The organism is Mesorhizobium sp. M0664, assembly GCF_040320565.1.
Classification (GTDB): Bacteria; Pseudomonadota; Alphaproteobacteria; order Rhizobiales; family Rhizobiaceae; genus Mesorhizobium.
Genome location: NZ_JAMYPW010000003.1, coordinates 169,217 through 279,682, shown reverse-complemented (window position 1 = coordinate 279,682; position 110,466 = coordinate 169,217). Strand labels below are relative to the sequence as shown.

The following is a 110,466-nucleotide window of genomic DNA, read 5'->3' as shown; positions in this document are numbered from 1 at the left end:
GCAGCGGCGAGGTCATCGGCATCAACACGGCAATCATCTCGCCATCGGGCGGCTCGATCGGCATCGGCTTCTCGATCCCGTCGCAGCTTGCCTCGGGCGTCGTCGACCAGCTTCGCCAGTTCGGCGAGACGCGGCGCGGCTGGCTCGGCGTGCGCATCCAGCCGGTGACCGACGACATTGCCGAAAGCCTGGGCATGGCGACCGCCAAGGGCGCGTTGGTCGCCGGCGTTATCAAGGGCGGGCCGGTCGACAACGGCACCATCCAGGCCGGCGACGTCATCATCAAGTTCGACGGCAAGGACATCCATGAAATGCGCGACCTGCCACGCGTCGTGGCGGAGAGCCCGGTCGGCAAGGCGGTCGACGTGATCATCGTGCGCAAAGGGGTCGAGCAGACCGTCAAGGTGACGCTCGGCCGGCTCGAGGACGGCGAAAAGCTTGCCAGCGGCGGTGAAAACGGCAACGCCGACCAGGACGATGCCGACAAGGCGCCTGCGGTTTCGACGGCTGCCGTGCTCGGCATGACGATCGGCGAGCTCAATGAGGAGACGCGCACGAAATTCGGCATCGCCGCCGACGTCTCCGGAGTCGTCGTGACCGACGTCTCCAAGGATTCGGCGGCTGCCGAACGCGGCATCCAGCCGGGCGAGGTGATCACCGAGATCGCGCAGGAATCGGTCGCCACGCCCAAGGATGTCATGGACCGGATCGGCGCGCTGAAGGAGCAGGGGCGCAAGAACGCGCTTTTGATGCTGGCGTCGAAGACCGGCGAGCTGCGGTTCGTTACGATCCGGATGGATTGAGTCCGGAAGAGCCTGCAACGCTCTGATGTTAAAAGGAAAAGGGCGGCTAGCGGGCCGCTTTTTTTCTTGCCTGCCAGTCTGTGCGTGACAGCCTGTAGAAGACATGTCGCCTGAGTGCGGTGTGGCTGTCCGGAACACCGGGATGGTCGAAATCGGAGGCGGGGTCGGCGATCATGCCCAGGCGCTCCATGACGCCAGTGGACCGGCTGTTATCCTTGACTGCGAAGGACACGATTTCGTCGAGGCCAAGTCTTTCAAAGCCATAGGTGAGCCAGGCTTCGGCTGCTTCGGTGACATAGCCGCGGCCCCAGAATTCGGGTGCCAGCCGCCAGCCGATCTCGATCGTGCCGCGCGGCAGGAATGGCAAATGATCGGTTCCGGTTATGCCGACGAAGCCGATGCATTCACCTGTGGCTGCGATCTCAGCGGCCGCGAAGCCGAAGCCGTCGCGATCGATAGCCGCGCGCAACTCCTCCATCTTGGCGTCAGCCTGGGCGCGGTCGCGGCGAAACGGAAAGAATTCCATGACCAACTCGTCGGAATTGATGCGATGGAAGAGCTCGCGGTCACGATCTCCCCAGTTGCGCAGGATCAGGCGCTCGGTGCGGATCGGCGTCATTCGACAAATTCCTTCCGGCGATAACCCTGCAGATAAAGCAAGGCGGTGAGGTCGCCGTGGTCGATACGGATCTTTGCCTCGGCTGCCACGGCCGGCTTGGCATGCAAGGCGACGCCGATCCCGGCAAGACGGATCATGTCGAGATCGTTGGCGCCGTCACCGACGGCAATGGCATCGGCAGGCGTCAGGCCGAGGCCGGCGGAAATCTCGATAAGGGCTTCGGCCTTGGCGGCGCGGCCGAGGATCGGTTCGGCGACCAGGCCGGTGAAGCGGCGATCCTGCTCGATCAGGCGGTTGGCGCGATTTTCGTGAAAGCCGAGCAATGCTGCGATGCGGGTGGTGAAGATGTCGAAACCACCGGAGATCAGGGCCGTCCAGGCGCCATTGGCCGCCATTGTCTGGACGAGCGTGCGGCCGCCGGAGGCTAGCGTCAGGCGATTGTCGATGATGCGGTCGATGATTGCGGCATCGAGACCCTTGAGCAGCGCCACGCGCTCGCGCAAGGCCGGCTCGAATGCGATCTCGCCGTTCATCGATCGCGCCGTGATGGCGGCGACGCGATCCTTGACGCCGATCTCGTCGGCAAGCTCGTCGATGCATTCCTGGTCGATCATCGTCGAATCCATGTCGGCGATCAGGATCTTCTTGCGCCTGTTCTCGGCCGGCTGGACGGCCACGTCGATCGGTTCGGAAGCCAGCGCGGCACGCAGGCGCGCCGTTATTTCGGAAGCGTCGGCGGTCTCCGGCAAGTCGAGCTCGCAGGCGATGCCTTCGGCCAGCCAGCGAACAGCGCTTGCGCCGACCGACCGCGAGGCCATATTCGCTAGCGTCGGCGTCAATGCGCGGCCGGCGGGATGGGATAGAAGCGTGGCGATCAGCGGCATCGAAAATTCCAGCGGACGGGCGGGCGGCGGCCGCCTGAAGAACGCGATCCTGATAGCCGGGCCGACCGCCAGCGGCAAGTCGGCGCTCGCACTCGACCTCGCCGAGCGCAATGGCGGTGTCATCGTCAACACCGATTCCATGCAAGGCTATTCGGTGCTCGACGTGCTGACGGCGCGGCCTGGTCCTGCCGAACTCGCCCGCGTCCCCCACTTTCTTTATGGACACGTCGATCCGTCCACCGCCTATTCAACCGGCGCCTGGTTGCGTGATGTCATAAAGCTGATCGACGACGGCACGCTTTCGGAGCGGCCAGTGATTTTCGTCGGCGGAACCGGGCTTTATTTCCGGGCGCTCACGGAAGGTATCTCGGAGATGCCCGACATTCCGAAGTCGATCCGCGACCGCTGGCGCTACGAGCTCCAGGAACAGGGCGCAGTGAGATTGCACCGCATCCTGTTGCGCGAGGATTCTGCGGCCGGCATGATGCTGAAGCCGACGGATGGCCAGCGCATCGTGCGGGCGCTGGAGGTGCTCGACGCGTCGGGCCGTTCCATCCTGGACTGGCAGGCCGCGCGTGGCTGGCCGTTGATCGACGGGAGCAGCGCGCGTTTTTTCGTCATCGAGCCGGAGCGAGCGGCTCTGGTGGAGCGGATCGATGCCCGCTTCGACCGCATGCTGGATGAGGGGGCACTGGACGAGGTGAAACAGCTTTCAGCGCTCGGCCTCGATCCCGACCTGCCGGCGATGAAAGCAATCGGTGTTCGCGAGCTTCAGGCCGCGCTGGCCGGCGCCTTCAGTTTTCCCGAGGCCATCGAGCGCGCGAAAATCGCGACGCGGCAATATGCCAAACGGCAGGCGACCTGGTTCAGGCACCAATTGGGCCCGGAATGGCAGAGATTGCGTCCTGATGGGGGGATCGACTCGATGCTCTCACTCCCTCCTTCGAGCGCAACCTGAAAAGTCGACACCGAGGGGACATTTCGCGTTGAAGTTGTCCAGGTTAACTGTCCGTAAGTTCCCGCATGCCATAAGATCGCTACGAACTTTCCAACGGGGAGCAGATGCGTTTCCACAAGGCGGAATCAGCCTTTTTCGTCTTTATTTTTGTGATCCTGGCCGCCGGCCTGGTGACGCTTTACGCCTATGGGCTCCTGCAAACCCTGGCCGCCGACATTAGCAATACGCCTTCAAAACTCGATGAAATCGTCTATCTCAACAAGCTGCTGTTTGCGACGGGCGTGCTGTTGGCGACTGCGCTGTTCTTCGGCATTTTCTTCATCTACCCGCTGATCCGAAAGCAGGCGACGGAAGAAGGCAAGCTGCGCGCCATGACCGTTTCGCTCAGCGCGCGTTCGGAGACGCTGGAGCATGCGGCGCTCACCGACAGCCTCACCGGCATGCAGAACCGGCGTTATTTCGACGATGCGCTGAAGGAATATCTCGAAGAGTTCCGCCGCATCGAGAAACCAGTAGGGCTGATGATCCTCGACCTCGACCATTTCAAGCAGGTCAACGACAGCCACGGCCACGATGTCGGCGACGAGGTGTTGCGGGCGGTCGCCAACTGTCTCAAGGACATGACACGCTATCACGACGTGGTGGCGCGCCTGGGCGGCGAGGAGTTCGCGGTGGTCACGCCCAATATGGACGCCGAGCTGCTATCCAAATTCGCCGAGCGCATCCGCAAGGCGATCGCCAACATGTCGGTGCTGACGGGCAATGTCCGACTGAAAATCACCACCAGCGTCGGGCTTGCCGTCTGGGATCGCAAGGAAACCGCCGAGGAGTTCTATCGCCGCGCCGATCGCCAGCTCTATGAGGCGAAGAGGCAAGGGCGCAACCGCGTCTGTGCCTGAATTCCGTCATTGAATTCGTGATTCCGGCCGTCTGGTATCGTTTTCTTCGTTTCCGGTGCACGCAGACCGACATCACCCCGTCAAGCTGAGATGCTGCCTTTGCGGGGCTTGCCGGAAATAGAGGTGTTGCCGTGACTAAATCCGATCTCTCCGGTCTTTACCGAGGCTATATTGCATGCCTGAACAAGCAGGATTGGCCAAATCTGGGGAGGTTTGTTCATGATGAAGTGACCCACAACGGTCGCAAGCTCGGATTGTCCGGCTATCTCGAAATGTTGGTGAGAGACTTCGACGAAATTCCGGACCTTTATTTCAACATTCAGCTATTGGTTGCCGATCCGCCTTATGTAGCGAGCCGGCTAAGCTTCGACTGCGCGCCAAGGGGAACGTTCCTTGGGCTCGATGTAAGCGGGAAGAGAATTTCGTTTGCCGAGAACGTATTTTATGAGCTTCAGAGAGGGAAAATTCGCCAGGTGTGGTCAGTTATAGACAAGACAGCCATCGAAACTCAGCTTTGATATCTGCGAGCGCTGCCTAAAAGTCGCTCGGCTCAATCATTCTGGGGGACGCAGGCCGAAGGTCGCCGGCTTGAGGCCGTAGCGCAAGTCGAAATCGTCGTTTCGCTGGGTGCGTGCGGCCGACGGCTTGCGATAGTCCGAATCGCCGGCCTGCCGGCCCGGATCGACGACTTCCGCGAAAGGCATTGCCTGTTGTGATTTCGGCACGTTGCGCAGCCGTTCGACGATTGCCACGAGGTCGACCTCGTCGCCGGTTTCGGACGGCAAGGCATTCTCGCGTCTGGCGGTGCCGGGGATCAAATCCTCGGAGAGCTTTTCGAACTTCATCCGCATCGTCGTCGCCACGCCTTCCCCGAAGGCGATAGCCTCGCGCTGGCCCATGGAAGACAGGAACGCGAGCGTCGAAGCCGAGGAATCGGCGATCGCCGAGCGGATGATCGCCTGGTCCTGCTCGTTGGCGAGCCGCATGGCAAAGAACGTCGAGCACTGCGACAGGATGGTCGGGTCGAGTTCGCCCGGGCGCTGGGTGACGACGCCGAGATAACAGCCATATTTGCGGCCTTCCTTGGCGATGCGCGACAGCGCGTGCCGCGTCGGCGCGAAACCGAGGCGCGGATCGGCCGGCATATAGCGATGCGCTTCCTCGCACAGGAAGAGCAGCCGCAGGCGGCCTTCGCTCCACAACGCCAGGTCGAAGGCCAGCCGCGCCAGGACCGAGCAAACGGAATTGACCACCTCGGACGGCATGCCGACCATTTCGAAGCAGGTCACCGGGCGGCCGTGATGCGGCACGCGGAAGATGTTGCCGATCGTCTCGTGGATGGTGTCCTCGATCAGGCGCGAGTTGAACATGAAACGGTAGCGCGGATCGGATGCCGCCGATTCGATACGTGTCTTCAGTGACCTGAGGGTCGGGCGATCGTTCTTGCTTTCCAGCAGCCCCATGCGCTCGTCGACCAGCTTGATGAGGTCGGCAATGCGATAGGGCACCGGCGCGTCTGCGGTCAGCGCATCGGTGCTGCGCCGTAGATAGTTGCCGGAGTTCGGATTGCGGTAGAGGTTCTTGGCCGCGGGGATGAGATCGCGCAAGGCGTCGACCTCTTCCGGGACCGTCTCGCGGCCGCGAAACAGCACCTCGGCAAATTCCTCTAGCTTGAACATCCAGAAGGGCAGGTCGAGCGTCGTCGAATCGACCCTGACGCAATATTCGGGCAACGACGCGGCGAACTCGTTGTGTGGATCGAGGATGAGCACGCGCAGGTCGGGCCGGGCGGCGATCGACTTGCGCAAGAGCAGCGACACGGCGGTCGATTTGCCGACCCCGGTGGTGCCGACAATGGCGAAATGCCGCGCCAGCGTATCGTCGATGGCGATATTGGCGTCGATCGCCTCGTCCTGCGACAGCGTGCCGATGGTGATCGAATGACGACCTGCGAGATCGTAGACGGCCTGCAGGTCGCGGCTGCGGATACGATGGGCAATGGCGCCGATATGCGGGTAGGTTGTGATGCCACGGTCGAAGATCGGCTTCGCGCCGGGTTCGGCCCCGTCGCGCACCTCGCCGATCAATTCGATGCTGACCTCGATCGGATTCTGGCCCTCGCTGCTCCACGCACGATCCGACTTGCCGATTTCATAGACCAGGCCGACGGTTCGTGATGTACCGAGATTGATCGAGATCATCTTGCCGACGCTCCACAGGCCGGTGACCGTGCCTTCGATATCGTCGGCATAGGCGCTGATGGTGGCGCGCGCGCCGTCGCATTGTACGACATTGCCCAGAATGCGCTTGTCGTTCTGCTCCGCCCTGCGGCGCTCCAGCAAAGTCGGTTCCCCAATGGAGGCTTCGCGTTCAACGAGCATGGATACGCCGGTCCCCTTTTCCCAAGCGATGAGCCTAGGCGAACGGGGTTAAGGTGGGATGAGGCCGGATGGTTTAGCGGACATTAAGGAGTTTGCGAAAACTGGATGAAACGGCCGTTGCTCTGTAGAAGAATTTCGATATATTGGATTAATGGATGATATAGCGAACGACATCTCCTCGACCATCGGCAGAAGAATACATACCGAAAGAGTGGCTCGAGGCTGGTCCTTGGCAGAACTGGCGGAGCGGTCCGATGTTTCGAAAGCCATGCTGAGCACGGTAGAACGCGGCATGACCAGCCCGACGGCGGCACTCCTTGTGCGTATTGCGGCCGCCTTCGGCATGACGCTGTCCACATTGATCGCAAGGGCGGAATTGCAGGGCGGTGGCCTGCTTCGCGAATGTGACCAGCCGCTCTGGCGCGATCCGGCTACGGGATATGTGCGGCGGCATCTTTCGCCGGTTTCGGACATGCCCCTCGAACTGATCCGGATCCAGTTGCCGGCCGGCGCCAAGGTAAGTTTCCCGGCGGCGTCTTATGCCTTCATCAGGCAACAGATATGGCTGATCTCCGGGCGGCTGGAATTCACAGAGGGAGACATCGTTCACCGGCTCGAACCGGGCGACTGCCTGGCGCTCGGCGCGCCATCCGATTGCGTCTTTCACGCTCCGGGGCCGGACGCCGCCGACTATCTGGTTGCGTTGGCCAGGAGCTGAGGTGAAGGCGCGCCGTCCAAAACGCTGCGACAATGGCGGTCCGCCGCTCGACGACTATGACGGTCCGCCCTGGGGCAAGGGCGACCCCTATGTGTTTCTTGCCTGGCAGACCGCCCATGCCCAGGCATGGAAAGTGCCGAGCCGCGAGATCATGCTGATGCGGCTGCACAAGGCCGAGCGGCTGGGCCTGACCTATGAGGAATACACGCTCGAACTGCTGGAACGCGGGCGACATCTGCAAGAGGAAGACGCCGATCGCATCGCGGAAATCCGGCGGGCCAGGAAGCGGAAGCGGACCAGTCGTTTCGACTGACGGACGGCGACAGGGGAACGACATGAGTTCGATCGAAATCAGGCCACTCAGCAATGCTGACGGAACGCAAAAAATGCTGACGGAACTGCTGATCGGGACAGTCGCTGCCGGCGGCTCGGTCAGCTTCATGCATCCGTTGGTGCCGGAGATGGCCGCGGCCTTCTGGAACAAGTCGCTTCAGGCGGCCGCCAGAGGCGAAAGGGCGGTGCTTGGGGCCTGGAACGGCGAGGCTCTGGTCGGCACCATCACCTTGCTGCTCGACTGCCCTCCCAACCAGCCGCACCGGGCCGAGATCGCCAAGCTGATGATCCGCCTCGATTACCGCGGCAAGGGCATCGCAACCCGCCTGATGGAGGCGGCGGAAGCCGTTGCTGTGGAGAAAGGCCGCACGCTGTTGGTCCTCGACACGGCAAAAGAGGAGGGGGCTTCCGGGCTCTATGAAAAGCTCGGCTTCACGCTGGCCGGCGAAATACCGGATTATGCGCTGAAGCCGCATGGCGGGCTCACAGGCACCCTCATCTACTGGAAACGCGTCGGCCGGACACGCTGATGGCGACAACGATGCACCTTTGCAACACCCGTCAGACCATCGCGGGCGTGGAAAGAATAGCTCTTGCGTCAAATTGGCGGCGAGCTTAGAGAAGCCGCCCATTCTGATCCGTCGTCCTGAAAGGAGACCTGTCAATGACCCGGCGATCCAGATCGACACATTCCGTGCCGACGCTGGAATTGCGTGCGGCTGACAGGGTTCCAATCAGGAAGAACGGCCATGGCAAAGTCCATGATCCAGCGCAGGCAGGATGCCGAGCGCGAACGCATTGAAGCATATGCCGTAACGCTGCGGCGGGTTTTTCCTGTCCCGCGTCCCGCTCCGGATTTCGAGCGGGCGCTCGACGAGGCACGTCGGGGCTTTGCCGGCATGGCGATCCGCGACGGCGCGCTGTGGCGTCCAAAGCTGAAGACGCGCGACCCCGCGCGGCTGCGGCTGGCCGCGGCGCGCCATCTCTATGCGCGCTACCCGGTTACAGCCGCGCTCGAGGGGATCTGGCTGGACAGCTCGGGGTTGAATGCCGGCGAGATTGCGCTTCGCAAGGCTTGGTATACCGCAGTGGCGCGTGGTGACTCGCTTTACAAGGCGGGCGCCTGTGCGTGGCTGTCTCGCAAGGAGGTGCATTGCTTCTTGAACTTGCCCGGCGATTTCACGTTCGACGAGGCATTTTGGGTGGTGATCGCCCGGTCCTACACGGATGATTCCGGGTTGGCGGCCCGACTTGCCAAGTCGAAAATCGCGCGCACGCCACGTAACGATCTGGCCTTCTGGCGCGAGGTGACACGGTTCTTCTGCGGGCAACCCGCGTCGAAGGAGGAGATCGACGATCTTTGCGACTATATCGGCGCCGTGCACCAGCGCGATGCGGCGTACAGCCTGAAGGGTCGCACGCTTGCCTCGCTGCGTCGGCAGATGCTGGAATGGCATCGAGACATTGCCGCGATCGAACGCATCGAGGCAATGCGCCGCCGCGCTGCCGGGCGGACCACGCGTACTGCCGGGACGCAGTCGCAGGGTCGCGCCTGGGACGGCTCGTGCCTGGACGACTGGGACTGGCAGCCGTCGACCAAGGAGGCAAAGGCGCATGGCGAGCGTTTCTTCGTCCGTCAGTTGAAGACAGCCGAGGATCTGGTCGCCGAGAGCCGGGCGATGCATCATTGCGTCTCGATATACGCGGCCAAATGCATCGCCGGCAATGCCTCGATCTGGGTGCTGCGGCGCTCGGCGCTGGGCAAGATCGAGCGGTTGCTGACGATCGAACTCGACCCGCAAAACCGTGCGGTGCAGGTGCGCGGTTTCGGCAATCGTCTCGCCTCGCTCGAGGAGCGCAAGATCATCGAGCGCTGGGCCAAGGCGAGGGGTGTGGTGCTCTGCGCCTGAAACGGAACACCCGCGCGGCGGAAAGGCGGCGCGGGTGCATAATGGGCGGATGTGCCGACGTCGGGCCAAGTGCACATTCGCCGTTGACAGCGGCGTCAAACCAATTCTATTGTCCGCCACCATGAAAAAGGCACTCATTCTCGTAGGAAAGCGCGTGGGCAAGGCGGTGTAACCGCCGGGCGGTGACCTCCCATGCGCAAGACACAGGCTCCCTCGGGGGCCTTTTTTATTGCCCGAAACACGACTAAACGACGAGCAATCGCCAGATGGCGAACAGTACGGGACCAGAACGATGAGCAGTGGACAGAATGAGCGGCGCGAAATGCCAAGAACTGAAATGCCAAGGAGCGAAATGACGGGTGCCGAAATGGTGGTGCAGGCGCTGAAGGACAATGGCGTCAAGCATGTTTTCGGCTATCCGGGCGGCGCGGTTCTGCCAATCTACGATGAAATCTTCCAGCAGGACGAGGTCGAGCACATCCTCGTCCGCCACGAGCAGGGCGCGGGCCACGCGGCGGAAGGCTATGCGCGCTCGACTGGCAAGGCCGGCGTCATGCTGGTGACCTCAGGGCCGGGCGCCACCAATGCGGTGACGCCATTGCAGGACGCGCTGATGGACTCGATCCCGCTGGTCTGCCTGACCGGCCAGGTGCCGACTTCGCTGATCGGCTCGGATGCGTTCCAGGAGTGCGACACGGTCGGCATCACGCGGCCCTGCACCAAGCACAACTGGCTGGTCAAGGACGTCAACGAGCTCGCGGCAACGATCCACGAGGCCTTCCATGTGGCAACGACAGGGCGCCCCGGTCCGGTCGTCGTCGACATCCCGAAGGACGTGCAGTTCGCCAGGGGTATCTATGTCCCGCCGCAGACGGCGCCGCGCACCAGCTACCAACCGAAGGTCCAGGGCGATCTGGAAAAGATCAAGGCGGCGGTCGAGCTGATGGGGGCTGCCCGAAAGCCGATCATCTATTCGGGCGGCGGCGTCATCAATTCCGGCCCGGAGGCGAGCCATCTGCTGCGCGAGCTGGTCGACCTCACCGGCTTTCCCATCACCTCGACGCTGATGGGCCTCGGCGCCTATCCGGCGTCGGGCAAGAACTGGATGGGCATGCTCGGCATGCACGGCACGTATGAAGCGAACATGGCGATGCACGATTGCGACGTCATGCTCTGCATCGGTGCGCGCTTCGACGACCGCATCACCGGGCGGCTGACGGCGTTTTCGCCGAATTCGAAGAAGATCCACATCGACATCGACCCGTCGTCGATCAACAAGAACGTCCATACCGACGTGCCGATCATCGGCGATGTCGGGCGTGTGCTGGAGGATCTGGTGCGGCTGTGGCGGGCAACCGCCAAGGCCGACAAGAAAGCGCTTCACCCGTGGTGGGAGCAGATTGCCAAATGGCGCGCGCGCGATTCGCTCGCCTACAAGATGAACCACGAGGTGATCATGCCGCAATACGCCGTCCAGCGGCTCTATGCGCTGACCAAGGACCTCGACACCTACATCACCACCGAGGTCGGCCAGCATCAGATGTGGGCGGCGCAGCACTATCATTTCGAGAAGCCGAACCGCTGGATGACCTCTGGCGGATTGGGCACGATGGGCTACGGCCTGCCGGCGGCACTCGGCGTGCAGATCGCGCACCCGGATGCGCTGGTCATCGATATCGCCGGCGATGCCTCGGTGCAGATGACGATGCAGGAAATGAGCGCGGCGGTGCAGCACGAGGCGCCGATCAAGATCTTCATCCTCAACAACCAGTATATGGGCATGGTGCGGCAGTGGCAGCAGCTGCTACACGGCAACCGGCTGTCGCACTCCTACACCGAGGCGATGCCGGATTTCGTCAAGCTCGCCGAAGCCTATGGCGGCCACGGCATTCGCTGCGACAAGCCGGACGAACTCGATGATGCCATCAAGGAGATGATCGCGGTCAAGAAGCCCGTCCTGTTCGACTGCCGCGTGGCGACGCTCGCCAACTGCTTCCCGATGATCCCGTCCGGCAAGGCGCATAACGAGATGCTGTTGCCGGACGAGGCGACGGACGAAGCTGTCGCCAACGCGATCGACGCCAAGGGTAGGGAACTGGTGTAGTCTGGTTCAAGGAAGCTGTGCGAAAACAGCAGATTAGCGCAAAAGTTTGAAATCGAGATTCATGTCATGAACGCACAGTTGCAACCGACCGGCTCCGCCTATTTCATCGCCAAGGAGACGGAAAAACCAGAGAACCACACGCTTTCGGTCCTGGTCGACAACGAGCCGGGCGTGCTTGCGCGGGTCATCGGCCTGTTTTCCGGACGTGGCTACAACATCGAGAGCCTGACGGTCTCGGAAACCGAGCACGAAAAGCACCTGTCGCGCATCACCATCGTGACGCGCGGCACGCCGCACGTGCTGGAGCAGATCAAGCACCAGCTCGAGCGCATCGTGCCGGTGCACCGCGTCGTCGATCTCACCGTGCGGTCGCAGGAATTCGGACAGGAGCGGCCATTGGAGCGGGAACTCGCGCTGGTCAAGGTCGCCGGCACCGGCGAAGCCCGCGTCGAGGCGCTCCGGCTCGCCGATGCATTCCGCGCCAGCGTCATCGATGCCAACACCGAGCATTTCATCTTCGAGATCACCGGCAAGGGCTCCAAGCTCGATCAGTTCATCGCCATCATGAAACCGCTCGGGCTGGTCGAGATCTGCCGTACCGGGGTGGCGGCGATGAACCGCGGCCCGCAAGGGATGTGATCATGATGCTCGCGGCGGCAATTCTAGCAGGCGCCGGCGCAATCGTTCTTGCGGTCACGACGGCGGCGGCCAGCTAGGAGCCGGTATTCGACAAGTCAGTGCTGCCGAAATTGTTTGAAGAAATCGACCCGCAGGGGCACACCGAGCTATTATTTCCAACAATGCCCGGCCGATATTTGGCGCAGGGCGTCGGGCGTCGATGACGCGCTCTTTTCCACGCCGGGAATAGATTACCAAGGTTGTGAGAAAGACGTCTTGGCCTGTGCCAGGCGGTGTTTCGACGGACGCAGGGGCGAAGCCTGTTTCGAGACGGCCAGGGTCATCCAGGAGCACTCGCCAGAAGACAAGCAATGGACCGAGGAGATGTTCGCCCAGGCCTGCGCAACTGGCAGTATCGGCGGCTGCACAAATCGCGGCGCGGGAATTCTCTTGGGTCGGCTTGGGCTAAACAAACTGCTTGCCGCCGGTAGTGCCAATGAATCTTGCCCTTATCGCGCACATTCAAGCTGAGCTGCAATGAGGGCGATGCCTGGGGTTGCACCATGTATGGCAGCGCCCTTCAGCATGGTGAAGGCGTCTCTGCGGACGAAGCCGAGGCGATGGCCGCTTACAAAAAGTCTTGCGAGATCGCTGTGGAATTTGACGCCTGCCGATACGCCAAGGCGCTCATGAAAACGATGCAAAGCCGCTAGGGCTTTTCAGATTTGCGCAACTGCGATCTTTGCGCTGCCTCGCCTCGACCAAGTTCTTTGCTTTCTCTCTTGATAGGGCGCGATACCGGGCAGACATCCTGAACAAATCCATTCAGCGTGTTCACAAGATTGTTCTGGACCAGAGAATAGTGGATGAACTGTCCGTGCCGCTCCTTGGCGATGAGCCCGGCCGTCTCCAGAATGCTCAAATGCTGCGAGATCGACGGCTTCGACATCTCGAAGCGCGCCGCGATCTCGCCCGCCGTTAGGGAAGAGTGCGCAAGATAGGCGAGGATCTTGCGCCGGGGCGCTGAAGATAGCGCTTCAAACACGCGCTGTATCGCGCCATTTGCGTGAGCAGCCGTTTCGGCATCCGCTGCGTGCTCTGCATCTTCGATCACTGTCTGCCACCTTGTGATGCCGAGGCGTTGGCTGCGCCTCGGTCCGCCTTTCTTATTTTCATTTAGACTATTGCCTAAATACCTAATTCACAGTAGTAGACGATTAGCTTACTGCCTAAGTAACGGACGACGCGCCAGAAGGCAAGGCTGTGGTCCGGAAATGTTCATGCAGGAGGAGGGGTACCGATGAAAACCATATCCACGGGCAGAATGATTTCCCAACAGGACAGTGACGCCGAAGACGGCAAAGTCGTGTGGGTGCCGGCAAAGTCGATCTGGGTCGGGGCGATGACGATCGCCGCCATTGTGTTGGGACCGATGACATTTAGCTGGAGTGCCTTCGCCTTATTCGTTGCGACAACGGCGGCGACAATCTGCGCCGGACACTCGGTGGGGATGCACCGTCTGCTCATCCACCGGTCGTTCAAGGTTCATATCTGGGTCGAGCATGCGCTGGTCTACCTTGGCGTGCTCGTCGGCATGGCCGGTCCTTTTGGGATGATCTATGCTCACGATATTCGTGACTGGGCTCAGCGCCAGACCGCATGTCACGATCTCCATGCCCATCGTCGGCCATTTTTCACCGATGCCTTCTGGCAGATGCATTGCGCGGTCGCTTTGCGCAATCCACCCACCTTCGTCATCGAACACTCGATCACGAATGACCGGTTCTACAAGTTCGTCGAGCGCACCTGGATGCTGCAACAACTGCCCTGGGCGATCCTCTTTTTCGCGCTTGGCGGCTGGGATTGGGTGGTATGGGGAATCGCGGTGCGCGTTTCAGTGTCGCTTACCGGGCATTGGTTGGTTGGGCATTTTGCGCACCGAGATGGGGAGCAAGGATGGCGCGTCGACGACGTTGCCGTGCAAGGATACAATTTGCCGCGTTTCGGGCTGGTAACGTTCGGCGAGAGTTTCCACGGCAACCATCACGCGTTTCCCGAGTCTGCACGGCTTGGTCTGGAACACGGACAGATCGATCTCGGCTGGCTATTCATTCAGGTTCTGGCGATCCTGGGTCTGGCGCACAGCGTCAAGATTCCGGAGAATACGCCGAGACGAAAAGGGCTGCGACGCGTGCGCCGTCAGCGCGAAACTGCCCCGAATTCAGATCTATGGTCGGTGCAGCCCTACCGCAGATAGATGTTCTCAGCGGATATTGGCCTAAGATATGAAGGAACGCTTGGGGCGCGTGGACCAACGAATTGCAATTGCACTCAGCACCTCATCGATTTAAGTCAGTATTTCAGTATTATTGATCTTTGCGATCCTCCATGACCTTCGATGCATTCCTTGCTCTGCTGGTTTATGCCTTCGTGACCTCGATCACGCCGGGTCCGAACAATTTCATGCTTTTGGCCTCGGGCGTGAATTTCGGCTTGGTCAAAACCGTGCCACACATGCTCGGCATCGGCATCGGCTTCCTCGTGCTGTTGCTTGCCGTAGGCTTCGGGCTTGGCGCCGTGTTGACGGCCTTTCCGGTCCTGCATACCGGGTTGAAGATCGCCGGCGGCCTCTACTTGCTTTATCTCGCCTCGAAGATCGCCATGTCGCGCTCGCTCGGCGGCGAAGACAAGACGAAGGGCCAGCCGATGCGCTTCATCGAGGCTGCGGCATTCCAGTGGGTCAATCCCAAGGCCTGGGTGATGGCGATTACAGCCATGGCCGTCTATACCAGTCCGGAACGCCCGTTTGTGTCGGTGGTGCTGATCGCAGCCGCTTTCGCCGTCGTCATGCTGCCGAGCATTTCGACCTGGGCCGGTTTCGGCATGGCGCTGCGCGGCTTTCTGGCGGATGCGGTGCGGCTCAAATGGTTCAACATCGTCATGGGTGTGATGCTTGCGGCGACGCTGTGGCCGATGCTGCGTTAGCTGCCGTTCTATTGTGCACTGCACATTAAATCTTCGTAATGACGGGTTTTGGCCCTTTTTCGCCTTCGGCATCCTCTATTATCTGGCAAAAGCGCGGCAAGAGGCTGCGAGTTGAGCTAGACTACGGCCACCGGATAGCGGCGTGTCGGATCGAGAGGTCTTTTGTCGATGCGCGGAAAGATCGTATTAGCGGTGATCGCTGCAGCCTGCGTTGCCGCGGCGTGGCTCTATCTTTCGCCCAGCGCAATGAGCGGTCTTCAGCAGATGCTGTCGGCGAAGCAGACGGCGACGGCGGACAAGCCCGCTGCAGCGGCAAATGCCGCGCGTACGACTTCGGTGGTTGCCGCCACCGCTACGACGGCCGATTTCCCGGTCCGGCGCTATGCCATCGGCTTTGTGTCCTCTCCTGCCGTGGTCAGCATCAACGCGCGGGTCTCGAGCCAGATCGTCGCAATCGCGGTCAAGGACGGACAGATGGTGAAGGCCGGCGACCTTCTTTTCTCGCTGGACGATCGCTCGTTGAAGGCGCAACTGGCACGCGATCAGGCGACGCTCGCAAAAGACCAGGCGCTGCTTGCCAGCGCCACGGCCGATCTTCAGCGCGCCAAAAATCTCGTCGCCAGGCAGGCCGGAACACAGCAGACCTACGATCAGGCCGTCGCGGCACAGAAATCCGCCGCGGCCACCGTCGACGCCGACAAGGCAACGATCGATGCGGACCAAATCCAGCTTGGCTTCGCCACGATCAGGGCGCCGATCTCCGGCAGGCTTGGCGCAGTCAGCGTCGCCGTCGGCGATCTCGTCACCACCAGCAACGGCAGCAGCACGTCGACTCCACTGGTGACGATCACGCAGGTCGACCCGCTGCAGGTGAACTTCAATCTCCCCGAAAGCGATCTTGCCTTGCTGCACAAGGCGCTGGCAGCGCCGCGGCAAGGTGCGGTGACGCTGACCAAGGACGGCGACCCGAAGCCGGTCGGCAAGGGAACGCTGGATTTCGTCGATTCCAGCGTAGACACGGCGTCCGGCACGATCGCAACGCGGGCCAGTGTGCCCAACGCCGATCTTTCGCTATGGCCGGGCCAATACGTCAACGTCGTGCTCGATGCCGGCATCATGCCACAAATGACGTCCGTTCCGACGGTCGCCGTCCAGCCCAGCCAGAAGGGCCCGTTCGTCTATGTAATCAAGCCGGACAACACCGTTGAAATGCGGCCCGTGCAGGTCGCGCTGACAGAAGGCACCAACACCGCAATCAGCCAAGGATTGAAAAGCGGCGAGCGTGTCGTCGTCGAGGGTCAGACCAAACTGAAGAACGGCGCGGCGGTGCGCGAAGGCAAGGCTTCGACCGGCACAGGCGATCGGGCGGCTCCGAAGGTTGCCGAGGCTGACCGGACGGGCGGAACACAGCCATGATTTCCGAATTCTGCATCCGCAGGCCCGTCGCCACGCTGCTCATGTCGTTCGCCCTGGTTCTGGGCGGACTATTTGCTTACAAATTCCTGCCGGTCGCGGCGCTGCCAAGCGCCGAATTTCCGGTTGTCAACGTCTCGGCCTCGCTGCCCGGGGCTTCGCCGGAAACCATGGCGACCTCGGTGGCAACGCCTCTGATCAAGCAGTTTGCCACTATCGCTGGCATCGATTCGATCTCGACGACCAACTCGCTCGGCTCGACCTCGATCGCCATTCAGTTCGTACTCAACCGCGACATCGATGCAGCCGCCGCCGACGTGCAGGCAGCGATCGCACGTACGCAACGACAATTGCCGCCGGAGATGACCAGCCCGCCGAGCTACCGCAAGGTCAATCCAGCCGACGCGCCGATCCTGTTGATGTCGCTGGTCAGCGACACAATTCCGCTGACTGATCTCGACGCGTTTGCCGAGAATGTGATTTCGCCGTCGCTGTCGACGATTGACGGCGTTGCGCAGGTGTCGATCTACGGGCAGCAGAAATATGCCGTGCGCGTCCAGATCGATCCGACGGCGCTCGCCGCACGCGGCATCTCGATCGACCAGCTGCAGACGGCCATTGCCTCGGCCAACAGCAACACGCCGCTCGGCGTGCTCAAGAACAACAAACAGCAGCTGACGATCACCGCGAACACGCAGCTGAACGATGCGGCGGGATTCTCCAACATCATCATCGCCACCAAGAACGGCCATCCGGTGCGGCTCGGCGAGGTGACCCGCGTCATCGATTCGGTCGAGACCACGACGACGGCAAGCTGGTATGACGGCACCCGCGCCATCATTATGGCGGTGCAGCGCCAGCCGGATGCCAATACCGTCGACGTCGTCGACCGCGTCAAGGCGATGCTGCCTTCCTTCGACGATCAGATGCCGGCAGCGGCGAGCATCCAGTTGCTAAACGACCGCTCGACATCGGTCCGCGAGGCGGTCGATGACGTGCAGTTCACGCTCCTGCTCACCATCGCGCTGGTGGTGATGGTGATCTTCCTGTTCCTGCGCCGAGTGACGGCGACGGTCATTCCGGCGGTGGCGGTACCGATTTCGCTCATCGCCACGCTGGGTGTAATGTACCTGTTCGGCTTTTCCATCGACAACGTCTCATTGATGGGGCTGACGCTGGCGGTCGGCCTTGTCGTCGACGATGCAATCGTCATGCTCGAAAACATTTTCCGCCATATGGAGGAGGACGGGCTCTCGGCCCTCGAGGCGTCACTCAAGGGCGCGCGCGAGATCGGCTTCACCATCATCTCGATCTCGATCTCGCTGGTCGCCGTGTTCATTCCGGTGCTTTTGATGGGCGGCGTGATCGGGCGCATCTTCAACGAATTCGCGGTGGTGGTGACGGTCGCCATCCTGGCGTCGATGTTCGTCTCGCTGACGCTGACGCCGATGCTGTGCTCGCGGCTGTTGTCATTATCGAAAGCCGAGCAGAAAGCAGCGCACGGTGAAGGCCATAGACAAAACGTCTTCATGCGGGGCTATGACAGGCTGCTGACATTCTGCCTGCGCCACAATTTCCTTGTCTTCCTTGTCTTCCTCGTGACCGCCGGGCTGTCGGTGTGGCTGATCCAGATTTCGCCGAAGGGCTTCTTCCCGCAGGAGGATATCGGCCAGGTCTCGGTGACGACCATCGCGCGCCAGGACATTTCGTTTGACGCGATGGTGAAGCTGCAGGGGCAAGTGGCGGATGTCTTCACCCATTCGCCCTACGTCGCGCATGTCGGCTGGTCGGCGGGCAGTGGAAATAATGCGCTCAACCAGGGCCAGCTGTTTGTGCAGCTGAAAGACAAGGACCACCGACCGAACATCGACAAGGTGCTTACGGACCTGCGGCGCCAGCTGGCCAATGTGCCCGGCATCGAAACCTACATGCAGCCGGTGCAGAACCTGCGGCTCGGCGCGCGTTCTTCGGCGAGTGCCTACCAGCTTGCCGTTCAGGGCCTCGATACCGGCCTGACGAACGTCTGGGCGCAGAAGCTGACGGACGCGATGGCTGCCGATCATGCCGCCTTCACCGACGTCACCAATGACCTGCAGAACAACGCGCTACAGGCGACGCTGGTGATCGACCGCGACAAGGCGGCGAACCTCGGCGTCGATACCGACACGCTGCGCTCCAGTCTCTACGGCGGTTTCGGCACCCAGCAGGTGTCGACCATCTTCGGTTCGGCCGACAGCTACGACGTGATCATGGAGCTCGATCCGAAGATCGAGTGGTCGCCCGAGCGGATGCTGGCCATCAAGGTGAGAACGGCGAGCGGCAGCCTAGTGCCGCTCGGTGCGTTCGCCCGCGTCGATCGGACCGCCGGTGCTTTGACCGTCAACCAGCTCGGCCAACTTCCGGCAGTGACCATCTCCTACAATCTGCCGCAAGGCGTGGCCCTCGGCGACAGCGTGAGCCACATCAACGCGCTGAAGGACAAGATCGGCATGCCGCCGACGATCTCGACCGCCTTCTCGGGGACGGCCAAGACGTTCCAGGATTCGCTTTCCAACCAGGGGCTGCTGATCGGCGGCGCGATTCTGACCATCTATATCGTTCTCGGCATGCTCTATGAGAGCTTCATCCACCCGCTCACCATCCTGACCGGGCTTCCATCGGCGGTGCTCGGCGCGCTGGTGGCACTGCGGCTGGCGGGGATGGATCTGTCGGTGATCGCGGTGATCGGCATCCTGATGCTGATCGGCATCGTCAAGAAGAACGGCATCATGATGATCGACGTGGCGCTGGAACTCAGGCGCGAGGGGATGTCGCCCGTCGAATCCATCCACAAGGCCTGCCTGATGCGCTTTCGGCCGATCATGATGACCACGCTTGCCGCGCTGATGGGTACCATCCCGATCGCGCTCGGCACCGGCGCCAGCGCGGAATTGCGCCAGCCTCTCGGCGTGGCGGTGGTCGGCGGTCTTGTCGCCTCGCAGGCACTGACGCTGTTCGTCACACCCGTCATTTACGTCTACATGGAGCATTTTTCCGGCTGGCTGGTCAGGCTGTGGGCGCGGCGCCGGGGCGAGCCGAGCCCGGTCGAAGCGGTCGACCAGCCGTCACTGTTCGACGAGGAGGAAGAACCGGTGCCGCAAAAGGCGGCAGCCGAATAGCGCTGGCCCAAGCCGTGGTGCTTGCGGCCGGGGGTCCGCGATCGTAATTTGACGCCATGCCGCACAATCACGACCACGACAACGAGCTTGATCCCTTTGCGGCGCGGGTGCGCGCGCTGGAGACGATTCTCACCCGCAAAGGCCTGATCGATCCGGCGGCGATCGATGTTATCGTCGACACCTATGAGACTAAGATCGGGCCGCGCAACGGCGCAAAGGTGGTGGCGAAGGCCTGGGTTGATCCCGGGTTTGCCGCATGGCTGAAGCGTGATGCGACGGCGGCAATCGAATCGCTCGGCTACACCGGCCGGCAAGGCGAGCACATGCAGGCGGTGTTCAACACGGCCGACACGCACAACCTCGTCGTCTGCACGCTATGCTCCTGCTATCCGTGGTCGGTGCTCGGCCTGCCGCCGGTCTGGTACAAGGCGCCGCCCTACCGTTCGCGCGCAGTGATCGATCCGCGCGGCGTGCTCGAGGAATTCGGTCTGACCTTGCCGGCGAGGACGACAATCCGGGTGTGGGATTCGACCGCCGAGCTGCGCTATCTGGTGGTGCCGATGCGCCCCCGGGGTACGGAGGGCTGGGATGAGGCAAGGCTCGCCGATCTGGTGACGCGCGATGCCATGATCGGCACGGCGTTGGTGCGGGAACCGGCATGAACGGGCCGCAGGATCTCGGCGGCCAGATGGGTTTCGGGCCGGTCGCGCCCGAACCTGACGAACCCTATTTCCATGCCGATTGGGAAAGGCGGGCGCTGGGCGTGACGTTGTGCGCCGGCGCCATGGGCGCCTGGACCATCGACGAGAGCCGGCACGCGCGGGAATCGCTGCATCCAGCGGATTATTATGCCTCCAGCTACTACCAGATATGGATCAAGGCGCTGGAGGTGCTGCTCAAACGCCATGGTTTCGTCAGCGACCGGGACCTGACTACGGGCGACGCAGTCGACCCGGCAGCGACACCCAAACGGGTGCTGAAGGCTAAGGACGTTCCGGCGGTGCTGGCCAAGGGCGGGCACTGCGACCGGCCTGTCGCCGCGCCTGCGCGGTTCAAGGCGGGCGACCCCGTGCGAACCAAGAACTTTCATCCGACCGGCCACACCAGACTGCCGCGCTATGCACGCGGCAAGCGAGGCGTCGTCGAGGCTGTGCGCGACGGCTTTGTCTTTCCCGACACCAATGCGCACGGCCAGGGCGAAAACCCGCAATGGGTCTATACGGTGGCCTTCACCGGCGGCGAAATCTGGGGCGAGGGCGCCGATCCGACACTTGTCGTGTCGATCGACGCCTGGGAGAGCTACCTTGAGCCGGCGTGAGACGGGCTCAGTTGCCGCCATGCTGCCCGCCGGTGTCGAGGCGCCTGTGTTTGCCGAGCCGTGGCAAGCAGAGGCCTTTGCCATGACGGTAGCACTGCACGACAACGGGCTGTTTTCGTGGAGCGAATGGGCGGATGCTTTGTCGGCAGAGGTGAAGCGGCCGGGCGCCGCGCGCGACGGTCACGATTACTACGAGCACTGGCTGGCAGCGCTGGAAAAGCTGCTTTTGGCCAAGGGCGTTGCCGGAAAGCGCGACGTCGATGCGCTCGCCGCTGCCTGGGAACGCGCCGCGCACGCAACGCCGCATGGCAAGCCGATCCAGCTGGAGAACGATCCACAGCGGGCCGGGTAAGCTGCGGCCGCCCGGCCTTGTTCTCTTTACGTTCCTGTTCGTCACTGATAGCCTGACCCTGTCGCAGCGGCGTGATTGCCGGCGATGAAAATTTGCCGGTGACGGCAGTCACCTTGTCTTTCCCTCGCGAATCCGGTCTGTCGCGCTGATGGAATTCTCTCCTCAACAAGACGAGGCGCTGAAGGCGGTGGCCGGCTGGCTGAAAGCAGGCAAGCCGCAGCTGTTCCGGCTGTTCGGCTATGCCGGCACCGGTAAGACGACGCTGGCGCGCTATTTCGCCGAGCATGTCGACGGCCAGGTGCAGTTCGCCGCGTTTACCGGTAAGGCGGCGCAGGTGCTGCGTTCCAAGGGGGCGGTCAATGCCCGCACCATCCATTCGCTGATCTACCGGCCGAAGGGCGAGGAATCGGTAGCGGACGAGGTGACCGGCAAGACATCGATGTCGCCGACATTTTCGCTCAACCGGCAGAGCCCGATCTCGCGAGCCAAGCTCGTCGTCATCGACGAATGCTCGATGGTCGACGAGCAGCTCGGCCGTGACCTGATGAGCTTCGGCACGCCGATCCTGGTGCTCGGCGATCCCGGCCAGTTGCCGCCAATCTCCGGCGGCGGCTTCTTCACCGACCATGAGCCGGACATTCTGCTCACCGAAATCCATCGCCAAGCGCGAGACAACCCGATCATCCGGCTGGCGCTTGACGTGCGCGAGGGCCGCGAGTTCATGCGCGGCGACTATGGCGCGGCGCAAGTGATCGGCAAGGAAGACGTCACCCAGGAATTGGTGCTGAAGGCGGACCAGGTGCTGGTCGGTACCAACCGTACGCGCCGCCGTTATAACCAGCGGCTGCGCGAGCTGAAGGGGTTCAACGCCGATTATCCGCAAGCCGGCGACAAGCTGGTCTGCCTGCGCAACGATCCGGCCAAGGGACTGCTCAACGGCTCGTTGTGGAAGGTGATGACCTCGTCGCGCGAGACGGTCAAGCCTGGCATCAATCTGCTGGTTTCGCCGGAGGAAGACGACCCGGATCGCGGCGTCGCCAAGATCAAGCTGCTCAAGGCGGCATTCGAAGATCCGGACGCCGACATTCCCTGGCAGCAGAAGAAACGTTTCGACGATTTCGACTATGGCTATGCACTGACCGTGCACAAGGCGCAAGGGTCGCAATGGAACGAGATCGTGCTTTTCGACGAAAGCTGGGCATTCAAGGAAACTCGCCAGCGTTGGCTCTATACCGCTATCACGCGCGCGGCCGAACGGTTGACGATCGTCCGATAGGGCTGTCAGGTCCGTCGTATCAGCGCTGGGCGATCGGTCTGGCGTCAAGCCATTCCCAGGCGGCGGCTTCGTCCTTGGCCTCGAAATGCCGGAGTTCGATAGGCAAAGAGGCAGGCAAAAAGGCTCTTGCCTCCGGTATCCAGTTCGGCTCACCGATCGCCGCGCAGCGGCCGATATGCTCCACGGCATGAGCTATGCCCTGTTCGATCGTCTCGTCCGATACGTCGGCCCAGTCGACACCCTCATGGTCGATCAGGCGCACCAGCACGTCGATCTTCGGATGCAGCGCATAGGCCGCCTCCAGCAATCCGAACAGGTTTTCGGCGTCAGCCGCTGCGACATGGCCGACGACATCGATGGCGAAGAGGTCTTCGCGATCGGTGTCGATGCGGCGAACCGCCGGCACGGCCTCGAGAAAATTCAACAGGGAACTCCTTGCGCTCGATTTCCTTCGCACACCTTGGAACACCTGAAACCCTCTGTCTGTTCCCATTAAAGGCGGTATAGATGCGCGCCAAGATCAGCCTGGAGCCGTGCAAATGCCTGCAAAGCTTTCCGTCAATCTCAATGCGATCGCCATGCTGCGCAACCGGCGCGACCTGCCGTGGCCAAGCGTGACGGGGCTCGGACGCATCGCCCTTGCCGCCGGCGCGCATGGGCTCACGGTGCACCCGCGACCCGACGAGCGGCACACCAGGCATTCCGATCTGCCTGAGATCAGGGCGCTGATCGACGACGAGTTCCCGAATGCGGAATTCAACATCGAGGGCTATCCGACCGAGGAGTTCCTGGCGCTTGTGGAAAAGCATCAGCCCGAGCAGGTGACGCTGGTGCCCGACGACCCGGCGCAGGCGACTTCCGACCATGGCTGGAACTTCGCCGCCGAGGCTGCGTTCCTGACACCGGTCGTCAAGCGCCTGAAGAAGGGAGGCTTTCGCGTGTCGCTGTTTTCGGATCCGGATCCCGCTGGCGTGAACGCCGCTCGCGACACCGGCGCCGATCGGATCGAACTCTATACGGGTCCATACGGCAGCTATCATTCCGATTCGGCAAAAGCGGCGAAGGAATTGGAGAAATTGGGAAAGACGGCGGATGCCGCATTGGCGGCAGGGCTCCAGGTCAACGCCGGGCACGACCTTGTGGTGAGCAATTTGCCGGCGCTGGCCAGGCGCATCCCAGCATTGGCCGAAGTGTCGATCGGACATGGGTTGACAGCCGATGCGTTGGAGTATGGCATGGCCGCAACGGTCAGGCGGTTTCTGAAGGCTTGTGGCTGGTAGAGAAAGGCGAGCCGATAGGCCATGCGTTCCGGGCACGGCAGCGCGTCCTTTCCATCCCGCAGCGTCGAGCGCCGCACGTCTATGGGAGTGTCGTCCATGGCTCTTGCCCACGCCGGTAGCGAGGCAGAACCCATCGAACAATCCAGCCACTCCAAGGCCGAACAGCACAGCACCAGAGTTTTGATGCTGGGCGCGTTGGGCGTGGTTTACGGCGATATCGGCACGAGCCCAATCTACGCGTTTCGGGAAGCGCTGCACGCATCGTCGGGACCGGTAGCGCGCAACGACGTCCTTGGCGTGCTGTCGCTTATCGTCTGGGCGCTGACGATCATCGTCACGATAAAGTACGTCGCTTTCGTGCTCAGAGCCGACAACAAGGGTGAGGGCGGCACGCTGTCGCTGATGGCGCTTGCGCGCAACGCTTATCCAAAGGGAGCCCGGTTCATTCTGGGGATCGGACTTTGCGGCGCGGCGCTGTTTTTCGGCGACGCCATCATAACGCCGGCCATCTCCGTGCTTTCGGCGGTCGAGGGCCTGGAAGTGGTGACCCCGACGCTGGAAACTTATGTTGTTCCGATCACGCTGATCATCCTGGCAATGCTTTTTGCCGTGCAACGCTTTGGCACCGGCAGGGTGGCGGCCGTGTTCGGACCGGTGACGGCAGCGTGGTTCCTGGCGATCGGTGCCGCCGGGGTCTACCATCTGCTGGACGACCCGTCGGTCCTGCTGGCGATCAATCCCTATTACGCGGTCGCTTATCTGGCCAATACGCCCACCGGTGCGTTCGTCACGGTCGGGGCTGTGTTCCTGGCGGTCACCGGGGCCGAAGCCCTTTATGTCGATCTCGGCCATTTCGGCCGCAGGCCAATAGTGCTGGCGTGGTTCTCCGTCGTGTTCCCTTGTCTGCTCCTCAACTATTTCGGACAAGGGGCGTTCGTCCTGGCCAATGGCGGCAAACCCACCAATCCGTTCTTCCAAATGCTGCCTGATTGGGCCCTGATGCCCATGGTTGGCCTGGCGACGGCAGCGACGGTGATCGCCAGCCAGGCGGTGATCTCCGGCGCGTTCTCGCTGACTCGCCAGGCGGTACAGCTCAATCTGCTGCCGCGCATCGAGGTGCAGCATACTTCCGAGATGCAATCCGGCCAGATCTACATGCCGCGGGTCAATCTGGTGGTCGCGCTGGGCGTGATGTTGCTGGTTGTCGGCTTTGGCAGTTCGAGTGCGCTGGCTTCCGCCTATGGCATTTCGGTGACTGGCGAAATGCTTATGACGACCATCCTGCTGTTCGTGGTGATGCGGTTCCGGTGGAAATGGCAGCTTGCACTGGCGGCCGCGCTCACACTGCTGTTCGGCACGATCGATACCGGATTTTTCCTCGCAAACGTCGTCAAGATCCTCGAAGGCGGGTGGGTGTCGATCACGGTCGCCTGCGGCATGGGGCTGATCATGTCCACATGGATACGCGGCACCCGCTATTTGTTCGACAAGACGCGCCGGAACGAGATCCCGCTGGATTTCCTCGCCGGCAATCTGCTGAAGAAGAAGCCGCATCTGGTGTCGGGCACCGCGGTGTTCCTGACCAGCGATCCGCTGAGCGCGCCGACCGCGCTGATGCACAGCCTGAAGCACTACAAGGTGCTGCACGAGCAGAACGTCATCCTTTCGGTGGTGACGGCACCGCAGCCGGTTGTGCCCGACAGCGAGCGCGTCAAGATGGAAATGGTCAACGAGCTGTTCATGCGGGTGACGCTGACCTTCGGCTACATGGAGCAGCCCAACATCCCGCGTGCGCTGGCGATCTGCCGCAAACAGGGCTGGAAGTTCGACATCATGACGACGTCCTTCTTCCTGTCGCGGCGCTCTCTCAAGGCCTCGCCCAATTCCGGCATGCCGGTCTGGCAGGACAAGCTGTTCATCGGGCTGGCGCGCTCGGCGGCCGATGCAACGGAATATTTCCAGATCCCGACCGGACGCGTCGTCGAGATCGGGACGCAGGTGGCTATTTAAAAACGTGTCCGTTGCGACATTCCAGGTGGTCTGCCGATCGGACTGAGTCTGCCAAGTCGTGGAGGGCTCGCAATATCGGGACGGAGCCATTACGTGACGGCACTTGATATTGCAGCGCAGCAAGCGTAGAGCACCGCCCGCTTACCGGAGTGTCGTCCATGGCCCTTACCAATGCTGGTAACGAGGCAGAACCTGTCGAACAATCCAGCCATTCTGAGGTCGAGCAGCACAGCACCAAGGTGCTGATGCTGGGCGCGCTCGGCGTGGTTTACGGCGATATCGGTACCAGCCCGATCTATGCATTTCGCGAGGCGTTGCACGCATCGGCCGGTGGCAACGTCGCCAACCGTGGCGACATCCTCGGTGTGTTGTCGCTGATCATCTGGTCGCTGACGATCACCGTCACCATCAAATACATCATGTTCGTGCTCCGCGCCGACAATCGAGGCGAGGGCGGGGTGCTGTCGCTGATGGCGCTGGCGCGCAACAGCTTCCCGACGCGCTCGGCGGTGATCCTCGGCATCGGCATCGTCGGCGCGGCGCTTTTTTTCGGCGACGCAGTCATCACGCCGGCGATCTCGGTGCTATCGGCGGTCGAAGGTATGAACGTCGTCACGCCGACATTCCAGCCCTATGTGGTGCCACTGACACTGGCCATCCTGGCGATCCTGTTTGCGGTACAGCGATTCGGCACCGGCGGCGTAGGTTTGGTGTTCGGGCCAGTCACCGCGCTGTGGTTCCTGGCCATCGGCCTTTCCGGCATTAACCACATCATCGCCGATCCGGAAATCCTGCTGGCGATCAGCCCGCATTACATCGTGTCGTTCCTGGTCAACTCGCCCGATGTCGCCTTCGTCACGGTTGGTGCGGTCTTCCTCGCCGTCACCGGCGCCGAGGCGCTCTATGCCGACCTCGGCCATTTCGGCCGCAAGCCGATCGTACTCGCCTGGCTGGCAATCGTGTTTCCTTGTCTGTTGCTCAACTATGTCGGGCAAGGCGCCTTCGTGCTGGCAAATGGCGGCGTTGTCGGTCATCCATTCTTCGAGATGAACCAGGGCTGGACGCTTATTCCGATGGTCGTGCTGGCGACGGCGGCGACCGTCATCGCCAGCCAGGCGGTGATCTCCGGCGCTTTTTCGCTGACCAGACAGGCGGTGCAGCTCAATATGCTGCCGCGTTTCGTTATCCAGCATACGTCGGAAAAACAGTCGGGCCAGATCTATCTGCCGCGCATCAACCTGATGCTGGCGCTGGTAGTGATGTTGCTGGTGGTCGGCTTCGGCGAATCCAGCCGCCTGGCCTCGGCCTACGGCATTTCGGTGACCGGCAACATGCTGGTGACGAATGTGCTGCTTTTTGTTGTGATGACGCGCATCTGGAAATGGCCGCTCGGCGTCGCGATCGCCTTGATGGCCGTGTTCGCCTTCGTCGATACCGGCTTCTTTGCCGCCAACATAGTCAAGGTGTTTGAAGGTGGCTGGGCATCGCTTGCCATCGCCGCAGTTATCGTGATGACTATGTGGACCTGGATCCGCGGCAGCCGCTATTTGTTCGACAAGACGCGCCGGAACGAGATCCCGCTGGATTTCCTCGCCGGCAATCTGCTGAAGAAGAAGCCGCATCTGGTGTCGGGCACCGCGGTGTTCCTGACCAGCGACCCGCTGAGCGCGCCGACGGCGCTGATGCACAGCCTCAAGCACTACAAGGTGCTGCACGAGCAGAACGTCATCCTTTCGGTGGTGACTGCGCCGCAGCCTGTCGTGCCCGACAGCGAGCGCGTCAAGATGGAAATGGTCAACGAGCTGTTCATGCGGGTGACGCTGACCTTCGGCTATATGGAGCAGCCCAACATCCCGCGTGCGCTGGCGATCTGCCGCAAACAGGGCTGGAAGTTCGACATCATGACGACGTCCTTCTTCCTGTCGCGGCGCTCTCTCAAGGCCTCGCCCAATTCCGGCATGCCGGTCTGGCAGGACAAGCTGTTCATCGGGCTGGCGCGCACGGCGGCCGATGCGACGGAATATTTCCAGATCCCGACCGGACGCGTCGTCGAGATCGGAACGCAGGTGGCTATCTGAGCAAACGGCCGTGCCCTTCGAAGGGCACCGCCATTTGTCAGGCTCAGCTCACCAGAGCCGCCTTGTTTGCTTCAAGAAATTGCTTCAGCGGCCGCGGCTTCCTGCCGGACAGCGTCTCGATCGCGTCCGTCACCATGCTGATGCGGCCGGAGCGTGTGTTGGTGTCGAAGGAAACGATGACAGGCGCGAAACCTTCGGGGACGCCGGCTGCCTTCAATCCCCCGGTCAGCGCTTCGTCCGAAAGCTGGACGACCTCGATCGGCTTGCCGGTAACTTCGGTGACGAGGGCTGCAATCTCGGCCATCGTGTGGGCCTTGGGGCCGGTCAGCGTGTATGTCGTGCTTTCGGTTCCGCTCGAAGCAAGGCTGGCGGCGATCGCCGCGGCCATGTCGTCGCGCGCGCCATGGGCAATGCGGCCGTCTCCGGCGGATGTGTACCACTGCCCCGACGCGATGGCGTGCGGCAGCGCCATGAACAGGTTCTCCTGATACCAGCCGTTGCGGAAGATGGTGTAGGGGATACCGCTCGCCTTGATCGCCTGCTCGGTGCCGTGGTGATCAGGCGCAAACAGTACCGGCGATCCTGGCTCCGGACTGGGCATCGACGTGTAGAGCAGATGCGAAACGCCGGCGCTTTTTGCTGCGGCGACCGCAGCCTCATGTTGCTTCAGGCGCTTGCCCGGAACGGCGAGCTCGTTTGTCGAAATGATCAGAACCCTGTCCGCACCGGTAAATGCACTGGCCAACGACGTGGCGTCGTCGAAGTCGACTGCCCGGATGGTGACGCCTCGGGCTGCCAGATCGGCCAGATTTTCCGGGTTGCGGGTGGCGGCGATGATGCGCTGAGGGGAGACCTTGAGCGTGTCAAGCAGATGATTAATGACGCCGCGGCCAAGCTGGCCGGAGGCGCCGGTGACGAGAAGGGTGTCGGTCATGAGATGTCCTGACGTTGCGCCGGAGCGGCGGGTGCATATGTTAGTCTCAAAAAGAGACCAGCACTAAAATAGGAATTGACCCATCCTCGTAAAGAAGGCAGTTTTGCGGGAGGTAGGCACACCCAGGGAACCAGCCATGGACGGCAAGATCGTCAATCTGAGATCGAAGCTCGAGATATACAAAGCAGGCAGCGGTGGCGGAAACCTTGCGGATTGCCCGGTTCGCGACGTGATCCAGGGCATAAGCAATAAATGGAGTTCACTGTTGATGGAGGCCTTGGCCGAGAAGCCGTACCGCTTCGGCGAATTGCGGCGGCTGGTGCCCGATATTTCACAGCGCATGCTCACCCAGACGCTGCACGATCTGCAGCGCGACGGCTATGTGCATCGCCAGGTGTTCCCGACCAAACCGCCGAGCGTCGAATACAGCCTCACCGATCTCGGGCGCTCGATGTTTGGACCCTTGCATCAGCTGATCCAATGGGCCGAGCTCAATCACGGCGCTGTACGCGAGGCACGGAAGGTTTTCGATGCTGCCGAAGGCTGAGCCTCCAGGCCGAGACGGCGGCTTGATTTAGCGGCGGTGCTGAAGGATTGTCCGGCCTGGGTTGGGGCGGGCAGATGGGCAATTCTCTGGACATCGCGATTGCCGGCGCCGGGCCGGCTGGACTTGCCGCCGCGCTCTATCTCACGCGCGCCGGACATAGGGTCACCATCTTCGAGCGCTTCGACCAGCCACAACCGGTCGGGTCCGGGCTGATCCTGCAGCCGACCGGGCTGACGGTGCTTGCCGATCTCGGCCTGCTCGATGACATTCTGGCGCTGGGCAGCCGCATAGACCGCCTGCATGGTGCAGATGCCAAGACCGGCCGCACAGTGCTCGACGTCCGCTACGATGCCCGGAGTGGCGGCCGCTTCGGGCTGGCGGTGCACCGCGCGGCTCTGTTCGGCGTGCTTTTCCGCGCCGCCCGGCGCCAGGCGCTCACCATTGAGACAGGTATCGAGCTCGAGACGCTGGAAACCGGCGAGCGGGCAACATTGATCTGCGGCAACGGACAACGGATAGGGTCGTTCGACCTGGTAGTGGATGCCAGCGGTTCGCGCTCCAAACTGCGGCGGTGCGTGAACAATCCGGGCGAACCGCGATCGCTCGCCTATGGCGCGTTCTGGGCATCGCTTGGCTGGCGCGGCGAGGGTTTCGACGAGCACGCGCTGCTGCAGCGCTACGACAGCGCGAGCGTGATGATCGGCGTGCTGCCAATCGGCCGGCCCGAGCCGGATGCCCAGAAGATGGCGGCATTCTTCTGGAGCCTCAAGCCGGCGGATGCCGAGCGCGTCTGGGCGGCAGGTCTCGAGGCATGGAAGGCGAGATTGGTCGGGCTGTGGCCTGAATGCGCGGCCTTCATCGACCAGATCGACAGTTTCGAGCAGCTCTCGCTGGCGCGCTATGGCCATCACACGATGAAGACGCCAGCCGGACGGCGATTGGCCGTTATCGGCGACGCGGCCCATTCGACAAGCCCGCAGCTCGGGCAGGGCGCGAACATGGCGCTGCTCGATGCAGCCGCGCTCAACTACGCGCTCATAGGAACGGACCGTATCGATACTGCGCTGGAAGCTTACGTTCGGGCGCGGCGATGGCATGTGCGGGTCTTCCAGACGCTGTCGCTGGTGCTGACGCCGTTTTATCAATCGGATTCGATTGTGATGCCGTTCGTCCGCGACAGGCTGGTGGCGACGCTGGCAAAAGTCCCGCCGGCGCCGCAGTTTCTTGCTTCCATGGTTACAGGAACGGTGCCCAATCCATTCAAGCCGATAGGGCTTGCGGAAGCGCTGTGGCCGGATCGCCTTGGCGGATGATTTCCGAAAGGTGCGAACCCTTAGCCTGCAAGAATGCATGGAGGCGTTGCGGATGATCGGGAGCGACCGCGCCCTTCACGGATGGGCGTTTGCGCAACGCCTCGCGCCACACCTGGACATGCGGCTTTCCGTCCAGGATGCCGAAATCGCCGATCCGGTCGAAGACGTCGAAATAGCGAAAAATCGGGCCGTAGACCGCGTCGACCAGTGAAAAGCGCTCGCCGTCGAAGCATGGCCCAGCCGCGCCGTTCGCCAGTTCCACTCCCAGGCGATCGAACATTGCTGCCAGAGCCCCGCGTTCGGCGATGAAGGCGGCTTCGGTGAGAGCTGAATAGAAGCGGCCGATGGCATTGAGGATTGCCGAGCCGAACTCGATCCAGGCGCGATGCCGGGCACGGGCGTAGGGGTCGGTGGGATGCAGCGGATTGGGCTGGGTTTCCTCGAGGAATTCGAGGATGACGAGCGATTCGAAGATCACCGTTTCCTGGCCGTCATGCTCAACGCGGAGCAGCGGCACCTTGCCGAGCGGCGATATCGCCTTGAACCAGGCAGGCTTGTTGGCGAGATCGACCGTGATGCGCTCGAATGGCACGCCCTTTTCGCGAAGCGAAATCGCCGTGCGCTGCACATAGGGGCAAAGATGATGGCTGACGAGAGTGAGCTTGTCGGTCATCTCACTCCCCCCAGACATAGTTCAAAGCACCGTCCTCGACGCGGGTGGAGAGGAACATCAGGCGGGAGCCCTTCGGCGCCGGGCCTTCGAGGCGATCACCGTTCGCCATGTCGAACGAGGCGCCGTGCCACTGGCAGACGAGCTTCCCGTCCTTGCAGTCGAGCGGGCCACCGAAATGCAGGCAGACGTTGGCGGCGGCGCGGATACGCTCGCCGCTGCGGTAGACATGGACCTCGCGGCCGAAAAACGGAGCGATGAGGCTGCCTGTTTCCGGAATGTCGGCGATCTTGCAGATTTCATGCTTCATCGGAATTGCCTCTCGTGATTGATGCGATTGCATCTATATAGATGCATTTGCATCGATCGTCAAGCTTGATGCAATTGCATCTATCGCCTACGATGCAATCATGACCGGGATTCCTTCACCTCCAGCCATCAAGGCCTGGGCCCGCCTGATGCGGGTTTCGCGCCAGTTGTTGGAAAGAGCCGAGGACGCGCTGAAGGACAGTGGCCTGCCGCCGCTTGCCTGGTACGACATCCTGCACGAGCTTGCCGAGGCGGGCGAGGGCGGATTGCGGCCGTTCCAACTCACCGAGCGCACCCTGTTTGCGCAGTACAACATCTCCCGGCTGCTGGCGCGGCTCGAAGCCGACGGGCAGGTCGAGAAGCTTCCAGTTGCCGATGACGGCCGCGGGCAAACAGTCCGCGTCACAGACAAGGGACGCGAGACGCGCCGCCGCATGTGGGCTGTCTACGGCCGGTCGATCGCGGAGTTGGTCGGCTCCCGGCTTTCCAATGTTGAACTGGACGCGCTGTCAGCTCTGCTTGGGCGCCTGCGAGATCCGCCCGCCCTGGAGTGACACGCCTTCATGACGAAGATGGCGACCGATTGGCGAGGTCAGGCACTGCCCAAGAGGAATGCCAACGTCGCCAGAACGCCAAGCCCGACGCGGACCAGATGCAGATTGCCCCATTTGGCGATCAATGTCCGAGCTTCAGGATTGACGGAGTTCGCGTCCATCGCCTCCAGCAACCTATTTGCCGGCATCATCACCAGCAGCGTCCATGGCCAAGGCAGGATGATCAGCACAGCGCCGGCCAGAAAAGCGAGATTGCCGGTCAGCCACCACGCGACGAGGCCTAGAATACAGGCGATGACGGCGATCGAGGCCTGCATGGCGGCGCCGCGCTTGTAGGAAGGCTGCCATTCCTGCAGCAATGCTTTGTCCTCGAGGCGAAGCCTCGCCGGCTGTTCGGCGACGCTGACGTAGATAGCCGCACCCGCGAACACTGCGGTAACGGTCAACGCAAGCAATCCGGCGAGCATGATCAGTGTCTCCCGTGATGCCCCGCATGGAGCAAGCTACAGAAATAAAGGCTTGCGTCGGGTCGGGCAATACGCCATAAAGCCGAACCGTAACGTACGGTACGCCATCGAGCTCGTATCTGAACTGCGGGTGAGTTCGCGTCCTGAGGAAAAACTGTGTTGCACGCTGTGACCGACATCGAAACCAGCGAGGCGCTGACGGAGCGGCAGAAGGACGTGCTCGACGCCGCCCTTCGCCTGCTGGTCGAAGAGGGCGATCAGTTGACCATGACCGCCGTGGCGCGGCGGGCGAGCTGCTCGAAGGAGACGCTCTACAAATGGTTCGGCGATCGCGACGGGCTGTTGACGGCAACGGTACAATGGCAGGCGTCTAAGGTGCGGGTAGTGCCGGTCGACCGCAAGGGGCTCGACCTCCCTTCGCTGACGGCGAGCCTCGAACGCTTCGCTTCGGACTGGCTCAAGGTAATTTCGAGCGACACCTCGATCGCGCTGAACAGGGTGGCGGTCGGCCATGCTAGTTCGGGGAAGGACGATCTCGGCGCCATCGTGCTGGAGAACGGCCGCTTCGCACTGGCCCGGCGCCTTAAACCGGTGCTGGAGGCAGGCAAGGAAGCTGGTTTCCTCGAGTTTTCCGACGCGGAGACGGCGTTCCGCACCTTTTTCGGGCTGGTCGCCCGCGACGTGCAGATCCGCCTGCTGCTTGGCGACCGGCTGGAATTGACTGATGCGGCGATCGGCGGCGATGCCGTCCGGGCGACGCAGCAGTTTCTCGCTCTTTACGGGGCAAAAACCGGGCCGCAAGGCCTCTGAATTCAAAACGGGAAGGAACAAAAATGCGTGTCTATTACGATCGCGATGCCGATCTCAACCTGATCAAGGGCAAGAAGGTCGCCATCATCGGCTATGGCAGCCAAGGCAGGGCGCATGCGCTCAACCTCAAGGATTCCGGCGTCAAGGACATCGCCGTCGGCCTCAAAGCCGGCTCGGCGACCGCCAAGAAGGTCGAGGCCGACGGGCTCAAGGTGATGAGCGTAGCCGATGCCGCCAAGTGGGCCGACCTGATGATGATGGCCACGCCGGACGAGCTGCAGGCCGACATCTACAAATCCGAGATCGCGCCGAACATCCGCGATGGCGCAGCGATCGCCTTTGCCCACGGCCTCAACGTGCATTTTGGCCTGATCGAGCCCAAAGCTTCGGTTGACGTCGTGATGATCGCGCCGAAGGGGCCTGGCCATACGGTGCGCGGCGAATACCAGAAGGGCGGTGGTGTGCCGTGCCTGGTCGCGGTCAACCAGGACGCTTCGGGCAATGCGCTCGACCTGGCGCTCTCCTATGCCTGCGGCGTTGGCGGCGGCCGCTCGGGTATTATCGAGACCAATTTCCGCGAGGAGTGCGAGACCGACCTGTTCGGCGAGCAGGTGGTGCTGTGCGGCGGCCTGGTCGAATTGATCCGCGCCGGCTTCGAGACACTGGTGGAAGCCGGCTACGCGCCGGAAATGGCCTATTTCGAGTGCCTGCACGAGGTCAAATTGATCGTCGACCTGATCTATGAAGGCGGCATTGCCAACATGAACTACTCGATCTCGAACACCGCCGAATGGGGCGAATATGTCTCGGGCCCGCGCATCATCACCGCCGAGACCAAGGCCGAGATGAAGCGCGTGCTGAAGGATATCCAGACCGGCAAGTTCACCTCGGAATGGATGCAGGAATACCGCGCCGGCATGTCGCGCTTCAAGGGCATCCGCCGCAACAACGACAGCCACCAGATCGAGGAAGTCGGCGCCAAGCTGCGCGCGATGATGCCGTGGATTTCGAAGAACAAGCTGGTTGACAAGGCCAAGAACTGAAGGACGTCCACGTTCGTTTCGTTACCCGTCCTCGGGCTTCGCCCTGCGGGCGCGTGGGAATTTCCATGAACAAGCTGGTCGACAAGGCCAAGAACTGATCGCAATTTCATTGCCGATCAAGAAAGGCCGGCGGAGCGATCCGCCGGCCTTTTCGCATCAAGATCGTGTGGTTTCCAGGCTTCTGGACAGGCGCACTATCCTCATCACCGTGATATGCCTGTGCGGGGCATGGCACAAAAGTGCCAAGGGGGTGAGAGTTGGAACTCAAATTTCTGTTGATCGGGTTTGCCTGCGCGGTTGCCGGCATGCTCTCCCTCGTCACCTTGCTGAAATGGTGGGAGGTGAGGGCGGTCAGCCGCTGGTCTCCGACGCCGGGAAAAATCATCTCGTCGCGGGTCGAGGCCCGCGAGGTGACCAGTTCGGGATCCGGTTCGGACAGCAGAGGGTCGACCGAAATCCGCAACTTCCCGGCAATCACCTTCGAATACAAGGTGAACGGCAAGACATTTCGCAGTTCGCACTACAGCGTGCAGGAGAACCTTGGAAACTTTGCAGTGGCGGAAACCCTTGCGAAATTTCCAAACGGGGCCGGCGTAACCGTCTTCTACAATCCGGCCGATCCAGCCAAGGCGGTGATCGAACGCACCATGCCCGACGGCTCCTTCAAGTTCATGGTCCAGCTTTCGGCCGGGCTGGTGGTCGGCGCGCTTGTATTGGTCTTCTCCGTCGGCGGCGTCCTCGAAGCGATCCGGCCGTTTTTGCCCAGGCCGCAGAACCTCGGCGCCGCTGCCCTGCTGCTTTTCATGGGATTGTTTGTCCTGCGCATGGGCTTTGCCCAGAAGTCACTTGCGGAACAGGCGGCCAAATGGCCGATCACGGCAGGACGCATCGATGCTTCGGGCCTGCAGAAATTCGAGACCCGCGACAGGTCCGGAGGCGGCTATCGGCCCTGGCGGACAGTCTTCAAATCCCGCGTCGTCTACAGCTATAGCGTCGCCGGCCAGCGCTACGCCGCCGATCGCATCGCGTTCGGCGCAAACGTGACGGCTTCGCTGCCGAGCCTCGTCAGCGGTCGATCGCAGCGCTACCTCCAGGGCGACAAGGTCGAGGTCCACTACGATCCCGACAACCCGGTTGCAGCGGTTCTCGAATGCAGGGTGAGCGGGCTCTGGCTCCTGTGGGTCTGCGCAGTTGGCCTCCTCGGTGGAGCCGCGCTGCTGGTAGGCGTCATCTGAAGCTGCTGTCCTAGGCTGCATATCCAGCGGAAAAAGACGCCTGTCTTCAGCATCTGACAAGAACTCCGCTGTCGAAGCCAGGCCATGTCAATCTCACCGTCGCCCCGTCGACCACAATATGGATGACACGGGAGAACGGCTCTTCGGCCGACGGGTCGGATCCGTAGCATTGGCTGGCCCGAGCCACCCAGCCCGTAGGCGTCTTGAGAAACGATGCGTGTTCGCAGCCGAGAGCAGGGACCGACAGCGCGTCGCGGTACAATGTGTAGACAGTCTGGCGTTGAACATCCGCAACGGCGGTACAGTTCGATCTGTCCCCGGACCATGTGCCCACATAGGGTTCCGTGGCAAAGGCGCTGCCGCACGTAAATGTTAAGATCGAAATGAGCATCAAGAGATTTCGCATCATCGATTCTTTCTTTTCGACGCGGCCTTGGGCCATGCTAAAGCATCGATGCTCAAACTTCACAATGATGCTGCTCCAAGGGACTTAAATGATCATCCGCAAAGCAGCAGCTATTTTTCTGAGCATGCTGAGCCTGTTGCAAGCAGCGAACGCAACAGAATGTTCGCTCAGCCATGCGACCTATCGCGAGCCGCGTTCGGGAGCGACGATACAGTTCCGGCCAACCAACAACGAGCCGGCCGCGCTGACGACCGAGGTCTTTTCGTTGATCGTGCCCAATACCGACATTCGTCTGCCGTCGGACATTACCTGGACCAATGGCAAGTACTCCTTTCCTGTGGGCACGATCCGGCACACCTGCACCGACGACGATCGTGAGGCTGGTCTCGAGGACGGCACCGGGCTGTGCAGAGTGTGGGATGGGCAAGTCTATGCGTTCAATGCAGGCGGTGCCGAGCAGTTGAATTCCCGCGAAGCCTCGCCGGCACCGGCAGGGTTGCTGTTGCCTGACTTCGGCGCGATTTTTACCGAATGGCCCGATTTCGCCAATGCCAATCCCGACGGTTCAGCCTGGGATGCCTTTACCTTGTCGGGTTGCAGCGATGAATAGCAAGAGACTGCCGGCCTGCATCTGCGCCCTGCCGGTCCTTGTTGCCATGGCAACCGGCGCTCGTGCCGACCAAAGCAAGCCGTCGCGTCCGCCTGTCGACAAATGCGCTTGGGAACGGCTGGCGGACAGGGATGTCGGGCTGGCTGCCTGGGTGCAGCGTTGCGATTTCGGTCTTCGCCGGATTCATTTCGAGCTTGGCGGCAATGCTCTTGCCATCAAATACAGCGACGGCGGGCCGGCCGATCCTGTCGTCGAAGTCTTCGATATGCTGCCTGGCGAGGCCGCCGATGCTGCGTTGCAGCGCATTTTTACGGAGAAGACCGAGAAAGCCATCAGCACACGTTGCGTGCTCATGCCTTACACCGAAGGGGCGACGCCCGCGCGCATCCTCCGGTATGTTTTCAGTCCCAATGCCGCCTATCGTGAGGAATTGAAGACCGTCGCCAACCCTGACGAGGTCGGCGTACCGCCTTGCGGCGAATGGGGCGAAGCCCCGGACGGCATTCAGTATTTCGAGGTGCAATCACCCGAACTGCGAAAGCTTCTATTCGTTCGCGTCGGCCAGGATGAGCCGCTGTTTGACGAGCAGACACTGCGAGTCCTGCCACCCGGATAGCGCCGGGATCTCAGCCGTAGTGCCAACTGGGCTTTGGTTCGGTACCGGTGAACATCACGCCGATACGATCCTCGCGGCGCCAGCGGACCACGGCCTTGTAGGCAATGCCGTCGGTCGGAACATAGAGCAGGAACTCATCGGGCACGCGCGCGTCGATCGAGACCTTCAATTCGGCGCCGCCGGCGTGCATGTTGCGCAGCGTGCATGTGACCTCGGAATTGCTCACGCCGGTCAGGATCGTCGCGCCCTTCAAGACGCGCTGCCGGTGTTTGTCCCTCTGTTCGTCCTCGGCCATCGCACGCAATCCAGCCATTTTTCGCGTCTCGGGCGTTCTGATCGGGAGGATTATTAGACCTGCCTGATAAAAATAGCGTTATCAGCAGTCGGGACTGGGCGATGTTCGCGGTTCCTGGCTGGAAGAAAAAGGCGCCGCGAAGCACGGCGCCGAATGATGCTTGTTGTCGGCCTGCTTACCTATAGGGCGAGTAGCATTGCTGGCGCGGCCCGTAATAGGGCTGGAAGGTGTTGTCCCAGGCGCGGTACGACCGGTAGCGATTGTAACACCATTGGACATGAGCACTGGAAAGCCGCCCTGCGCGATAATAGCGGCGCGGTGGCGGCGCGTCGTAGTAGTTGTAGCTGTTGTACAGGCTGCCAAGGCCGAGGCCCAGGCCCAAGCCAAGAATCGCGGCACCCGCACCATCATCATAGTAGCCGCCGCGGTAATGGCGGCGATGGTGGCGCCAGCGCCAGCTGTCGTCCCAGCCGCCATTGTCCCAGTGTCTCGAAAAATGACGGCCGCGGAAATTGTGGGACCGCCATCTCCAATCGTCGCCGCCGTGCCATTGCCGAAAGCCGCGATTGCGCCAACGCCAGATCTGCCTGTCATTGCCGCCTGCCCAATCTTCACGAATTTGCACGATGTCGGCAGCGTTGCCCGCCACCGGCAGCAGGGGTTTGGGCATCGGCCCGGCAAGCGACGGGGCCGAGAGGCTGGCGATCAGACCGAGGGCCATCAGCCCGGATCTGACGGAAGATAAAAAGAGCGGTTTCATCGCACTCTCCGAAATTCAGGCCCCACGCCCAGAAACCTCGGGGAAGGGCCTATTGATGGAACTTTCCATCTGAACGGAAGATGAACAAAAAGGTTCCGTCAACCATGGCGAGCGCGCGATCAATCAGAGCCGCCTGGTTTCTGCGCCCTTGTTTTCGGGCGCGCTTGCGGGCAAAGCTCAAAGCCATGTCGCTGCGCCTTGCCACCTTCAACGTCGAAAACCTAATGAACAGGTTTGATTATTCCGGATACCGCAATCAGCTCAACGAAGATCGCACACTGGCGCTTTTCGACATCCAGAGCGAGGCCGAATACAAGATGCTCGAGCAGGCGCGGGCGATCGCGCAATCCGACGACACGCGCCAGTTGACGGCGCTGGCGATCGCGGCCACCCGCGCCGACATCATCTGCATGCAGGAAGTCGACAATATCGAGGCGCTGAGGGCCTTCGAATATGGCTATCTGTTCAAGATGGTGGGGCAAGGCTACCGGCAGAAATACACCACCGCCGGCAATGATTCGCGCGGCATCGACGTCGCCGTGATGATGCGCAACGAGACCGCGCAGGGCCAGCCAATCGAATTCGTGCGCATGACTAGCTACGCCTATGTCACGTTCGAGCAATTCGGCCTGCACACGGCGGAATTGGCAGCGCTTGGTCACCAGGCCAATGAACGCATCTTCCGACGCGACTGCCTGGAAATCGATCTGACGGTCGCTGGCGCGCCGTTGACGCTGTATCTCGTGCATTTCAAGTCGATGGGCTCGCCCCGTAACGGCCTCGACGGCCGCGAGGCGACAATGCCGCTGCGCATCGCCGAGGCGCAAGCGGTGCGCCGGATCATCGAGGAGCGCTTCGGTAAGGATAATGCCGCCGACAAGCGCTGGGCAATCTGCGGCGACATGAACGACTACCGGCAGCGCGTGAAGATCACTGGCGATGTTTTCGACGGCCATCGCTTCGAGGTGATCGACGAGACCCGGTCCTGCATCGACGTGCTCACTGCCGGCGGTTTTTGCGAAAACACGGTCGAGCGGCGGCCGGAAATGGACCGCTGGACTTTCTATCACACGCGCGGACCGGAAGAGCGGCATCTCTGCCAGCTCGACTACATCCTTTTGTCGAGGGCGCTAGCCAGGCAGAACGCCACCGCCGTTCCCGATATCATCCGTAGCGGGCAGCCTTGGCGCACCATATTTCCGGCGGGCCAGGAGGTCGAGCGCTTCCCACGCGCCGGGTGGGACCGGCCGAAGGCATCCGACCATTGCCCAGTAGCAATTGCCCTCGACATGGTGTGAGACAGGCGTGAGTTTCGATTTGCCGCGCAACGTCATCCTGCCGGTCGATGCCATCGACGTCAGGCTCGATTCCGGCCCGCATCCGTTCGAGCGCGATCATGCCGACGCGATCGCGGCGAACTGGCGGCGTGAGACCGCGGCCAAGCCGGCGCTTTTCGACGGCACCGTGGTGCTGCTTTCCGCTCTCAGCTATCGCGACAATCGCCTAGTCGGCCGTTGCCATGCGGTGCGTTATTCGACCTTCATGCTTTGGCGCAGCAATCGACAGGTGCCTGGCGCCGAACATGCCTACGCGCACGCCATGCTGGTCGCCGGCGACAACGCGTTGGTGGCGATCCGTATGGCACCGCATACGGTCAATGCCGGGCGCGTCTACTTCGCCGCCGGTTCGTTCGAGCCAACCGATTTCCGCGACGGCATTGTTGACGTCGACTTCAACATGATCCGCGAGGTACTGGAGGAAACCGGGCTCGATCTATCAGGTGCGACACGCGGCAGGCGCTATTACGCCCTGTCGACGGCAACCGGCACGGTGATCTTTCGCCGCTACCGCGAGACGGCCTCCGCCGACGACCTGGCACAGCGGATCAGTGCATTCGTCGCCGCCGAATCAGAGCCTGAAATCGAAGGCCCCGTCATCATCCGCAATGCAGCCGACCTGCCGGACGGGCTGATGCCGCATATGAGACCGCTGATCGAATGGCACTTTGCGAGCGAGCAAGGTTTCCAACTCTAACGTCGTAGCCTACCTTCAATAGCCTTGCGGTCGTTGCGGGCGGCAACAAAATACAACAGCACGCCGAGACCCAGGAGCGCGCCCATCGCCGTTCCCATCGTCTGCCCAATTACCTGCTGGAAGTCAGCGGTGACGCGATCGGGGTTGTCCATCCCATAAAGGATCAAATTCCACCAAAGCCCTGCCAAGGCGGCTTCGACGATCACAATCGCCAGAGCCAGTCGCGCTTTCTTGCTCATCCATTGTTCCCCCCTTAGTCCCCAACAGCATTGTTATCATTGCAGAATGTGCTGCGACAAGGGCAGGTTGCATAAAAAATTGGCAGCGTCTGGAGGCGACACTTGCTGCAATGCCTATTCATGCCTCAGCGCGTCGATCGGGTTAAGCCGCGCGCCGCGCAGCGCCGGGAAGAAGCCGAACACCATGCCGATCAGCGCGGAAAAGCCGACCGCAAGCAGGATGACCGCCGGGCTTGGCGCAAACGGGATCGTCAGCGTTAGCGAGGCGAGGCCGGCCAGCGCCAGGCCGATCAGGATGCCGATGATGCCGCCAAGCAGCGACAGCACGGTTGCCTCGACCAGAAACTGGATGAGGATGTGCTTTTCGTGGGCGCCGATGGCGAGCCTGATGCCGATCTCGCGCGTGCGCTCGGTTACCGACACCAGCATGATGTTCATAATGCCGATGCCGCCGACGAGCAGGCTGACGCCGGCGACGGCGCCGAGCATGCCAGTCATGGTGGTGGTCGCGCTGGCCATGGCATCGGCGATCTGGGTCATGTCGCGGATCGAGAAATCATCGTCGCGGTCGGGCGTGATGCGGCGTGTGTCGCGCAAGATGTCCTCGACGCGCTGCTGCAGCACCGTGGTTGGCGTACGGTCGTCGGCGGCGACATAGATCGAATCGATGTCGCGATTGCCGGCAATGCGACGCTGATAGGCGGCGAGCGGCATCAGCACGACATTGTCCTGGTCCTGGCCGAAACCGGTATAGCCCTTCGGTTCGAGCAAGCCGATGATCTTGCAGGAAGTGCGGTTGACGCGGATGATCTCGCCTTCAGGGTCGCCGGCGCCGAAGAACTGCTGGCGCACCGTCTCGCCGATGAGGCAGACGCCGGTCCCCGAGCGGGTTTCCGAATCGCTGAACGGACGGCCCGAAACCAGCTTCCAGTCGCGGGCATCGAGATAGACGCTGTCGGTTCCGGTGACGCCCGAGGTCAGGCTTTCGGTGCCGAAAATGACGCGCACCTGCTTTTGCGACGCCGGCGAGATGGCACGCGCGCCGTCCAGATGCGCGACAAGCGCTGCGAGATCTTTGTCGCCCAGCGGTCGGACGACCTGATCGAGCCCTCCAGGTCCGCCAGGCCCGGCCGGACGGCCGGAACGGATGACGAGCAGATTGCTGCCGAGCTTGGAAATGTCGGATTTGACCTTCTCGGTGGTGCCCGAGCCGATGGTCAGCATGGCGATGACGGCGGCGACGCCGATGACGATGCCGAGCAGCGTCAGGAACGAGCGCAGCACGTTGCGGCGGATGGAGCGGAGCGAGAGGCGAACGGTTTCCCAGATCATGGCTAGGCCATCTCGAGATTGGCTGTGTCCAAGGCGACATGGCCATCGAGGAAACGGATCGTGCGCTGCGCATAGCCGGCAACATCGGCTTCGTGCGTGACCATGGCGATAGTCAGCCCGAGCTCGCTGTTCAGCTGCGTCAGGAGTTCCATGATCTCGTGCGTGCGTGCGGTGTCGAGATTGCCGGTCGGCTCGTCGGCAACGAGCAGCGTCGGCCTGGTGACGATGGCGCGGGCGATCGCCACGCGCTGCTGCTGGCCGCCGGACAGCTCGGCTGGCGTATGATGCTCGCGGCCGACAAGGCCGACCTCGGCAAGCGCCTGCATGGCAAGGCCGCGACGCTCGCGGGCACCAACGCCGCGGTAGATCAGCGGCAGTTCGACATTCTCCGCCGCCGTGGTGCGCGGCAAGAGGTTGTAGCCTTGGAAGACGAAGCCGACATAGAGGTTGCGCAGTACGGCGCGGCGATTGCGATCGAGACGGCCGGCGTCGATGCCTTCGAAGCTGCAGGTCCCAGCGGTCGGCGTGTCGAGGCAGCCAATGATGTTCATGGCCGTCGATTTGCCCGAACCGGACGGGCCCATAATGGCGATGAATTCGCCGCGCCTGATGGCGAGGTCGACGCCGGCCAGCGCATGCACCCGGGCTTCGCCCTGGCCATAGCTTTTCCAGACCTTGTCGAAGCCTATGAGGGTGGTCGCGCCCGATGCCACGATCAGCTCCGCTGCTGCGAGGCGGTAATGACTTGCGCGCCTTCCTCCAGGCCGGAGACGATCTCGGTCAGTTCTCCGTCTGTCGAGCCGACCCTGACGTTGACCGGATGCGGCCGCCCATTCTCCAGCACGTAGAGCGTGCGCGAGCCGTCGGTGGGCTTCGCCGCCGCCTGGTGCTGGCGGTTGCCGCCGGGGCGTCCCATGCGGCCGGTGAACAGGTCGGTGAGGCTCCAGCCGCGCTCCGCCGTCTGCGCCGGCCGGTAGCGGAAGGCGATCGATGGCACGGTGAGCACGTTCTTGGCCTGCTTGGTGACGACCGAGACGGTGGCTGTCATGCCGGGCCGCAAAAGAAGCTCGCTATTGTCGACGTCGAGCCTTGCATCATAGGTAACGACACCGTCGGTGGTGACCGAGGCATAGGAAATGTCGCGGATTTCGGCGTCGAATGGCCGTTCGGGGAACGCGTCGACGGTGAAGCGCGCATGCTGGCCGGGTTTGACGGCGCCGATATCGGCCTCGTCGACCGCAGCCTTCAATTCCATGTTCTTCAAATCCGCGGCGATGACGAACAGCACCGGCGCCTGCAGCGAGGAGGCGACCGTCTGGCCGGGGTCGACCGAGCGCGTCAGTATGATGCCGTCGATCGGAGCGTAGATGGTACTCTTGGCAAGATCCGTCTGTTGCGCCTTGAGATCGGCATTGGCCATGGCGAGGTTGGCTTTGGCGATATCAAGCGCCGCCTTCGAGCGGTCGCGGGTGGCGGTTGCCGCTTCGAGCGACTGGTCCGTCGCCATGCCGCGCTTGGTCAGTTGCGCCGCGCGCACCAGCGCCTTTTCGTTTTCGGCCAGGGTCACGGTGGCGTCCTCGACGCTCGCCGCCGCTGCCTTGGCGGAGGCCTGGGCGCGCTCGATCTGCACCTCCAGCTTTGCGGTGTCGAGCGCGGCCAGCACATCGCCCTTCTTCACCAGCTGGTTCTCGTTGACCGAAACCGAGCGGACGACGCCGGAGAGTTCGCTGGAAATATCGACCTGGGTGAGAGGCTGCAGCGCGCCGGTAGCCGAAACGGCGACGGTAAGGTCGGCCATGGCGGCCAGTGTCGTGGTATACTCGATCTTGGCGGGCGAGCCCGCATACCACTGGTAGCCGACGACACTCGCGGCGACGGCAAGCAGTGCGAACACTGCGTAACCCCAACCGCGACGGCGTTTTGTCTTCAGGCCCTGGTGGTCGAGCCCGAGCGCCGTCTCGATGGCGGAAGCGGATTCCGTCTTTGGCAGATTGACAATCTGGTCCACGCCGGACCCCTATGTTCAGTGATATCCCATCGGTGCACAAATCAGGCCTTATGGTTCAAAATTCAAATTAAATTTCGCTCATGTTTGGAATGAGGCAGAGGACTTACTGAGATGCAGCCGCGGAATTACTTGCTTTACGACGTATTCACCACCAACTGGCTGGCCGGCAATCCGCTGGCCGTGGTGCTCGACTGTGATGGGCTGGACGTTGCGACGATGCAGGCGGTGGCGCGCGAGTTCAACCTGTCCGAAACCGTCTTCGTGCTGCCGCCGGACAACCCGAAGCACCGGGCCCGCATCCGTATCTTCACGCCCGATTATGAAATGCCGTTCGCCGGCCACCCAACCGTCGGCTCGGCGATAGCGCTCGCCGAAATTGCGGGAGAGGCCGCCGGCATCTTCGTGCTCGAGGAGAATATTGGCCCGGTGCGCTGCGCTGTCAGCAAGCACGACGGTTCGACCTTTGCCGAGTTCGACCTGGCGAAACTGCCGGCGCAGCTGGCATTGTCGGCCGATCCCGAGGCGATCGGCGCGGCCCTTGGCCTTGGGCCGCACGAGATCGGCTTCGAGAACCACCGCGTTTCGTTCTGGTCGGCGGGCGTGCCCTACGTGACCATCCCCGTCGCCAATCTGGAGGCGGCCGCCCGGATCAGGCTGGACAACCAGGCCTGGTCGGAGCTCGCACCACGCAAGAGCGAATGGGCCTTCGCCAGCCCCTATGTCTATTGCCGCGAGACGGTGCATCACGACAGCGCCTTCCATGTCCGCATGATGGTGCCCGGCAATCCGTCCTACGAAGACCCGGCGACCGGCTCAGCGGCGGCCGCCTTCGCCGGCGCGATCATGCATTTCGACGGCCCGACGGACGGCGTTTCACAACTGTGGATCGAGCAGGGGCTGGAGATGGGCCGGCCTTCGCGCATTCGCCTCGAACTGAATGTCGAAGGCGGCAAACTGGCGGCCGCCCGCATCGGCGGCCATGCGGTGAAGGTGGCTGAAGGCAGGCTTTTTGTTTGACGGGCGCGGCACTTCGGCGATTTGTCGGGAAATGAATCCCACGGGGCTGGACATGGCGGATATCGGCGGCTATATGCCCGCCAACGCCGGTTTTGCCGGCCGAGTGGGTGCGTAGCTCAGTTGGTAGAGCAGCTGACTCTTAATCAGCGGGTCCACAGTTCAATCCTGTGCGCACCCACCAAAAATCTCCAGGATTTGGTGGAAGGACCTTAACGAGCTGGGAACGCGAGACGGCGTTTTGCAGGTTTGCACGTATCAGCCAGCTGCGGTCGGCTCGCCCGACTATTGGATGGTGGGCCTCAGATAGGTCAGGATTGCTCGCGTTATGGCTATCACGCCGTCGACGGCATCGAAGTTTGTTTTGCTCTTGCCTGCGATCCATTCGAGTTCAGGATGCCTGGGCAGTCGAAGTGCATTGAATAGCGCCTCGCCCGAGAGACCGCCCAGTCCAAAGGATGTAGGTTCATCGTCTGCGTAGTAAGGAAAGTGAAAATCCAGCCGGATAGGCCCACCATATCCAAGCTTAAAGGTCATTGTGACTGTAACATCGTGACCAAATCTGTTCTCAAAAATTCCGCAGAACCTAAGGTCCTTGGCATCATAGCTATGCCACTGCGTCGATAATCCCAAAGAATCCCCAAGCCCTGAGGGTATGCGCTTTCAGTTCTTTGCGATTGGGGAATTTTGCCTCTTCAGGATCGTAGGGAAGCGGTGGATCGATGTAGTCTGTCTCGGTTCGCCAATCTTCCGCGGCGCTGCGAAGATCTTCAAAAATCTGAACGATTCTCGGGTCTGTCTGCTCGCCAGAAAAGATTGAGATTCGCCATTGAGAAATCATCTCGCATAGCTCTTCGACCGTATGGCCCGATCGCTCTGCCCAATCCTCGGTGGCGAGTATCCACGGCGAATTGTATTTCAGCCCGGCAAAGGCGCCGCTCTTGCTATCGAAATCTCTGATGATCCGAGCAAGAATATCGCGAAGCCCCTGTTTGGGGTCTCCGAAGATCTGTGAGCGTTTGTTCATCAACGCGATCCGCGCTTGGCTCCGCCTTACTTCTCCGACACGCCGGCCTCGGCGAAGCTTGCCATGCGGGCATGGCATTCGAGCGCCGAGCGGACGATGTTGACCGCCAGGCAAGCGCCGGAGCCTTCGCCGAGACGCATGCCGAGATCAAGCAGCGGCGGCAGACCGAGCGCTTCGAGCAGGCGGCGGTGGCCGGACTCGGCCGAGACATGAGCGGCCATGGTGTGGGCAAGGCCGGCAGGATGCAGCCCGGCCAAGGGTGCCGCGGCGGCGGTGCAGACGAAGCCGTCGAGCAGCACCGGCACGCCGAGATGGCGCGCCGCCAGTGTAGCGCCCAAGATCGCCGCAAGCTCGCGGCCGCCGAGGGCTGCCGCTACCTTCAGGGGATCGCCCAGCGCCGGGGCGTGGCGCTTCAGGCCGGCCTCAATGGCGACGATCTTGCGCACGAGGCCGGCGTCGTCGACGCCGGTGCCACGCCCTGTCCATCGCTCCGCGCCGCCGCCGAACAGCGCGGTCGAGATGGCCGCCGCCGGCGTGGTGTTGCCGATGCCCATTTCGCCGAAGCAGACGAGGTCGAGTTCCTTGCTGATCGCGTCGTAGCCCGCGGAGACGGCGGCGAGGAAGGCCTCGTCGTCCATCGCCGGCTCTTGCGTGAAGTCGCCGGTCGGGCGGTCGAGGTCGAGCGGGATGACGTCGAGTTCGGCGCCGGCAATGCGGGCAAGCTGGTTGATGGCAGCACCCCCACCGGCGAAATTCGCCACCATCTGCACGGTGACCTCCGACGGGAAGGCCGACACGCCTTGCGCGGTGACGCCGTGGTTGCCGGCAAAGACGAAAACCTTGACGCGGTCGAGCTTTGGCATGTCGCGGCCCTGCCAGCGCGCCAGCCAGGCGGCTACTGTCTCCAGCCGGCCGAGGCTGCCTTGCGGCTTGGTCAGCGTGTCCTGGCGCCGGGCGACGGCATTTGCGGCGGCATCGCTGCCAGTGGGCAGGTCGAGGCAGGCGGCGCGCAGTTCATCGAGCGATTTGAAAGGCATGGGGGCAAAATCTCCGAAACAGAGTCAGGAAAGGGAAACGGAAGCGACGAGCAGGATTGCGATCTCGCCCAGCTGCTGAAGGGCGCCGACGGTGTCGCCGGTCTGGCCGCCGACCTGGTTCAGGCAAAGCGCGCGGAAGGCGGCGAATAACAGACCGAGCAGGATGATCGCGAAAACGGCAGCGCCGAACCCAAGCGCCAGCAGCGCGATCGCACCGAGTACGGTACCGATACCGGCGGTTTCGGCCGTGACTGCGCCTGCATCAATCGAGAGGCCGTCGCTGCGGGCCGGTGGCAGCAGGTGCATGAAGGCGGGGGGCAGGCCGCGCGACGCGGCATGCGCGGCAATGAGGGCCCAGAAGACATGAGCCGGGCCGGCGAATCCAGAGAGCACGCTCCAGCGGATCAGCAGCGAGACAGCAAGTGCACAAGCGCCGTAGGCACCGATGCGGCTGTCGCGCATGATCTCCAGCTTTTTGTCGCGTGTCTTGCCGCCGCCAAATCCGTCGGCGACATCCGAAAGCCCGTCCTCATGCAGGCAGCCGGTAGCGAGCAAGATCGCGGCAAGGGCCAACGCTGCAGCAGGGCCAGCGGCGAGGCCGAGCCTCGTGCCGCCGGCGTAGACCAGCGCACCGACCAGAGCGACGGCGAGACCGGCAACGGGTGCAGCCCAGATCGCAGCGGCAAGGCTGCGGCCACGGAAGTCGGCTCTCGGCAGCGGCAGCCGGGTAAAGAAGACGAGGCAAAGCGCGATATCATCGAGAATTTGCTGTTGCGAGGCCTTCATCCGCCCCTCGCAATGGCATGGAAGAACGTGCCGCTGACATTGCCGCGCCGGTAGCCGGAGGCGCCGAGCGGATTTCCTTGACCGTCGGCGAGGTCGGCCAGCGGCTCGTCATTGCCGGTCGCAATCATCTGCGCGTAGTGGAATTCATGGCCGCGGATCAGCGTGCCTTGGCTGCCGAGCGGACAGCCGGACCGCAGCCGCGCCTCGCGGTAGCCGAGATTCATCTTGCGCTTGGCGAAGCTGGTCGAATGGCCGAGGAGGCCAAGCATCCGATGCGTCTCGCCCGACGCGTCCTCGAGCGCTTCGCCCAACACCATGAAGCCGCCGCACTCGCCATGCACCGGCCGCGTGGCGGCGAACCGCGCCATGCCGGCCCTGAAATTCGCCGCGGCCGCGAGGCGGCCGGCATGAAGCTCGGGATAGCCGCCGGGCAGCCAGCAGACATCGCAATCGTCGCCTGGCGCCTCATCGGTGAGCGGCGAGAACGGCACGATTTCGGCGCCGGCCTTGCGCCAATGCATGGCGACATGCGGATAGAGGAAGGTGAAGGCGGCGTCCTCGGCGAGTGCAATGCGCTGGCCGGGGGGAGGCAGCGCATCGCCGAAATTGCCCGGCGCGGGCGTGAATGGCGCCGCCAGCGCCATGATGGCCTCGAGGTCGAGCGAGCGCTCGACCATGTCGGCCAGCCGGTCGAGATGCGCCACCAGATTCTCATATTCGCCGGCCTGGACGAGGCCGAGATGGCGCTCGGGCAGGTTGAGCGAGGGATCGCGCAGGATGGCGCCGACGACAGGCAGGCCAAGTGCCTCGATGGCATCGCCGCATAGCCGGCGGTGGCGCTCGCTGCCCAGCCGGTTGAGCACGACCCCGGCCATGCGCACATCGGGGTCATAAATAGCAAAGCCCTTGGCGACGGCCGCCGCCGTGGTCGACTGGCCGGAAACGTCGAGCACCAGCAGCACCGGCAGGCCGTAGAGTCGGGCAAGGTCGGCGGCCGAGCCGGAACGGCCTGGAGCAGCCGGAATCCCGTCGAACAGGCCCATGGCGCTTTCGAGGAAGATGAAGTCGGCATCTTCGGTCGCTTCGCCGGCCAGCGCGTTGAGCAGGGCGGGCGGCATTGCCCAGCTGTCGAGATTGATGCCGGACAAGCCGGTGGCGGCGGTGTGGAAGCCAGGATCGATATAGTCCGGGCCGGATTTGGCGCCGCGCACTTTCAGGCCGCGCCGGGCAAGTGCGCGCAAAATGCCGATGGTGACGCTGGTCTTGCCCGAGCCCGAGCGCGGCGCGCCGATGATGATGGCGCGGGTCATGGCTCACCCGCCAGTGCCGCGCGCATCGCGACAATACCGCCGACGACGATCAGCGCCGGCGAGGTCAGACCGGCGGCCGCTGCCTCTTCCGCAATCGTGGCGAGCGTGGCGACGACGATACGCTCCTGCGGCGTCGTCGCGGCAACGATGACCGCGGCGGGCGTCGAAGGTGGCAGGCCGCCCTCGAGCAGCGAAGCGGCGATCAGCGGCAGGTTGGCCATGCCCATATAGATGACCACCGGCTGGCCGGTGCGGGCGATTGCCGCCCAGTCGAGATCATCATCGGTGCCGGCGGCATGGCCGGTCGCCAGGATCAGCGCCTTGTTGATGCCGCGCATGGTGCCGGGAATGCCGGTCGCGGCCAGCGCGCTGAGGCCGGACGTCAGGCCAGGCAGGATGCGGAACGGGATAGTTTCCCCGGCCAGCGCCAGCGCCTCTTCGCCGCCACGCCCGAAAATATAGGGGTCGCCGCCCTTCAGCCTGACGACGCGCCGGCCCTCGCGCGCCAGCCGGACCAGCAGAGCGGTGATGTCGTCCTGCTTCATCGACGGCTTGCCGCCGCGTTTGCCGGCATAGAACAGTTCCGCGCCCTCGGCGACAGCGACGACTTCTGGCGAGACCAGCGCGTCATAAACCAGCGCGTCGCACTGTCCGAGGGCGGCTAGCACTTCCAGCGTCAGGCAGCCGGGATCGCCAGCGCCGGCGCCGGCCAGCCAGACATGCCCGGGCTCAAGCTGGCGCGGCTTGAAGTTTAGCCGGGTGAGCGCCTGCTCGACCGTAGTGTTTCTGTTGCTGCCGCTCACAATCCGTCCCGTCCGCGAAAGCGTCGCTGGTAGTGCGCGTCATACAGTGAACTTTCGCCAAAGCCCTCCGCCGCCAGCGAGCGGCCGACGAAGATCATTGCCGTGCGTTCCATCGGATCGGCGGCCAGTTGCGCCTCGATGGTGGCCAGCGTGCCGGTCAGCACGCGCTCGTCCGGCCAGGAAGCACGGAAGACGACCGCCACCGGGCAATCGGCGCCATAGAACGGCGTCAGTTCGGCGACGATCCGGTCGATGGCGTGGATGGCAAGGTGGATGGCCAGCGTGGCGCCGGTGCGGCCGAAGCCGGCCAGCGTTTCGCCGGGCGGCATTTTCGAGGCGCGGCCGGAGATTCGGGTCAACACTAGGCTTTGCGCGACTTCTGGAATGGTCAGCTCGCGGCGCAGCGCTGCCGCCGCAGCGGCGAAGGACGGCACGCCCGGCGTCAGCGTGTAGGGAATGCCGTGCTTTTCCAACCGGCGGATCTGCTCGGCAACGGCGCTCCACACCGAAAGATCGCCGGAATGCAGGCGGGCGACATCATTGCCGGCCGCGTGGGCGGCCAGATATTCGGCCTCGATCTCGTCGAGCGACATCGGCGCGGTGTCGATCAACCTCGTTCCGGGCGCGCAGTGCTGCAACAGCTCGGGCGCGACGATCGATCCGGCATAGAGGCAGACGGGACAACTGCCGAGCAGGCGGCTGCCGCGCAAGGTGATGAGGTCGGCAGCACCCGGGCCGGCACCGATGAAGTGAACGGTCATGCCGCCTCTCCGCTGATGGCGATGGCGCAAGTGACAGCACCGAGCACGGTGCGCGGCCCGAGCAGTTTTGCGCCTTTGCCGGCGGCGGCAAGCGCCGAGGCTTCGGAAACTGACGGCGTGCCGGCATGCTCCTGCGATAGGTCGGAACGGCTGGTCGTAGATGCGGCTTTGAGTTCGTCCTGCCCGACAACGATTACCGGAAGGCGGAGTTCGCGTCCGGCGTCGAAGATTGCCGCCTCATCCTGCTTGAGAGACGCGGTCGCGAGGGCCGAAAGCGCGGGCAGGGCAAGCCCGTGCGCCTCCAGCGCGGTTTCTACCGCGGCAAGCACGTCCGTTGCGCTGACGCCTTTGCGGCTGCCGATGCCCGCGACCATCATGGCTTGACCCAACTCCATTGAGTGACCGGCATAGCCGGCCGCCAGGCCTGCATCGAACCAACCGGCGAAGCACGGGATACAGCGATGCGGGCGAGCTGGCCGCCGTGCGCGGCGTGACGGGAAAGCAGCAGCGCCTCCATCTCCAGGGTCACCGCATTGGCGACGAGGCGGCCGCCGGCAGGCAAGGCATCGGTGGCTCCTTCCAGCACGCCGGCATCGCTGCCGCCGCCGCCGATAAAGATCGCCGCGGGCGTCTCCAGCCCGGCAAGAGCTTGCGGTGCCGAACCTTCGACGACGGTGAGACTGGGAACGCCGCAAGCCGCGGCGTTGCGTCGGATGCGCGCGGCGCGGGTCGGATCGGCCTCAACGGCAATGGCGCGCATGGAGGGATGCGCCAGCATCCATTCGATGCCAATGGAGCCCGATCCGGCGCCGATGTCCCACAGCAGTTCGCCGCGTCTTGGCGCGAGAGCGGACAGGGTGACGGCGCGCACTTCGCGTTTGGTGATCTGGCCGTTATGCTCGAACAAATGATCGGCAAGTCCCGGTGTCAGCGGCAGGATGCGTGCTTGCGAAGTCGATTCAACTTCGATCGCGAGCACGTTGAGCGGGTTGATCTTTTCGAGGTCGAAAGTGCCGGCGCTCGCCGAGCGCAGGCTTTCGTTCGGCCCACCCAGCGCCTCCAGCACCATCAACCGCGAAGCGCCGAAGCCAAGTTCGGTCATGAGACGGGCAATCGCTCCCGGTGCATCGCTGTCCGAGGTCAGCGCGAGAATGCGGGTGCAAGAATGCAGCAACGGCCGGATCAGGTCGAGCGAGCGGCCATGCAGCGAAATGGTCTCGACGTCCTGCAGCGCCCAGCCCAGGCGTGAGGCGGCCAGCGAAAAGGCCGAGGGCGCGGGGATCACCCGCATACCCTCTGCCGCGACCTTGCGGGCGAGGGTGACGCCGACACCGTGGTAGAGGGGATCGCCGGAGGCCAGCACGCAGACGCGTCTGCCGGAGAGCGCCAGCACGTCGCGCATCTCGGCATCGAAAGGTGTCGGCCAGGCGCGCGCTTCACCTTTGGCGAGCGACGCGACGAGGGCAAGGTGGCGCTTGCCGCCGAAGACGAATTCGGCCTCCGCGATCAACCGCTTGGCCTCGTCGCCGAGACCCGCTACACCGTCCTCGCCGATGCCGATGATCGTGAGCCACTTTGAGGTGAGCTTGGCGCCGCGCGGAGCTTCAGCAGGCATGACGACCCACCGCATTCTGATCCTCGGCGGAACCACGGAAGCCCGGCAAATGGCCGGAAAGCTGGCCGCGCGCGCGGATATTTCGGTCATGCTGTCGCTGGCCGGCCGCACCGAAAAGCCGGCCGCGCAGGGGGTGCCGGTGCGGGTCGGCGGCTTCGGCGGTGCCGGCGGGCTGGCGGCGTATCTCCGCCAGAACAAGATCGACCTGCTGATCGACGCCACGCATCCCTATGCGGCGCGAATCTCTGCCAATGCGGCGGAAGCAGCGCGCATGACCGGCGTGCCTATCGTTGCGCTCAGGCGTCCCGGATGGGAGGCGGTCGAAGGTGATCGCTGGATGTTGGTCGACACCGTTGCCAGCGCAGTGACGGCTCTGGGATCGGTGCCGCGCCGCGTGTTCCTGGCGCTCGGGCGACAGGAGGTCGCTGCCTTCAAGGCCGCTCCCCAGCATCATTATCTCATCCGCAGTGTCGACCCGGTCGAGCCCAGGCTCGCTGTGCCCCGCGCGACCTATCTCTTGGCGCGCGGGCCGTTTCGGGAAGTCGACGAACATGCACTGCTTCTGCAACACCACATCGAAGTCGTTGTTTCCAAAAACAGCGGCGGCGAGGCGACCTACGGCAAGATCGCGGCGGCGCGAGCGCTGGGAATCGAGGTGGTGATGATCCGCAGGCCGGCGCTGCCGGACGTCACGTCGGCTGAGACCGTCGAATCTCTTGGCGAGATGGTCGATCATGTTCTGGTCGGTCATGTTCTTGGGCCCGTTGCCGAACGCGGCGTGTAGACCAGCACGGCCTTGTCACCCCGCTTGATGATCCTGGTTTCCGGCGAGCCGATGATGATGCAGGTCGACATGTCGGCCTTCGCGGCATCGGCGTCGGCCAGCAGAAAAACCTCGATGCGCTCGTCGGGACGGCCGGCGGCACGGCCGAAGATCACCGGCGTGGTGCCGGGCAGGATCGCAGCAAGGCATTCGAAGGCGCGGCCTAGCTGCCATGGGCGCGCCTTGCTGATCGGGTTGTAGAGCGCGATTACGAAGCCAGCGCCGGCTGCCGCCAGCAGGCGTAGCTCGATCAGATCCCACGGCTTCAGATTGTCGGACAGGGAGATGGCGCAGAAATCATGGCCGAGCGGCGCGCCGATGCGGGCGGCGACGGCGAGCATGGCGGTGATGCCGGGCACGATGGCGATGTCGACCGCGCGCCATTCGGGTGGGCCCGCCTCCATCGCCTCGCAGACGGCCGCGGCCATGGCGAAGACGCCGGGATCGCCGCCCGACACGACGGCGACATCGTGGCCTTCCACAGCCTTCAGCAGCGCGTCCCTGGAGCGCGCGAGTTCCTCGCGATTGTCGGAAGCGACGCGAATCTGGTCGGGACGCAGATCGAGCCGGTCGAGATAGGGTTTATAGCCATAGAAGAATTTTGCCTCGGCAACGGCACGGCTTGCCTCCGGCGTCACCTGGTCGGCGTTGCCGGGCCCGAGGCCGATGACAGTGAGGCGGCCGCTCATGCTTCGGCTTTCAATGCGCTTGGCCGGCCCGACCAGCCGGCCACCAGCACGATGGCGAAATAAGGCGCCTGGTCGTCCTTTTTATCGACCAGCCGCATCGAGACGCCGCCCGGCATGGTGCCGCGCTCGACATAGATGGCCCGCGCCAGCTTGTCGGTTGCCTCCAGCGCGCGCCTGATCTTGGGCAGGTTGCGGCCGACCTTCATGATCACCGCAGCGTCGGTATCGGCGAGGCGACGCGTCAGCTCGAATTCGCTCATGGTGCCCGGCAGCACCGTCAGCACGTCGTCACCCTGGACGATAGGCAGGCCGGTCGCCGACCAGCAGCCGGACATGGCGGTGACGCCGGGAATGACTTCGCTCGGAAAGCGGTGCGCCAGCCGGACATGAAGATGCATGTAGGACCCGTAGAAAAGCGGGTCGCCTTCCGAAAGCACAGCGACCATCCTGCCGGCGCTGAGGTGCGCGGCGACCTTTTCGGCCGATTGCTCGTAGAAATCGGTTATCTGCGAGCGGTAATCGCTGTGGTCCTTGTCGATCTCGGTCGTCACCGGGTAGAGCAGCGGCAGTTCGATCAGATCAGGGCGAAAATGCGCGCCGACAATGGCGCGCGCATTGCTGTTGTTGCCGCGCTTGGCGAAATGCGCGACGACATCGGCCTCGGCGAGCGCGCGCGCTGCCTTCAGCGTCAAGAGTTCCGGGTCGCCGGGTCCGGTGCCGACGCCGACAAGCCTGCCTTTTGCAATCGTATTCATAGGCCCGGCCTCGCCAATGCATTGAGTGCGGCGGCGGTCATGGCGCTGCCGCCCAGCCGGCCGCGCACGATGGCGTAAGGCACGCCATAGGAATTTTCGGCCAGCGCATCCTTCGATTCGGCGGCACCGACAAACCCGACCGGCATGCCGATGATCGCCGCCGGCTTCGGCGCGCCGTCGCGCAGCTTTTCCAGCAGATAGAAAAGGGCTGTCGGCGCATTGCCGATGGCGACGACCGAACCGGCCATGCGCTCGCCCCACAGGTCGATCGCGGCGGCCGAGCGGGTGTTGCCGATCTTTTTCGCGATGTCGGCGGTCCGCGGATCGCGCAGCGTGCAGATCACCTCATTGCCGGCCGGCAGCCGGGCGCGCGTGACGCCATGCGAGACCATCTGCGCATCGCAGAAGATCGGCGCGCCGGCCGCCAGCGCCGTGCGCGCGGCGGCGACGAAATCGCTCGAGAAAACGAAGTGCCTGCAAGCATCGACCTGGCCGCAGGCGTGGATCATGCGGATAGCGATTTCGGCCTCGGCTTCGGAAAAGCGCGAAAGGTCGGCCTCGGCGCGGATAATGGCGAAGGAGCGCTCGTAGATCGCCGTGCCATCATGGATGTAGTCGTAGGCGTTCTGGGCGGGCATGCTCATTCCTGTCGGTAGATTTCGGTGATGCCGGCCGCGCCGAGCCTTGCCAGGCAGGCGGCAGCAGTCTCGCCGGAATGTCGTGCGCTGCGGATCGCCGCTGCAACGCGGCCGATGCCGTGCGCGGCGTCGTAGCCCGGCCTGTATCCGGCGGGCAATGCCTTTGCCGTCCCGTCCACGACAAGTCCGGCTCCGTTTTCGCCACCGACCAGGGTCAGCGCCGCCGGACCGGGATGGGCACAGCCCTTGGCGCAGCCGGAGATGTGCAGCGTCAGCGAGGAATCAAGGATGTCGCGGTTTTCTGTAGCGATGATCTCGGCGATGTCGCGGGTGGCGATCCGGCCGGAGGCGCAGGCGGGTGCGCCGGGGCAGGCGGCGATCCTGGTGCGCGGATCGGCTGCGTCGGTGACAAAGCCGAGGGCTGCGGCGGTTTTCTGGAGGGAAAGACATGCGGCTGGGGAGAGGCCAAGCAAAAGCAGCGCGCGACCCGGCGCCAGACGGATTTCGGTGGTGCCGAGGGTGAGGGCGTATTGGGTGAGATCGATAAGTTTTGGCGCTGGTATGCTGCCGAACGGCAGGCCGATGCCGAGGGAGGTACTGCCGGCTGCCAGATCGAAAATTCCGATGGGCCGGCGATCCGTCGCGCCCCCCTCTGTCCTGCCGGACATCTCCCCCTCCAGGGGGGAGATTGCGCCTTCGTCTCCGCTTTCGCCAATCGCCGAAGGTGCTGGGGGGAAGCCGCCGGCGAAGCTGCAGATCTCCCCCCTGGAGGGGGAGATGTCCGGCAGGACAGAGGGGGGCGCGACGGATCGCCAACTTGCGAGAGATCTCAGCTGCCTCGCCGTCAAATCCCGCGCATGGGCATCGCGGCCTTTTTCGGCAACCATCCTGAGAATGGCGACGGCGATGTCACAAGCCGCATCTTCCTCGGACATCGCCAGCGGCGTGGCACCCTGCGCATCTCCGGCGAGCGATACCCGCCACTTAATTCCGTCGGCGGCCCGCACCGCGACCAGCCAGACATCGGCCGTAACCGCATCCATTGTCAGCTGCCCGCCGCCGTCAACAATCACCGACACCTTCGGGCCAAGACGTTGCGTAACACCGGCGTCCTCAATTGCCGCCCGAATCCGCTCCGCCATCGGGCGCGGGTCGGCTATCTCCTCCTGGTCGAGCCCGGCCAGCGGGCCGGTCTCGACCGGCACGCCGGTGCGCACAGCGATGCCGAGCGCATCGACCTCCATCGCCAGCAGCCGCGCGCTTGCCGGCGTCAGGCCGCGGATCTGCAGGCTGCCGCGGGCGGTCACTTCCATGATGCCGTTGCCATGGCGCAAGGCGGATTCGCAGAGTCCGATCAACGACTTCGGCAACAGTCCTCCAGCGACCGGATTGAGCCGCACCAGCAGCCCGTCGCCGGTTTGCATCGGCGCCGACAAAGCGGGGCAGGCGCCACGGCGCGAGAAAGCGTTCATGCCGCCACTCCCAGCGCTTGCGCTTCGGCAATCAGTGCGGCGAGATCGTCATCGATCGAATTGCGCAGCGGATGCCAGAGCCCGCGCCGCCGTGCCGACAGCAAACGCTCGGCGATCACCTTCGCCGCCGCCGGGTTCTCGCGCAGGATGAAGGCGCGCACCACGGGGTCGCCAAGATAGGCGTCGTGCACTGCCTCGATCAGCGTGCCCGATATGGCATGGGTAGTCTCGGCAAAGCCGACCAGCCGGTCGACCGTCTCGGCGAATTCCGAGGCGCCGCGCGGCCCGTGCCGCAGCTGGCCGGCGATGAAGCGCGGGTTGACCGCGCGGGCGCGAACTACCCGGGATACGGCCTCACTGATCGAGCGCGGCTTGGGCTTTTGCGGGTCCGTGGTGTCGAGCACGATCACGTCGGCGTTCTTGCCGAGCGCGGCAAGCGCTGCCGAAAAGCCGCCGATGAAGGCGACGTCGGCCGAGCCTTCGAGGATGTCGCGGCCGGGGTCGTCGCCGGTATGAACCAGAAGGTCGGCCTCGGCGAGGCGATCCTCGAACGCGCCGGGCGCCGAAATGCCTTCGCCCTCGGAGCCGCCATAGGCGTGCGAGGTGGCGGCGAGATACGTGCGGCCGATCTCTTCGCGCGCGGCCCAGTCGCCGCTCGACAACAAGTCCTCGATGCCCGCGCCGTAAGTGCCCGGCGAGGTGCCGAAAATGCGCGGGCTGATCTTGCCGTCGATGCGGGTCCTAGCGGCGAGCGGGTTTTCCGAATCGTCCTCGTCGCGGGTCGCCACCGCGTTGGCCGCGGCGTCGATCAGCGCGATCTGGGTCGGGAACATGTCGCGGAACAGGCCCGATATGCGCCAGGTGACATCGATGCGCGGACGGCCGAGTGTTGCCGGCGGCAGCACGTCTATGCCGGTAATGCGGCCGGTGGCGGAATCCCATTGCGGCCGGCAGCCCATCAGCGCCAGTCCTTGCGCGATCTCCTCACCGCCGGTGCGCAGCGAGGCCGAGCCCCACAGGTCGATGACCAGCGAGCGCGGCCAGTCGCCATGCGATTGCATGTAGCTGCGGACCACTTCTTCCGCTGCCATCTTGCCCAGATCATAGGCGGTCGGCGTCGGCATGGTACGCGGGTCGGCGGTAAACAAATTACGGCCGGTCGGCAGCACATCGCTCCGGCCACGCGCCGGCGCACCGGCCGGACCGGCAGCGACGTGGCGGCCGTCGAGGGCGGCAAGCAGCGCGGTTTTTTCAGCTGCCGCGCTTTGCCGCCACAACGGATCAGCCTCGCCTTCCGGCGAGCGGCCGTAAATGTGCAGGCCGTCCTTGATGGCGAAATCCTTGAGATCGCAGAGCCAGGCGTCGATGCGGCGCAAAGCCTCGTCGGCCGCATCGGTCCTGGCGACGCCTGCCTCTGAGGCGAGGCCGGTCTTTTCCGCCGTCTCGACGATCAGCTTCGCCAGGCGGTCGCGGCGGCGGCGGTCGAGCCCGTCGGCCTGGGCATATTCGTCAACCAGTCGTTCAAGCCTGTGCTGGTTTTCGTCCAGCCCGGCGCCGGTCAGCGGCGGCGGCAGATGGCCGAGCGTGACGGCGGCAATGCGCCGCTTGGCCTGCGCTGCCTCTCCCGGGTTGGAGACGATGAAGGGATAGATGACGGGCAGGGGACCGGTGACTATCTCGGGAAAGCAGTTTTCGCTGAGCGCCACGGTCTTGCCGGGCAGCCACTCCAGCGTGCCATGGGCGCCGACATGGACAATTGCATGGATGCCGAGCGACTTGCGCAGCCAGAGCCCAAAGGCGACCAGCGCATGGCGCGGCGGCAGCGTCGGGTCGTGATAGTCGGCGCGGCGGTTCATGGAGCGCCCGCGATCGGGGGCGAGGGCTACGGTGATGTTGCCGAAGGTGGCTGCGCGGAAGGGGAATTTTGCCGTAGGCGCTCGAACACCCCCCTCTGTCCTGCCGGACATCTCCCCCTCAAGGGGGGAGATTGCGCTGTTGTCTCGGCTTTCGCCAATCACCAAGGATGTTGAGAGAGAGCCGTCGGCGAAACTGCCAATCTCCCCCCTTGAGGGGGAGATGTCCGGCAGGACAGAGGGGGGTGCCTCGCACAAACCTGTCTCATCTTCTGGATTTCCCCATGCGGCTTCCACCGCAGCGATGGCCGACGGCGGCAATTCCGTCGAGAAGGTCAAATACTCCTTCAATGCCAGCCCTTGGCTGTCCTTTTCCAACGCATCCAGCAACTCGCGCGGCGTTTGTGGAATGCTTTCAACGGCGTAGCCCTGTTCGCTGAGGTCGCGCAGCATTGCCAGCACGCTGGACGGCACGTCGAGACCAACCGCGTAGCCGGTGCGACCGGGGGCGCTCGGATAGTCGGGGATCAGGATGGCGAGCTTGCGCTCCGCACGCGGCGTCCGCTGCAGGCGCACGAAGGCCTCGACACGGTTCGCCACTTGCGCCACGCGGTCGGGCTCAGGCCGGTTGGCGAAGGCGCGGAAGGCCAGCGCCGGGTCGGTTTCGCTTTCGCCCTTGAATGAAATGGCGCCGGCCAGGATGCGGCCGTCGAGCTCGGGCAGGACGACATGCATGGCAAGGTCGGCGGGCGCCAGGCCGCGCTGATTGGTTTGCCAGATGTCGCGGCGGGTGGTTGCGACGATGACCTGGAACACGGGCACGCCGGCGCGGTCGAACAGGGTTTCAACGCCGGGCTCGGCACCCGAGGCGAAAGCTGTGGCGGTGATGATGGCGGCAGGCTTCAGGGTTGCGAGCGCGGTTTCGACAAAGGCGAGCGACGCCGGGTCCTTGAGGCTGGAGACGAACATAGGCACGGGAACCATGCCGCGGTGGCGCAGGGCTTCGAAAAGCGCGTCGATGGGCGCGACATCGGCCGCGAGCAGCATCGAACGGTAGAAGAGAATTGGCACGACGTCCCCCTCCCTCTCGAGGGGAGGGTGGCCCGCACGGCCGGGTGGGGTCGTCACGGCAGTGGTCGACGTTTTGTGTAGGCGCGCTTCGGAGAGGATCCCGCCCCCGGCCTGCGGCCGGACCCTCCTCTCGAGGAGGAGGGGGACGCCGCGTTCTGCGACCCCCAGTCCCGGCTCGTAAAATCCCGCCTTTGGCACGCTGACAGGTTCGGCTACAGCCGCACCCGATCCAGCGAGACTTGCCAGCCTCTGCACCAGCGCCGTCATATTTGCCGGTCCGCCCTCGCGGAAATAGCCAAGCAGGCCGTCCAACTCCTCGCGCGGCAGCGTCGAGCCTTCGATCAGCCGCAAATCCTCGTCGTGGCTCTCGCCCGGCAGCAGCGCCAGCTTGATACCGCGATTTCGCGCGATAGCGGCGAGCTGGTCGCAGCCATAGCGCCACCAGTCATAGCCGCCGAGGATGCGGACCAGAATGACCTTGGCGTGGCGGGCGACGCTGTCGATCCACAGGTCGACGGACATCGGATGGCGCAGGTCGCGCAAGGCGGCGAGCCGCATCGACGGCAGGCGGTGCGCATCTGCCTTCCACGCCGCCGCCAGCCCGGCCAGGTCGCTGTCGGTGAAGGACAGCGCCACGACATCCGCAGGCGTTTGCCTGAGATCGACAGGCTCGGCGAGATCGTCGAGCGAGGCGGATGTGGTGGTGAGGATGTGCATCGCGGCTCGTACCTGGGTCAGCCGGCGAGGATACGCTCGATGGCCGGGCGGTTCAGCCCTTTCAGGCCGATGACGACCAGGCGCGAGCGGCGGTCGTCTTCGGCGGTCCAGGCGCGGTCGTAATAGTGGTTGACGCGCGGACCGACGGCCTGCAGCAGGAGCCGCATCGGCTTGCCGCCGACTTCGACGAAACCCTTGACGCGCAACACGTTTTCTTCCTCCGCCGCCGTGGCGACCCGTTGTGCGAGCTCGTCCGGGTTGGACACAGACGTGATGTCGATGACGAACGAGTCAAAATCGTCATGTTCGTGGTCGAGCTCGTCGTCGTGGTGGGTCTTGCGGTTCTCGATGTCGTCCTCGACGGCGAGGCCGAGGCCGAGCAGCACCGACGGGTCGACCTTGCCTTGCGAAGTCGGTACGATCTTCACCGCCCGCGCAACGTGCTTGCCGATGACGGCATTGGCACGGGCCGAGCCGGCTGCGTCCATCAGGTCGCTCTTCGACAGGATGATCAGGTCGGCGCAGGCGAGCTGGTCTTCGAACACTTCCTCGACCGGATCGTCATGGTCGAGCGTCTGGTCCTGCGCGCGCTGGGCCTGCAGGGCGTCCATGTCGTTGGCTACGCGGCCATCAGCCAGCGCCGGTCCGTCGACCACGGCAATGACGCCGTCCACCGTCACGCGGCTTTTCACCGACGGCCACTGGAAGGCCTGGACCAGCGGCTTGGGCAAAGCGAGGCCGGATGTCTCGATCAGGATGTGGTCGACCCTCGGCGTCAGCGACAGGATCTGGTCCAGCGCCGGGACGAAATCATCGGCGACGGTGCAGCAGATGCAACCGTTGGCCAGCTCGACGATGTTTTCCTCGGGGCAGGTGTCGATGCCGCAGCCCTTCAGGATCTCGCCGTCGATGCCGATGTCGCCGAACTCGTTGACGATGATGGCCAGGCGCTTGCCTTTGGCGTTTTCGAGCAAATGGCGGATCAACGTCGTCTTGCCGGCGCCGAGAAAGCCGGTGACCACGGTGCAGGGAACGCGCGAAAGGGAGGCAGCGGTCATGTCAGGTCCTTCAAAAGGTCAAGGGGAGGGATGCGGGCAACCAGGCCGCGCTTCAGGCAATCGGGACGGCCGCGCCATGGAATGAGCCCATCCGTCGAGGTGGCGAACAGCTTTGCCCCGGTGACGAGATCGGCGCCGCTGGTCGTGGTCAGATCACCGAAGACGTAGCTCCAGCAGCCGTCGCGCAGCATGGCCGCGCTGAGCCGGCGCTTGCAATTGCCGAGGCATTCGACGGTGCGGATTTTGATGTTTTCGCTGGAAGCAGCGCGGCGCGTGTCCTCTGCGAGCAGTTCGCCAGCGCGCGGATGAGCGTCCGAACCGGTCTCGTCACGGCAGGACGAGCAGACGATGACGGTAACGCCGGCCGGGGAATCACCATGGCCGGACAATAAATCCGCTGTCTCAGCCGGAAAACTGCTGTCGCGTTCCAAATCAGGCTCCTTGCCCGGAAAACCCGCCAGGCGATCGGATTCTTAGGTCCTAGACGGCAGGTCTCCTGGCTCGCGGGTCATCGCCTGGGTGCCGCCTTCCCGGGAATATCCCAGTGGTTTTCGGCCTTGGCTCGTCGCTTACAGTTGCGGGGACAGCCGCGGATTTGAAATCGAGATTTCGCACCGCATTCCCTCTTGGCCCCTGCCGTTGCGGGCAGGGGACCGTCTGGAACGGATTTAGGCTTGTGGAGGCAGTTGTGTCAACGCACGTCTATGGCGCGGCGATATCCGCGAGCGGCCGGCCCAAATCGCCGGCAGCGGTCACCTCGATGCGTTCCAGGCCGAGCCAGCCCTGCATCTGCTTCAATTCCTTGAAGAGTTCGGCAGCGGTTTGTGGCGGGGCGCCGGGCTCCGCATAGGCGGCATGGACGCGCAATACGCCGGCCGGACGGTCGGCCCTGAGGTCAACGCGCCCGACGATGCTGTCGCCGAGCAGGAATGGCAGCACATAATAGCCATACCGCCGCTTTTCGGCCGGCGTGTAGATCTCGATGCGGTAGTGGAAGTCGAACAACCGCTCGGTGCGCGATCGTTCGAAGACGACAGGATCGAACGGCGCGAGCAAGGCGCGCGCCTCGATCCTGCGCGGCAAACGGGCGTCCTTGTGGAGATAGGCTGTTTTGTTCCAGCCGTCGACGCTCACCGGCAACAGCTCGCCGGCCTCGACCAGCTCCTCGATGCGACCCTTGATGTCGGCGGGCGAGAGGCGGAAATAGTCGCGCAGGTCGCCTGCCGTGGCGATGCCGTGGGCACGGGCCGAGATGCGCAGCAATTCGCGGTGAGCGTCTTCGGGGGAGGGCGTTGGCAGACTCAGTATTGTTGGCGGCAGCACGCGCTCCGGCAGATCGTAGAACCGTTCGAAGCCGCGGCGATGCGCCGTGGTGATGCGGCCGGCCCAGAACAGCCATTCGAAGGCGTGCTTGGCATGGCTCCAGCCCCACCAGCCACCCGAACCCTTCTGCCCTTCGAAAGCCGACGCCGCGATCGGGCCTCGTTCGGCGACCTCGCGATAGATGTCTTCGATATAGGCGGCGTGCTCGCGGCCCCATTTGGCCAGTCCGCTGTACATTTCGTCGCCGCACTCGGCCCGCTGCATGCGCCAGCGCATCAGCGGATAGGTCTCGACCGGCAAGAAGGAGGCTTCGTGCGCCCAATATTCGAAGACCATGCGCTTGCGCGTTACGGCGGCGTCGTCGAGCAGCGCCAGCTTGTAGGGGCCAAGCCGCGAATAGAGCGGCATATAGTGGGCGCGCACCACGGCGCTGACGGAATCGATCTGCAGCAGGCCGGTACGGGCAAGCACGCGGGCCAGATGCCGGCGGTCAGGCGTGCCGGTGGGGCGCGGGTCATTGAATCCCTGTGCCGCGAGCGCAATGCGGCGGGCCATGGCGAGCGAGATTTTTTCCTTCATGAAGGCGGCATCCGGACGATTTTAGACAGAGAAAATGACCTGCGATTCCGTGCCATGCTAACAGGGTTTTGGCGGCATCCATGTCAGGAGAGAAAAGTGGAGTAAAAAGTGAAGGAAATCAAACAGGAGCGGATCGGACCAGTTTTCCCGGATATGCCGTCCAGCACCGCGATTTGAACAAGGTTTGACTTGCTTCGCCGAAAGCGCTGCGCTAACCCTCGCCGCGTTGCAGCATAGAGCCCCCTTAAAACGGTTCAGTGGTTAAACTGTCACGCTTCCGCAAGTGGGTCCGGTGCTGTAATCAGAGTGGATTGGCCGCCAACGGAAACTGCAGCATGAACGCACTTTTAGGTTCGTACCTGCCCATCGTCCTGTTCATCGGCGTGGCGCTGATCGTCGGGCTGGCGCTGCTCGCCGCACCGTTCCTGGTGGCCTACCGCAACCCCGATCCGGAAAAGCTTTCCGCCTACGAGTGCGGCTTCAACTCGTTCGACGACGCCCGCATGAAGTTCGATATCCGCTTCTACCTGGTGTCGATCCTGTTCATCATCTTCGATCTGGAGGTGGCCTTCCTGTTTCCGTGGGCGGTGTCGTTCAGCCAGATCGGCATGCTCGGTTTCTGGTCGATGATGGTGTTTTTGGCGGTGCTGACCATCGGCTTTGCCTATGAATGGAAAAAAGGAGCGCTGGAATGGGATTGAACGACAGTTCCGGCACGCTCGTCGCGCCGAAGCCCAAGGGTCTCATCGACCCCAACACCGGCAGGCCGGTGGGGGAGGATGATCCATTCTTCCTGGAGATCAACAACGAGCTCGCCGACAAGGGCTTTCTCGTCACCTCGACCGAGGCGCTGATCACCTGGGCGCGCAGCGGCTCGCTGATGTTCATGACGTTTGGCCTCGCCTGCTGCGCCGTCGAGATGATCCACACGTCGATGCCGCGCTATGACAGCGAGCGCTTCGGGGTGGCGCCGCGCGCGTCTCCGCGCCAGTCCGACATCATGATCGTCGCCGGCACGCTGACCAACAAGATGGCGCCGGCGCTGCGCAAGGTCTACGATCAGATGCCGGAGCCGCGCTACGTCATCTCGATGGGCTCATGCGCCAATGGCGGCGGCTATTATCATTATTCCTATTCGGTGGTGCGCGGCTGCGACCGCATCGTGCCGGTCGACATCTACGTGCCCGGCTGCCCGCCGAGCGCTGAAGCGCTGCTTTACGGCATCCTTCTGCTGCAGAAGAAGATCCGCCGCACCGGCACGATCGAGCGGTGAGCGGCATGACCCAGGCGTTGAATGACCTCTCGACCTATCTCGGCGAGAAGCTGATCGGCCGGATCGGCGAGGCGGTGTTCGCCTATGGCGAACTCACCATCTCGGTCGAGCCGCGCGACCTGATCGAGGTGGTGACCTTCCTGCGCGACGACCCGAAATGCCAGTTCATTTCGATCATCGACGTCTGCGGCGCCGATTATCCGTCACGGGCAAAGCGCTTCGACGTCGTCTATCACCTGCTGTCGCCGAGGCAGAATATCCGCATCCGGCTCAAGGTCCAGGCCGACGAAGAGACGCTCGTGCCGTCGATCACCGGGATATATCCCGGCGCCGACTGGTTCGAGCGCGAGACCTACGATCTCTACGGCGTGCTGTTTTCGGGCCATCCCGATCTGCGGCGGATCCTGACCGACTACGGCTTTGAAGGCCATCCGCTGCGCAAGGACTTTCCGCTGACCGGCTTCGTCGAGGTGCGTTACGACGACGAAGCCAAGCGCGTCATCTACGAGCCGGTGGAGCTCAAGCAGGAATTCCGCAATTTCGATTTTCTGTCTCCGTGGGAAGGTACGGATTACGTGCTTCCGGGGGATGAAAAGGCAAAGCAGTAAATGGCTGAAACCTCCGTTCGCAACTTCAACATCAATTTTGGCCCGCAACATCCAGCGGCGCACGGCGTTTTGCGCCTGGTGCTGGAGCTTGACGGCGAAGTCGTCGATCGCGTTGACCCGCATATCGGGCTGTTGCACCGCGGCACGGAAAAGCTGATCGAGGCCAAGACTTACCTGCAGGCCGTGCCCTATCTCGACCGGCTCGACTATTGCGCGCCGATGAACCAGGAGCATGCCTTCGCGCTTGCCGCGGAGCGGCTGCTCGGCATCGAGGTGCCGAAGCGCGGGCAGTTGATCCGAGTTCTCTACTCCGAGATCGGCCGCATCATGTCGCATATCCTCAACGTGACGACGCAGGCGATGGATGTCGGCGCGCTGACGCCGCCGCTGTGGGGCTTCGTCGAGCGCGAAAAGCTGATGGTGTTCTATGAGCGCGCCTCGGGTTCGCGCATGCACGCGGCCTATTTCCGCCCCGGCGGCGTCCACCAGGACCTGCCGCAGAAGCTGATCGAGGACATCGGCAGCTGGATCGACCCGTTCCTGAAATCGGTCGACGACCTCGACTCGCTCTTGACCGGCAACCGTATCTTCAAGCAGCGCAATGTAGACATTGCCACCGTCTCCCTGGCGGACGCCTGGGCCTGGGGTTTTTCAGGCGTCATGGTGCGCGGCTCGGGCGCGCCGTGGGACCTGCGCAAATCGCAGCCCTACGAATGCTATGCCGAGCTGGATTTCGACATTCCGATCGGCAAGAACGGTGACTGTTTCGACCGCTATCTGGTGCGCATGGAAGAGATGCGGCAGTCGGCGAAAATCATGCGCCAGTGCGTCGACCTGTTGCTCGGCAAGGAGGGCGCCGGCCCGGTGTCCAACCTTGACGGCAAGGTGGTGCCGCCGAAGCGCGCGGCGATGAAGCGCTCGATGGAAGCGCTGATCCATCACTTCAAGCTCTACACCGAAAGCTACCGCGTGCCGGCCGGCGAGGTCTATGCCGCAGTCGAGGCGCCAAAGGGCGAGTTCGGCGTCTATCTCGTCTCCGACGGCACCAACAAGCCCTATCGCTGCAAGCTGCGCGCGCCGGGCTTTGCGCATCTGCAAGCCATGGACTTTTTGTGCCGCGGCCACATGTTGGCAGACGTCACCGCTGTGCTTGGCTCCCTCGATATCGTCTTCGGGGAGGTGGATCGGTGAAGATGCGGAGCGCCCTGCATGTTGCTGCCGGTTTTGCTGCCGGAGTGGCAGGCATGGGTGCCGTTGCCGCCTGGGGCCGCTCGGCGGAAGCCTATTGGGTGTCCTGCCGCCTTGAGGGCGTGAAGACAGATGTCATGTGCAGGGTAACCACGACGGGCCGACTTTGGGATCTGGATTCCGGTTGGTATCTTTATGCCGATACGGCATATCCGGATTGGAATGTGGCCCTTGGCGCGGATTGCTCGGATCGGTATCGCGAATATCGCGACTATGTCGACACTACCCGGGGAAAGATCGGAAACGATGAGAGTACCGCGGTCTTGGCCAGGTCCGACCCTCGTTTTTATTTCGACTGCTACAACAGAGTTAAAAGCTAAATGTCAGTCCGCCGTCTCGCAGAAGCCAGCCTCCAGCCAGCCTCCTTCGCCTTCAACCGGGCGAATGCGGCGGCGGCGAAGCAGTGGATCAAGAAATATCCGAAGGGGCGCGAGCAATCCGCGATTATCCCCTTGCTCATGCTGGCGCAGGAGCAGGAAGGCTGGGTGACCAAGGCGGCGATCGAGACGATCTCCGACATGCTCGACATGCCCTATATCCGTGGGCTGGAAGTCGCCACCTTCTATACGCAATACCAGCTCAATCCGGTCGGCACCCGCGCTCATATCCAGGTCTGCGGCACCACGCCCTGCATGCTGCGCGGCTCGGAAGCGCTGATGGATGTGTGCCGCTCGAAAATCCATCACGACCAATTCCACACCAACGACAAGGGCACGCTGTCGTGGGAGGAGGTCGAGTGCCTCGGCGCCTGCGTCAACGCACCGATGGTGATGATATTCAAGGACACCTATGAGGATTTGACGCCGGAGCGGCTTGCCGAGATCATCGACCTCTATGACGCCGGCAAAGGTGCTTCGGTGACGCCAGGACCGCAAAACGGCCGCATCACCTCTGAGCCGGCCAGTGGCCTGACGACCCTCAAGAGCGAAAAGGCGATCCTCAAGGCGACCCGCGACCGGGAAACCAGGGCGGCGACCAAGGCCGCCAAGGATGCAGAGCCGGCGGCTGCCGCCGCAGCACCAGTTCCGCCAGCGGCTTCGGCCGCGCCTGCACCGGCGCCGGTTGCGCCCTCGAATGCCAGCAAGCCGAAAACCGACGCGGTCGAGACCAACCCGGCGCTGAAATCGCCGTCGGCCACGAAAGTCGCGCCCGCGGTGGAGAAGGCGGCGAGCGTCGCAGCGCCTCTGCATTCGGCCGCCAATGCCAACAAGGCCGAGCCGCAGGTCGAGGACGTCTCGAAACAGCGCAAGGGCCCCAAGAACAAGGCCGAGCCGGCGTCTGCCTTCAAGGCGCCGGAGGCCAAGGTCAAACCGGCGAAGGCTGCCGCCAAGGCGGCCAAGGCGTCGCCCGGAAACAAGAGCCGGCCGACCGGCAAGAAGCCGGTCTGAGGAACGAGCAATGCTTCAGGACAGAGACCGCATCTTCAACAACATCTACGGCCGCTTCGACAAGTCGCTGGCCGGCGCCATGGCGCGCGGCGCCTGGGACAACACGCCCGGCATCGTTGCCAAGGGGCGCGAGTGGATCGTCAACGAGATGAAGGCATCGGGCCTGCGCGGCCGCGGCGGCGCCGGTTTCCCGACCGGGCTCAAATGGTCGTTCATGCCCAAGCAAAGCGACGGCCGGCCGAGCTATCTCGTCGTCAATGCCGACGAGTCCGAGCCCGGCACCTGCAAGGACCGCGACATACTGCGCCATGACCCGCACACGCTGGTCGAAGGCTGCCTGCTTGCCGGCTTCGCCATGGGCGCGGTCGCCGCCTACATCTATGTGCGCGGCGAGTTCATCCGCGAGCGCGAGGCGCTGCAACGCGCCATAGACGAGGCCTATGCGGCCAAGCTGATCGGCAAGAACAACACCTCCGGCTACGATTTCGACATTTACATGCACCATGGCGCCGGCGCCTATATCTGCGGCGAGGAAACGGCGCTGCTCGAAAGCCTCGAGGGCAAGAAGGGCCAGCCGCGGCTGAAGCCGCCATTTCCGGCCAATGTCGGCCTCTATGGCTGCCCGACGACGGTCAACAATGTCGAGTCCATCGCTGTCGCGCCGACCATCCTGCGCCGCGGTGCCGCCTGGTTCTCGTCCTTCGGCCGGCCCAACAATGTCGGCACCAAGCTGTTCTGCATCTCCGGCCACGTCAACAATCCGTGCACCGTCGAAGAGGCGATGTCGATCCCGTTCCGCGAACTGATCGAGACGCATTGCGGCGGCATCCGCGGCGGCTGGGACAACCTGCTGGCGGTCATTCCGGGCGGCGCCTCGGTGCCGCTGGTGCCGGCCGAGCAGATCATCGACGCGCCGATGGATTTCGATGCGTTGCGCGACCTGAAATCGGGCCTCGGCACGGCGGCTGTCATCGTCATGGACAAATCGACCGATATCGTGAAGGCGATCGCGCGGCTGTCCTATTTCTACAAGCACGAGAGCTGCGGCCAGTGCACGCCTTGCCGTGAGGGCACCGGCTGGATGTGGCGGGTGATGGAACGGCTGGTGCGCGGCGAGGCGCAGAAGCGCGAGATCGACATGCTGCTCGACGTGACGAAGCAGGTCGAGGGCCACACGATCTGTGCGCTGGGCGATGCGGCGGCGTGGCCGATCCAGGGCCTGATGCGGCATTTCCGCGGCGAGGTGGAGCGGCGCATCGACGAGTTTTCGCGCAACGCACACCGCGCCGAACCGGTGCTGGCGGCGGCGGAATAGAAGAATTCAAAAAATTGCGGGCGAATGCCCGAAACGAGGAAACGAGCGCGGGGCAGACGGAAACGACCAGGAGACCACCTATGTCGCTGTTTTCGACACCCGACGATTTTACGCCCGATATGGACCCGTTGTTGAAGATGAACCAGGATCTGACCAGGATGATGCCGAAGGAGATGGCCAATGCCGTCAATCTCCTGGCGCATCCTGTCGCGGGCGCGGCGGCGATGACGGCACTCGGCATCGGCCTTGCCAACCACGCCTTTGGTATCTGGATGGGCGTGCTTTCAGGCGCCGCCGAGACCTCGCAGCGGCTTTGGCAACCGGTCGCCGAGGATTTCGAGGCGCGAACGGAACGCTTTTCCGCGACCGGCAAAAGCTCCTCGACCAAGGCGCGCGCGGCGACCAAAACCCTGATTGCCGAGGCGCAGTCCTTCGCCAACGATGTGACTGACATTGCGACGAGCACCGCTGCACGGAGCTTGGCGAATGCCAGCACCGTTGCAGCGGATGCGTCGGCTGGGCTGATGCCGGAAGATTTCAAGCAGCCCAAGCCGATGGATCGGCCAGCCGAGCCGGCCGACCTCAAGGCGATATCGGGCATCGGGCCGAAACTGGAAAAGGTGCTGAACGGCCTTGGCATCTGGACATACGCCCAGATCGCCGCGTGGACGCCGCAAGAGATCGCCTGGGTCGAAGATTACCTGTCGTTGAAGGGCCGCATCGGCCGCGACAGCTGGATCGGTCAGGCGGCCGCGTTGGCCGGGGCCAAAAAGTGAATTCAATATCGTGCGCGGTCTCGGCTGCGCCCGGAAGGAAAGATTGCGGAACGTCCGCAGGGGTTTGAGGCGAAATGGCAAAGCTCAAGGTCGACGGGAAAGAGATCACTGTACCCGACCACTACACGCTGCTGCAGGCGGCCGAGGACGCCGGCGCGGAAGTGCCGCGCTTCTGCTTCCACGAGCGGCTGTCGATCGCCGGCAATTGCCGCATGTGCCTGATTGAGGTGAAAGGCGGTCCGCCCAAGCCGCAGGCGTCCTGCGCCATGGGCGTGCGCGACCTGCGCCCCGGCCCGAACGGCGAGCCGCCGGAAATCTTCACCAACACGCCGATGGTCAAGAAGGCGCGCGAAGGCGTGATGGAATTCCTGCTGATCAACCATCCGCTGGACTGCCCGATCTGCGACCAGGGCGGCGAGTGCGACCTGCAGGACCAGGCGATGGCGTTCGGAGTCGATTCCTCGCGCTACCATGAGAACAAGCGGGCGGTCGAAGACAAGTATATCGGGCCGCTGGTCAAGACCATCATGAACCGCTGCATCCATTGCACGCGCTGTGTCCGCTTTACCACCGAGATTGCCGGCATCTCCGAGCTCGGCCTGATCGGCCGCGGCGAGGATGCCGAGATCACCACCTATCTCGAAAGCGCGATGACTTCGGAACTGCAAGGCAATGTCATCGACCTTTGCCCGGTTGGTGCGCTGACCTCCAAACCGTACGCCTTCCAGGCACGGCCGTGGGAACTGACCAAGACCGAATCCATCGACGTGATGGACGCCGTCGGCTCCGCGATCCGCGTCGATAGCCGAGGCCGCGAAGTGATGCGCATCCTGCCGCATACCAACGAGGCGGTGAACGAGGAGTGGATTTCCGACAAGACCCGCTTCATCTGGGATGGTCTGCGCACGCAGCGCCTCGACCGGCCCTATGTGCGAAAGGAGGGCAGACTGGCCCCGGCAAGCTGGGCCGAGGCTTTTGCCGCGATCAAGGAAGCGGTGTCGAATGCCGCACCCGAAAAGATCGGTGCCATTGCCGGCGATCTTGCCGCCGTCGAGGAGATCTACGCGCTGAAGCTTCTGATGGCTTCGCTCGGCTCGAAGAACACCGACTGCCGCCAGGACGGCGCCGCACTCGATCCGTCGCTCGGCCGGGCGAGCTATGTGTTCAACCCGACCATCGAAGGCATCGAACAGGCCGATGCGGTGCTGATCATCGGCGCCAATCCGCGCTTCGAGGCATCCTTGCTCAACGCCCGCATCCGCAAGCGCTGGCGGGCCGGCAATCTGCCAGTCGGCGTCATCGGCGATGTCGGCGATACGCGCTATGATTACGAGCAGCTCGGCGCCGGGCCGGAATCGCTGAAGGATCTGGCCGACGGCAATGGCAAGTTCTTCCAACTGCTGAAGAAGGCGACGCATCCGCTGATCATCGTCGGACAGGGTGCGCTGGCGCGTCCGGACGGGGCGGCCGTGCTCGGCCAGGCGGCGAAGCTCGCCGTCGCCGTCAACGCCGCCAGGGCCGACTGGAACGGCTTTGCCGTGCTGCACACTGCCGCGGCACGCGTCGGCGGCCTCGATGTCGGGTTTGTGCCGGGCGAGGGCGGCAGGAACGTCGCCGGCATGCTGGGCGAGACCGATGTGCTGTTCCTGCTCGGCGCCGACGAAATCGACATGGCAAAGACCGGCGGCGCTTTCGTCGTCTATATCGGCACGCATGGCGACAAGGGCGCACACCGCGCCAACGTCATCCTGCCGGGTGCCGCCTATACCGAGAAGTCGGGCACCTTCGTCAACACCGAGGGGCGCGTGCAGCAGACCAACCGTGCCGGCTTCGCGCCCGGTGAGGCACGCGAGGACTGGGCGATCCTTCGGGCACTATCGGATGTGCTTGGCAAGAAGCTGCCGTTCGATTCGCTGCCGCAGCTGCGCGCTAAGCTCTATGCGGAATACCCGCATCTTGCCCGCATCGACCATGTCGCGGCCGGCGACCCGGCCGACATCGCCAGGGTTGCCAAGCTCGGCGGGCGGCTGAACAAGGGCACCTTCACCTCGCCGGTCAAGGATTTCTACCTGACCAACCCGATCGCGCGGGCTTCCGCGGTGATGGCCGAGTGCTCGGCTTTGGCGAAGAACGGCTTCAGGCAGGCGGCGGAGTAGACATGGACACCTTCTTCTCCTTCTACGTGCTGCCGGCGCTGCTGATCCTTTTGAAGTCGGTCGTGCTGATCATCGTTCTGTTGATCTTCGTCGCCTATGTGCTTTACGCCGACCGCAAGATCTGGGCGGCGGTGCAATTGCGCCGCGGACCGAACGTCGTCGGCCCGTGGGGCACGCTGCAGGCGTTCGCCGATCTGCTGAAATTCGTCTTCAAGGAGCCGGTCATCCCGTCCGGCGCCAACAAGGGCGTTTTCCTGCTGGCGCCCTTGGTGTCGGCGGTGCTGGCGATCTCTGCCTGGGCGGTCATACCGGTCAATGAAGGCTGGGCGATCGCCAACGTCAATGTCGGCATCCTCTATGTCTTCGCCATCTCCTCGCTCGAGGTCTATGGCGTCATCATGGGCGGCTGGGCGTCCAATTCGAAATACCCCTTCCTCGGCGCGCTGCGCTCGGCGGCGCAGATGGTGTCCTACGAAGTCTCCATCGGTTTCGTCATTGTCACCGTGCTGCTTTGCGTCGGCTCGCTCAACCTGTCCGACATCGTCTTGTCGCAGCAGGACGGGCTGGGCACACGGCTCGGCCTGCCCAACACCTTCCTCGACTGGCATTGGCTGTCGCTGTTCCCGATGTTCATCGTCTTCTTCATCTCGGCATTGGCCGAGACCAACCGGCCGCCCTTCGACCTTGTGGAAGCCGAATCGGAACTCGTCGCCGGCCATATGGTCGAATATTCCTCGACGCCGTTCCTGTTGTTCTTCCTCGGCGAATATGTCGCCGTCGTCCTGATGTGCGCGCTGGCCACCATCCTGTTCCTTGGCGGCTGGCTGCCGCCCTTCAACTTCGCGCCGTTCACCTGGGTGCCGGGGCTGATCTGGTTCGTGCTCAAGGTCTGCCTGGTGTTCTTCATGTTCTCCATGGTGAAGGCGTTCGTGCCGCGCTACCGCTACGACCAGCTGATGCGGCTCGGCTGGAAGGTCTTCCTGCCGATCTCGCTGTTCATGGTGGTCGCCACCGCCGCCTTCCTCAAGATCACGGGGTTTGCGTGATGGGCAGTCTGATCGTTGGTTTTCTAGGCGCAGCTGTCGGCGTGCTTGTTGCGCTCTTTGGCAACGTCGTTGTGCTGCCCTACGTTTTGCGGCAACAGGACCAAAGGTTGGCAGCAAACTACCGAGTGCCGGTGTTTGGCTGGGACAAGCAGATATTGGCGTCGATGACGAGACTTGCATACCGTTTCCTGATGCCTGTCTTTTTCGGATTTATCGGCGCAATCGCTGCAACACAGATCTTTGGGGGTGCTGAATGAGTACGCTATCCCAGGCCGCCAAGTCACTGCTTTTGCAGGACTTCGTCAGCGCTTTCTTCCTGTCGATGCGCCAATTCTTCGCGCCGAAGGAGACCATCAACTATCCGCATGAAAAGGGGCCGGTCAGCCCGCGCTTCCGTGGCGAACATGCGCTGCGCCGCTACCCGAACGGCGAGGAACGCTGCATCGCCTGCAAACTATGCGAGGCGATCTGCCCGGCGCAGGCCATCACCATCGAAGCCGGCCCACGTCGCAATGACGGCACGCGGCGCACCGTGCGCTACGACATTGATATGGTGAAATGCATTTACTGCGGCTTCTGCCAGGAAGCCTGCCCGGTCGACGCCATTGTCGAGGGCCCGAATTTCGAATTCGCGACGGAGACGCGCGAGGAGCTTTATTACGACAAGGACAGGCTCCTGGCCAATGGCGACCGCTGGGAGCGTGAACTGGCGCGCAACATCTCGCTGGATGCGCCTTACCGCTGATATTTGACGCATGGACGGGGCGAGGGCCCTCGTTTAAGGAACACGCAACTTGCCGACCGGAGGCGGTGGCAAAAAACAGGACGAACGTCCTGTTCTGACAGGAAACCCGGGGGAACCCATGCTGAGTGGACTAGAGGCGGCCTTTTTCTACCTCTTCGCCTTTGTCGCGGTGGCATCGGCGTTCATGGTCATATCGGCGCGCAATCCCGTGCATTCGGTGCTGTTCCTGATCCTGACCTTCTTCAACGCCGCCGGCCTTTTCATGCTGACCGGCGCCGAGTTCCTGGCGATGATCCTGCTCGTCGTCTATGTCGGCGCGGTGCTGGTGCTGTTCCTGTTCGTCGTCATGATGCTCGACGTCGACTTCGCCGAAATGAAGGAAGGCGCCCTGCAATATGCACCGATCGGCGCGCTGGTCGGGCTGATCCTGGCGGCGGAGCTGATCGTGGTGCTCGGCGGCTATACATTCGCGCCGAAACTGGTGGCGACGGTCGCCAAACCCATTCCGGACCTGGCCGCGCGCTCGAACACGGCAGCGCTCGGCGACATCCTCTATACGGATTACCTCTATTACTTCCAGGTGGCGGGGCTGGTGCTGCTGGTCGCCATGATCGGCGCCATCGTGCTGACGCTGCGCCACAAGCCGGGCGTCAAGCGGCAGTCGATCGCCGCCCAGGTCGGCCGCACGGCGGCAACCGGAGTGGAAATCCGCAAGGTCAAGACGGGCGAAGGAGTCTGAGATGGTCGTCGGCATCGCGCACTACCTGACCGTATCGGCGATCCTGTTCACGCTCGGCGTGTTCGGCATCTTCCTGAACCGCAGGAACGTCATCGTCATCCTGATGTCGATCGAGCTGATCCTGCTTGCCGTCAACATCAATTTCGTCGCCTTCTCGGCGGCGCTCGGCGACCTGGTCGGCCAGGTGTTCGCACTGTTCGTGCTGACGGTCGCGGCGGCCGAAGCGGCGATCGGCCTTGCCATTCTCGTCGTCTTCTTCCGCAACCGCGGCTCGATCGCGGTCGAAGACGTGAACATGATGAAGGGTTGACGGAACCACCATGTATCAGGCCATCGTCTTCCTTCCGCTGCTCGGCTTCTTGATCGTCGGCCTGTTCGGCACTTCGCTCGGCGCCAAGGCTTCAGAATACATCACCTCCGGCTTCCTGGTGATCGCGGCTGTGCTGTCGTGGGTCGCCTTCTTCTCGGTCGGCTTCGGCGGCGGCGAGGTGTTCACCGTGCCGGTGATGCGCTGGATCCAGTCGGGCGGGCTGGAGGCGTCCTGGGCGCTCAGGATCGACACGCTGACGGTGGTCATGCTGGTCGTCGTCAACACGGTGTCGTCGCTGGTCCATATCTACTCGATCGGCTACATGCATCACGATCCGGACCGGCCGCGCTTCTTCGCCTATCTGTCGCTGTTTACCTTCGCCATGCTGATGCTGGTGACGGCCGACAACCTCGTGCAGATGTTCTTCGGCTGGGAAGGCGTCGGCCTTGCCTCCTATCTGCTGATCGGCTTCTGGTACAAGAAGCCTTCGGCCAATGCGGCTGCAATCAAGGCCTTCGTCGTCAACCGCGTCGGCGATTTCGGCTTTGCGCTCGGCATCTTCGGCGTGTTCGTGCTGTTCGGCTCGGTCAATCTCGGCACCATCTTCGCCAATGCGGCGACGTTCATTCCGGCGGAAGGCGCGCCGCAAGGTGCGGCCGTGCTGACCTTCCTCGGCTATGCACTCGACAGGCAGGCTGCGATGACGGTCGTCTGCCTGCTCCTGTTCATGGGCGCCATGGGCAAGTCGGCGCAGGTGCCGCTGCACACCTGGCTGCCGGATGCCATGGAGGGCCCGACGCCGGTCTCGGCACTGATCCATGCCGCCACCATGGTGACGGCAGGCGTGTTCATGCTGGCGCGGTTGTCGCCGCTGTTCGAGCTGTCGCATTCGGCACTGACGGTGGTCACCTTCATCGGCGCTTTCACCGCCTTCTTCGCGGCGACAGTCGGTCTCGTCCAGAACGACATCAAGCGCGTCATCGCCTATTCGACCTGTTCGCAGCTCGGCTACATGTTCGTGGCGCTCGGCGTCGGTGCCTATGGCGCAGCGATTTTCCATCTGTTCACCCACGCCTTCTTCAAGGCGCTGCTGTTCCTCGGCTCGGGCTCGGTCATCCACGCCGTCTCCGACGAGCAGGACATGCGCAAAATGGGCGGCCTGAGGACGCTGATTCCGACGACTTACTGGATGATGGTGATCGGCACGTTGGCGCTGACCGGTGTCGGCATTCCGGTAACGATCATCGGCACGGCCGGCTTCTTTTCCAAGGACGCCATCATCGAAGCGGCCTTCGCCGGCCACAATGCGGTCGCCGCGTTTGCCTTCATATTGCTGGTCATTGCTGCCTGCTTCACCTCCTTCTACTCCTGGCGGCTGATCTTCATGACCTTCCACGGCGAGCCGCGGGCCAGCCACGAGGTCATGCACCATGTCCATGAATCGCCACCGGTCATGCTGGTACCGCTGTTCATCCTGGCGGCGGGCGCGCTGTTCGCCGGCGTGATCTTCCACGGCGCCTTCATTGGCGAGGGCTATGCCGAATTCTGGAAGGCGTCGCTGTTCACGCTGCCGGACAACCACATCCTGCACGAAATCCACGAAGTGCCGTTGTGGGTCGAGCTGTCACCGTTCATCGCCATGCTGATCGGCTTTGCGATTGCCTGGCAGTTCTATATTCGCGCGCCGGAAATGCCTCGGAGCGTCGCCGCCAACCATCGCCTGCTCTACGCCTTCCTGCTCAACAAATGGTATTTCGACGAGCTCTACGACTTCCTGTTCGTGCGGCCGGCAAAGCGCCTCGGCAGCTTCCTGTGGAAGACCGGCGACGGCACCGTCATCGATGGGCTTGGGCCGGACGGCATTTCGGCGCGCGTCGTCGACGTCACCAACCGGGTCGTCAAGCTGCAGACCGGCTATCTCTACCACTATGCCTTCGCCATGCTGATCGGCGTTGCCGCACTCGTCACCTGGATGATGCTCTGATGACCGCCTGGCCGATCCTATCGCTGGTCACCTTCCTGCCGCTGGTTGGTGTGCTGCTCATCCTTTTCGTGCGTGACGACAGCGAGAACGCGCGCCGCAACATCCGCGCCATCGCGTTGTTCACGACCGCGTTCACCTTCGTGGTTTCGCTGTTCATCTGGACCGGCTTCGACAATTCGCAGCCCGGCTTCCAGTTCGTCGAGAAGTTTGCCTGGCTGGATTCCGGCATCTCCTACCATATGGGCGTAGACGGCATCTCCATGCTGTTCGTCATCCTGACCACCTTCCTGATGCCGCTCTGCATCCTCGCCTCGTGGGAATCGATCGAGAAGCGCGTCAAGGCCTATATGATCGCCTTCCTGCTGCTCGAGACGCTGATGATCGGCGTGTTCTGCGCGCTCGACATCGTCTTGTTCTACGTCTTCTTCGAAGCCGGCCTGATCCCGATGTTCATCATCATCGGCGTGTGGGGCGGCAAGCGGCGCGTCTATGCCTCGTTCAAGTTCTTCCTCTATACGCTGGCCGGCTCGGTGCTGATGCTGCTCGCCATCATGGCGATGTTCTTCCAGTCCGGCACCACCGATATCCCGACGCTTCTGACGCATAACTTCCCGGCCAATATGCAGACCTGGCTATGGCTTGCCTTCTTCGCGTCCTTCGCGGTGAAGATGCCGATGTGGCCGGTGCACACCTGGCTGCCGGACGCGCATGTCGAAGCACCGACGGCCGGCTCGGTGATCCTGGCCGCCATCCTGCTCAAGATGGGCGGGTACGGCTTCCTGCGCTTTTCGCTGCCGATGTTTCCGATCGCATCCGAAATGTTCGCGCCGCTGATCTTCACGCTCTCCGTTGTCGCCATCATCTACACCTCGCTGGTGGCGCTGATGCAGGAGGACATGAAGAAGCTGATCGCCTATTCGTCGGTCGCTCACATGGGCTTCGTTACCATGGGCATCTTCGCGATGAACCAGGAAGGCGTCCAGGGTTCGATCTTTCAGATGCTGTCGCACGGCCTGGTCTCCGGCGCGCTGTTCCTCTGCGTCGGCGTCGTCTACGACCGCATGCATACGCGTGACATCGACGCCTATGGCGGGTTGGTCAACAACATGCCGAAATATGCAACCGTGTTCATGATCTTCACCATGGCCAATGTCGGCCTGCCCGGCACCAGCGGCTTCGTCGGCGAGTTCCTGACCATGCTCGGCGTGTTCCGGGTCAACACCTGGGTGGCGTTCTTCGCCGCCACGGGCGTCGTCCTTTCGGCGGCCTATGCGCTCTGGCTCTACCGCAAGGTGATCTTCGGCGCGCTGACCAAGGAAAGCCTGAAAGGCCTGCTCGACCTGTCGACGCGCGAGAAGGTGATCATCTATCCGCTGGTCGCGCTGGTCATCTTCTTCGGCGTCTATCCGGCGCCGATCTTCGACGCGACCGCCGAATCGGTCAAGGCGCTCGTTACCAATGTCACCGCATCCATCGGCGCCGCGCAGACCGCGGCGGCGAACTGACTGGGGGTTTGCGAACCATGACGCCGGACCTTCTCTCAAGCCTGTCGCTCTCGACGCCAGAGCTGATCCTCGCCCTCGGCGCCTTGGCGCTGTTGATGCTCGGCGCCTATTCTCGCGCCAACACCACTGTCACGGTGAGCGGCCTTGCCGTCGCCGTGCTGGTGATCGCCGGCGCCTGGCTGATCTTTTCGCCGGGACAGGGCAACGCCTATGGCGAAGCCTTCATCCAGGACCCATTCGCCCGCTTCATGAAGGTGCTGGCGCTGGTCGGCTCGGCGGTGACGCTGGTCATGTCGGTCCGCTTTGCCCAGGCGGAGCGTTTCGACAAGTTCGAATATCCGGTGCTGATCCTGCTCTGCACGCTCGGCATGATGCTGATGATCTCGGCCAACGGCATGATCGGGCTCTATCTCGGCCTCGAGCTGCAATCGCTGGCGATCTACGTGCTGGCGGCGATCAACCGCGACAATCTGCGCTCGACCGAGGCCGGGCTGAAGTACTTCGTCCTTGGCGCGCTGTCATCGGGCATGCTGCTTTACGGCATCTCGCTGGTCTACGGCTACACCGGCAACACCGGCTTCCAGGAGATCGCCGCGGCGCTGAGCGGCGGCGAGCGCCAGCTCGGCCTCGTCTTCGGCCTGGTTTTTGTGCTGGCCGGCCTTGCCTTCAAGATCTCGGCGGTGCCGTTCCATATGTGGACGCCCGACGTCTATGAAGGCGCGCCGACGCCGGTGACGGCTTTTCTGGCGGCGGCACCGAAGATGGCGGCGATGGCACTGATGGTGCGCGTCACCATGGGCGCCTTCAAGCCGATCGCCGCCGACTGGCAGCAGATCATCGTCTTCATCTCGATCGCCTCGATGGCGCTTGGTGCCTTCGCGGCCATCGGCCAGACCAACATCAAACGGCTGATGGCCTATTCCTCCATCGGCCATATGGGTTATGCTCTGGTCGGCCTTGCCGCCAACAGCCAGGACGGCGTGCGCGGCGTCGCCATCTACATGCTGATCTATCTGGTGATGACGCTCGGCACCTTCGCCTTCATCCTCGCCATGCGGCGAAAGGAGGGCAATGTCGAGCAGATCAGCGATCTCGCCGGCCTGTCGGCGACCAATCCGATCATGGCGACGATCCTCACCATCCTGATGTTCTCGCTGGCCGGCATCCCGCCGCTCGCCGGCTTCTGGGGGAAATGGTACGTGTTCCTCGCCGCCATCAATGCCAACCTCTACGCGCTGGCGATCATCGGCGTGCTCGCGTCTGTGGTGGGCGCCTACTATTATCTGCGCATCATCAAGATCATGTGGTTCGACGAACCGGTCGGCGGCTTCGTGCCGATGGCGTCCGAACTGCGCGTCGTGCTCGGCGCCTGCGGCGCTTTCGTGCTGTTCTACGTGCTGATCGGCGGCCCGATCGGAACCTACGCCGCTGCCGCAGCCAAGACCTTCTTCTGACGGAATGACGTTCAGGCTGGCTCCAACCGCGGCTTCGGACGGGTTCCGGCTCGAGGCGCACGACACGGTCGGCTCCACCAACGCGCTGGCGCTGGAGCACGCACGGGCCGGCGATCCGGGCAAACTCTGGGTCGTCTCCAAAAAGCAGGAAGCGGGGCGTGGCCGCCGTGGCCGCGCCTGGGCGACGCCCGAGGGTAATCTGGCAGCGACGTTGCTGGTGATCACCAACACCGAGCTTCGGCTTGCCGCGACGCTCGGCTTCGTTGCTGGACTGGCGCTGGCCGACGCGCTCGACGCTGTCGTGCCGAAGGGCAGGATCGCGATCGGCCTCGATGGTGCGAGCCAAGGCAAAAACCGTTTCGAACTGAAATGGCCGAACGATGTGCTTGCCTCGGGCGCCAAGCTCGCCGGCATCCTGCTGGAATCGGCGATGCTGGATGGCGACCGTTCGGCGGTGGCTATCGGTATCGGCGTCAACGTGGTGGCATACCCTGAGGATTTGCCTTATCCAGCGACGTCGCTCAGCGCGCTGGGGTCTGCTTGCGATGCCGAGACGCTGTTTCTGGCGCTATCGGATGCCTGGAGCGAGAATGCGCGGCTGTGGAACGAAGGGCGTGGGCTTGCCGCCGTCAGGCGGCGGTGGCTGGCGCGTGCGGCGGGGCTTGGCGGGCGGGTTGCTGTCAGAATTGACGGTAATGTGGTGCGTGGCACCTTCGAGACCATTGACGAGGACTGCCGTTTCGTGATCCGCGACGATGAAGGTTCGGTTCTGACGATCGCCGCCGGCGACGTGCATTTCGGCGCGGTTGCCTCGGCCGGCGTTTGACCGGCCAATACGTTTGACTGGCCAGGTATTTGACCAGCTTGAATTTGACCGGCCGACAATTTTGACCGGCCCACAATTTTGACCGGCCCGCAATTTTGACCGGCAAGGAAGGAAAGACCATGGCGACAGCGGAAAACGCCGAACTTGTCTTCGTGCCGCTCGGCGGTGTCGGCGAGATCGGCATGAACTTTGCCCTCTACGGCTATGGACCGGCCAATGCGCGCGAATGGATCGTGGTCGACGTCGGCGTCACCTTTCCCGATGCAACCCTGCCCGGCGTCGACCTGGTTCTGCCCGACACACGCTTCATCGAGGAGAATGTCGCCAATCTGCGCGGCATCGTCATCACCCATGCGCATGAGGACCATTATGGCGCGCTCCACGACATCTGGCCGAAGCTCAAGACGCCGGTGTGGATGACGCCGTTCAGCGCCGGCCTGCTGGAAGCCAAGCGGCAGGGCGAGCAAGGGGCGCCGAAGATCCCGGTGACGATCTACCGGGCCGGCGAGAAATTCACCGTCGGCCCGTTCGAGATCGAGGCCATCCCTGTTGCGCACTCCATTCCCGAACCGATGTCGCTGGCGATCACGACGCCGGCCGGCGTCGTCATCCATACCGGCGACTGGAAGATCGATCCGGCGCCGACGGTCGGGCCGATGACCGACGAGGCGCGCTTCCGAGCCTATGGCGACAAGGGCGTGCTGGCGCTGGTCTGCGATTCCACCAATGCGATGCGGGAAGGGGAATCGCCGTCCGAAGTGGCGGTGGGCGAGGGCCTCAAGAGCGTCATCCAGAACGCCAACGGCCGGGTCGCCGTCACCAGCTTCTCCTCCAATGTCGGGCGTATCGTCTCCATCGCCAAGGCGGCGCGGGATGCCGGCCGCCAGTGCCTGGTGATTGGCCGCTCGATGAAGCGAGTCATCGATGTGGCTGATGAACTCGGCTATATGGACGGGTTGCCGGAATTCATCGCCGAGGAGGATTACGGCTTCATCCCGCGCGAAAACCTCGTCATCATCTGCACCGGCAGCCAGGGCGAGCCGCTTGCCGCACTTGCCAAGCTGTCGCGCGACGAGATGAAGTCGGTGGCGCTGACGGCCGGCGACACGGTGGTGTTTTCCTCGCGCACCATTCCCGGCAACGAGAAGGCGATCCTCGAAATCAAGAACCGCCTGATCGATCTCGGCATCAAGATCATCGAGGACGGCGATGCGCTGGTGCATGTCTCCGGCCATCCACGCCGCAGCGAATTGCGCAAGATGTATGAATGGGTGCGGCCGCAGATCGGCGTTCCCGTGCATGGCGAAGCGGCGCATCTGGTGGCGCAGGGCTCGCTGATGTCGACGTCCGGTATCGGCCAGGTCGCGCAGGTGCGCGACGGCGACATGCTCAGGCTGTATCCGGGTGCCGCCGCCATCATCGACCAGGTGCCGTTCGGCCGCATCTACAAGGATGGAAGGCTGATCGGCACCGACCAGGCGATGGGCATTCGCGACCGCCGCAAGCTGTCCTTTGCCGGCCATGTCGCCGTCAATGTCGTGCTCGACGACAAATACGAGCTTGCCGGCGATCCCGATCTGGTCGCCATCGGCGTCGCCGAGGCCGACGGCAGCGGTGAGAGCCTGGAAGACCTGATGATCGATGCGGCAATCGGCGCCGTGGACTCCATCCCCCGCCAGCGCCGAAAAGACCTCGACCTAGTCCAGGAGGCGGTGCGGCGCGCGGTGCGCGGCGCGGCCAACGAAGCCTGGGGCAAGAAGCCGCTGGTGACGGTGTTCGTCACAAGATGAGGGAGTAGGGGAGTATGGCAGTAGGGGAGTAGGGAAGAACAGATAGTTTGCACTCTCCAAACTTGTTTTTCGTACTCCCGTACTCCCCTATTCCCCTACTCCCCTAACCGGGAGCACTCTATGCTCGGACGCCTCAACCATGTCGCGCTTGCGGTGCCGGATCTGGCCGCGGCTGCGGCGGTCTATCGCGATACGCTTGGCGCGCGCGTGACCGCGCCGCAGGCGCTGCCGGAGCATGGCGTTACGGTGGTGTTCGTCGATGTCGGCAACACCAGGATCGAGTTGCTCGAGCCGCTCGGCGAAGCCTCGCCGATCGCCGCATTCCTCGCGAAGAATCCGTCCGGCGGCATGCACCATGTCTGCTATGAGGTGGATGACATTGTTGCGGCGCGCGACCGTCTCAAGGCCAGCGGCGCGTGCGTGCTCGGCGACGGCAATCCGAAGATCGGCGCACATGGCAAGCCGGTATTGTTTCTGCACCCCAAGGATTTCTTCGGCACGCTGGTCGAACTGGAGCAAGCATGAGTTGGGTTTCGTTTATCGCCCTGTTCTTCGCCACGTGGTGGGTGGTGTTGTTCGCCGTCCTGCCGTTCAGCATGCGGACGCAGGACGAGGATCGGGACGTGACGCTTGGCACGGTTCCGAGCGCACCGCGCGGACCGCACATGCTGCGCGCCGCGCTGCGCACGACGATCGCCACGCTGGTCCTCATGGGTATCTTCTACGGCATCACGAGAGGGCTTGGCCTCGGTATCGACGACATCCCGCACATCGTGCCGGATTTTAACCAGAGCCCAGCGCATTAGCCGGCTACCGATCGTGTCCGACTATCCCAGCCTAGCCGAGGCTCTGAAATCAAGCTGAGCCAGCAAGATCAACCCAAAGTAAAGGCCGGGGCGGGTTTGGGCTGACGCAACGTCATGTAGTTTGGTAATCCGTCGTGCTAACCAGATGATTGCACAAAAAAAATGCAAGGCGCGAGGCCTTGCAATTTAAACGCGTCCGATCTGTTTCCGGTGTCCGGCGGCAGCGAGTTACCGCGCCTAGATCGCATCCTCCCAAGACTTTGACCGCGTAGGAGGGCAGATTTTTCTCTACCCTCTCGGTTATGGGGGCACACTAGCCTAAGGCGGGTGAAAATGTCACGAAGAATTTTGCCCAGAAACAGGCAATCTCGTGCTGCAGTGCACAATAGTACGGCAGGCGTTGCTTGCGAAACGCCCAGCAAGCCGCGTGCGGCAATTGCGGCGCCTGTGCAGCGCCTGGGCCGGGTTTCCATTCCGCCATGAAATGGCTATGAAGCCGGGGCAAGCAAGCCTGCGCTGCGCCGATTCCGGCGCCGCCATCCTCTCTCACGGACCAGTTCATGCGTTTGTCGCGCTATTTCCTGCCCATCCTCAAAGAAAATCCGCGCGAGGCCGAGATCGTCTCGCATCGGCTGATGCTGCGCGCCGGCATGATCCGCCAGCAGGGGCAGGGCAGCTTTTCCTGGCTGCCGCTCGGCAAGCGGGTGCTGGACAAGGTCTGCCGGATCATTCGCGAGGAGCAGAATCGCGCCGGCGCACTCGAAATCCTGATGCCGACCATCCAATCGGCCGAGCTGTGGCGCGAAAGCGGCCGCTATGAAGACTACGGCAAGGAGATGCTGCGCATCAAGGACCGGCAAGACCGCGATATGCTCTACGGGCCGACCAACGAGGAGATGGTCACCGAGATCTTCCGCTCCTATGTCAAGTCCTACAAGGACCTGCCGCTCAACCTCTATCACATCCAGTGGAAGTTTCGCGACGAGGTGCGCCCGCGCTTCGGCGTCATGCGTTCGCGCGAGTTCCTGATGAAGGACGCCTATTCCTTCGACCTCGATTATGAAGGCGCCAAGGCCGCCTATAACCGCATGTTCGTTTCCTATCTCAGGACGTTTACGCGCATGGGGCTGCAGGCCATCCCGATGCGCGCCGACACCGGGCCGATCGGCGGCGACCTCAGCCATGAGTTCATCATCCTGGCCGACACCGGCGAGAGCCAGGTGTTCTGCCATCGCGATTATCTTTCGCTGGCAGTGCCCGGCGCAGACACTGATTTTTCGAACGACGCCGAGATCGGCGGCATCGTCACGACGTGGACGACGCCCTATGCCGCCACCGACGAGATGCATGACGAGGCGGCGTGGGAGAAGGTGCCCGCGAGCGACCGGGTCTCGGCGCGCGGCATCGAGGTTGGGCATATCTTCCATTTCGGCGACAAATATTCCAAGCCGATGGGCGCCAAGGTGACCGGGCCGGACGGCAAGGATCATTTCGTTTCTGGCGGTTCCTACGGAATCGGCCCGTCCAGGCTGGTCGCGGCGATCATCGAGGCCAGCCATGACGATAACGGCATCATCTGGCCGGAGGCGGTGGCACCGTTCGATGTCGGCCTGATCAACATGAAGGCTGGCGATGCCGAATGCGACCGCGTCTGCGGCGAGCTGAATGCCGCCTTTGCCGCCGCCGGCAAGGAGGTGCTCTACGACGACACCGACCAGCGGCCGGGCGGCAAGTTCGCCACCGCCGACCTGATCGGGCTCCCGTGGCAGGTGATCGTCGGGCCGCGTGGTGTCGCCGCCGGCGAGGTCGAGATCAAGAACCGCAGGACCGGCGAGCGCGAGACGCTGCCGATCGGCGACGTGAAAAAGCGTTTCGGTGCCGCCGCATGAACGAAGCGGCGGCAGCAAGACCACCGGGCGCCGGGCCTTTTTCCGGCTTCGAACGCTTGGTGGCGTGGCGCTATCTGCGCTCGCGTCGCAAGGAGACGGTGATCTCGGTGATCGCCTCGATCTCCTTCCTCGGCATCATGCTGGGCGTCGCCACGCTGATCGTCGTCATGGCAGTCATGAACGGCTTTCGCGCCGAACTGCTGACGCGCATCCTAGGCGTCAACGGGCACCTGATCGTGCAGCCGCTCGACATGCCGCTGGAGGACTATGCCCAGGTCGCTGGCCGCATCAACGGCGTGCCCGGCGTCAAATACGCCATCCCGCTGATCGACGGGCAGGTGCTGGCGCAAGGCAATGTCGGCGGCGGCACCGGCGCGCTGGTGCGCGGCATACGCGGCGAGGATCTCGGCAAGATCACCATCGTCGCCAACAACATCAAGGAGGGCTCGATCGTCGGCTTCGACACCGGCGAAGGCGTCGCCATCGGCAGCCGCATGGCCGAAAATCTCGGCCTTGTGCTCGGCGATACCATCACGCTGATCTCGCCCGAGGGCGACATCACGCCGCTCGGCACGACGCCGCGTATGAAAGGCTATCCGATAACCGCGATCTTCGAGGTCGGCATGTCGGAATATGACAGTTCCATCGTCTACATGCCGTTTTCCGAAGCGCAGCTTTACTTCAACATGGACGGAAGGGCGCAGACGATCGAGATCTACGCCGACAATCCCGACAATATCGACGCGCTGAAGCCGAAGGTCGAAGAGGCGGCGCAGCGGCCGATCAGCCTTGTCGATTGGCGGGAGCGTAACAAGACGTTCTTCGACGCGCTGCAGGTCGAGCGCAACGTCATGTTCATGATCCTGACGCTGATCGTGCTGGTGGCGGCGCTCAACATCATTTCGGGCCTGATCATGCTGGTGAAGGACAAGGGCCACGACATCGCCATCCTGCGCACCATGGGCGCCACGCGCGGCGCGATCCTGCGCATCTTCCTGATGACCGGGGCTGCGATCGGCGTTGTCGGCACTATCGCCGGCGTGCTGCTCGGCATCGTGATCTGCCTCAACGTCGAGCGCATCCGCCAGTTCTTCTCCTGGCTGGCCAACGAGCGGCTGTTCAATCCCGAGCTTTATTTCCTGAGCCAGCTGCCGGCCCGCATGGATGCCAGCGAGACGATCTCGGTCGTTCTCATGGCTTTGGCGCTGTCATTCCTGGCGACACTGTTTCCGGCATGGCGCGCTGCCAGGCTCGATCCGGTCGAAGCGCTGAGGTACGAATGATGGCCGAGGCCATTATCGAGCTGAAGAGCGTCGAACGCCACTATGTACAGGGGCCGCGCAAGCTGACCATCCTGAACGGCGCCGATTTTTCGCTGAAGCGTGGCGAGATGGTGGCGCTTGTGGCGCCGTCGGGCACCGGCAAGTCGACGCTGCTCCACACTGCCGGGCTGCTGGAGCGACCGGACGCCGGCGACGTGATCCTGGCGGGGCGCGCCTGCGGCCGGCTTTCCGACGACGAACGCACGGCGATCCGCCGCAACGATGTCGGCTTCGTCTACCAGTTCCATCATTTGTTGCCTGAGTTTTCTGCGCTGGAAAACATCATGATGCCGCAGCTGATAAAAGGGCTGCCGCGCAAGGAGGCGGCCGAGCGGGCGGCGCAATTGCTCGACTATATGCAGATCGGCAAGCGCGCGCAGCATCGTCCTTCCGAGCTCTCCGGCGGCGAGCAGCAGCGCGTCGCCATTGCGCGTGCCGTCGCCAATGCGCCGCTGGTGCTTTTGGCCGACGAGCCGACCGGCAATCTCGACCCGGTGACCGCTTCCTATGTGTTCGAGGCGCTGGCAGCGCTGGTCCGGCAATCGGGCCTGGCGGCGCTCATCGCCACCCACAATCACGAGCTCGCCTCGCGCATGGACCGCCGCGTGACGCTCGCCGACGGCAAGGTCGTGCCGCTTTAGGGTGCGCTGCAATTGAGGCGATGACGGCCTGCGAGCTGCCGTGCGCCGTCCCGCCGCCTTTCGCGCGCCTGTCGGCCGCGAAACGCTCGGCATTTCCCTCTCAACCCTTTCTTAACTTTGTCGAATTGACCGGGCGCAAATTCCGGTGACGTCCGGACTGCGATCGTTGACATTCGAACAAAATTAGAACAAAATACGAACATACTAACAACAGGAGAGAGTTATGACCGATCTTGTTCAGGATGTCGTCTCGCTGGTGTGCATGAGCACGTTCCTCATTTCCATGGCAATCTGGATCGGCGCGATGTGAGAATTGAGCTCAAGGGCGGGCTCGATGCTGATGAGCGAGGGCCGCCTTCGCATAGTGGCGCAGCATTGAGCGAGTGTTTCAGCCGGCCTTGCGGGACACTTCGACAGGCGACACCGCGGCGGGCCCGAACACGTCCTCGAAAGCGGATTTCAGCGCCAGGTCGAGGTCGGCCATGGTCACGGGAAGGCCGAGGTCGACAAGGCTGGTGACGCCGTGATCCTGGACGCCGCACGGCACGATGCCGCTGAAATGGCTAAGGTCCGGCTCGATATTGATGGCGATGCCGTGAAAGCTCACCCAGCGCCTCAGCCTGATGCCGATGGCGGCGATCTTGTCCTCGGCCGCCGAGCCGTCGGGCAAAGCGGGGCGGTCCGGCCGAACCACCCAGACGCCGACGCGGTCCTCGCGGCGTTCGCCGCGTACGTTGAAGGCGGCCAGCGAGCCGATGATCCATTGTTCGAGTGCGGCGACGAAGGCGCGGACATCCTCGCGCCGCCGCTTCAGGTCGAGCATGACGTAGGCGACGCGCTGGCCCGGCCCATGATAGGTGTATTCGCCGCCACGCCCGGCGGCAAAGACCGGGAAACGGTCCGGCTCGATCAGGTCCTCGATGCGGGCGCTGGTGCCGGCGGTGTAGAGCGGCGGGTGCTCGACCAGCCAGACCATCTCACCGGCGGCGCCGCTGCGGATTGCCTCGGCGCGCGCCTCCATCACGGCGAGCGCATCGGGATAGGCGGTGAGCCCCGGCTCGATGCGCCATTCGACCGGCGCCGAGCCGGGCAAGGGCAGGAACGACGTGGCGATCTGGCTGCGTTCTGTCATGATATCTCGTCTCGCCACTCATATGGCGGCAATCGGTACAAACGTCCAGTTCCGGCACGTTCGGCCCTTGAACAGTTATGCCGATGTCCGGCCGATTATTGCTGGCCGCGCACTTGTTTCACCGGAAACGATTTGCTACACGCCGCGGGCCGGTTGGTTCCGGCTCCTACCACGTGCGGTCGTGGCGGAATTGGTAGACGCGCAGCGTTGAGGTCGCTGTGGGGCAACCCGTGGAAGTTCGAGTCTTCTCGACCGCACCATCAAATTCGAAAGCGGAATCTCTTACACGTTGAATTCGAGCACGGCGGGGAGCGTCCTTGTCGGGGCACGTGCCCTTTGCCTGATTACGATCGCGAGTTTTGCCCATGCGAAGAGGCCATCGGGCCATCTATTGATAGGCGCACATGATTATTCGCGCACCAAGCGTCCGATTGCCCACCGGATCACAAATACAACAACGATCGGTACGTAGCCGTCCACGGCATAGTGGCAGCCAGTGTACACCGATCCGTACAGGATCAGGCCTGTAAAGGTCCAACCGAGAACGAGCCGGCGCTGGGTGTGGTTCGAGGGCCAGCTCGATCTCGACGCTGATCGGATGGTTCATGGCCTATGGTCCAGCGACGATCGCAGCGAAAATAAGCACCTTTGCGCTTGCCTTGAAGGCATCCTATTCTGGCGGGTAGTATCCGCTCGTGGGCATAGAATGTCGGTACTGCCTTTCTTAAGAATTTACGCGCTGCTCAACGCGGTGCTGGCTGCGACTGGGCTTGTGGCGGTGGCTACGCTCACGATACCGGACATGCCCGGACGAAGCAGACTGGCTTTGGCTGCCGTGCTCGCGGTCATTTGGGGTGTCTATCTCCTGGAATTGGCGGAGAAACTGCTCAAGCGCCGGGCGGGAGACGTTCGGGACAGGACGCCGGCAATCGCCATTGATGTGCTCGCGGTTTTGGTTCCACTCGCCGCATTTCTGCTCGTCGGCACGCCTGACCGGAGCCTCTACTGTGCTGTCTGGCTGCTGAAACCGCTGCGCGATTCAACGTTCTTCCCGCTGCTGGGCAGAATCCTGACCAACGAAGCGCGCAACCTGATCGGCGTCGCCACGGTCTTCGGCATCGTTCTTTTCGGTTTTGCGCTCGCAGCCTATGTCATCGAGCGCGACGTCCAACCGCAACAGTTCGGCAGCATCCCCCAGGCAATGTGGTGGGCGGTGGTCACGCTGTCCACCACCGGCTATGGCGACGCTATTCCGGAAAGCTTCGCCGGCCGCGTCCTTGCCGGGGCGGTCATGATGAGTGGCATCGGCATCTTCGCGCTCTGGGCTGGCATTCTTGCCACCGGCTTTTATCAAGAAGTCCGTCGCGAGGATTTCGTCCGCAATTGGCAATTGGTCGCCGCCGTGCCGTTGTTTCAGAAGCTCGGCCCGGCCACGCTAGTCGAGATCGTGCGCGCATTGCGACCTCGCATCGTGCCGGCGGGCGCTGTGATCTGCCGCAATGGCGAGACCGGTGACCAGATGTTCTTCGTCGTGGAGGGGCGCGTCAGCGTCGCGACGCCGAACCCGGTGGATCTGGGCCCTGGCGCCTTCTTCGGCGAGATGGCGCTGATCACCGGCGAACCGCGCTCGGCGACCGTCAGCGCCACAACGGTGGTCTCACTCCTGTCGCTACACTCGGCGGATTTCCAGATGCTGTGCAGCAGCAGCCCGGAGATCGCAGAAACCATCCGCAAGACCGCGCTCGAGCGGCGCGGCGCGGCACCTAAGGCTTGACCGTACTAGGTGTTCGTCAGAGGAGGATGCGATGGCAAGGCTGCCAGCTGCCTGCCGATGGTGGCTGGCTGGAACTACATGCTTTGCCGCTGTCGAACCACCCTCAATACAAATCGCCATGGAATCGTAGAAAAATGCTTTAAAATCAACGCGGCATCTCGACCGCACCATTAAATTCGAAAGCGGATTCTCTTGCCCGTTGAATTCGAGCACGGCAGGGAGTTGTCGGGGCACGTGCTTTTTGCCTGATTGCGGTCGCCAGTTTGGCTTATGCGAAGTGGCCATCGGCGGGCATGGCCATCTATCGACAAGCGCACATAACTATTCGCGCACCAGGCGTCCGGTCGCCCACCAGATCACCGACACAACAACGATCGATGCGTAGCCGTCCACGGCATAGTGCCAGCCAGTGAACACCGATCCGTACAGGATCAGGGCTGCAAAGGTCCAACCCAGAACGCCAAGCCAGCGATTGATCGATGACAGCAAATAGGCGTTCAATGCGGCAAAGGCGACATGCATGCTTGGCATGGCCGAGATGCCGCCGCCAAGACTTGGCCGGCCGCTTTGGTAAGCCATCAGGAGATATGCCGCGGGTTCCCGCACCATGTAACTATGGTCCAGCCTGTCCAGGGCCGCATTCAATCCGTGGAAGCGATCCACGCCGACAAAGTGGTGGTAGTAAACCGGTCCGACCGATGCCAGCGCCAGGGCCAAGACCGTTCCGAGGACGGACAACGTCAGCGCTGCTGCGCAGAGATAGCGGATGCGGGCAATCTCGTCCGACCAGAGCGACACGAAAAGGATGGCGCCGAACCACTGGTAAAACCAAATGACTTCATAACTGTTGAAGACGACGAACGACCAATTGTTGCTGTCGAGCTTATGGACGATCTCCCATGGCGGCATCCCGTGCAGCCATTCATCAGCGTCGGCCAACCAGTTGTCGGCATAGTAAGGGACGACGGACGGGATGGCGATCTTGTAGGTAGAGAACGCGGTCAAGCTGGCAAAGAAGAACAGCAGCACCAGCAGGCAACCGCGCCAGCGCCCTTGAACCAAATCCAGTGCGTAGCGAACCGGTTGCCGCCGGCCATGGACTAGCGCGGCACAGCAGACGCCACCGATAAACAACACCGGAATGCCAACAAGAAATTTGTGAGAATAGATTAAGGCTGACGTATAGAATACTTCTGGATATAGTGCAGATGCGCCTAAAACGTATGTCGCCATGAACAAGGAGAGGCGCAATTGCCATATGGCGGAGGGCCTGTAGCGAGAGGCTTCCGTGGTTAGGGCCAAACCAATTTACCTGTTCTTAACGTTTCGCCGGAGAGACACATACACCGGTAAGGTAAAAACCTTGCCGCCAGGTTTACTTTTCACCGGTGGTCGACATTTGCCGGCCGGCCCGCATGCGGTGGATCGATTCCCTGAGCAGTCTTGCATCCGCATCGCTGTCCATGCCCCCGAGTCAAGGAATTGCCCCGGAGCCTCGGGGCCGAGCCGGCCGGTTGCTTGAACACGGTCCACCGCTCCCTCAGTTGACATATCATAAGTTTTAGCTTATCATAAGTCATGATTTATGATTATGCAGGAATGGTGGCCTTGTCCGATCCGACGCGCCGAAAGGTGTTCGAGCTCATCGCCGATCGGCCACGCTCGGTCATCGATCTGACGCGAGTGCTTCCGGTCTCGCAGCCGGCGGTATCGCAGCACCTCAAGGTCTTGAAGGAAGCCCGGCTGGTCCGCGCAGAGCCGAAAGGTGCCAGCAACATCTATCATCTCGACCCGCATGGGCTCGGCGAGATGCGCGCCTGGCTTGACCGCATGTGGGGCGATGCGCTCGACGCCTTCAAACGGGAAGTCGACAACAGCAAGGAGAACAGGAAATGACGACCATGATCAAGCCCGCGCCGGTCAGGAAGTCGGTGACGGTGGAGGTGCCGCTCGACAAGGCATTCGATGTGTTCACCACAGGATTCGGGCGCTGGTGGCCGGCTTCGCACTCGATCGGCAAATCCGCCCTGACGACCGCGGTGATCGAACCGAAAGCCGGCGGCCGCTGGTACGAGATCGGCGAGGATGGGTCACAATGCGATTGGGGCGAGGTTCTCGCCTGGGATCCGCCATCGAGGCTGACGCTCGCCTGGCGCATTGGAGCCGGCTGGCGCTACAATCCGGCATTGCTGACCGAAGTCGAGATCCGCTTTGTCGCGCTCGGCGAGAACGCGACGCGCGTGGAACTCGAGCACAGGCTTCTGGAGAACATGGGCGAAACCGCAGAGGCGATGCGCGAGGCCTTCGAATCGGAGGGTGGCTGGAGCGGTCTCCTGGACCGCTATGCGGCTGAGGCCAAGGGCCACGCCGCCTGATCGGGAAGCCGTTAAGTCCAATATCCAGCGAGGCCGTCGCACCGTCGGCCTCGCCGTTTTTGAATCAGTGTCGATCTGCCCATCTGGTTGACCGGGGCGGGGGAGATACGCTGCCCTTTACCTGCCGGCGCAAAGGTTTGCAGCGCCGCAGGTTTGTAGAACGTCCTCTCCTCCTACCATCCGGTATGCGCCGCGTCGTTTGGACGCGCGAACGGCGCTGTAGCAATTTGTCGTTGTGCATGGTCCTTTCGCAAAATCGATTCCGATTGTCAGGATCATGGTCTAGACCTGACAGGCACCTTATCCGGAAATCCGATGGCGGGAGGCGCTGGTGGAAGGCCAGGACGAACAGATGACCGGCGCCAGGGCGGCCGAGGAGCGCCGCGCCGACATCTATGACGAGGACGGCGTCATCCTGTCGTCGTTCCTCGCCCAGATCGGTGCCGCGATCGCCGATCGCGATACGCTGACGCTGAAGCGCGAAGTCGACGATCTGCACCAGTCGGAACTCGGCCACCTGCTCGAGGCCCTGCACCCGGAACAGCGACGCGCGCTGGTCGAATTGCTGGGCAAGGATTTCGATTTTTCCGCGCTGACCGAGGTTGACGAGGCGATCCGCCGCGACATCGTCGACAGTCTGCCCAATGCGCAGATCGCCCAGGCGGTGCAGGAGCTCGATTCCGACGACGCCGTTTACATTCTCGAGGATCTCGACCAGGAGGACCAGGACGAGATCCTGTCGCGGCTGCCGTTCACCGAGCGGATCAGGCTGCGGCGTTCGCTTGACTATCCCGAAGAGACCGCCGGCCGCCGCATGCAAACGGAGTTCGTCGCGGTGCCGCCGTTCTGGACGATCGGCCAGACCATCGACTACATGCGCGAGGACAACAATCTTCCCGACCGTTTCAGCCAGATCTTCGTCATCGATCCGAGCTTTAAGCTGCTCGGCGCCATCGACCTCGACCAGATCCTGCGTACCAAGCGCTCGGTCAAGGTCGAAGAGGTCATGCATGAGACCAGGCATGCCATCCCGGCCACCATGGACCAGGAGGAGGCGGCACGCGAATTCGAACAATACGATCTTCTGTCCGCCGCCGTCGTCGACGAGAACGAGCGGCTGGTCGGCGTGCTGACCATCGACGACGTCGTCGACGTCATCCAGCAGGAGGCCGAGGAAGATCTGCTGCGCATGGGCGGCGTCGGCGACGAAGAACTCTCGGACAGCATCTTTTCGACCTCGCGCTCGCGCGTGCCCTGGCTGCTGGTCAATCTTTTGACGGCTTTCCTGGCGGCCTCGGTGATCGGCCTGTTCGACCGCACCATCGAGCATATCGTGGCGCTGGCGGTGCTGATGCCGATCGTCGCCGGCATGGGCGGCAATGCCGGCTCGCAGACCATGACGGTCACGGTGCGGGCGCTGGCGACCAGGGACCTCGACATCTACAATGCCGGCCGCATCATCCGCCGCGAAATCGGGGTGGGCTTCATCAACGGCATCATCTTTGCCATCCTGATCGGCCTCGTCGCTGCTGCCTGGTTCCACGATCGCAATCTCGGCGGCATCATTGCGGCTGCGATGATCATCAATATGTTCGTGGCGGCTCTGGCGGGCATCCTTATCCCGCTGCTGCTCGACCGCTTCAAGATCGATCCGGCTGTGGCTTCGGCGGTTTTCGTCACCACGGTCACCGATGTCGTCGGTTTCTTTGCCTTTCTCGGGCTCGCCACATGGTGGTTCGGCGTGCGCTGAACGTCACCTCAATTGACTTTTACGTAAATGCCATGCGAGGCTTTGAAAGGTGCCTTGCCCGCCGATTCTGGTACGCGCCTCGGCGCCGGCCAGTTGGAACTCGCGGCGTGGCCGGGGCATTGGAGTGACGATGCGGGAATATTATTCGATCACGGAGCTGACCCGCGAATTCGACGTGTCGACGCGGACGTTGCGCTTCTATGAGGACGAAGGGCTGGTGCAGCCGGTAAGACGCGGCCGCACGCGGCTGTTCCGTCCGTCGGACCGGCATCTCATCCGCCAGATCATGCGGGGAAAAAGACTCGGCTTCTCGATCAACGAGATCCGCGAGATCATCCAGATGTACAGGGAGCCGCCCGGCGAGGTAGGCCAGCTCAAACTGATGATCAAGCGCATCGAGGAAAAGCGCGAGGATCTTCGCCAGAAACGCCGCGACCTCGAAGAGACCCTGGCAGAGCTCGACCAGGCCGAGGAATCCTGCGTCGAGCGGCTGGTGGAGCTCGGCGTCACCACCTAAGCCGGTGTCAGCCTCGGCTCAAATCCAGCGCCGCACCCTTTTGGCGTAGTCCCGGTATTTCTTGCCGAATTTGGCCGTCAGCACCTTCTCCTCGCTCTCGATCGTCAGCTTCTGCGTCAGGAACGCCGCGATGACTGCCAGCGGCAGGAACCAGGCGATCCCAGTGACAAAGGCGAGGCTGACCAGCAGCAGCGTGTTGGCGAGGTAGATCGGGTTGCGGCTGACGGCGAAGGGTCCGGTGGTCACCAGATGGTCAGGCACGCCGTTCGGGTTGAGCGTCGTCTTGGCGCGGATCATGGTGCGGATTGCCGTGAACCAGAGCGCGGCAACCGCCACCAACCCCACAAGGCCGGCGGCGAACAGGATGTCGCCGAGAAGATCGCCGATCCACGGCAGCGGATAGAACAGCCCTAGCGCGACGCTGACGATGATGGCAGCGATATAGATCAGCGGCGGCCATGGGATGTGCCCCAGCTTCGGCTGCCCAGGATTTTGCTGCATGGGTTTCGGGTGACTGTCGCTCATTATTGTCCTCCCTCGATTAGCGCGTTCCCGGTTCCGCCGCCTCGGTTTGGGGCGGTGCAGGTGCCGGCGAGCTCGCCAATATGCGCCTTCCACTCTGGGGACTGGTCGTCGCTGTAGAGCCGGTCAAGCGAGGCTTCGCCCTGGAGAGTGTCCAGCATGCAGGCACAATAGCTGGAGCAGAACTCGGTGTCGCGTGCCTGCTCGCAGGATATCTGGCAGGATTTCAGAAAACGCACCTCCCTGGTTTCGGCCTGCGCCGGCATGAATTGCGAAAACAGCCAGACCGAGCCGATCAGCACCGGCTGATGGATCAGATAGAAAGCAAGGCTGTGCCGGCCGATGAAGACCAGCGGATTTGCCCAGCGGCCGGGCGCCAATGCCGACAGCCGCGTCAGCGCGCCGGAGGTGGCGGCGAGCTTGGTAACCGCGATGCCGGCAAGTACGGCGCCGAACCAGGGCAGCAGCGGCACGTAGTCGTTGGAGCGCGGGTTGGTCGCCGACAGGCCGACCCACCACAAAGCCGGATGATCGAACGTTTCGGATCGCAGGTAGAAAGGCGCAGCGACGACGAATACGGCGACAAGCAGCGTCAGCAGCGCCGGCAGGCGCAGGAACGCCAGGCCGAGCAGGCTGGCGAGCGCGATCTCATGCAATATGCCGAAGAAGATGAAGCCGTCGGGCGTGGCGATGCGGGTGACCAGCGATATTGCGAGCGCTGCCCCGGCAACCATGGCGAAGCGCTTCCAGAAGCCGGTCCAGCGGATTTTTTTGCCATGGGCGAGATAGAGGCTGATGCCGACCAGGAACAGGAAGCTCGAGGCGATGCAGCGCGCGTAGATTTTCCACCAGCCGAAGGCGGTGAGGCCGGGATCGGTGTAGCCGAAGAATTCGACGTCCCAGGTGAAATGATAGCTCGCCATGGCAAGCAAAGCGATGCCGCGTGCAATGTCGATAACGGCGATGCGCTTCGACTTCGGTTGATCCTGAACGGCTGCGGTCGGCGTGTCGATGCTCATGGTCTCGCTGTCTTGATTCAGCCCCGGCAAGACGACTATCACGGTTGCCACCGTCAAAAGAAGCAGGACCTTGCGTCGTGTTGGCGCCGGTCGGCATCAGGGCTGCTTTAGGCCACAGCCGGAAAGCCTTTGGCCGGCGTGCTGGCGTTCTTCGGCCTGGGCGCGGTTTTCGCGACGCTCGGGCTGCTGGCGGTGGCCTGCGGCTTCGTCACCTGGCGTTATCTGCCCAAATCGCTTTGATGTGCGAGCGCCGCATGGCGCTCGCGCACCCAGTTGTGGAAGCGGTGCAAGTCGTATTCCTCGGGCATCAGCACGCCGGCCTTGTGGCGCATCGAGCGCAGGCCCATCTGGTTGACCTCGCAGATATCAGCATCCTCCTCCAGCACCTGGGTACCGAACGCGACGATGTTGTCGATATCGGCGGCCGGATCGGCGAGCGCTTCGCGTCGCGGCAGACGAGCAGCCAGTTGCGATACCAGATGGCCTCGAGATCGCGCTGATAGGCTGCGATGTCCCAATAGGCTGTTTGACGGCAGCGTCGGCTCGGGCCGCGTCAGGCCGTTGTAGGGAATCGCTTGTTCGGGCTGGGTTGCATGCCGGCTTCCTCCCCATCCGCCAGCCGACACCCGGCTGCGAAAATTGTCAATCGCGGCGCCGGTCTGCGAACTTGGCGAGGCGGCGCATTCGCCACACGATCCGGCGGAATTTGGTTTGCCGGGCGCGGCGATTCTGCCTATAGTCGCTGATGTCGTCGGTTCCGTTTGGAACCAAGAGGGAATGCGGTGCGGGCGAAATTGTTTGCCCAATGCCGTGGCTGCCCCCGCAACTGTGTGCGGTAGTCCTCTCCATATGCCACTGAAGGTTCGCCTTCGGGAAGGTGGGGAAGGGCGCTGATCCGCGAGCCAGGAGACCTGCCGGCGACAGGAAACTGACTTCTATGCCCTCGGGTGGAGGGCGAAAGGACAAGACATGAATACCGCTTCCGTTTCGCTCGGCGCTTCCGCCTCCTCGCAGTCGCGTCTCATGCAGCTGGCGCTTGCTGCATTCCTCGGCATTTTCGTCATGGGCTTTGTCGGCTTCTCGCATATCGATGCGGTCCACAATGCCGCGCACGACTATCGCCATTCGATGGGCTTTCCCTGCCACTGACAAGGGGCTGACATCATGACACTGTTTCGCAACGTCGTGTTCATCGCGGCGATCGCAGGGCTTGTGGCCGGCGTGGCTCTCGCCTGCATGCAAGCCTATGCCACGGTGCCGCTCATCCTGAAGGCGGAAGTCTACGAACAGGCCGGCGGCGGCCATGACCATGCCGCGGCACCTGCGGCACCGGCCGAAAACGCCGCGGGCACGACGGCTATGAGCAGCGCCGCGCCGGCACCGGCTGAAGCAATGGCTCCGGCGGAAGACGAAGGCTGGGCGCCGGCCGACGGTTTCGAGCGCTTCGGCTTCAGCGTCGTTGCCAATATCGTCACCGGCATCGGCTTTGCGCTGGTCCTGATCGCGGTTTCGGAATTCGCCGGCGGCATCGGCAACTGGCGCCAGGGCCTGTTCTGGGGGCTTGCCGGCTTTGCCGTGTTCACGCTGGCGCCGGGCCTCGGCCTGCCGCCGGAACTGCCGGCGATGCCGGCGGCCGACCTTGTCCAACGCCAGATCTGGTGGTGGGCAACAGTGGTGGCGACCGCCGCCGGGCTCGGCCTTATCGCCTTCCGCAGATCGTTGCCGCTGGCGATCCTTGCCGTAGCGTTGATCGTGGCGCCGCATATTGTCGGCGCGCCGCAGCCCGATAGCTTCGAGACGGCGATCCCGGAAGGCCTGCACCACCAGTTCGTGGTGGCGGTGACGCTGACCAACCTGGTGTTCTGGCTGGTGCTCGGCGCGGTCGTCGGCGTGGTGCGCGGACGCTTCACGGGCACGGCGACCAGCCTGCGCGACAGCTTTGCCTGACCGCGCTGCCGGGGCACTGACCCTGGTCATCGGCGGTGCGCGCTCCGGCAAGAGCGCGCATGCCGAGAGCCTGGTGACGGTCGGCCCGCCGCCTTGGAGCTATATCGCCACGGCGCAAGCCTATGACGACGAGATGCGCCAGCGCATCGCGCTGCACCGCTCGCGCCGCGGCGCCGGCTGGACGACCATCGATGCGCCGCTCGACCTTGCCGGCGCGATCGGAGCGCTGCCTGACGGCCAGCCGGTGCTGATCGATTGCCTGACGCTGTGGCTGACCAACCATATGCTGGCCGACCATGATGTCGAGGCCGAATGCCGGAGGCTGGCCGATGTGCTGTCGCGGCCGCGTGGGCCGTGGTTCGTGGTGTCCAACGAGGTCGGCCAGGGCATCGTGCCGGACAATGCGCTGGCAAGACGGTTTCGCGACGCCGCCGGCCGGCTGAACCAGGACGTCGCGGCTGTTGCCGGCACCGTGCTTTTGATGGTGGCGGGGCTGCCGCTCAAGGTGAAATGACATGGCTGATACTATCGATCCCAAGGACGAGGAACGCCACCGCGCCAAGATGGCCAAGCGCAAGGCGGTGCAGGACGCCGAGGTCGCGGCCAAGACGGTCAAGAAGGGGCTGCTGATCGTCAACACCGGACCGGGCAAGGGCAAGACCACGGCCGCCTTTGGGCTGGCGCTCAGGATGCTCGGCTATGGCAAGCGCGTCGGCGTCGTTCAGTTCATCAAGGGCAAATGGCACACCGGCGAGAAAGACGCCTTTGCCGCCTTCGGCGACCGTGTCGTCTGGCACGCCATGGGCGAAGGCTTTACCTGGGAGACACAGGACCTGAAGCGCGACATCGCGGCGGCCGAGGCTGCCTGGGCGAAAGCGCTGGAGCTGATGGCCGAGCCGTCGATCAGCCTCGTGGTGCTCGACGAGCTGAACATCGCGCTGCGCTACGACTACCTCGATCTCGAAAAGGTGGTCGCGGCGCTGAAGGCGCGTCGCGAAGGCCTGCATGTCGTCGTCACCGGCCGCAACGCCAAACCGGTATTGGTCGAGGCGGCCGATCTGGTCACCGAGATGGGCGTGACCAAGCACCACTTCTCCGCCGGCGTGAAGGCGCAGCAGGGGATCGAGTTCTGAGGGGTGTTGCTGGCGCCTCTTCTTCCTTCTCCCCTTGTGGGAGAAGGTGGATTGGCGCGCAGCGCAAAGACGGTTGAGAGGTGCTGGCCGGGGCGCTGTTGGTGCCAAGCTGGAACACCCCTCATCCGGCCGCTTCGCGGCCACCTTCTCCCACAAGGGGAGAAGGGAAAGCCGCACGAAGCGGCTCGCCCCTGGAATGGTAAGGGTGAGGGGCGGCGCCGACCTGACGCGATTATTTGAGGCGTAGCCTTATTTTGTTCTTGCTTTGTGCCGGCAGCTATGCTACTAATTTGGCTATGGTGCTAATTGGGCTCCAACGACCCGTCGCTTGGCGGTTTTTGTTTCGCCTGAGATCGGGCGAAGATCACAACAGAATTACGACCGTCGAGATTACCCCAAACAGTGCGATCAGCAGAAAATCGGCGATCCGGTAGAGTTTCAGTGCCGCCGGATCTCAGGGATAGAGTTCTGGTCGCTTGCGAAGCTGGAGATTGTTCGTGGACCAGGCGGTAATCGTCTATCTTATTCTCAATGATGGTCAGTTTGGTGCCGCTGACGAACGCGAATCCATTTATGCGCTCGAGGATCGGCTAGAGAAAGCTATCGAGGATGCATCGGTCGGCGAGTTTGACGGTGACTTGTTTGGTGAAGGCGAATGCATCCTTTACATGTATGGGCCAAACGCTGAACGACTTTTTGTCGTAGTCGAACCCTTATTGAAATCTTCTCCCGTAGCTGCCGGTGGGTACGCGATCAAAGGTTTGGCGTGGAAGCCGATCCGAGCGCAAAGGAAGTCCGTGTTACCTGGTAGGTCGGGTTTGCCGACCCATTCGGACGTTCACGCGGCGATGACGATCACCGCGACCACGCCGAACAGCGCGATCAGCAGTAAGTCGGCGACGCGGTAGAGTTTCAGCGCCCGTCGGATGTCGGTGCTCTCGACATCATCGCGCCGGCCGCCTTCGCCCATCAATGCGTCTTCGACCATGACGCCGTCATAGGAACGGCGGCCGGCGAGCGCCAGGCCGAGCGCGCCGGCCATCGCTGCTTCCGGCCAGCCGGCGTTGGGCGAGCGGTGTTTTTTCGCATCGCGCCGCACGGCGTGCCAGGCGCCCTTGGCGTTGGCGCCCTTGACCAGAAAAGCGGCGAGTACGATCAGCAGCGCCGTCAGCCGCGACGCCGGCAGATTGATCCAATCGTCGAAGCGCGCCGCCGCCCAGCCGAAGGCTTCGTGGCGCGGGGTGCGATGGCCGATCATCGAATCGGCGGTGTTGGCGGCCTTGTAGGCGACGCCGCCGGCGAGCCCGCCGATACCGAGCCAGAAGGCCGGAGCGACGACACCGTCGGAGAAATTCTCGGCCAGGCTTTCGATCGCGGCGCGGCAGACAGCGGCCCTGTCGAGCTTTTCCGGGTCGCGACCGACGATCCGCGAGACGGCAATGCGGCCTATATCCAGTCCGCCGCTGTCGAGTGCGTCGGCGACCGCTTCGACATGCTCGGCCAGGCTCTTCTGCGACAGCAGCGACGTCGCCAGGATTGCGGTGACCAACCAGCCGAGGGGAATGCTCCAAAGCAAGGTTTCGAGCCAGAGGGCGAGGGCGGCCGGCACCAGCACGATCACCAGCAGCGCGACGACGCCCCAGCGGCGACGGTCGGCGTCGGAATCAGTGGCGCGGTTGAGCCTGCGGTCGAGAAAGGATATCAGCCTGCCGAACCAGGTGACGGGATGGCCAATGGCATCGAAGAGCCGGGCCGGGTAGCCGAGTACAAGTTCGATGGCCAGCGACAGGAAAGTGATCAGGATCGGCATGAAGTCTCTTGATGGAGTGACGGCGGCAGTTGACCACGGCGGAAGCCTTGGCCGGGCGAGGGCGCTTTTCCCTCACGCGCCGCTGCCTTTCGTCGACCTCTCGACCGGGATCAATCCGCACTCCTACCCGCTTTTCGATTTGCCCGCCACCGCCCTGTCGCGATTGCCGGAAACAGCGCGCAGCCGCGACTTGGCTGAACGCGCGGCAAGCGCCTATGGCGCCCCGTCGGCGACGAATGTCGCAGCGGCGCCCGGCACGCAGATCCTGTTGCCGCGCGTCGCTTCCCTGGTCAGCCCGGGCACGGCGCTGGTGCTCGGGCCGACTTATGCCGAGCATCGGCGGGCAGCGGCGATCGCCGGCCATGCGGCGGCTGAAGTCCATGATTTCGAAGCCCTGGCGGCGGCCGACCTTGCCGTCGTCGTCAATCCCAACAACCCGGACGGGCGCGTCGTCGAGCGCGAAAGATTGCTTCGACTTGCCGGGATATTGCGCGCCAGAGGTGGGCTGCTGGTGGTCGACGAGGCCTTCATGGATGTCGGCCCGCGCAGCGAAAGCCTGGCCGGCGACGTCGACCAGGGCGGCATCGTCGTGCTGCGTTCGTTCGGCAAGTTCTTCGGCCTGGCCGGCCTGCGGCTTGGCTTTGCACTGGCCGATGCGCTGACGGTCGAGCGGCTGGAGGCGCAATTCGGGCCATGGGCGGTTGCCGGGCCGGCGCTCGAATATGGCATAAGGGCGCTTGCCGATACCGGCTGGCAGGCCGGGATGCGGCGCCGTCTGGCCGAGGATGCCGCGCGGCTCGATACGCTGTTCGGCCGCTTCGGCGTGCCTGTCGCCGGTGGCACCGCGTTGTTCCGCTATATCAGGCTGGCGGGCGCCGCCGGCCTGTTTTCGGTGCTCGGCCAGCGCGGCATCCTGCTTCGGCATTTCGCCGATCGTCCGGATGTGCTGCGCGCCGGCCTGCCGGGAGCCGATGAAGAATGGCGGCGGCTCGAATCCGCACTTGCCGGCTGGGCCTCGCGGCGCGACGATGATGCCAAGGGAGAAACTACCCAATGATCCACGTCTGCTCGCTGTCCAAAGTCGAGGAAACGGTAACGAAGACCGGGGCCGGGCGGCTTCTTTCGCTGCTCGCTGCCGGAACGGAGGTGATGCGACCGGCCTCGATCACCAGGGAAAACCATCTGCATCTGGTCATGCATGACATTGCGGTGGCGCAGGAGGGCATGACCATGCCGGGCGAGGAGCATGTCTTGAACCTGCTCGATTTCGCACGCCAATGGGATCGCTCGCGGCCGCTGGTGGTGCATTGCTATGCCGGCATCAGCCGCTCGACCGCCTCGGCCTATATCATCGCGGCAGCCTTGGCGCCGAAGCGCGACGAGGTCGAGTTGGCCGAGACTCTGCGCAGGCTGTCGCCCACGGCGACGCCCAATCCGCGGCTGATCGCGATCGCCGACACACTGCTCGATCGCAGGGGCCGGATGATCGAAGCGATCCAGGCGATCGGGCGCGGCGCGGATGCTTTCGAAGGCACGCCGTTCGAATTGAAAATCTGAGCCTAAAAATCCAGGAAAATGCGCAGGAGTTCTAACACACGGCCAAGGGGCGAATGATGATCGGGAGAATTTTGGCCATCGTTGTTGGCGTGGTCTGCGCGACAGGCAGCGCCATGGCCGCGTCCATGCCGGCTCTCAAGTCGATCGACCTGGCAGCGCTCCAAGCCACTGTCGAGGGTTTGGCCAAGGAACTTATGCTGCCCGGTGCCATGGTTTTGCTCAAGACTCCGCGGGGCAACCTCATCTTCGGCTACGGTACGACTGAACTGGGTGCCACGAACCCGCCGCGCGCCGATACCCACTTCCGTGCGGCCTCGAACACCAAGACGATGACCGCCGCTGTCATCGTGCAACTGGTGCAGGAAGGGAAACTGAGCTTCGCCGATCTGATCTCGAAATACGTCCAGCGCGTTCCCAACGGCGACGAGATAACCATTCGGCAGCTCATAACAATGCGGAGCGGCCTCCCTAACTTCACCAATGCGCCGGAACTTGCCGAAAGCCTGGACAAGTATCCTTACAGGGTATGGACCGCCGATGAAGTACTCGGCATGGCGTTCAAACGGCCGCCGGACTTCGCGCCGGGTGCCGGATTCGAGTACAACAACACCAACTACTATCTGCTCGGCCTTGTTGCCGAGAAGATCGACGGCAAGCCGCTCTCGACCATCTTCCGGGACCGCCTGTTCGGGCCGCTCGGCATGAAGAACACCGCGTTGCCGCCGAGCACGTCGAACGCCATCCCCGAGCCATACTCAAGCGGCTATCTCTACGGCAGTACTTCGTACGCCCTGGCTGATGCGCCCTATCCGGACGACCTCCAGGCTGCGGCCAGGGCGGGAACGCTCAAGCCCAACGACGACACATGGCAGAACCCGTCCGCCTACTTTGCGGCTGGCGGAGTCATCTCCACCGCGGATGACCTCGCGACCTGGATGCGCGCGCTGGTCGGGGGCAAGCTCTTCAATGCCGACTTCCAGCGGCAGTGGCTTGCAAGCCCTGAGGCGCCGGAGCCGGGCGAACCCGCCATGCAAAAATATGGCTATGGCATCCTAACGCTGACTTTCGGGCCTAACGAAATCTACTATCACGAAGGCGAGATGCCCGGTTACCAGTCCTTCATGGGCTACGATCCGGCCAATGATGTCACCCTGGTCATATGGACCAACCTGACTCTCGCGCTCGACGGCCAGGCGACCGCCAACACCTTGATGGTGAAGATACTGGACGAAATCTACACGGTGTCGCCGCTTCAAGACGTGAAGTGAGGATCCTCGCGCGCGAATGGAATCGCCCCTCGTGAGCGAGGCCTGATCTGGTGGGATCAAACACCTACGCCAACCAATCCGCCAGCTTTGCCTTGCCCACGTCCCTCAGCAGGCCGATGAAACCGTCGGCCTGATGCTCGGCGGTGAGCCGGCCTTTTTCGGCGGTTGCAATGCTGGCGTCGCCGACCACGCCATTCGGGTTGAGGTCGCTGGCGATCCAGGCGAAGGCGTGTGTTCCAGTGTGGCGCAGCAGCGCAAATTCCTTTTCGGCGCGGGCGACCTTGGACACGAAATTGTCGGCCTTCCCCATGTCGACGAGGTCGGGCCGGAAGTGCAGCATCAGCGAGGTCTCGACGTCGCCGCCATGAATGCCGTGGCGGTCCTCGAGCTCGGTGTACATGCCGGCCGGCCGGCCAAAACGCTGCCAGCTGGTCTTTACCGCCAGCATCTTTGCCCGCACGCGCAATTCGCGGGTGACGATGCCCATGATCTCCTCATTGCCGCCATGCGAGTTCACGACAATCAGTTTTCGGACGCCGGAACGCGCGACCGACAGGCCAAGTTCGGTCCACGCCTCGACCAAGGTCGTCGCCGGCAGGGTGAGGGTGCCCGGCGCATGCAAATGCTCGTTCGACTTGCCTACCGCCTGGACCGGCAGGATGCGGATGTCGAGATCGCCGGGCAGGCGCGCGATCACCGTTTCCAGCATGCCGTTCATGATCGAGGTGTCGGTCGAAACCGGCAGATGCGGCCCGTGTTGTTCGATCGCTGCCAGCGGCAGAACGGCAATGGTCGTCTCAGGATCGACGGTCGCGTATTCGGTGGTCCGGTAGTCACCCCACCATACGCGTTTTTTTGCAGTGGTCATGTCATGCCTCTTGAACCGACAAGCCCAGACCTAACGCGGGAACGATCGGCTGTCGATCATCCCGCCGCAATCACCTCGATCTCGACCTTGAATTCCGGCCGGGCAAAACCGGACACGATCATCAGCGTCGAGGCCGGCGCCGGGCTGGCGAACAGCCGGTCGCGAACCTCCATATAGGGCCGCAGGAAGGCGCGGTCGGTGACGTAGGTGTTGATGCGGACGATGTCGGACAGGCCGAGCCCGGCCTCGCCGAGAATCGCCGATATGTTCCGGAAACAGAGCTCGGCCTGTGCGCCGGCCTCCTCGGGGATCTGGTCGTCCGGGGTGATTGCGACCTGGCCCGAACACAGCACCAGCCGCTTGCCGGGCGGCAGTTCGACACCATGGCTGTAGCGGGCGAAGGGCGGCTTGATCGACTTCGGCGTGAGAAATTTGAACATGGCAATCTCCGTTCACGGCAGCCTATCGCATCGGCCCGAAAATCGGGATCGATTTTCGGAAAGCACGATGCGAAGATTCAAAGTTTTAGAGCGTACTTTGTGCGTCCAAGTGGACGCACGTCGCTCTAAGGCCGGAGCGATGCGGGCATCAAGATGGCGGTGCATGTCACGAGGGCGATTGTGGACAGGCGATCAAAAAATAGGCACGATGCCTTTCGTACAGCATGACCCGTCCGGCCTTCGCGCCGCCATTGCTCAGGCGGGCATTGCACAAGCGGGCGGTCCCGGCGCAACGCGCCGGTGGCATGTGTCTTGCTTCTTGAAACAATGGTGTCGAGCCCGACGCGTGACGCGCCGGAGCGAACAAAGGGTGGTGTGGATGTACGGAAAACTCAAGATTTCGGCGGGCGTGATCGTGCTGCTTGGCGCAGGCACGCTTGCCGCGGCAGCGAACGAAAAAGTCACCTTCGGCACCAACTGGCTGGCCGAGCCGGAGCACGGGGGTTACTACCAGGCTGTGGTGGACGGCACCTATGCCGCCTGCGGCATCGACGTGACGATCATGCAGGGCGGCCCACAGGTCAGCGGCCGGCCGCTGCTTCTGGCCGGCAAGATCGATTTTTACATGGGCGGCAATCTGCTGTCGGCCTTCGATGCCGTGCAGCAAGGCATACCGATGCGCGTCGTGGCGGCCGACTTCCAGAAGGACCCGCAGGTCATCATGTCCCATCCCGGGCAGGGGCTGGATAAATGGGAAGACCTGAAGAACGCCGACCAGTACATCCTTGGCGACGAAGGTGCGCAGACCTTCTTCCAGTGGATGGTCACCGACCTCGGCTTCGATGCCGCCAAGCGCGTGCCCTACACCTTCAACCCGGCGCCGTTCATCGCCAACAAGAAGTCGATCCAGCAGGGTTACGTCACCTCGGAGCCATTCGCCGTCCAGAAGCAGGGCGGTTTCACGCCGAACCAGTTCCTGCTGGCCGACTATGGCTGGGACACATATGCAACGACGGTCGAGACCATGCAGGAGACGATCGACAAGCGTCCCGAGGTGGTCCAGTGCTTCGTCGATGGCTCGGCCAAGGGCTGGTACAATTATCTCTACGGTGACAACAAGGCCGCCAACGAGATGATCAAAAAGGAAAATCCGGACATGACGGATGAGCAGATCGCCTTCTCGATCGAGCAGCTGAAGAAGTTCGGCGTGGTCGATTCCGGCGACAGCGAAAAGCTCGGCATCGGCGCCATGACCGATGCGCGCATCCAGAGTTTCTACGACAAGATGATCAAGGCCAAGGTCACGCCGGCGGGCATCGACATCAAGAAGGCCTACACGCTGGCCTTCGTCAACAAGAGCGTCGGGCTCGACCTGAAGAAGTAGGCCGTGAAGCTGGAGAAAGTGGCGCAACAGCCAGGAAGCATACCAGGGCCGACGCTGTTGGCGCTGCGCGGTGTCGGCAAGGTGTTTTCCAACGGCGTCACCGCGCTCAGCAATGTCGAGCTGACGATCCGGGAAGGCGATTTCCTCAGCCTGCTCGGGCCGTCGGGCTGCGGCAAGTCGACGGCGCTGCGGCTGATTGCCGGCCTGTCGACGCCGACCTCGGGCGTGCTCGACTGGCGCGGCAGCGGTGCCCGCGAGCGTTCGAATATCGGCGACCGTTCAAATATCGGCTTCGTCTTCCAGGAACCGACGCTGCTGCCCTGGGCCGACGTCTTCGACAATGTCTGGCTGCCGCTGCGGCTGAAGGGCGTGTCGCGTGCCAAGGCGGCGCCGGCGGTGATGGAGATGCTGGCGCGGGTTCACCTGACCGGCTTCGAGAAGGCCGTGCCGCGCGAACTGTCGGGCGGCATGAAGATGCGCGTCTCGATCGCCCGCGCCATGGTGACCAAGCCGCGCATTCTGTTGATGGACGAGCCGTTCGCCGCACTCGACGAGATCACCCGCTTCAAGCTCAACAACGACCTTCTCGAGCTATGGCAGGATGAGCGTTTTACCGTCGTTTTCGTCACCCACAGCGTCTTCGAAAGCGTATTCCTCTCCAACCGCATCGTCGTCATGGCGGCGCGGCCGGGCCGGGTGTTTGCCGAGCTTGCCGTCGATGCATCCTATCCGCGCGACGAGGCGTTTCGCACCTCGCCCGACTATGCCGCGCTCTGCCGCCAGGCATCCGACGTGCTGATCGGCGCCATCAACTCAACTGCCGGACCGCATCATGACGGCCTTTGAAGAACCAGTCCTGGCGCTCGACCCGGAGGAGGCGCGCCGCGTCCGCCAGGAGCGCTTCGAGCGCATCGGCAGATGGCTGCTGCCGCTGGCGATCATGATCCTGGCCATCTGGCTGTGGGACCGCATCTGTGTCTGGAACGACATCCCGAAATACATACTGCCGCGTCCCGGCGTGGTGCTGCAAACGCTGCACGACGATGCCGGGCTGCTGTTCTCCTCGCTGCTGGTGACACTCAGGATAACCTTCTTGAGCCTGCTTCTCGCCGTGGTCGGCGGTGTCGGGCTGGCAGTGCTGTTCGCTCAGTCGAAATGGGTGGAGATGTCGTTCTTTCCGTTCGCCATCGTGCTGCAGGTGACGCCGATCGTCGCGATCTTTCCGCTGATCAATATCTATGTCGACAACCAGACGACGAAGCTTTTGCTTTGCGCCTGGATCGTCGCCTTCTTCCCGATCCTCTCCAACACCACGCTCGGCCTCAATTCCGTCGACCGCAATCTGCGCGACATGTTCAAGCTCAACGGTGCGACCCGCTGGCAGCAATTGCGCTATCTGCGGCTGCCGGCGGCGATGCCTTATTTCCTCGGCGGGCTGAAGATCGCCGGCGGCCTGTCGCTGATCGGCGCGGTGGTGGCAGAGTTCGTCGCCGGCGCCACCGGCCAGTCGTCCGGCCTAGCCTCGCGCATCATCGAGGCCGGCTACCGGCTCAACGCACCAAGACTGTTCGCGGCGCTGATCCTGATCTCGCTCACCGGCATCCTGATCTTCCTGGTGCTGTCGCTGATTTCGCATCTCATTTTGCGGCGCTGGCACGAGAGCGCGCTGAGGCAGGAGCGGTGATGGTGCCGTGTTTTGTAGGCAAAAGCTGCCTGTCGCCCATCCCGGCGTCAGCGCTGCCCCTCATCGCCCTGCCGGGCACTTCTCCCCGTATAGTGACGGGGAGAAGGACGCCTTCCTCGACGATCTCGCCCATCACCAGCGTTGCTGAAAGTGCGCCGCGGTCGCGGTCAGCCCCTTCTCCCCGTCTCTATACGGGGAGAAGGTGGCGGCAGCCGGATGAGGGGCAGCGATGACCTCTGCGATGATCCCCAAATCCGGCCAATTCGTCCTCTCCAAGGTCCGGCTTCACGCCTCCCTGACGCCCGGTCTTGCCGCTCCTTCCGACGCCGACGGTTTTGCACTCGCAGATATCGCGGTCGCCGACGGCAGGATTTCCAGCATTGCGGCGCATCGGCGATCGGCAGCACCGGCGGACGCCATCGATCTCGGCGGCCGCATCGTGCTGCCGTGCTTTGTCGACTGCCACACCCATATCGACAAGGGCCATATCTGGCCCCGAAAGCCCAACCCGGACGGCACCTTCATGGGCGCGCTGAATGCGACCGGCGCTGACCGGGCGGCGCGCTGGAGCGCCGACGACGTTGCCCGCCGCATGGATTTTTCGCTGCGCTGCGCCTACGCGCACGGCACCAGGGCGCTGCGCACGCATCTCGACAGCGTCGCGCCGCAGGAAGAGATCTCCTGGCCGGTGTTCGAGACGATGCGGGAGAAATGGCGCGGCCGCATCGAGCTGCAGGCGGCCTGCCTGCTCGGCATCGAGGGCGTGCGCGACAGGAAATGGTTCGAGAGGCTGGCCAAACGGGTGGCTGCCGCCAAGGGCGTGCTCGGCGTCGTTACCTACATGGTGCCGGATCTCGAAGAATTGCTCGACCAGGTGTTCGCGCAGGCGATCAAGCACGGCCTCGACCTCGATTTCCACGCCGACGAGACCGACGATATCGCGGCGATCTCGCTGAAGAAAATCGCCGAAGCAGCCCTTTGGAACGGTTTTGACGGGAACATCCTGGTCGGCCATTGCTGCTCGCTGGCGCGCCAGCCCGACCTCGACGTGCTCGACACCCTGGACAAGGTCGCCAAGGCCGGCCTGGCGGTGGTGTCGCTGCCGATGTGCAATCTCTATCTGCAGGACCGGCGAGGCGACAGGACAACGCCGCGCTGGCGCGGGGTGACGCTGCTGCACGAGATGAAGGCGCGCGGCATTGCCGTCGCGGTCGCTTCCGACAACACGCGCGACCCGTTCTATGCCTATGGCGATCTCGACATGCTGGAGGTCTATCGCATGGCGACGCGCATCCTGCATCTAGACCATCCCGTCGCCGACTGGCCGCAAGCGGTGACTTCGACGCCGGCCAAGGTGATGCGGCTCGATGGTGTTGGCACGCTTGCCGCCGGAGCGCCGGCCGATTTCGTCGTCTTCAAGGGGCGGAGCTGGACGGAATTGCTGTCACGGCCCGAATCGGATCGCATCGTCGTGCGCGACGGCCGGGCGATCGAGCGCCAGCTGCCCGATTATGCCGAACTCGATGATCTGATGGTGGAATGATGGATATTGCGGCGCTCAAGCGCGACCTGGACGGTTTGAAGATCGACGACCATCCGGCGATCGTCCAGCAGAAGAGCCGCGATTTCTACTGGTACAGCCCGGTGCTGAAGCAGCAGCTCGAGCACGTCACCGGCGACCTGATCGTGACGCCGAAAACCGAAGACGAGGTCGTCCGCATTCTCGCCGCCTGCCACCGGCACGGCGTCCCGGTGACGCCGCGCGGCAGCGGCACCGGCAATTACGGGCAGGCGATGCCGCTGTCCGGCGGCGTCGTGCTCAATCTCGCCGAGATGAACGCGGTCAAGATGATCG

Annotated in this window: 117 protein-coding genes, 2 tRNA genes and 2 riboswitches (2 of these 121 only partly in view); of the genes, 78 read left to right on the top strand and 41 right to left on the bottom strand. The window is 63.2% G+C overall.

All coding sequences use genetic code 11. The features are described from left to right. A protein-coding gene (locus tag NKI39_RS06845) for a DegQ family serine endoprotease (protein ID WP_352539566.1) crosses the window boundary here: on the top strand, window positions 1–803 show its 3' portion. It extends 715 nt beyond the left edge of the window; the window shows 803 of its 1,518 coding nt (coding positions 716–1,518); its start codon lies beyond the left edge, outside the window; its stop codon occupies window positions 801–803. Between the two features lie 46 nt (window positions 804–849). On the opposite strand, the gene NKI39_RS06840 is transcribed toward NKI39_RS06845, so the two are convergent. Together NKI39_RS06840 and serB are read right to left on the bottom strand one after the other, a co-directional pair. Continuing rightward, window positions 850–1,422, bottom strand: coding sequence for a GNAT family N-acetyltransferase (locus NKI39_RS06840; RefSeq protein ID WP_352831160.1), 573 nt, complete (start codon window positions 1,420–1,422; stop codon window positions 850–852). Then, entirely contained in the window at window positions 1,419–2,306 is an 888-nt protein-coding gene (gene serB, locus NKI39_RS06835; RefSeq protein WP_352820445.1) for a phosphoserine phosphatase SerB, read from the bottom strand. Before serB ends, NKI39_RS06840 begins: the two co-directional genes overlap by 4 nt. On the opposite strand from serB, the gene miaA reads away from it, so the two are divergent. The 3 genes from miaA to NKI39_RS06820 all read left to right on the top strand — a co-directional run bounded on the left by miaA (window position 2,296) and on the right by NKI39_RS06820 (window position 4,681). Then, a complete protein-coding gene (gene miaA, locus NKI39_RS06830; protein WP_352831288.1) occupies window positions 2,296–3,264 on the top strand; it encodes a tRNA (adenosine(37)-N6)-dimethylallyltransferase MiaA in 969 nt (322 codons plus the stop codon). The two genes, serB and miaA, sit on opposite strands and share 11 nt — an antisense overlap. Before the next feature lie 104 nt (window positions 3,265–3,368). Further along, the gene (locus NKI39_RS06825) at window positions 3,369–4,163 is read left to right on the top strand and encodes a GGDEF domain-containing protein (protein ID WP_352501016.1); all 795 of its coding nucleotides are present in this window, start codon (window positions 3,369–3,371) and stop codon (window positions 4,161–4,163) included. A 131-nt stretch (window positions 4,164–4,294) separates the two neighbouring features. Then, window positions 4,295–4,681 carry an ester cyclase gene (locus NKI39_RS06820; protein WP_352539569.1) on the top strand — a complete coding sequence of 129 codons (387 nt, stop codon included), beginning with the start codon at window positions 4,295–4,297 and terminating at the stop codon, window positions 4,679–4,681. A gap of 36 nt (window positions 4,682–4,717) precedes the next feature. On the opposite strand, the gene NKI39_RS06815 is transcribed toward NKI39_RS06820, so the two are convergent. After that, complete coding sequence (locus NKI39_RS06815) at window positions 4,718–6,544, bottom strand: ATP-binding protein (RefSeq protein ID WP_352831158.1); 1,827 nt, start codon at window positions 6,542–6,544, stop codon at window positions 4,718–4,720. Between the two features lie 151 nt (window positions 6,545–6,695). On the opposite strand from NKI39_RS06815, the gene NKI39_RS06810 reads away from it, so the two are divergent. The 7 genes from NKI39_RS06810 to NKI39_RS06780 all read left to right on the top strand — a co-directional run bounded on the left by NKI39_RS06810 (window position 6,696) and on the right by NKI39_RS06780 (window position 12,940). Beyond that, a complete protein-coding gene (locus NKI39_RS06810) occupies window positions 6,696–7,262 on the top strand; it encodes a helix-turn-helix domain-containing protein (RefSeq protein ID WP_352831156.1) in 567 nt (188 codons plus the stop codon). Between the two features lies 1 nt (window position 7,263). Continuing rightward, on the top strand, window positions 7,264–7,575 hold the full coding sequence (locus NKI39_RS06805) for a hypothetical protein (protein ID WP_352471626.1): 312 nt from the start codon (window positions 7,264–7,266) through the stop codon (window positions 7,573–7,575). A 22-nt stretch (window positions 7,576–7,597) separates the two neighbouring features. Next, complete coding sequence (locus tag NKI39_RS06800; protein ID WP_352471627.1) at window positions 7,598–8,125, top strand: GNAT family N-acetyltransferase; 528 nt, start codon at window positions 7,598–7,600, stop codon at window positions 8,123–8,125. A gap of 219 nt (window positions 8,126–8,344) precedes the next feature. After that, window positions 8,345–9,505 carry a PcfJ domain-containing protein gene (locus NKI39_RS06795; protein WP_352539572.1) on the top strand — a complete coding sequence of 387 codons (1,161 nt, stop codon included), beginning with the start codon at window positions 8,345–8,347 and terminating at the stop codon, window positions 9,503–9,505. Between the two features lie 352 nt (window positions 9,506–9,857). Further along, complete coding sequence (locus NKI39_RS06790; protein ID WP_352471629.1) at window positions 9,858–11,609, top strand: acetolactate synthase 3 large subunit; 1,752 nt, start codon at window positions 9,858–9,860, stop codon at window positions 11,607–11,609. 66 nt (window positions 11,610–11,675) lie between these two features. Further along, on the top strand, window positions 11,676–12,248 hold the full coding sequence (gene ilvN / locus NKI39_RS06785) for an acetolactate synthase small subunit (RefSeq protein WP_023676680.1): 573 nt from the start codon (window positions 11,676–11,678) through the stop codon (window positions 12,246–12,248). Window positions 12,249–12,790: 542 nt separating this feature from the next. Further along, window positions 12,791–12,940 carry a hypothetical protein gene (locus NKI39_RS06780; RefSeq protein WP_352539573.1) on the top strand — a complete coding sequence of 50 codons (150 nt, stop codon included), beginning with the start codon at window positions 12,791–12,793 and terminating at the stop codon, window positions 12,938–12,940. On the opposite strand, the gene NKI39_RS06775 is transcribed toward NKI39_RS06780, so the two are convergent. Then, complete coding sequence (locus NKI39_RS06775) at window positions 12,937–13,341, bottom strand: metalloregulator ArsR/SmtB family transcription factor (protein ID WP_352539574.1); 405 nt, start codon at window positions 13,339–13,341, stop codon at window positions 12,937–12,939. The genes NKI39_RS06780 and NKI39_RS06775 overlap by 4 nt on opposite strands. Before the next feature lie 186 nt (window positions 13,342–13,527). On the opposite strand from NKI39_RS06775, the gene NKI39_RS06770 reads away from it, so the two are divergent. The 8 genes from NKI39_RS06770 to NKI39_RS06735 all read left to right on the top strand — a co-directional run bounded on the left by NKI39_RS06770 (window position 13,528) and on the right by NKI39_RS06735 (window position 22,729). After that, window positions 13,528–14,484 carry an acyl-CoA desaturase gene (locus tag NKI39_RS06770; protein WP_352539575.1) on the top strand — a complete coding sequence of 319 codons (957 nt, stop codon included), beginning with the start codon at window positions 13,528–13,530 and terminating at the stop codon, window positions 14,482–14,484. A 131-nt stretch (window positions 14,485–14,615) separates the two neighbouring features. After that, window positions 14,616–15,212 carry a LysE family translocator gene (locus NKI39_RS06765; protein WP_352539576.1) on the top strand — a complete coding sequence of 199 codons (597 nt, stop codon included), beginning with the start codon at window positions 14,616–14,618 and terminating at the stop codon, window positions 15,210–15,212. Window positions 15,213–15,380: 168 nt separating this feature from the next. Beyond that, a complete protein-coding gene (locus NKI39_RS06760) occupies window positions 15,381–16,628 on the top strand; it encodes an efflux RND transporter periplasmic adaptor subunit (RefSeq protein ID WP_352501010.1) in 1,248 nt (415 codons plus the stop codon). Further along, a complete protein-coding gene (locus tag NKI39_RS06755) occupies window positions 16,625–19,783 on the top strand; it encodes an efflux RND transporter permease subunit (RefSeq protein ID WP_352831153.1) in 3,159 nt (1,052 codons plus the stop codon). Before NKI39_RS06760 ends, NKI39_RS06755 begins: the two co-directional genes overlap by 4 nt. A gap of 56 nt (window positions 19,784–19,839) precedes the next feature. Continuing rightward, the gene (gene nthA, locus NKI39_RS06750; RefSeq protein ID WP_352501008.1) at window positions 19,840–20,445 is read left to right on the top strand and encodes a nitrile hydratase subunit alpha; all 606 of its coding nucleotides are present in this window, start codon (window positions 19,840–19,842) and stop codon (window positions 20,443–20,445) included. Further along, entirely contained in the window at window positions 20,442–21,101 is a 660-nt protein-coding gene (gene nthB, locus NKI39_RS06745) for a nitrile hydratase subunit beta (protein ID WP_352767821.1), read from the top strand. The genes nthA and nthB overlap by 4 nt, the downstream gene beginning before the upstream one ends. A 19-nt stretch (window positions 21,102–21,120) precedes the next feature. After that, complete coding sequence (locus NKI39_RS06740) at window positions 21,121–21,453, top strand: nitrile hydratase accessory protein (protein WP_156937343.1); 333 nt, start codon at window positions 21,121–21,123, stop codon at window positions 21,451–21,453. Between the two features lie 148 nt (window positions 21,454–21,601). Continuing rightward, entirely contained in the window at window positions 21,602–22,729 is a 1,128-nt protein-coding gene (locus NKI39_RS06735; protein ID WP_023720791.1) for an ATP-dependent DNA helicase, read from the top strand. A gap of 19 nt (window positions 22,730–22,748) precedes the next feature. Here NKI39_RS06735 and NKI39_RS06730 read toward each other — a convergent pair whose 3' ends face one another. Then, the gene (locus NKI39_RS06730) at window positions 22,749–23,153 is read right to left on the bottom strand and encodes a SpoIIAA family protein (protein WP_352450052.1); all 405 of its coding nucleotides are present in this window, start codon (window positions 23,151–23,153) and stop codon (window positions 22,749–22,751) included. Window positions 23,154–23,268: 115 nt separating this feature from the next. Here NKI39_RS06730 and NKI39_RS06725 point away from each other — a divergent pair, with 115 nt between their 5' ends. The 3 genes from NKI39_RS06725 (at window position 23,269) to NKI39_RS06715 (ending at window position 28,097) form a co-directional block, all read left to right on the top strand. After that, window positions 23,269–24,009, top strand: coding sequence for a pyridoxine 5'-phosphate synthase (locus NKI39_RS06725; protein WP_352471639.1), 741 nt, complete (start codon window positions 23,269–23,271; stop codon window positions 24,007–24,009). A gap of 96 nt (window positions 24,010–24,105) precedes the next feature. Then, the gene (locus NKI39_RS06720; RefSeq protein ID WP_352815360.1) at window positions 24,106–26,019 is read left to right on the top strand and encodes a potassium transporter Kup; all 1,914 of its coding nucleotides are present in this window, start codon (window positions 24,106–24,108) and stop codon (window positions 26,017–26,019) included. Between the two features lie 158 nt (window positions 26,020–26,177). Then, complete coding sequence (locus tag NKI39_RS06715) at window positions 26,178–28,097, top strand: potassium transporter Kup (RefSeq protein WP_352450049.1); 1,920 nt, start codon at window positions 26,178–26,180, stop codon at window positions 28,095–28,097. A gap of 43 nt (window positions 28,098–28,140) precedes the next feature. Here the strand turns inward: NKI39_RS06715 and NKI39_RS06710 are convergent, their stop codons facing one another. Beyond that, on the bottom strand, window positions 28,141–29,031 hold the full coding sequence (locus tag NKI39_RS06710; RefSeq protein WP_352831151.1) for an SDR family oxidoreductase: 891 nt from the start codon (window positions 29,029–29,031) through the stop codon (window positions 28,141–28,143). Window positions 29,032–29,167: 136 nt separating this feature from the next. Here NKI39_RS06710 and NKI39_RS06705 point away from each other — a divergent pair, with 136 nt between their 5' ends. Together NKI39_RS06705 and NKI39_RS06700 are read left to right on the top strand one after the other, a co-directional pair. Beyond that, on the top strand, window positions 29,168–29,578 hold the full coding sequence (locus NKI39_RS06705; RefSeq protein WP_352466906.1) for a winged helix-turn-helix transcriptional regulator: 411 nt from the start codon (window positions 29,168–29,170) through the stop codon (window positions 29,576–29,578). A gap of 74 nt (window positions 29,579–29,652) precedes the next feature. Beyond that, window positions 29,653–30,891, top strand: a complete 1,239-nt coding sequence (locus tag NKI39_RS06700) for an FAD-dependent oxidoreductase (RefSeq protein WP_352768915.1) — start codon at window positions 29,653–29,655, stop codon at window positions 30,889–30,891. On the opposite strand, the gene NKI39_RS06695 is transcribed toward NKI39_RS06700, so the two are convergent. Both NKI39_RS06695 and NKI39_RS06690 read right to left on the bottom strand, forming a co-directional pair. Continuing rightward, the gene (locus NKI39_RS06695; protein WP_352768912.1) at window positions 30,839–31,564 is read right to left on the bottom strand and encodes a glutathione S-transferase family protein; all 726 of its coding nucleotides are present in this window, start codon (window positions 31,562–31,564) and stop codon (window positions 30,839–30,841) included. The two genes, NKI39_RS06700 and NKI39_RS06695, sit on opposite strands and share 53 nt — an antisense overlap. Before the next feature lies 1 nt (window position 31,565). After that, window positions 31,566–31,871, bottom strand: a complete 306-nt coding sequence (locus tag NKI39_RS06690; protein WP_352470198.1) for a Rieske (2Fe-2S) protein — start codon at window positions 31,869–31,871, stop codon at window positions 31,566–31,568. Window positions 31,872–31,971: 100 nt separating this feature from the next. On the opposite strand from NKI39_RS06690, the gene NKI39_RS06685 reads away from it, so the two are divergent. Further along, entirely contained in the window at window positions 31,972–32,424 is a 453-nt protein-coding gene (locus NKI39_RS06685) for a MarR family winged helix-turn-helix transcriptional regulator (RefSeq protein WP_352539585.1), read from the top strand. 38 nt (window positions 32,425–32,462) lie between these two features. Here NKI39_RS06685 and NKI39_RS06680 read toward each other — a convergent pair whose 3' ends face one another. Next, on the bottom strand, window positions 32,463–32,891 hold the full coding sequence (locus NKI39_RS06680; RefSeq protein ID WP_352768909.1) for an anthrone oxygenase family protein: 429 nt from the start codon (window positions 32,889–32,891) through the stop codon (window positions 32,463–32,465). 156 nt (window positions 32,892–33,047) lie between these two features. Here NKI39_RS06680 and NKI39_RS06675 point away from each other — a divergent pair, with 156 nt between their 5' ends. From NKI39_RS06675 to NKI39_RS06655, 5 genes are all read left to right on the top strand, one after another. Next, window positions 33,048–33,701 carry a TetR/AcrR family transcriptional regulator gene (locus NKI39_RS06675; protein ID WP_352539587.1) on the top strand — a complete coding sequence of 218 codons (654 nt, stop codon included), beginning with the start codon at window positions 33,048–33,050 and terminating at the stop codon, window positions 33,699–33,701. A 23-nt stretch (window positions 33,702–33,724) separates the two neighbouring features. Further along, entirely contained in the window at window positions 33,725–34,744 is a 1,020-nt protein-coding gene (gene ilvC / locus NKI39_RS06670) for a ketol-acid reductoisomerase (RefSeq protein WP_352831149.1), read from the top strand. Between the two features lie 257 nt (window positions 34,745–35,001). Next, on the top strand, window positions 35,002–35,979 hold the full coding sequence (locus NKI39_RS06665) for a DUF3592 domain-containing protein (protein WP_352831147.1): 978 nt from the start codon (window positions 35,002–35,004) through the stop codon (window positions 35,977–35,979). A gap of 494 nt (window positions 35,980–36,473) precedes the next feature. Beyond that, the gene (locus NKI39_RS06660) at window positions 36,474–36,995 is read left to right on the top strand and encodes a hypothetical protein (protein WP_352539589.1); all 522 of its coding nucleotides are present in this window, start codon (window positions 36,474–36,476) and stop codon (window positions 36,993–36,995) included. Beyond that, window positions 36,988–37,611, top strand: a complete 624-nt coding sequence (locus NKI39_RS06655; protein ID WP_352831145.1) for a hypothetical protein — start codon at window positions 36,988–36,990, stop codon at window positions 37,609–37,611. Before NKI39_RS06660 ends, NKI39_RS06655 begins: the two co-directional genes overlap by 8 nt. 10 nt (window positions 37,612–37,621) lie before the next feature. Here the strand turns inward: NKI39_RS06655 and NKI39_RS06650 are convergent, their stop codons facing one another. The 3 genes from NKI39_RS06650 to NKI39_RS06640 form a co-directional block, all read right to left on the bottom strand. Further along, window positions 37,622–37,906: a PilZ domain-containing protein gene (locus NKI39_RS06650; RefSeq protein WP_352470452.1), complete on the bottom strand. Its 285-nt coding sequence runs from the start codon at window positions 37,904–37,906 to the stop codon at window positions 37,622–37,624. A gap of 175 nt (window positions 37,907–38,081) precedes the next feature. Then, window positions 38,082–38,666: a BA14K family protein gene (locus NKI39_RS06645; RefSeq protein WP_352539591.1), complete on the bottom strand. Its 585-nt coding sequence runs from the start codon at window positions 38,664–38,666 to the stop codon at window positions 38,082–38,084. A 49-nt stretch (window positions 38,667–38,715) separates the two neighbouring features. Then, window positions 38,716–38,853, bottom strand: a complete 138-nt coding sequence (locus tag NKI39_RS06640) for a hypothetical protein (protein ID WP_352470206.1) — start codon at window positions 38,851–38,853, stop codon at window positions 38,716–38,718. Here NKI39_RS06640 and NKI39_RS06635 point away from each other — a divergent pair. Together NKI39_RS06635 and NKI39_RS06630 are read left to right on the top strand one after the other, a co-directional pair. Then, on the top strand, window positions 38,852–39,964 hold the full coding sequence (locus NKI39_RS06635; RefSeq protein WP_352539592.1) for an endonuclease/exonuclease/phosphatase family protein: 1,113 nt from the start codon (window positions 38,852–38,854) through the stop codon (window positions 39,962–39,964). The two genes, NKI39_RS06640 and NKI39_RS06635, sit on opposite strands and share 2 nt — an antisense overlap. 7 nt (window positions 39,965–39,971) lie before the next feature. Next, window positions 39,972–40,700 (top strand): hypothetical protein, encoded by a 729-nt coding sequence (locus tag NKI39_RS06630; RefSeq protein ID WP_352831143.1) that lies wholly within the window; start codon window positions 39,972–39,974, stop codon window positions 40,698–40,700. Here the strand turns inward: NKI39_RS06630 and NKI39_RS06625 are convergent. The 4 genes from NKI39_RS06625 to NKI39_RS06610 all read right to left on the bottom strand — a co-directional run bounded on the left by NKI39_RS06625 (window position 40,697) and on the right by NKI39_RS06610 (window position 44,279). Then, window positions 40,697–40,939 (bottom strand): hypothetical protein, encoded by a 243-nt coding sequence (locus tag NKI39_RS06625; RefSeq protein WP_352636669.1) that lies wholly within the window; start codon window positions 40,937–40,939, stop codon window positions 40,697–40,699. The two genes, NKI39_RS06630 and NKI39_RS06625, sit on opposite strands and share 4 nt — an antisense overlap. 114 nt (window positions 40,940–41,053) lie before the next feature. Next, on the bottom strand, window positions 41,054–42,271 hold the full coding sequence (locus NKI39_RS06620; RefSeq protein ID WP_352815349.1) for an ABC transporter permease: 1,218 nt from the start codon (window positions 42,269–42,271) through the stop codon (window positions 41,054–41,056). Window positions 42,272–42,273: 2 nt separating this feature from the next. Continuing rightward, the gene (locus NKI39_RS06615) at window positions 42,274–42,984 is read right to left on the bottom strand and encodes an ABC transporter ATP-binding protein (RefSeq protein ID WP_352831141.1); all 711 of its coding nucleotides are present in this window, start codon (window positions 42,982–42,984) and stop codon (window positions 42,274–42,276) included. Window positions 42,985–42,986: 2 nt separating this feature from the next. Beyond that, the gene (locus NKI39_RS06610) at window positions 42,987–44,279 is read right to left on the bottom strand and encodes an efflux RND transporter periplasmic adaptor subunit (RefSeq protein WP_352539596.1); all 1,293 of its coding nucleotides are present in this window, start codon (window positions 44,277–44,279) and stop codon (window positions 42,987–42,989) included. A 111-nt stretch (window positions 44,280–44,390) separates the two neighbouring features. Here NKI39_RS06610 and NKI39_RS06605 point away from each other — a divergent pair, with 111 nt between their 5' ends. Beyond that, window positions 44,391–45,296: a PhzF family phenazine biosynthesis protein gene (locus NKI39_RS06605; RefSeq protein WP_352831139.1), complete on the top strand. Its 906-nt coding sequence runs from the start codon at window positions 44,391–44,393 to the stop codon at window positions 45,294–45,296. 105 nt (window positions 45,297–45,401) lie between these two features. Beyond that, window positions 45,402–45,477, top strand: a tRNA-Lys gene (locus NKI39_RS06600). 101 nt (window positions 45,478–45,578) lie between these two features. Here the strand turns inward: NKI39_RS06600 and NKI39_RS06595 are convergent. The 9 genes from NKI39_RS06595 to cbiE form a co-directional block, all read right to left on the bottom strand. Next, window positions 45,579–45,830 carry a hypothetical protein gene (locus tag NKI39_RS06595; RefSeq protein WP_352681703.1) on the bottom strand — a complete coding sequence of 84 codons (252 nt, stop codon included), beginning with the start codon at window positions 45,828–45,830 and terminating at the stop codon, window positions 45,579–45,581. 70 nt (window positions 45,831–45,900) lie between these two features. After that, window positions 45,901–46,320, bottom strand: a complete 420-nt coding sequence (locus NKI39_RS06590) for a hypothetical protein (protein WP_352831137.1) — start codon at window positions 46,318–46,320, stop codon at window positions 45,901–45,903. A gap of 26 nt (window positions 46,321–46,346) precedes the next feature. Next, on the bottom strand, window positions 46,347–47,357 hold the full coding sequence (cobT, locus tag NKI39_RS06585) for a nicotinate-nucleotide--dimethylbenzimidazole phosphoribosyltransferase (RefSeq protein ID WP_352831135.1): 1,011 nt from the start codon (window positions 47,355–47,357) through the stop codon (window positions 46,347–46,349). Between the two features lie 24 nt (window positions 47,358–47,381). Beyond that, window positions 47,382–48,143 carry an adenosylcobinamide-GDP ribazoletransferase gene (gene cobS, locus NKI39_RS06580; protein ID WP_352817159.1) on the bottom strand — a complete coding sequence of 254 codons (762 nt, stop codon included), beginning with the start codon at window positions 48,141–48,143 and terminating at the stop codon, window positions 47,382–47,384. Then, entirely contained in the window at window positions 48,140–49,453 is a 1,314-nt protein-coding gene (locus NKI39_RS06575; RefSeq protein WP_352831133.1) for a cobyrinic acid a,c-diamide synthase CobB, read from the bottom strand. The genes cobS and NKI39_RS06575 overlap by 4 nt, the downstream gene beginning before the upstream one ends. Continuing rightward, the gene (cobA, locus tag NKI39_RS06570; protein ID WP_352831131.1) at window positions 49,450–50,256 is read right to left on the bottom strand and encodes a uroporphyrinogen-III C-methyltransferase; all 807 of its coding nucleotides are present in this window, start codon (window positions 50,254–50,256) and stop codon (window positions 49,450–49,452) included. Before cobA ends, NKI39_RS06575 begins: the two co-directional genes overlap by 4 nt. Continuing rightward, a complete protein-coding gene (gene cobM / locus NKI39_RS06565) occupies window positions 50,253–51,017 on the bottom strand; it encodes a precorrin-4 C(11)-methyltransferase (protein WP_352831130.1) in 765 nt (254 codons plus the stop codon). The genes cobA and cobM overlap by 4 nt, the downstream gene beginning before the upstream one ends. Beyond that, window positions 51,014–51,394 carry a cobalamin biosynthesis protein gene (locus tag NKI39_RS06560; RefSeq protein WP_352539604.1) on the bottom strand — a complete coding sequence of 127 codons (381 nt, stop codon included), beginning with the start codon at window positions 51,392–51,394 and terminating at the stop codon, window positions 51,014–51,016. The genes cobM and NKI39_RS06560 overlap by 4 nt, the downstream gene beginning before the upstream one ends. After that, a complete protein-coding gene (gene cbiE, locus NKI39_RS06555; RefSeq protein WP_352831128.1) occupies window positions 51,391–52,632 on the bottom strand; it encodes a precorrin-6y C5,15-methyltransferase (decarboxylating) subunit CbiE in 1,242 nt (413 codons plus the stop codon). The genes NKI39_RS06560 and cbiE overlap by 4 nt, the downstream gene beginning before the upstream one ends. On the opposite strand from cbiE, the gene NKI39_RS06550 reads away from it, so the two are divergent. Beyond that, window positions 52,631–53,416: a cobalt-precorrin-6A reductase gene (locus tag NKI39_RS06550; protein WP_352831126.1), complete on the top strand. Its 786-nt coding sequence runs from the start codon at window positions 52,631–52,633 to the stop codon at window positions 53,414–53,416. The genes cbiE and NKI39_RS06550 overlap by 2 nt on opposite strands. Here NKI39_RS06550 and NKI39_RS06545 read toward each other — a convergent pair. The 8 genes from NKI39_RS06545 to NKI39_RS06510 all read right to left on the bottom strand — a co-directional run bounded on the left by NKI39_RS06545 (window position 53,380) and on the right by NKI39_RS06510 (window position 63,610). Continuing rightward, window positions 53,380–54,144 (bottom strand): precorrin-3B C(17)-methyltransferase, encoded by a 765-nt coding sequence (locus NKI39_RS06545; RefSeq protein ID WP_352831124.1) that lies wholly within the window; start codon window positions 54,142–54,144, stop codon window positions 53,380–53,382. The genes NKI39_RS06550 and NKI39_RS06545 overlap by 37 nt on opposite strands. Further along, window positions 54,141–54,899 carry a precorrin-2 C(20)-methyltransferase gene (locus tag NKI39_RS06540; RefSeq protein WP_352831122.1) on the bottom strand — a complete coding sequence of 253 codons (759 nt, stop codon included), beginning with the start codon at window positions 54,897–54,899 and terminating at the stop codon, window positions 54,141–54,143. The genes NKI39_RS06545 and NKI39_RS06540 overlap by 4 nt, the downstream gene beginning before the upstream one ends. Further along, the gene (locus NKI39_RS06535) at window positions 54,896–55,543 is read right to left on the bottom strand and encodes a precorrin-8X methylmutase (protein ID WP_502893717.1); all 648 of its coding nucleotides are present in this window, start codon (window positions 55,541–55,543) and stop codon (window positions 54,896–54,898) included. The genes NKI39_RS06540 and NKI39_RS06535 overlap by 4 nt, the downstream gene beginning before the upstream one ends. Continuing rightward, window positions 55,540–57,009, bottom strand: a complete 1,470-nt coding sequence (gene cobG / locus NKI39_RS06530; protein ID WP_352831120.1) for a precorrin-3B synthase — start codon at window positions 57,007–57,009, stop codon at window positions 55,540–55,542. The genes NKI39_RS06535 and cobG overlap by 4 nt, the downstream gene beginning before the upstream one ends. Continuing rightward, a complete protein-coding gene (locus NKI39_RS06525; protein WP_352831118.1) occupies window positions 57,006–60,650 on the bottom strand; it encodes a cobaltochelatase subunit CobN in 3,645 nt (1,214 codons plus the stop codon). The genes cobG and NKI39_RS06525 overlap by 4 nt, the downstream gene beginning before the upstream one ends. A 17-nt stretch (window positions 60,651–60,667) precedes the next feature. Then, window positions 60,668–61,708 carry a cobalamin biosynthesis protein CobW gene (cobW, locus tag NKI39_RS06520; protein WP_352831116.1) on the bottom strand — a complete coding sequence of 347 codons (1,041 nt, stop codon included), beginning with the start codon at window positions 61,706–61,708 and terminating at the stop codon, window positions 60,668–60,670. Then, a complete protein-coding gene (locus NKI39_RS06515) occupies window positions 61,705–62,139 on the bottom strand; it encodes a DUF1636 family protein (protein ID WP_352458247.1) in 435 nt (144 codons plus the stop codon). Before NKI39_RS06515 ends, cobW begins: the two co-directional genes overlap by 4 nt. 38 nt (window positions 62,140–62,177) lie before the next feature. Further along, window positions 62,178–62,381, bottom strand: a riboswitch (cobalamin riboswitch). Between the two features lie 29 nt (window positions 62,382–62,410). Next, window positions 62,411–63,610 (bottom strand): winged helix-turn-helix domain-containing protein, encoded by a 1,200-nt coding sequence (locus tag NKI39_RS06510; protein WP_352470229.1) that lies wholly within the window; start codon window positions 63,608–63,610, stop codon window positions 62,411–62,413. 335 nt (window positions 63,611–63,945) lie between these two features. Here NKI39_RS06510 and NKI39_RS06505 point away from each other — a divergent pair, with 335 nt between their 5' ends. The 24 genes from NKI39_RS06505 to NKI39_RS06390 all read left to right on the top strand — a co-directional run bounded on the left by NKI39_RS06505 (window position 63,946) and on the right by NKI39_RS06390 (window position 87,431). Next, window positions 63,946–64,311 (top strand): NADH-quinone oxidoreductase subunit A, encoded by a 366-nt coding sequence (locus NKI39_RS06505; RefSeq protein WP_023676631.1) that lies wholly within the window; start codon window positions 63,946–63,948, stop codon window positions 64,309–64,311. After that, window positions 64,302–64,883, top strand: coding sequence for a NuoB/complex I 20 kDa subunit family protein (locus tag NKI39_RS06500; RefSeq protein WP_023720749.1), 582 nt, complete (start codon window positions 64,302–64,304; stop codon window positions 64,881–64,883). Before NKI39_RS06505 ends, NKI39_RS06500 begins: the two co-directional genes overlap by 10 nt. A gap of 5 nt (window positions 64,884–64,888) precedes the next feature. Continuing rightward, a complete protein-coding gene (locus tag NKI39_RS06495) occupies window positions 64,889–65,491 on the top strand; it encodes an NADH-quinone oxidoreductase subunit C (protein WP_352831114.1) in 603 nt (200 codons plus the stop codon). Beyond that, entirely contained in the window at window positions 65,492–66,682 is a 1,191-nt protein-coding gene (locus NKI39_RS06490; protein WP_352831113.1) for an NADH-quinone oxidoreductase subunit D, read from the top strand. It abuts the gene before it with no gap. Then, on the top strand, window positions 66,679–67,059 hold the full coding sequence (locus NKI39_RS06485) for a hypothetical protein (RefSeq protein WP_352831111.1): 381 nt from the start codon (window positions 66,679–66,681) through the stop codon (window positions 67,057–67,059). Before NKI39_RS06490 ends, NKI39_RS06485 begins: the two co-directional genes overlap by 4 nt. Continuing rightward, entirely contained in the window at window positions 67,060–68,127 is a 1,068-nt protein-coding gene (gene nuoE, locus NKI39_RS06480) for an NADH-quinone oxidoreductase subunit NuoE (protein ID WP_352831109.1), read from the top strand. It begins immediately after the preceding gene. Between the two features lie 10 nt (window positions 68,128–68,137). Continuing rightward, window positions 68,138–69,442 (top strand): NADH-quinone oxidoreductase subunit NuoF, encoded by a 1,305-nt coding sequence (nuoF, locus tag NKI39_RS06475; protein WP_023676626.1) that lies wholly within the window; start codon window positions 68,138–68,140, stop codon window positions 69,440–69,442. An 80-nt stretch (window positions 69,443–69,522) separates the two neighbouring features. Beyond that, window positions 69,523–70,218: a helix-hairpin-helix domain-containing protein gene (locus tag NKI39_RS06470; protein WP_352831107.1), complete on the top strand. Its 696-nt coding sequence runs from the start codon at window positions 69,523–69,525 to the stop codon at window positions 70,216–70,218. A 74-nt stretch (window positions 70,219–70,292) separates the two neighbouring features. After that, window positions 70,293–72,374: an NADH-quinone oxidoreductase subunit NuoG gene (nuoG, locus tag NKI39_RS06465; RefSeq protein ID WP_352831105.1), complete on the top strand. Its 2,082-nt coding sequence runs from the start codon at window positions 70,293–70,295 to the stop codon at window positions 72,372–72,374. Window positions 72,375–72,376: 2 nt separating this feature from the next. Beyond that, entirely contained in the window at window positions 72,377–73,420 is a 1,044-nt protein-coding gene (gene nuoH / locus NKI39_RS06460; protein ID WP_352831103.1) for an NADH-quinone oxidoreductase subunit NuoH, read from the top strand. After that, window positions 73,420–73,677 (top strand): hypothetical protein, encoded by a 258-nt coding sequence (locus tag NKI39_RS06455; RefSeq protein ID WP_352745070.1) that lies wholly within the window; start codon window positions 73,420–73,422, stop codon window positions 73,675–73,677. Before nuoH ends, NKI39_RS06455 begins: the two co-directional genes overlap by 1 nt. Continuing rightward, window positions 73,674–74,165 (top strand): NADH-quinone oxidoreductase subunit NuoI, encoded by a 492-nt coding sequence (nuoI, locus tag NKI39_RS06450; RefSeq protein ID WP_352745068.1) that lies wholly within the window; start codon window positions 73,674–73,676, stop codon window positions 74,163–74,165. The genes NKI39_RS06455 and nuoI overlap by 4 nt, the downstream gene beginning before the upstream one ends. 118 nt (window positions 74,166–74,283) lie before the next feature. After that, window positions 74,284–74,904 carry an NADH-quinone oxidoreductase subunit J gene (locus NKI39_RS06445; protein ID WP_352831101.1) on the top strand — a complete coding sequence of 207 codons (621 nt, stop codon included), beginning with the start codon at window positions 74,284–74,286 and terminating at the stop codon, window positions 74,902–74,904. A gap of 1 nt (window position 74,905) precedes the next feature. Then, the gene (gene nuoK / locus NKI39_RS06440) at window positions 74,906–75,214 is read left to right on the top strand and encodes an NADH-quinone oxidoreductase subunit NuoK (protein ID WP_023676620.1); all 309 of its coding nucleotides are present in this window, start codon (window positions 74,906–74,908) and stop codon (window positions 75,212–75,214) included. 10 nt (window positions 75,215–75,224) lie between these two features. After that, a complete protein-coding gene (nuoL, locus tag NKI39_RS06435; RefSeq protein ID WP_352817111.1) occupies window positions 75,225–77,198 on the top strand; it encodes an NADH-quinone oxidoreductase subunit L in 1,974 nt (657 codons plus the stop codon). Further along, window positions 77,198–78,703 carry an NADH-quinone oxidoreductase subunit M gene (locus NKI39_RS06430; RefSeq protein ID WP_352681670.1) on the top strand — a complete coding sequence of 502 codons (1,506 nt, stop codon included), beginning with the start codon at window positions 77,198–77,200 and terminating at the stop codon, window positions 78,701–78,703. The genes nuoL and NKI39_RS06430 overlap by 1 nt, the downstream gene beginning before the upstream one ends. 17 nt (window positions 78,704–78,720) lie before the next feature. Continuing rightward, window positions 78,721–80,157, top strand: a complete 1,437-nt coding sequence (gene nuoN, locus NKI39_RS06425; RefSeq protein WP_352768819.1) for an NADH-quinone oxidoreductase subunit NuoN — start codon at window positions 78,721–78,723, stop codon at window positions 80,155–80,157. A gap of 4 nt (window positions 80,158–80,161) precedes the next feature. Further along, window positions 80,162–80,983 (top strand): biotin--[acetyl-CoA-carboxylase] ligase, encoded by an 822-nt coding sequence (locus NKI39_RS06420; protein WP_352831099.1) that lies wholly within the window; start codon window positions 80,162–80,164, stop codon window positions 80,981–80,983. Window positions 80,984–81,102: 119 nt separating this feature from the next. Beyond that, window positions 81,103–82,773, top strand: coding sequence for a ribonuclease J (locus NKI39_RS06415; protein WP_352831097.1), 1,671 nt, complete (start codon window positions 81,103–81,105; stop codon window positions 82,771–82,773). Between the two features lie 120 nt (window positions 82,774–82,893). Then, entirely contained in the window at window positions 82,894–83,298 is a 405-nt protein-coding gene (gene mce / locus NKI39_RS06410; protein ID WP_352539625.1) for a methylmalonyl-CoA epimerase, read from the top strand. Then, on the top strand, window positions 83,295–83,579 hold the full coding sequence (locus NKI39_RS06405; protein WP_352470241.1) for a DUF1467 family protein: 285 nt from the start codon (window positions 83,295–83,297) through the stop codon (window positions 83,577–83,579). The genes mce and NKI39_RS06405 overlap by 4 nt, the downstream gene beginning before the upstream one ends. Window positions 83,580–84,139: 560 nt before the next feature. Then, entirely contained in the window at window positions 84,140–85,468 is a 1,329-nt protein-coding gene (gene proS, locus NKI39_RS06400) for a proline--tRNA ligase (RefSeq protein WP_352539626.1), read from the top strand. Next, window positions 85,465–86,751: a lipoprotein-releasing ABC transporter permease subunit gene (locus NKI39_RS06395; RefSeq protein WP_352539627.1), complete on the top strand. Its 1,287-nt coding sequence runs from the start codon at window positions 85,465–85,467 to the stop codon at window positions 86,749–86,751. Before proS ends, NKI39_RS06395 begins: the two co-directional genes overlap by 4 nt. Further along, the gene (locus NKI39_RS06390; protein WP_254818120.1) at window positions 86,748–87,431 is read left to right on the top strand and encodes an ABC transporter ATP-binding protein; all 684 of its coding nucleotides are present in this window, start codon (window positions 86,748–86,750) and stop codon (window positions 87,429–87,431) included. The genes NKI39_RS06395 and NKI39_RS06390 overlap by 4 nt, the downstream gene beginning before the upstream one ends. A gap of 388 nt (window positions 87,432–87,819) precedes the next feature. On the opposite strand, the gene lipB is transcribed toward NKI39_RS06390, so the two are convergent. Further along, window positions 87,820–88,563: a lipoyl(octanoyl) transferase LipB gene (lipB, locus tag NKI39_RS06385; RefSeq protein WP_352831095.1), complete on the bottom strand. Its 744-nt coding sequence runs from the start codon at window positions 88,561–88,563 to the stop codon at window positions 87,820–87,822. Between the two features lie 175 nt (window positions 88,564–88,738). Here lipB and NKI39_RS06380 point away from each other — a divergent pair. Both NKI39_RS06380 and NKI39_RS06375 read left to right on the top strand, forming a co-directional pair. After that, a tRNA-Leu gene (locus tag NKI39_RS06380) sits at window positions 88,739–88,823 on the top strand. Window positions 88,824–89,269: 446 nt separating this feature from the next. After that, the gene (locus NKI39_RS06375) at window positions 89,270–90,337 is read left to right on the top strand and encodes a cyclic nucleotide-gated potassium channel (RefSeq protein WP_352831094.1); all 1,068 of its coding nucleotides are present in this window, start codon (window positions 89,270–89,272) and stop codon (window positions 90,335–90,337) included. 321 nt (window positions 90,338–90,658) lie between these two features. Here NKI39_RS06375 and NKI39_RS06370 read toward each other — a convergent pair whose 3' ends face one another. Continuing rightward, on the bottom strand, window positions 90,659–91,474 hold the full coding sequence (locus NKI39_RS06370) for a phosphatase PAP2 family protein (RefSeq protein WP_352831286.1): 816 nt from the start codon (window positions 91,472–91,474) through the stop codon (window positions 90,659–90,661). 441 nt (window positions 91,475–91,915) lie between these two features. Here NKI39_RS06370 and NKI39_RS06365 point away from each other — a divergent pair, with 441 nt between their 5' ends. The 4 genes from NKI39_RS06365 (at window position 91,916) to NKI39_RS06350 (ending at window position 94,979) form a co-directional block, all read left to right on the top strand. Beyond that, a complete protein-coding gene (locus NKI39_RS06365; RefSeq protein ID WP_352831093.1) occupies window positions 91,916–92,233 on the top strand; it encodes an ArsR/SmtB family transcription factor in 318 nt (105 codons plus the stop codon). Beyond that, window positions 92,230–92,712, top strand: coding sequence for an SRPBCC family protein (locus NKI39_RS06360; protein ID WP_352831091.1), 483 nt, complete (start codon window positions 92,230–92,232; stop codon window positions 92,710–92,712). Before NKI39_RS06365 ends, NKI39_RS06360 begins: the two co-directional genes overlap by 4 nt. A 352-nt stretch (window positions 92,713–93,064) precedes the next feature. Next, the gene (gene mgtE / locus NKI39_RS06355; protein WP_502894836.1) at window positions 93,065–94,462 is read left to right on the top strand and encodes a magnesium transporter; all 1,398 of its coding nucleotides are present in this window, start codon (window positions 93,065–93,067) and stop codon (window positions 94,460–94,462) included. 130 nt (window positions 94,463–94,592) lie between these two features. Beyond that, a complete protein-coding gene (locus tag NKI39_RS06350) occupies window positions 94,593–94,979 on the top strand; it encodes a MerR family transcriptional regulator (protein WP_023676566.1) in 387 nt (128 codons plus the stop codon). 18 nt (window positions 94,980–94,997) lie between these two features. On the opposite strand, the gene NKI39_RS06345 is transcribed toward NKI39_RS06350, so the two are convergent. The 3 genes from NKI39_RS06345 to NKI39_RS06335 all read right to left on the bottom strand — a co-directional run bounded on the left by NKI39_RS06345 (window position 94,998) and on the right by NKI39_RS06335 (window position 97,146). Beyond that, window positions 94,998–95,504 carry a methyltransferase family protein gene (locus NKI39_RS06345; RefSeq protein WP_352470249.1) on the bottom strand — a complete coding sequence of 169 codons (507 nt, stop codon included), beginning with the start codon at window positions 95,502–95,504 and terminating at the stop codon, window positions 94,998–95,000. Beyond that, window positions 95,504–96,520, bottom strand: a complete 1,017-nt coding sequence (locus tag NKI39_RS06340; RefSeq protein WP_352831090.1) for a heparan-alpha-glucosaminide N-acetyltransferase — start codon at window positions 96,518–96,520, stop codon at window positions 95,504–95,506. The genes NKI39_RS06345 and NKI39_RS06340 overlap by 1 nt, the downstream gene beginning before the upstream one ends. A 218-nt stretch (window positions 96,521–96,738) precedes the next feature. Then, window positions 96,739–97,146, bottom strand: coding sequence for an SRPBCC family protein (locus NKI39_RS06335; protein WP_352539632.1), 408 nt, complete (start codon window positions 97,144–97,146; stop codon window positions 96,739–96,741). Window positions 97,147–97,255: 109 nt separating this feature from the next. Further along, window positions 97,256–97,453: riboswitch (cobalamin riboswitch) on the top strand. A 36-nt stretch (window positions 97,454–97,489) separates the two neighbouring features. On the opposite strand from NKI39_RS06335, the gene NKI39_RS06330 reads away from it, so the two are divergent. From NKI39_RS06330 to NKI39_RS06310, 5 genes are all read left to right on the top strand, one after another. Next, window positions 97,490–97,669, top strand: a complete 180-nt coding sequence (locus NKI39_RS06330) for a CbtB domain-containing protein (protein ID WP_023676561.1) — start codon at window positions 97,490–97,492, stop codon at window positions 97,667–97,669. 15 nt (window positions 97,670–97,684) lie between these two features. Continuing rightward, window positions 97,685–98,467, top strand: coding sequence for a CbtA family protein (locus NKI39_RS06325; RefSeq protein ID WP_352539633.1), 783 nt, complete (start codon window positions 97,685–97,687; stop codon window positions 98,465–98,467). Beyond that, window positions 98,460–98,981, top strand: a complete 522-nt coding sequence (cobU, locus tag NKI39_RS06320; RefSeq protein ID WP_352539634.1) for a bifunctional adenosylcobinamide kinase/adenosylcobinamide-phosphate guanylyltransferase — start codon at window positions 98,460–98,462, stop codon at window positions 98,979–98,981. Before NKI39_RS06325 ends, cobU begins: the two co-directional genes overlap by 8 nt. A gap of 1 nt (window position 98,982) precedes the next feature. Further along, a complete protein-coding gene (cobO, locus tag NKI39_RS06315) occupies window positions 98,983–99,600 on the top strand; it encodes a cob(I)yrinic acid a,c-diamide adenosyltransferase (RefSeq protein ID WP_352539635.1) in 618 nt (205 codons plus the stop codon). A gap of 497 nt (window positions 99,601–100,097) precedes the next feature. Further along, complete coding sequence (locus tag NKI39_RS06310) at window positions 100,098–100,508, top strand: hypothetical protein (protein WP_352831088.1); 411 nt, start codon at window positions 100,098–100,100, stop codon at window positions 100,506–100,508. Here NKI39_RS06310 and cbiB read toward each other — a convergent pair. Continuing rightward, a complete protein-coding gene (gene cbiB, locus NKI39_RS06305; RefSeq protein WP_352539636.1) occupies window positions 100,439–101,410 on the bottom strand; it encodes an adenosylcobinamide-phosphate synthase CbiB in 972 nt (323 codons plus the stop codon). The two genes, NKI39_RS06310 and cbiB, sit on opposite strands and share 70 nt — an antisense overlap. On the opposite strand from cbiB, the gene cobD reads away from it, so the two are divergent. Genes cobD through NKI39_RS06290 form a run of 3 tightly spaced genes read left to right on the top strand, consistent with a single transcriptional unit; the run spans window position 101,409 to window position 104,235 of the window. Further along, window positions 101,409–102,467: a threonine-phosphate decarboxylase CobD gene (cobD, locus tag NKI39_RS06300; protein ID WP_352539637.1), complete on the top strand. Its 1,059-nt coding sequence runs from the start codon at window positions 101,409–101,411 to the stop codon at window positions 102,465–102,467. The two genes, cbiB and cobD, sit on opposite strands and share 2 nt — an antisense overlap. Continuing rightward, complete coding sequence (locus tag NKI39_RS06295; RefSeq protein ID WP_352539638.1) at window positions 102,464–102,967, top strand: tyrosine phosphatase family protein; 504 nt, start codon at window positions 102,464–102,466, stop codon at window positions 102,965–102,967. The genes cobD and NKI39_RS06295 overlap by 4 nt, the downstream gene beginning before the upstream one ends. Before the next feature lie 53 nt (window positions 102,968–103,020). Further along, complete coding sequence (locus tag NKI39_RS06290) at window positions 103,021–104,235, top strand: serine hydrolase domain-containing protein (protein WP_352831086.1); 1,215 nt, start codon at window positions 103,021–103,023, stop codon at window positions 104,233–104,235. 64 nt (window positions 104,236–104,299) lie between these two features. Here the strand turns inward: NKI39_RS06290 and NKI39_RS06285 are convergent, their stop codons facing one another. Together NKI39_RS06285 and NKI39_RS06280 are read right to left on the bottom strand one after the other, a co-directional pair. Further along, a complete protein-coding gene (locus tag NKI39_RS06285; RefSeq protein ID WP_352747869.1) occupies window positions 104,300–105,103 on the bottom strand; it encodes a creatininase family protein in 804 nt (267 codons plus the stop codon). A 56-nt stretch (window positions 105,104–105,159) separates the two neighbouring features. Beyond that, window positions 105,160–105,543 carry a RidA family protein gene (locus NKI39_RS06280; protein WP_352617542.1) on the bottom strand — a complete coding sequence of 128 codons (384 nt, stop codon included), beginning with the start codon at window positions 105,541–105,543 and terminating at the stop codon, window positions 105,160–105,162. 379 nt (window positions 105,544–105,922) lie between these two features. On the opposite strand from NKI39_RS06280, the gene NKI39_RS06275 reads away from it, so the two are divergent. The 5 genes from NKI39_RS06275 to NKI39_RS06255 form a co-directional block, all read left to right on the top strand. Continuing rightward, window positions 105,923–106,927, top strand: coding sequence for an ABC transporter substrate-binding protein (locus tag NKI39_RS06275; RefSeq protein WP_352470264.1), 1,005 nt, complete (start codon window positions 105,923–105,925; stop codon window positions 106,925–106,927). A 3-nt stretch (window positions 106,928–106,930) separates the two neighbouring features. Beyond that, complete coding sequence (locus NKI39_RS06270) at window positions 106,931–107,773, top strand: ABC transporter ATP-binding protein (protein WP_352831084.1); 843 nt, start codon at window positions 106,931–106,933, stop codon at window positions 107,771–107,773. Further along, complete coding sequence (locus NKI39_RS06265) at window positions 107,760–108,611, top strand: ABC transporter permease (RefSeq protein ID WP_352681639.1); 852 nt, start codon at window positions 107,760–107,762, stop codon at window positions 108,609–108,611. Before NKI39_RS06270 ends, NKI39_RS06265 begins: the two co-directional genes overlap by 14 nt. Before the next feature lie 241 nt (window positions 108,612–108,852). After that, complete coding sequence (locus NKI39_RS06260) at window positions 108,853–110,154, top strand: cytosine deaminase (protein ID WP_352831284.1); 1,302 nt, start codon at window positions 108,853–108,855, stop codon at window positions 110,152–110,154. After that, a protein-coding gene (locus NKI39_RS06255; protein WP_502898548.1) for an FAD-binding oxidoreductase crosses the window boundary here: on the top strand, window positions 110,151–110,466 show its 5' end (the start). 1,085 nt of this gene lie beyond the right edge of the window; 316 of the gene's 1,401 nt are visible here — the first part of the coding sequence; the start codon lies at window positions 110,151–110,153; its stop codon lies beyond the right edge, outside the window. Before NKI39_RS06260 ends, NKI39_RS06255 begins: the two co-directional genes overlap by 4 nt.

Excerpts from the sequence above, each read along its gene's own strand:
- NKI39_RS06840 (WP_352831160.1), bottom strand. The coding sequence starts at position 1,422 with ATGACGCCGATCCGCACCGAGCGCCTGATCCTGCGCAACTGGGGAGAT.
- serB (WP_352820445.1), bottom strand. The coding sequence starts at position 2,306 with ATGCCGCTGATCGCCACGCTTCTATCCCATCCCGCCGGCCGCGCATTG.
- NKI39_RS06825 (WP_352501016.1), top strand. The coding sequence starts at position 3,369 with ATGCGTTTCCACAAGGCGGAATCAGCCTTTTTCGTCTTTATTTTTGTG.
- NKI39_RS06815 (WP_352831158.1), bottom strand. The coding sequence starts at position 6,544 with ATGCTCGTTGAACGCGAAGCCTCCATTGGGGAACCGACTTTGCTGGAG.
- NKI39_RS06810 (WP_352831156.1), top strand. The coding sequence starts at position 6,696 with ATGGATGATATAGCGAACGACATCTCCTCGACCATCGGCAGAAGAATA.
- NKI39_RS06800 (WP_352471627.1), top strand. The coding sequence starts at position 7,598 with ATGAGTTCGATCGAAATCAGGCCACTCAGCAATGCTGACGGAACGCAA.
- NKI39_RS06795 (WP_352539572.1), top strand. The coding sequence starts at position 8,345 with ATGGCAAAGTCCATGATCCAGCGCAGGCAGGATGCCGAGCGCGAACGC.
- NKI39_RS06790 (WP_352471629.1), top strand. The coding sequence starts at position 9,858 with ATGACGGGTGCCGAAATGGTGGTGCAGGCGCTGAAGGACAATGGCGTC.
- ilvN (WP_023676680.1), top strand. The coding sequence starts at position 11,676 with ATGAACGCACAGTTGCAACCGACCGGCTCCGCCTATTTCATCGCCAAG.
- NKI39_RS06780 (WP_352539573.1), top strand. The coding sequence starts at position 12,791 with ATGTATGGCAGCGCCCTTCAGCATGGTGAAGGCGTCTCTGCGGACGAA.
- NKI39_RS06770 (WP_352539575.1), top strand. The coding sequence starts at position 13,528 with ATGAAAACCATATCCACGGGCAGAATGATTTCCCAACAGGACAGTGAC.
- NKI39_RS06765 (WP_352539576.1), top strand. The coding sequence starts at position 14,616 with ATGACCTTCGATGCATTCCTTGCTCTGCTGGTTTATGCCTTCGTGACC.
- NKI39_RS06760 (WP_352501010.1), top strand. The coding sequence starts at position 15,381 with ATGCGCGGAAAGATCGTATTAGCGGTGATCGCTGCAGCCTGCGTTGCC.
- NKI39_RS06755 (WP_352831153.1), top strand. The coding sequence starts at position 16,625 with ATGATTTCCGAATTCTGCATCCGCAGGCCCGTCGCCACGCTGCTCATG.
- nthA (WP_352501008.1), top strand. The coding sequence starts at position 19,840 with ATGCCGCACAATCACGACCACGACAACGAGCTTGATCCCTTTGCGGCG.
- nthB (WP_352767821.1), top strand. The coding sequence starts at position 20,442 with ATGAACGGGCCGCAGGATCTCGGCGGCCAGATGGGTTTCGGGCCGGTC.
- NKI39_RS06740 (WP_156937343.1), top strand. The coding sequence starts at position 21,121 with ATGCTGCCCGCCGGTGTCGAGGCGCCTGTGTTTGCCGAGCCGTGGCAA.
- NKI39_RS06735 (WP_023720791.1), top strand. The coding sequence starts at position 21,602 with ATGGAATTCTCTCCTCAACAAGACGAGGCGCTGAAGGCGGTGGCCGGC.
- NKI39_RS06725 (WP_352471639.1), top strand. The coding sequence starts at position 23,269 with ATGCCTGCAAAGCTTTCCGTCAATCTCAATGCGATCGCCATGCTGCGC.
- NKI39_RS06720 (WP_352815360.1), top strand. The coding sequence starts at position 24,106 with ATGGCTCTTGCCCACGCCGGTAGCGAGGCAGAACCCATCGAACAATCC.
- NKI39_RS06715 (WP_352450049.1), top strand. The coding sequence starts at position 26,178 with ATGGCCCTTACCAATGCTGGTAACGAGGCAGAACCTGTCGAACAATCC.
- NKI39_RS06710 (WP_352831151.1), bottom strand. The coding sequence starts at position 29,031 with ATGACCGACACCCTTCTCGTCACCGGCGCCTCCGGCCAGCTTGGCCGC.
- NKI39_RS06705 (WP_352466906.1), top strand. The coding sequence starts at position 29,168 with ATGGACGGCAAGATCGTCAATCTGAGATCGAAGCTCGAGATATACAAA.
- NKI39_RS06700 (WP_352768915.1), top strand. The coding sequence starts at position 29,653 with ATGGGCAATTCTCTGGACATCGCGATTGCCGGCGCCGGGCCGGCTGGA.
- NKI39_RS06695 (WP_352768912.1), bottom strand. The coding sequence starts at position 31,564 with ATGACCGACAAGCTCACTCTCGTCAGCCATCATCTTTGCCCCTATGTG.
- NKI39_RS06690 (WP_352470198.1), bottom strand. The coding sequence starts at position 31,871 with ATGAAGCATGAAATCTGCAAGATCGCCGACATTCCGGAAACAGGCAGC.
- NKI39_RS06685 (WP_352539585.1), top strand. The coding sequence starts at position 31,972 with ATGACCGGGATTCCTTCACCTCCAGCCATCAAGGCCTGGGCCCGCCTG.
- NKI39_RS06680 (WP_352768909.1), bottom strand. The coding sequence starts at position 32,891 with ATGCTCGCCGGATTGCTTGCGTTGACCGTTACCGCAGTGTTCGCGGGT.
- ilvC (WP_352831149.1), top strand. The coding sequence starts at position 33,725 with ATGCGTGTCTATTACGATCGCGATGCCGATCTCAACCTGATCAAGGGC.
- NKI39_RS06660 (WP_352539589.1), top strand. The coding sequence starts at position 36,474 with ATGATCATCCGCAAAGCAGCAGCTATTTTTCTGAGCATGCTGAGCCTG.
- NKI39_RS06655 (WP_352831145.1), top strand. The coding sequence starts at position 36,988 with ATGAATAGCAAGAGACTGCCGGCCTGCATCTGCGCCCTGCCGGTCCTT.
- NKI39_RS06650 (WP_352470452.1), bottom strand. The coding sequence starts at position 37,906 with ATGGCCGAGGACGAACAGAGGGACAAACACCGGCAGCGCGTCTTGAAG.
- NKI39_RS06645 (WP_352539591.1), bottom strand. The coding sequence starts at position 38,666 with ATGAAACCGCTCTTTTTATCTTCCGTCAGATCCGGGCTGATGGCCCTC.
- NKI39_RS06635 (WP_352539592.1), top strand. The coding sequence starts at position 38,852 with ATGTCGCTGCGCCTTGCCACCTTCAACGTCGAAAACCTAATGAACAGG.
- NKI39_RS06640 (WP_352470206.1), bottom strand. The coding sequence starts at position 38,853 with ATGGCTTTGAGCTTTGCCCGCAAGCGCGCCCGAAAACAAGGGCGCAGA.
- NKI39_RS06625 (WP_352636669.1), bottom strand. The coding sequence starts at position 40,939 with ATGAGCAAGAAAGCGCGACTGGCTCTGGCGATTGTGATCGTCGAAGCC.
- NKI39_RS06620 (WP_352815349.1), bottom strand. The coding sequence starts at position 42,271 with ATGATCTGGGAAACCGTTCGCCTCTCGCTCCGCTCCATCCGCCGCAAC.
- NKI39_RS06605 (WP_352831139.1), top strand. The coding sequence starts at position 44,391 with ATGCAGCCGCGGAATTACTTGCTTTACGACGTATTCACCACCAACTGG.
- NKI39_RS06595 (WP_352681703.1), bottom strand. The coding sequence starts at position 45,830 with ATGACCTTTAAGCTTGGATATGGTGGGCCTATCCGGCTGGATTTTCAC.
- NKI39_RS06590 (WP_352831137.1), bottom strand. The coding sequence starts at position 46,320 with ATGAACAAACGCTCACAGATCTTCGGAGACCCCAAACAGGGGCTTCGC.
- cobT (WP_352831135.1), bottom strand. The coding sequence starts at position 47,357 with ATGCCTTTCAAATCGCTCGATGAACTGCGCGCCGCCTGCCTCGACCTG.
- cobS (WP_352817159.1), bottom strand. The coding sequence starts at position 48,143 with ATGAAGGCCTCGCAACAGCAAATTCTCGATGATATCGCGCTTTGCCTC.
- NKI39_RS06575 (WP_352831133.1), bottom strand. The coding sequence starts at position 49,453 with ATGACCCGCGCCATCATCATCGGCGCGCCGCGCTCGGGCTCGGGCAAG.
- cobM (WP_352831130.1), bottom strand. The coding sequence starts at position 51,017 with ATGACCGTTCACTTCATCGGTGCCGGCCCGGGTGCTGCCGACCTCATC.
- NKI39_RS06560 (WP_352539604.1), bottom strand. The coding sequence starts at position 51,394 with ATGATGGTCGCGGGCATCGGCAGCCGCAAAGGCGTCAGCGCAACGGAC.
- NKI39_RS06550 (WP_352831126.1), top strand. The coding sequence starts at position 52,631 with ATGACGACCCACCGCATTCTGATCCTCGGCGGAACCACGGAAGCCCGG.
- cbiE (WP_352831128.1), bottom strand. The coding sequence starts at position 52,632 with ATGCCTGCTGAAGCTCCGCGCGGCGCCAAGCTCACCTCAAAGTGGCTC.
- NKI39_RS06545 (WP_352831124.1), bottom strand. The coding sequence starts at position 54,144 with ATGAGCGGCCGCCTCACTGTCATCGGCCTCGGGCCCGGCAACGCCGAC.
- NKI39_RS06540 (WP_352831122.1), bottom strand. The coding sequence starts at position 54,899 with ATGAATACGATTGCAAAAGGCAGGCTTGTCGGCGTCGGCACCGGACCC.
- NKI39_RS06535 (WP_502893717.1), bottom strand. The coding sequence starts at position 55,543 with ATGAGCATGCCCGCCCAGAACGCCTACGACTACATCCATGATGGCACG.
- cobG (WP_352831120.1), bottom strand. The coding sequence starts at position 57,009 with ATGAACGCTTTCTCGCGCCGTGGCGCCTGCCCCGCTTTGTCGGCGCCG.
- NKI39_RS06525 (WP_352831118.1), bottom strand. The coding sequence starts at position 60,650 with ATGCACATCCTCACCACCACATCCGCCTCGCTCGACGATCTCGCCGAG.
- cobW (WP_352831116.1), bottom strand. The coding sequence starts at position 61,708 with ATGACCGCTGCCTCCCTTTCGCGCGTTCCCTGCACCGTGGTCACCGGC.
- NKI39_RS06510 (WP_352470229.1), bottom strand. The coding sequence starts at position 63,610 with ATGAAGGAAAAAATCTCGCTCGCCATGGCCCGCCGCATTGCGCTCGCG.
- NKI39_RS06505 (WP_023676631.1), top strand. The coding sequence starts at position 63,946 with ATGAACGCACTTTTAGGTTCGTACCTGCCCATCGTCCTGTTCATCGGC.
- NKI39_RS06500 (WP_023720749.1), top strand. The coding sequence starts at position 64,302 with ATGGGATTGAACGACAGTTCCGGCACGCTCGTCGCGCCGAAGCCCAAG.
- NKI39_RS06495 (WP_352831114.1), top strand. The coding sequence starts at position 64,889 with ATGACCCAGGCGTTGAATGACCTCTCGACCTATCTCGGCGAGAAGCTG.
- NKI39_RS06490 (WP_352831113.1), top strand. The coding sequence starts at position 65,492 with ATGGCTGAAACCTCCGTTCGCAACTTCAACATCAATTTTGGCCCGCAA.
- nuoE (WP_352831109.1), top strand. The coding sequence starts at position 67,060 with ATGTCAGTCCGCCGTCTCGCAGAAGCCAGCCTCCAGCCAGCCTCCTTC.
- nuoF (WP_023676626.1), top strand. The coding sequence starts at position 68,138 with ATGCTTCAGGACAGAGACCGCATCTTCAACAACATCTACGGCCGCTTC.
- NKI39_RS06470 (WP_352831107.1), top strand. The coding sequence starts at position 69,523 with ATGTCGCTGTTTTCGACACCCGACGATTTTACGCCCGATATGGACCCG.
- nuoG (WP_352831105.1), top strand. The coding sequence starts at position 70,293 with ATGGCAAAGCTCAAGGTCGACGGGAAAGAGATCACTGTACCCGACCAC.
- nuoH (WP_352831103.1), top strand. The coding sequence starts at position 72,377 with ATGGACACCTTCTTCTCCTTCTACGTGCTGCCGGCGCTGCTGATCCTT.
- NKI39_RS06455 (WP_352745070.1), top strand. The coding sequence starts at position 73,420 with ATGGGCAGTCTGATCGTTGGTTTTCTAGGCGCAGCTGTCGGCGTGCTT.
- nuoI (WP_352745068.1), top strand. The coding sequence starts at position 73,674 with ATGAGTACGCTATCCCAGGCCGCCAAGTCACTGCTTTTGCAGGACTTC.
- NKI39_RS06445 (WP_352831101.1), top strand. The coding sequence starts at position 74,284 with ATGCTGAGTGGACTAGAGGCGGCCTTTTTCTACCTCTTCGCCTTTGTC.
- nuoK (WP_023676620.1), top strand. The coding sequence starts at position 74,906 with ATGGTCGTCGGCATCGCGCACTACCTGACCGTATCGGCGATCCTGTTC.
- nuoL (WP_352817111.1), top strand. The coding sequence starts at position 75,225 with ATGTATCAGGCCATCGTCTTCCTTCCGCTGCTCGGCTTCTTGATCGTC.
- NKI39_RS06430 (WP_352681670.1), top strand. The coding sequence starts at position 77,198 with ATGACCGCCTGGCCGATCCTATCGCTGGTCACCTTCCTGCCGCTGGTT.
- nuoN (WP_352768819.1), top strand. The coding sequence starts at position 78,721 with ATGACGCCGGACCTTCTCTCAAGCCTGTCGCTCTCGACGCCAGAGCTG.
- NKI39_RS06420 (WP_352831099.1), top strand. The coding sequence starts at position 80,162 with ATGACGTTCAGGCTGGCTCCAACCGCGGCTTCGGACGGGTTCCGGCTC.
- NKI39_RS06415 (WP_352831097.1), top strand. The coding sequence starts at position 81,103 with ATGGCGACAGCGGAAAACGCCGAACTTGTCTTCGTGCCGCTCGGCGGT.
- mce (WP_352539625.1), top strand. The coding sequence starts at position 82,894 with ATGCTCGGACGCCTCAACCATGTCGCGCTTGCGGTGCCGGATCTGGCC.
- NKI39_RS06405 (WP_352470241.1), top strand. The coding sequence starts at position 83,295 with ATGAGTTGGGTTTCGTTTATCGCCCTGTTCTTCGCCACGTGGTGGGTG.
- proS (WP_352539626.1), top strand. The coding sequence starts at position 84,140 with ATGCGTTTGTCGCGCTATTTCCTGCCCATCCTCAAAGAAAATCCGCGC.
- NKI39_RS06395 (WP_352539627.1), top strand. The coding sequence starts at position 85,465 with ATGAACGAAGCGGCGGCAGCAAGACCACCGGGCGCCGGGCCTTTTTCC.
- NKI39_RS06390 (WP_254818120.1), top strand. The coding sequence starts at position 86,748 with ATGATGGCCGAGGCCATTATCGAGCTGAAGAGCGTCGAACGCCACTAT.
- lipB (WP_352831095.1), bottom strand. The coding sequence starts at position 88,563 with ATGACAGAACGCAGCCAGATCGCCACGTCGTTCCTGCCCTTGCCCGGC.
- NKI39_RS06375 (WP_352831094.1), top strand. The coding sequence starts at position 89,270 with ATGTCGGTACTGCCTTTCTTAAGAATTTACGCGCTGCTCAACGCGGTG.
- NKI39_RS06365 (WP_352831093.1), top strand. The coding sequence starts at position 91,916 with ATGATTTATGATTATGCAGGAATGGTGGCCTTGTCCGATCCGACGCGC.
- NKI39_RS06360 (WP_352831091.1), top strand. The coding sequence starts at position 92,230 with ATGACGACCATGATCAAGCCCGCGCCGGTCAGGAAGTCGGTGACGGTG.
- mgtE (WP_502894836.1), top strand. The coding sequence starts at position 93,065 with ATGACCGGCGCCAGGGCGGCCGAGGAGCGCCGCGCCGACATCTATGAC.
- NKI39_RS06350 (WP_023676566.1), top strand. The coding sequence starts at position 94,593 with ATGCGGGAATATTATTCGATCACGGAGCTGACCCGCGAATTCGACGTG.
- NKI39_RS06345 (WP_352470249.1), bottom strand. The coding sequence starts at position 95,504 with ATGAGCGACAGTCACCCGAAACCCATGCAGCAAAATCCTGGGCAGCCG.
- NKI39_RS06340 (WP_352831090.1), bottom strand. The coding sequence starts at position 96,520 with ATGAGCATCGACACGCCGACCGCAGCCGTTCAGGATCAACCGAAGTCG.
- NKI39_RS06330 (WP_023676561.1), top strand. The coding sequence starts at position 97,490 with ATGAATACCGCTTCCGTTTCGCTCGGCGCTTCCGCCTCCTCGCAGTCG.
- NKI39_RS06325 (WP_352539633.1), top strand. The coding sequence starts at position 97,685 with ATGACACTGTTTCGCAACGTCGTGTTCATCGCGGCGATCGCAGGGCTT.
- cobO (WP_352539635.1), top strand. The coding sequence starts at position 98,983 with ATGGCTGATACTATCGATCCCAAGGACGAGGAACGCCACCGCGCCAAG.
- cobD (WP_352539637.1), top strand. The coding sequence starts at position 101,409 with ATGAAGTCTCTTGATGGAGTGACGGCGGCAGTTGACCACGGCGGAAGC.
- cbiB (WP_352539636.1), bottom strand. The coding sequence starts at position 101,410 with ATGCCGATCCTGATCACTTTCCTGTCGCTGGCCATCGAACTTGTACTC.
- NKI39_RS06295 (WP_352539638.1), top strand. The coding sequence starts at position 102,464 with ATGATCCACGTCTGCTCGCTGTCCAAAGTCGAGGAAACGGTAACGAAG.
- NKI39_RS06290 (WP_352831086.1), top strand. The coding sequence starts at position 103,021 with ATGATGATCGGGAGAATTTTGGCCATCGTTGTTGGCGTGGTCTGCGCG.
- NKI39_RS06285 (WP_352747869.1), bottom strand. The coding sequence starts at position 105,103 with ATGACCACTGCAAAAAAACGCGTATGGTGGGGTGACTACCGGACCACC.
- NKI39_RS06280 (WP_352617542.1), bottom strand. The coding sequence starts at position 105,543 with ATGTTCAAATTTCTCACGCCGAAGTCGATCAAGCCGCCCTTCGCCCGC.
- NKI39_RS06275 (WP_352470264.1), top strand. The coding sequence starts at position 105,923 with ATGTACGGAAAACTCAAGATTTCGGCGGGCGTGATCGTGCTGCTTGGC.
- NKI39_RS06265 (WP_352681639.1), top strand. The coding sequence starts at position 107,760 with ATGACGGCCTTTGAAGAACCAGTCCTGGCGCTCGACCCGGAGGAGGCG.
- NKI39_RS06260 (WP_352831284.1), top strand. The coding sequence starts at position 108,853 with ATGATCCCCAAATCCGGCCAATTCGTCCTCTCCAAGGTCCGGCTTCAC.